The sequence below is a fragment of the Pedobacter polysacchareus genome (assembly GCF_019802255.1).
GTDB classification, from domain to species: Bacteria; Bacteroidota; Bacteroidia; order Sphingobacteriales; family Sphingobacteriaceae; genus Pedobacter; species Pedobacter polysacchareus.
The window spans coordinates 610,583-725,925 of record NZ_JAHYSS010000004.1; the positions used below are offsets into that span (position 1 = coordinate 610,583).

106 protein-coding genes and 5 tRNA genes (2 of these 111 running past the window's edge) are annotated in these 115,343 nt (G+C 40.1%); 70 read left to right on the forward strand and 41 right to left on the reverse strand.

Features of this window, described 5'->3' with window-relative positions; all coding sequences use genetic code 11:
- Both purH and purN read right to left on the reverse strand, forming a co-directional pair.
- Positions 1-520: the 5' portion of a bifunctional phosphoribosylaminoimidazolecarboxamide formyltransferase/IMP cyclohydrolase gene (gene purH / locus K7X70_RS13860; RefSeq protein WP_222537612.1), read on the reverse strand. It extends 1,007 nt beyond the left edge of the window; only the first 520 of its 1,527 coding nucleotides appear in the window; its start codon is at positions 518-520; its stop codon lies beyond the left edge, outside the window.
- Between the two features lie 145 nt (positions 521-665).
- Positions 666-1,244, reverse strand: a complete 579-nt coding sequence (purN, locus tag K7X70_RS13865) for a phosphoribosylglycinamide formyltransferase (protein WP_222537613.1) — start codon at positions 1,242-1,244, stop codon at positions 666-668.
- 682 nt (positions 1,245-1,926) lie between these two features.
- Here purN and rpsT point away from each other — a divergent pair.
- The 12 genes from rpsT (at position 1,927) to K7X70_RS13925 (ending at position 15,527) form a co-directional block, all read left to right on the forward strand.
- Positions 1,927-2,181 carry a 30S ribosomal protein S20 gene (gene rpsT, locus K7X70_RS13870; RefSeq protein ID WP_062550312.1) on the forward strand — a complete coding sequence of 85 codons (255 nt, stop codon included), beginning with the start codon at positions 1,927-1,929 and terminating at the stop codon, positions 2,179-2,181.
- Between the two features lie 35 nt (positions 2,182-2,216).
- Positions 2,217-2,936, forward strand: a complete 720-nt coding sequence (gene radC / locus K7X70_RS13875; protein WP_255607187.1) for a RadC family protein — start codon at positions 2,217-2,219, stop codon at positions 2,934-2,936.
- A gap of 6 nt (positions 2,937-2,942) precedes the next feature.
- Positions 2,943-3,779, forward strand: a complete 837-nt coding sequence (locus tag K7X70_RS13880; RefSeq protein WP_222537614.1) for an endonuclease/exonuclease/phosphatase family protein — start codon at positions 2,943-2,945, stop codon at positions 3,777-3,779.
- A gap of 57 nt (positions 3,780-3,836) precedes the next feature.
- Entirely contained in the window at positions 3,837-6,236 is a 2,400-nt protein-coding gene (pheT, locus tag K7X70_RS13885) for a phenylalanine--tRNA ligase subunit beta (RefSeq protein WP_222537615.1), read from the forward strand.
- A 48-nt stretch (positions 6,237-6,284) separates the two neighbouring features.
- Positions 6,285-6,575, forward strand: coding sequence for a hypothetical protein (locus K7X70_RS13890; RefSeq protein ID WP_187667317.1), 291 nt, complete (start codon positions 6,285-6,287; stop codon positions 6,573-6,575).
- A 32-nt stretch (positions 6,576-6,607) separates the two neighbouring features.
- Positions 6,608-6,898 (forward strand): cell division protein ZapA, encoded by a 291-nt coding sequence (locus K7X70_RS13895; RefSeq protein ID WP_062550307.1) that lies wholly within the window; start codon positions 6,608-6,610, stop codon positions 6,896-6,898.
- A 307-nt stretch (positions 6,899-7,205) separates the two neighbouring features.
- Complete coding sequence (rny, locus tag K7X70_RS13900; RefSeq protein WP_222537616.1) at positions 7,206-8,768, forward strand: ribonuclease Y; 1,563 nt, start codon at positions 7,206-7,208, stop codon at positions 8,766-8,768.
- Between the two features lie 125 nt (positions 8,769-8,893).
- Positions 8,894-9,400, forward strand: coding sequence for an Mpo1 family 2-hydroxy fatty acid dioxygenase (locus K7X70_RS13905; protein WP_222537617.1), 507 nt, complete (start codon positions 8,894-8,896; stop codon positions 9,398-9,400).
- Positions 9,401-9,513: 113 nt separating this feature from the next.
- Positions 9,514-12,297 carry a TonB-dependent receptor gene (locus tag K7X70_RS13910; protein ID WP_222537618.1) on the forward strand — a complete coding sequence of 928 codons (2,784 nt, stop codon included), beginning with the start codon at positions 9,514-9,516 and terminating at the stop codon, positions 12,295-12,297.
- Between the two features lie 98 nt (positions 12,298-12,395).
- Positions 12,396-13,790, forward strand: coding sequence for a beta-helix domain-containing protein (locus tag K7X70_RS13915; RefSeq protein ID WP_222537619.1), 1,395 nt, complete (start codon positions 12,396-12,398; stop codon positions 13,788-13,790).
- Between the two features lie 214 nt (positions 13,791-14,004).
- Positions 14,005-14,328: a hypothetical protein gene (locus K7X70_RS13920; RefSeq protein ID WP_222537620.1), complete on the forward strand. Its 324-nt coding sequence runs from the start codon at positions 14,005-14,007 to the stop codon at positions 14,326-14,328.
- 62 nt (positions 14,329-14,390) lie between these two features.
- Positions 14,391-15,527: a hypothetical protein gene (locus tag K7X70_RS13925; protein ID WP_222537621.1), complete on the forward strand. Its 1,137-nt coding sequence runs from the start codon at positions 14,391-14,393 to the stop codon at positions 15,525-15,527.
- A gap of 60 nt (positions 15,528-15,587) precedes the next feature.
- On the opposite strand, the gene K7X70_RS13930 is transcribed toward K7X70_RS13925, so the two are convergent.
- The gene (locus K7X70_RS13930) at positions 15,588-17,339 is read right to left on the reverse strand and encodes a bifunctional lysophospholipid acyltransferase family protein/GNAT family N-acetyltransferase (RefSeq protein WP_222537622.1); all 1,752 of its coding nucleotides are present in this window, start codon (positions 17,337-17,339) and stop codon (positions 15,588-15,590) included.
- A 12-nt stretch (positions 17,340-17,351) separates the two neighbouring features.
- Between K7X70_RS13930 and K7X70_RS13935 the strand changes: the two genes are divergently transcribed.
- The 3 genes from K7X70_RS13935 to K7X70_RS13945 all read left to right on the forward strand — a co-directional run bounded on the left by K7X70_RS13935 (position 17,352) and on the right by K7X70_RS13945 (position 20,007).
- Entirely contained in the window at positions 17,352-18,338 is a 987-nt protein-coding gene (locus K7X70_RS13935; protein WP_222537623.1) for a ComEA family DNA-binding protein, read from the forward strand.
- Between the two features lie 2 nt (positions 18,339-18,340).
- Positions 18,341-18,868: an adenine phosphoribosyltransferase gene (locus K7X70_RS13940; protein ID WP_222537624.1), complete on the forward strand. Its 528-nt coding sequence runs from the start codon at positions 18,341-18,343 to the stop codon at positions 18,866-18,868.
- Between the two features lie 395 nt (positions 18,869-19,263).
- Positions 19,264-20,007, forward strand: a complete 744-nt coding sequence (locus tag K7X70_RS13945) for a LuxR C-terminal-related transcriptional regulator (RefSeq protein WP_255607188.1) — start codon at positions 19,264-19,266, stop codon at positions 20,005-20,007.
- On the opposite strand, the gene K7X70_RS13950 is transcribed toward K7X70_RS13945, so the two are convergent.
- Positions 19,999-21,051 (reverse strand): ATP-binding protein, encoded by a 1,053-nt coding sequence (locus K7X70_RS13950; protein ID WP_222537625.1) that lies wholly within the window; start codon positions 21,049-21,051, stop codon positions 19,999-20,001. The genes K7X70_RS13945 and K7X70_RS13950 overlap by 9 nt on opposite strands.
- A 198-nt stretch (positions 21,052-21,249) precedes the next feature.
- Here K7X70_RS13950 and K7X70_RS13955 point away from each other — a divergent pair, with 198 nt between their 5' ends.
- Complete coding sequence (locus K7X70_RS13955; protein ID WP_222537626.1) at positions 21,250-22,422, forward strand: acyl-CoA dehydrogenase family protein; 1,173 nt, start codon at positions 21,250-21,252, stop codon at positions 22,420-22,422.
- Between the two features lie 92 nt (positions 22,423-22,514).
- Here K7X70_RS13955 and K7X70_RS13960 read toward each other — a convergent pair whose 3' ends face one another.
- The gene (locus tag K7X70_RS13960; protein ID WP_222537627.1) at positions 22,515-22,886 is read right to left on the reverse strand and encodes a hypothetical protein; all 372 of its coding nucleotides are present in this window, start codon (positions 22,884-22,886) and stop codon (positions 22,515-22,517) included.
- 140 nt (positions 22,887-23,026) lie between these two features.
- Here K7X70_RS13960 and rpsU point away from each other — a divergent pair, with 140 nt between their 5' ends.
- From rpsU to K7X70_RS14050, 18 genes are all read left to right on the forward strand, one after another.
- Positions 23,027-23,221 carry a 30S ribosomal protein S21 gene (gene rpsU, locus K7X70_RS13965; RefSeq protein ID WP_062551169.1) on the forward strand — a complete coding sequence of 65 codons (195 nt, stop codon included), beginning with the start codon at positions 23,027-23,029 and terminating at the stop codon, positions 23,219-23,221.
- 138 nt (positions 23,222-23,359) lie between these two features.
- Positions 23,360-24,244 carry a tyrosine-type recombinase/integrase gene (locus tag K7X70_RS13970; protein ID WP_222537628.1) on the forward strand — a complete coding sequence of 295 codons (885 nt, stop codon included), beginning with the start codon at positions 23,360-23,362 and terminating at the stop codon, positions 24,242-24,244.
- A gap of 14 nt (positions 24,245-24,258) precedes the next feature.
- Complete coding sequence (gene hpf / locus K7X70_RS13975; RefSeq protein WP_187667328.1) at positions 24,259-24,606, forward strand: ribosome hibernation-promoting factor, HPF/YfiA family; 348 nt, start codon at positions 24,259-24,261, stop codon at positions 24,604-24,606.
- Between the two features lie 207 nt (positions 24,607-24,813).
- Positions 24,814-24,886 (forward strand) — tRNA-Thr (locus K7X70_RS13980).
- 43 nt (positions 24,887-24,929) lie between these two features.
- Positions 24,930-25,012, forward strand: a tRNA-Tyr gene (locus K7X70_RS13985).
- A 10-nt stretch (positions 25,013-25,022) separates the two neighbouring features.
- Positions 25,023-25,095, forward strand: a tRNA-Gly gene (locus K7X70_RS13990).
- Between the two features lie 102 nt (positions 25,096-25,197).
- Positions 25,198-25,269, forward strand: a tRNA-Thr gene (locus tag K7X70_RS13995).
- 124 nt (positions 25,270-25,393) lie between these two features.
- Positions 25,394-26,581, forward strand: a complete 1,188-nt coding sequence (tuf, locus tag K7X70_RS14000; protein WP_182956986.1) for an elongation factor Tu — start codon at positions 25,394-25,396, stop codon at positions 26,579-26,581.
- Positions 26,582-26,701: 120 nt separating this feature from the next.
- Positions 26,702-26,772 (forward strand) — tRNA-Trp (locus K7X70_RS14005).
- Positions 26,773-26,785: 13 nt separating this feature from the next.
- Positions 26,786-26,983 carry a preprotein translocase subunit SecE gene (secE, locus tag K7X70_RS14010; RefSeq protein ID WP_062550292.1) on the forward strand — a complete coding sequence of 66 codons (198 nt, stop codon included), beginning with the start codon at positions 26,786-26,788 and terminating at the stop codon, positions 26,981-26,983.
- Positions 26,984-26,992: 9 nt separating this feature from the next.
- A complete protein-coding gene (nusG, locus tag K7X70_RS14015) occupies positions 26,993-27,535 on the forward strand; it encodes a transcription termination/antitermination protein NusG (RefSeq protein ID WP_062550291.1) in 543 nt (180 codons plus the stop codon).
- A gap of 76 nt (positions 27,536-27,611) precedes the next feature.
- Complete coding sequence (gene rplK / locus K7X70_RS14020) at positions 27,612-28,055, forward strand: 50S ribosomal protein L11 (RefSeq protein WP_073232496.1); 444 nt, start codon at positions 27,612-27,614, stop codon at positions 28,053-28,055.
- 23 nt (positions 28,056-28,078) lie between these two features.
- Positions 28,079-28,777, forward strand: coding sequence for a 50S ribosomal protein L1 (gene rplA, locus K7X70_RS14025; protein ID WP_062551168.1), 699 nt, complete (start codon positions 28,079-28,081; stop codon positions 28,775-28,777).
- Between the two features lie 2 nt (positions 28,778-28,779).
- Complete coding sequence (gene rplJ / locus K7X70_RS14030) at positions 28,780-29,301, forward strand: 50S ribosomal protein L10 (RefSeq protein ID WP_222537629.1); 522 nt, start codon at positions 28,780-28,782, stop codon at positions 29,299-29,301.
- 65 nt (positions 29,302-29,366) lie between these two features.
- Positions 29,367-29,741 carry a 50S ribosomal protein L7/L12 gene (rplL, locus tag K7X70_RS14035; protein ID WP_222537630.1) on the forward strand — a complete coding sequence of 125 codons (375 nt, stop codon included), beginning with the start codon at positions 29,367-29,369 and terminating at the stop codon, positions 29,739-29,741.
- A 154-nt stretch (positions 29,742-29,895) separates the two neighbouring features.
- Complete coding sequence (gene rpoB, locus K7X70_RS14040; protein WP_062550288.1) at positions 29,896-33,699, forward strand: DNA-directed RNA polymerase subunit beta; 3,804 nt, start codon at positions 29,896-29,898, stop codon at positions 33,697-33,699.
- Between the two features lie 87 nt (positions 33,700-33,786).
- On the forward strand, positions 33,787-38,073 hold the full coding sequence (gene rpoC / locus K7X70_RS14045) for a DNA-directed RNA polymerase subunit beta' (RefSeq protein WP_222537631.1): 4,287 nt from the start codon (positions 33,787-33,789) through the stop codon (positions 38,071-38,073).
- A 125-nt stretch (positions 38,074-38,198) separates the two neighbouring features.
- Positions 38,199-38,513, forward strand: coding sequence for a DUF3467 domain-containing protein (locus K7X70_RS14050; RefSeq protein WP_062550286.1), 315 nt, complete (start codon positions 38,199-38,201; stop codon positions 38,511-38,513).
- Here K7X70_RS14050 and miaA read toward each other — a convergent pair.
- From miaA to K7X70_RS14080, 6 genes are read right to left on the reverse strand one after another with little or no spacing between them, the layout of a single operon-like run.
- The gene (gene miaA, locus K7X70_RS14055; protein WP_222537632.1) at positions 38,510-39,421 is read right to left on the reverse strand and encodes a tRNA (adenosine(37)-N6)-dimethylallyltransferase MiaA; all 912 of its coding nucleotides are present in this window, start codon (positions 39,419-39,421) and stop codon (positions 38,510-38,512) included. The genes K7X70_RS14050 and miaA overlap by 4 nt on opposite strands.
- Before the next feature lie 9 nt (positions 39,422-39,430).
- Positions 39,431-40,093 carry an IS1096 element passenger TnpR family protein gene (locus K7X70_RS14060; protein WP_222537633.1) on the reverse strand — a complete coding sequence of 221 codons (663 nt, stop codon included), beginning with the start codon at positions 40,091-40,093 and terminating at the stop codon, positions 39,431-39,433.
- A gap of 50 nt (positions 40,094-40,143) precedes the next feature.
- Entirely contained in the window at positions 40,144-41,550 is a 1,407-nt protein-coding gene (locus K7X70_RS14065) for a CCA tRNA nucleotidyltransferase (RefSeq protein ID WP_222537634.1), read from the reverse strand.
- Positions 41,551-41,575: 25 nt separating this feature from the next.
- Positions 41,576-42,142 (reverse strand): L-threonylcarbamoyladenylate synthase, encoded by a 567-nt coding sequence (locus K7X70_RS14070; protein WP_222537635.1) that lies wholly within the window; start codon positions 42,140-42,142, stop codon positions 41,576-41,578.
- Between the two features lie 6 nt (positions 42,143-42,148).
- The gene (locus K7X70_RS14075; protein WP_222537636.1) at positions 42,149-43,276 is read right to left on the reverse strand and encodes a glycosyltransferase family 4 protein; all 1,128 of its coding nucleotides are present in this window, start codon (positions 43,274-43,276) and stop codon (positions 42,149-42,151) included.
- A gap of 4 nt (positions 43,277-43,280) precedes the next feature.
- Entirely contained in the window at positions 43,281-44,099 is an 819-nt protein-coding gene (locus K7X70_RS14080) for a 2,3,4,5-tetrahydropyridine-2,6-dicarboxylate N-succinyltransferase (protein ID WP_222537637.1), read from the reverse strand.
- Positions 44,100-44,177: 78 nt separating this feature from the next.
- Between K7X70_RS14080 and K7X70_RS14085 the strand changes: the two genes are divergently transcribed.
- The gene (locus K7X70_RS14085; RefSeq protein ID WP_222537638.1) at positions 44,178-44,582 is read left to right on the forward strand and encodes an RNA-binding S4 domain-containing protein; all 405 of its coding nucleotides are present in this window, start codon (positions 44,178-44,180) and stop codon (positions 44,580-44,582) included.
- A gap of 6 nt (positions 44,583-44,588) precedes the next feature.
- Here K7X70_RS14085 and K7X70_RS14090 read toward each other — a convergent pair whose 3' ends face one another.
- The 3 genes from K7X70_RS14090 to K7X70_RS14100 all read right to left on the reverse strand — a co-directional run bounded on the left by K7X70_RS14090 (position 44,589) and on the right by K7X70_RS14100 (position 46,546).
- Positions 44,589-45,305, reverse strand: coding sequence for an EcsC family protein (locus K7X70_RS14090; protein ID WP_222537639.1), 717 nt, complete (start codon positions 45,303-45,305; stop codon positions 44,589-44,591).
- An 18-nt stretch (positions 45,306-45,323) separates the two neighbouring features.
- The gene (locus tag K7X70_RS14095; protein ID WP_222537640.1) at positions 45,324-45,809 is read right to left on the reverse strand and encodes a nucleoside deaminase; all 486 of its coding nucleotides are present in this window, start codon (positions 45,807-45,809) and stop codon (positions 45,324-45,326) included.
- A 134-nt stretch (positions 45,810-45,943) separates the two neighbouring features.
- On the reverse strand, positions 45,944-46,546 hold the full coding sequence (locus K7X70_RS14100) for an OmpH/Skp family outer membrane protein (protein ID WP_187667339.1): 603 nt from the start codon (positions 46,544-46,546) through the stop codon (positions 45,944-45,946).
- 257 nt (positions 46,547-46,803) lie between these two features.
- Between K7X70_RS14100 and gyrB the strand changes: the two genes are divergently transcribed.
- Complete coding sequence (gene gyrB, locus K7X70_RS14105; protein ID WP_062550275.1) at positions 46,804-48,762, forward strand: DNA topoisomerase (ATP-hydrolyzing) subunit B; 1,959 nt, start codon at positions 46,804-46,806, stop codon at positions 48,760-48,762.
- Positions 48,763-48,925: 163 nt separating this feature from the next.
- Here gyrB and K7X70_RS14110 read toward each other — a convergent pair whose 3' ends face one another.
- On the reverse strand, positions 48,926-49,351 hold the full coding sequence (locus K7X70_RS14110) for an aspartyl protease family protein (RefSeq protein WP_222537641.1): 426 nt from the start codon (positions 49,349-49,351) through the stop codon (positions 48,926-48,928).
- A 5-nt stretch (positions 49,352-49,356) separates the two neighbouring features.
- Positions 49,357-50,295: a malate dehydrogenase gene (gene mdh, locus K7X70_RS14115; protein ID WP_222537642.1), complete on the reverse strand. Its 939-nt coding sequence runs from the start codon at positions 50,293-50,295 to the stop codon at positions 49,357-49,359.
- Positions 50,296-50,543: 248 nt separating this feature from the next.
- Here mdh and K7X70_RS14120 point away from each other — a divergent pair, with 248 nt between their 5' ends.
- The 4 genes from K7X70_RS14120 to K7X70_RS14135 all read left to right on the forward strand — a co-directional run bounded on the left by K7X70_RS14120 (position 50,544) and on the right by K7X70_RS14135 (position 57,029).
- Positions 50,544-51,041, forward strand: a complete 498-nt coding sequence (locus K7X70_RS14120) for a lipocalin family protein (RefSeq protein ID WP_255607198.1) — start codon at positions 50,544-50,546, stop codon at positions 51,039-51,041.
- Between the two features lie 116 nt (positions 51,042-51,157).
- On the forward strand, positions 51,158-55,588 hold the full coding sequence (dnaE, locus tag K7X70_RS14125; protein ID WP_222537643.1) for a DNA polymerase III subunit alpha: 4,431 nt from the start codon (positions 51,158-51,160) through the stop codon (positions 55,586-55,588).
- Positions 55,589-55,723: 135 nt separating this feature from the next.
- A complete protein-coding gene (gene trxA / locus K7X70_RS14130; protein ID WP_062550270.1) occupies positions 55,724-56,041 on the forward strand; it encodes a thioredoxin in 318 nt (105 codons plus the stop codon).
- A gap of 67 nt (positions 56,042-56,108) precedes the next feature.
- On the forward strand, positions 56,109-57,029 hold the full coding sequence (locus tag K7X70_RS14135; RefSeq protein WP_222537644.1) for a DUF58 domain-containing protein: 921 nt from the start codon (positions 56,109-56,111) through the stop codon (positions 57,027-57,029).
- Here the strand turns inward: K7X70_RS14135 and K7X70_RS14140 are convergent.
- Genes K7X70_RS14140 through K7X70_RS14165 form a run of 6 tightly spaced genes read right to left on the reverse strand, consistent with a single transcriptional unit; the run spans position 57,026 to position 61,808 of the window.
- Complete coding sequence (locus tag K7X70_RS14140; RefSeq protein WP_222537645.1) at positions 57,026-58,222, reverse strand: aspartate aminotransferase family protein; 1,197 nt, start codon at positions 58,220-58,222, stop codon at positions 57,026-57,028. The two genes, K7X70_RS14135 and K7X70_RS14140, sit on opposite strands and share 4 nt — an antisense overlap.
- A gap of 15 nt (positions 58,223-58,237) precedes the next feature.
- Positions 58,238-58,690, reverse strand: a complete 453-nt coding sequence (locus K7X70_RS14145) for a hypothetical protein (RefSeq protein WP_222537646.1) — start codon at positions 58,688-58,690, stop codon at positions 58,238-58,240.
- A gap of 38 nt (positions 58,691-58,728) precedes the next feature.
- Complete coding sequence (locus K7X70_RS14150; protein ID WP_222537647.1) at positions 58,729-59,331, reverse strand: hypothetical protein; 603 nt, start codon at positions 59,329-59,331, stop codon at positions 58,729-58,731.
- Between the two features lie 34 nt (positions 59,332-59,365).
- The gene (locus tag K7X70_RS14155; protein ID WP_062550265.1) at positions 59,366-59,926 is read right to left on the reverse strand and encodes an RNA polymerase sigma factor; all 561 of its coding nucleotides are present in this window, start codon (positions 59,924-59,926) and stop codon (positions 59,366-59,368) included.
- A gap of 53 nt (positions 59,927-59,979) precedes the next feature.
- Positions 59,980-60,939, reverse strand: a complete 960-nt coding sequence (locus tag K7X70_RS14160) for a transketolase family protein (RefSeq protein WP_062550264.1) — start codon at positions 60,937-60,939, stop codon at positions 59,980-59,982.
- Positions 60,940-60,941: 2 nt separating this feature from the next.
- Positions 60,942-61,808 (reverse strand): transketolase, encoded by an 867-nt coding sequence (locus K7X70_RS14165; RefSeq protein WP_281032188.1) that lies wholly within the window; start codon positions 61,806-61,808, stop codon positions 60,942-60,944.
- 231 nt (positions 61,809-62,039) lie between these two features.
- Here K7X70_RS14165 and K7X70_RS14170 point away from each other — a divergent pair, with 231 nt between their 5' ends.
- Together K7X70_RS14170 and K7X70_RS14175 are read left to right on the forward strand one after the other, a co-directional pair.
- Positions 62,040-63,323: a sugar MFS transporter gene (locus tag K7X70_RS14170; RefSeq protein WP_222537649.1), complete on the forward strand. Its 1,284-nt coding sequence runs from the start codon at positions 62,040-62,042 to the stop codon at positions 63,321-63,323.
- Between the two features lie 243 nt (positions 63,324-63,566).
- The gene (locus tag K7X70_RS14175) at positions 63,567-65,075 is read left to right on the forward strand and encodes a response regulator (RefSeq protein WP_222537650.1); all 1,509 of its coding nucleotides are present in this window, start codon (positions 63,567-63,569) and stop codon (positions 65,073-65,075) included.
- Positions 65,076-65,097: 22 nt separating this feature from the next.
- On the opposite strand, the gene bcp is transcribed toward K7X70_RS14175, so the two are convergent.
- From bcp to K7X70_RS14195, 4 genes are all read right to left on the reverse strand, one after another.
- On the reverse strand, positions 65,098-65,562 hold the full coding sequence (bcp, locus tag K7X70_RS14180) for a thioredoxin-dependent thiol peroxidase (RefSeq protein WP_222537764.1): 465 nt from the start codon (positions 65,560-65,562) through the stop codon (positions 65,098-65,100).
- 4 nt (positions 65,563-65,566) lie between these two features.
- Positions 65,567-67,288 carry a M23 family metallopeptidase gene (locus tag K7X70_RS14185; protein ID WP_222537651.1) on the reverse strand — a complete coding sequence of 574 codons (1,722 nt, stop codon included), beginning with the start codon at positions 67,286-67,288 and terminating at the stop codon, positions 65,567-65,569.
- A gap of 5 nt (positions 67,289-67,293) precedes the next feature.
- Positions 67,294-67,905: a fumarylacetoacetate hydrolase family protein gene (locus tag K7X70_RS14190; RefSeq protein ID WP_222537652.1), complete on the reverse strand. Its 612-nt coding sequence runs from the start codon at positions 67,903-67,905 to the stop codon at positions 67,294-67,296.
- A gap of 89 nt (positions 67,906-67,994) precedes the next feature.
- Positions 67,995-68,510, reverse strand: coding sequence for a T9SS type A sorting domain-containing protein (locus K7X70_RS14195; RefSeq protein ID WP_255607223.1), 516 nt, complete (start codon positions 68,508-68,510; stop codon positions 67,995-67,997).
- Positions 68,511-68,706: 196 nt separating this feature from the next.
- Between K7X70_RS14195 and K7X70_RS14200 the strand changes: the two genes are divergently transcribed.
- The gene (locus K7X70_RS14200) at positions 68,707-70,659 is read left to right on the forward strand and encodes a KUP/HAK/KT family potassium transporter (RefSeq protein ID WP_222537653.1); all 1,953 of its coding nucleotides are present in this window, start codon (positions 68,707-68,709) and stop codon (positions 70,657-70,659) included.
- A gap of 738 nt (positions 70,660-71,397) precedes the next feature.
- On the opposite strand, the gene K7X70_RS14205 is transcribed toward K7X70_RS14200, so the two are convergent.
- The 4 genes from K7X70_RS14205 to yihA all read right to left on the reverse strand — a co-directional run bounded on the left by K7X70_RS14205 (position 71,398) and on the right by yihA (position 76,788).
- Positions 71,398-73,353 (reverse strand): amino acid permease, encoded by a 1,956-nt coding sequence (locus tag K7X70_RS14205; RefSeq protein WP_222537654.1) that lies wholly within the window; start codon positions 73,351-73,353, stop codon positions 71,398-71,400.
- 56 nt (positions 73,354-73,409) lie between these two features.
- Positions 73,410-75,125, reverse strand: coding sequence for a M3 family oligoendopeptidase (locus K7X70_RS14210; RefSeq protein WP_222537655.1), 1,716 nt, complete (start codon positions 75,123-75,125; stop codon positions 73,410-73,412).
- Positions 75,126-75,276: 151 nt separating this feature from the next.
- Positions 75,277-76,146: a UbiA-like polyprenyltransferase gene (locus K7X70_RS14215; RefSeq protein ID WP_222537656.1), complete on the reverse strand. Its 870-nt coding sequence runs from the start codon at positions 76,144-76,146 to the stop codon at positions 75,277-75,279.
- 15 nt (positions 76,147-76,161) lie between these two features.
- Entirely contained in the window at positions 76,162-76,788 is a 627-nt protein-coding gene (gene yihA / locus K7X70_RS14220; protein WP_222537657.1) for a ribosome biogenesis GTP-binding protein YihA/YsxC, read from the reverse strand.
- Between the two features lie 52 nt (positions 76,789-76,840).
- On the opposite strand from yihA, the gene ubiE reads away from it, so the two are divergent.
- The 15 genes from ubiE (at position 76,841) to K7X70_RS14295 (ending at position 91,469) form a co-directional block, all read left to right on the forward strand.
- The gene (gene ubiE, locus K7X70_RS14225; RefSeq protein WP_062550253.1) at positions 76,841-77,572 is read left to right on the forward strand and encodes a bifunctional demethylmenaquinone methyltransferase/2-methoxy-6-polyprenyl-1,4-benzoquinol methylase UbiE; all 732 of its coding nucleotides are present in this window, start codon (positions 76,841-76,843) and stop codon (positions 77,570-77,572) included.
- A gap of 62 nt (positions 77,573-77,634) precedes the next feature.
- Positions 77,635-78,393, forward strand: a complete 759-nt coding sequence (gene porT / locus K7X70_RS14230) for a type IX secretion/gliding motility protein PorT/SprT (protein ID WP_222537658.1) — start codon at positions 77,635-77,637, stop codon at positions 78,391-78,393.
- Between the two features lie 208 nt (positions 78,394-78,601).
- On the forward strand, positions 78,602-79,357 hold the full coding sequence (locus tag K7X70_RS14235) for an SDR family NAD(P)-dependent oxidoreductase (RefSeq protein ID WP_222537659.1): 756 nt from the start codon (positions 78,602-78,604) through the stop codon (positions 79,355-79,357).
- Positions 79,358-79,375: 18 nt separating this feature from the next.
- Positions 79,376-79,822, forward strand: a complete 447-nt coding sequence (locus K7X70_RS14240; RefSeq protein ID WP_222537660.1) for a GatB/YqeY domain-containing protein — start codon at positions 79,376-79,378, stop codon at positions 79,820-79,822.
- A gap of 112 nt (positions 79,823-79,934) precedes the next feature.
- The gene (locus K7X70_RS14245; protein ID WP_187667365.1) at positions 79,935-80,699 is read left to right on the forward strand and encodes an alpha/beta fold hydrolase; all 765 of its coding nucleotides are present in this window, start codon (positions 79,935-79,937) and stop codon (positions 80,697-80,699) included.
- Positions 80,700-80,703: 4 nt separating this feature from the next.
- Positions 80,704-81,366: a CBS domain-containing protein gene (locus tag K7X70_RS14250; protein WP_222537661.1), complete on the forward strand. Its 663-nt coding sequence runs from the start codon at positions 80,704-80,706 to the stop codon at positions 81,364-81,366.
- A gap of 9 nt (positions 81,367-81,375) precedes the next feature.
- On the forward strand, positions 81,376-82,257 hold the full coding sequence (locus K7X70_RS14255; protein ID WP_222537662.1) for an NAD kinase: 882 nt from the start codon (positions 81,376-81,378) through the stop codon (positions 82,255-82,257).
- A gap of 1 nt (position 82,258) precedes the next feature.
- Complete coding sequence (porG, locus tag K7X70_RS14260) at positions 82,259-83,080, forward strand: type IX secretion system protein PorG (RefSeq protein ID WP_222537663.1); 822 nt, start codon at positions 82,259-82,261, stop codon at positions 83,078-83,080.
- A gap of 18 nt (positions 83,081-83,098) precedes the next feature.
- Positions 83,099-83,839, forward strand: a complete 741-nt coding sequence (gene uppS / locus K7X70_RS14265; protein ID WP_222537664.1) for an undecaprenyl pyrophosphate synthase — start codon at positions 83,099-83,101, stop codon at positions 83,837-83,839.
- Between the two features lie 63 nt (positions 83,840-83,902).
- The gene (gene bamA / locus K7X70_RS14270) at positions 83,903-86,452 is read left to right on the forward strand and encodes an outer membrane protein assembly factor BamA (RefSeq protein WP_438268958.1); all 2,550 of its coding nucleotides are present in this window, start codon (positions 83,903-83,905) and stop codon (positions 86,450-86,452) included.
- Between the two features lie 25 nt (positions 86,453-86,477).
- Positions 86,478-87,008: an OmpH/Skp family outer membrane protein gene (locus K7X70_RS14275; RefSeq protein WP_062550243.1), complete on the forward strand. Its 531-nt coding sequence runs from the start codon at positions 86,478-86,480 to the stop codon at positions 87,006-87,008.
- Between the two features lie 54 nt (positions 87,009-87,062).
- The gene (locus K7X70_RS14280; protein ID WP_222537665.1) at positions 87,063-87,617 is read left to right on the forward strand and encodes an OmpH/Skp family outer membrane protein; all 555 of its coding nucleotides are present in this window, start codon (positions 87,063-87,065) and stop codon (positions 87,615-87,617) included.
- Between the two features lie 64 nt (positions 87,618-87,681).
- Positions 87,682-88,512 (forward strand): glutamate racemase, encoded by an 831-nt coding sequence (gene murI, locus K7X70_RS14285; RefSeq protein WP_222537666.1) that lies wholly within the window; start codon positions 87,682-87,684, stop codon positions 88,510-88,512.
- 284 nt (positions 88,513-88,796) lie between these two features.
- Positions 88,797-89,336, forward strand: coding sequence for a GIN domain-containing protein (locus tag K7X70_RS14290; RefSeq protein WP_222537667.1), 540 nt, complete (start codon positions 88,797-88,799; stop codon positions 89,334-89,336).
- Positions 89,337-89,567: 231 nt separating this feature from the next.
- The gene (locus tag K7X70_RS14295; protein WP_222537668.1) at positions 89,568-91,469 is read left to right on the forward strand and encodes an amidophosphoribosyltransferase; all 1,902 of its coding nucleotides are present in this window, start codon (positions 89,568-89,570) and stop codon (positions 91,467-91,469) included.
- Positions 91,470-91,526: 57 nt separating this feature from the next.
- Here K7X70_RS14295 and K7X70_RS14300 read toward each other — a convergent pair whose 3' ends face one another.
- Positions 91,527-92,153, reverse strand: coding sequence for a LysE family translocator (locus tag K7X70_RS14300; RefSeq protein WP_187667374.1), 627 nt, complete (start codon positions 92,151-92,153; stop codon positions 91,527-91,529).
- Between the two features lie 198 nt (positions 92,154-92,351).
- Here K7X70_RS14300 and K7X70_RS14305 point away from each other — a divergent pair, with 198 nt between their 5' ends.
- The 5 genes from K7X70_RS14305 (at position 92,352) to K7X70_RS14325 (ending at position 98,413) form a co-directional block, all read left to right on the forward strand.
- Positions 92,352-93,959, forward strand: coding sequence for an MFS transporter (locus K7X70_RS14305; protein WP_222537669.1), 1,608 nt, complete (start codon positions 92,352-92,354; stop codon positions 93,957-93,959).
- Between the two features lie 61 nt (positions 93,960-94,020).
- Positions 94,021-94,485: a deoxycytidylate deaminase gene (locus K7X70_RS14310; protein ID WP_062550236.1), complete on the forward strand. Its 465-nt coding sequence runs from the start codon at positions 94,021-94,023 to the stop codon at positions 94,483-94,485.
- Between the two features lie 43 nt (positions 94,486-94,528).
- Complete coding sequence (gene guaA, locus K7X70_RS14315) at positions 94,529-96,061, forward strand: glutamine-hydrolyzing GMP synthase (protein WP_222537670.1); 1,533 nt, start codon at positions 94,529-94,531, stop codon at positions 96,059-96,061.
- Positions 96,018-97,247, forward strand: a complete 1,230-nt coding sequence (locus K7X70_RS14320; protein WP_222537671.1) for a type 1 periplasmic-binding domain-containing protein — start codon at positions 96,018-96,020, stop codon at positions 97,245-97,247. The genes guaA and K7X70_RS14320 overlap by 44 nt, the downstream gene beginning before the upstream one ends.
- The gene (locus K7X70_RS14325) at positions 97,244-98,413 is read left to right on the forward strand and encodes an RsmB/NOP family class I SAM-dependent RNA methyltransferase (RefSeq protein WP_222537672.1); all 1,170 of its coding nucleotides are present in this window, start codon (positions 97,244-97,246) and stop codon (positions 98,411-98,413) included. Before K7X70_RS14320 ends, K7X70_RS14325 begins: the two co-directional genes overlap by 4 nt.
- Before the next feature lie 151 nt (positions 98,414-98,564).
- Here K7X70_RS14325 and K7X70_RS14330 read toward each other — a convergent pair whose 3' ends face one another.
- From K7X70_RS14330 to K7X70_RS14340, 3 genes are all read right to left on the reverse strand, one after another.
- Positions 98,565-99,131, reverse strand: coding sequence for a MarC family protein (locus K7X70_RS14330; RefSeq protein ID WP_062550232.1), 567 nt, complete (start codon positions 99,129-99,131; stop codon positions 98,565-98,567).
- A 138-nt stretch (positions 99,132-99,269) separates the two neighbouring features.
- Entirely contained in the window at positions 99,270-100,970 is a 1,701-nt protein-coding gene (locus K7X70_RS14335) for an amino acid permease (RefSeq protein ID WP_222537673.1), read from the reverse strand.
- 130 nt (positions 100,971-101,100) lie between these two features.
- Complete coding sequence (locus K7X70_RS14340) at positions 101,101-103,401, reverse strand: sodium-translocating pyrophosphatase (RefSeq protein ID WP_222537674.1); 2,301 nt, start codon at positions 103,399-103,401, stop codon at positions 101,101-101,103.
- A 394-nt stretch (positions 103,402-103,795) separates the two neighbouring features.
- On the opposite strand from K7X70_RS14340, the gene K7X70_RS14345 reads away from it, so the two are divergent.
- Positions 103,796-105,259, forward strand: coding sequence for an APC family permease (locus K7X70_RS14345; protein ID WP_222537675.1), 1,464 nt, complete (start codon positions 103,796-103,798; stop codon positions 105,257-105,259).
- Between the two features lie 58 nt (positions 105,260-105,317).
- Positions 105,318-105,899, forward strand: a complete 582-nt coding sequence (locus K7X70_RS14350) for a helix-turn-helix domain-containing protein (RefSeq protein WP_062550228.1) — start codon at positions 105,318-105,320, stop codon at positions 105,897-105,899.
- A gap of 44 nt (positions 105,900-105,943) precedes the next feature.
- Here the strand turns inward: K7X70_RS14350 and K7X70_RS14355 are convergent, their stop codons facing one another.
- Positions 105,944-106,141: a DUF5808 domain-containing protein gene (locus K7X70_RS14355; RefSeq protein ID WP_187667383.1), complete on the reverse strand. Its 198-nt coding sequence runs from the start codon at positions 106,139-106,141 to the stop codon at positions 105,944-105,946.
- Positions 106,142-106,274: 133 nt separating this feature from the next.
- A complete protein-coding gene (locus K7X70_RS14360; RefSeq protein ID WP_222537676.1) occupies positions 106,275-106,433 on the reverse strand; it encodes a hypothetical protein in 159 nt (52 codons plus the stop codon).
- Between the two features lie 161 nt (positions 106,434-106,594).
- On the opposite strand from K7X70_RS14360, the gene K7X70_RS14365 reads away from it, so the two are divergent.
- Positions 106,595-107,356 carry a DUF1269 domain-containing protein gene (locus K7X70_RS14365; protein ID WP_222537677.1) on the forward strand — a complete coding sequence of 254 codons (762 nt, stop codon included), beginning with the start codon at positions 106,595-106,597 and terminating at the stop codon, positions 107,354-107,356.
- A gap of 23 nt (positions 107,357-107,379) precedes the next feature.
- Here K7X70_RS14365 and K7X70_RS14370 read toward each other — a convergent pair whose 3' ends face one another.
- The 3 genes from K7X70_RS14370 to K7X70_RS14380 form a co-directional block, all read right to left on the reverse strand.
- Complete coding sequence (locus K7X70_RS14370; protein ID WP_222537678.1) at positions 107,380-108,273, reverse strand: DMT family transporter; 894 nt, start codon at positions 108,271-108,273, stop codon at positions 107,380-107,382.
- Positions 108,274-108,375: 102 nt separating this feature from the next.
- On the reverse strand, positions 108,376-108,945 hold the full coding sequence (locus tag K7X70_RS14375) for a Crp/Fnr family transcriptional regulator (RefSeq protein ID WP_222537679.1): 570 nt from the start codon (positions 108,943-108,945) through the stop codon (positions 108,376-108,378).
- 5 nt (positions 108,946-108,950) lie between these two features.
- Positions 108,951-109,577, reverse strand: a complete 627-nt coding sequence (locus K7X70_RS14380) for a chloramphenicol acetyltransferase (protein WP_222537680.1) — start codon at positions 109,575-109,577, stop codon at positions 108,951-108,953.
- A gap of 260 nt (positions 109,578-109,837) precedes the next feature.
- On the opposite strand from K7X70_RS14380, the gene K7X70_RS14385 reads away from it, so the two are divergent.
- The 4 genes from K7X70_RS14385 to K7X70_RS14400 all read left to right on the forward strand — a co-directional run bounded on the left by K7X70_RS14385 (position 109,838) and on the right by K7X70_RS14400 (position 113,518).
- Positions 109,838-110,659: a universal stress protein gene (locus tag K7X70_RS14385; RefSeq protein WP_222537681.1), complete on the forward strand. Its 822-nt coding sequence runs from the start codon at positions 109,838-109,840 to the stop codon at positions 110,657-110,659.
- Between the two features lie 226 nt (positions 110,660-110,885).
- The gene (locus K7X70_RS14390) at positions 110,886-111,353 is read left to right on the forward strand and encodes a RidA family protein (protein ID WP_222537682.1); all 468 of its coding nucleotides are present in this window, start codon (positions 110,886-110,888) and stop codon (positions 111,351-111,353) included.
- A gap of 13 nt (positions 111,354-111,366) precedes the next feature.
- Entirely contained in the window at positions 111,367-112,389 is a 1,023-nt protein-coding gene (locus tag K7X70_RS14395) for a sugar kinase (RefSeq protein ID WP_222537683.1), read from the forward strand.
- Between the two features lie 22 nt (positions 112,390-112,411).
- The gene (locus K7X70_RS14400; RefSeq protein ID WP_222537684.1) at positions 112,412-113,518 is read left to right on the forward strand and encodes a D-TA family PLP-dependent enzyme; all 1,107 of its coding nucleotides are present in this window, start codon (positions 112,412-112,414) and stop codon (positions 113,516-113,518) included.
- Here the strand turns inward: K7X70_RS14400 and K7X70_RS14405 are convergent, their stop codons facing one another.
- Both K7X70_RS14405 and K7X70_RS14410 read right to left on the reverse strand, forming a co-directional pair.
- Entirely contained in the window at positions 113,519-114,295 is a 777-nt protein-coding gene (locus K7X70_RS14405; RefSeq protein ID WP_222537685.1) for a DeoR/GlpR family DNA-binding transcription regulator, read from the reverse strand. It lies immediately after the preceding gene.
- A gap of 59 nt (positions 114,296-114,354) precedes the next feature.
- Positions 114,355-115,343: the final stretch of a beta-N-acetylhexosaminidase gene (locus K7X70_RS14410; RefSeq protein ID WP_222537686.1), read on the reverse strand. It continues 1,648 nt past the right edge of the window; only the last 989 of its 2,637 coding nucleotides appear in the window; its start codon lies off the right edge, out of view; the stop codon is at positions 114,355-114,357.

The following is a 115,343-nucleotide window of genomic DNA, read 5'->3' on the forward strand; positions in this document are numbered from 1 at the left end:
TACGCTGAGCGATAGTTGTTGTTCCTTCTTGTTCTTCTAATTGATGTTGTAAGGTCGCGTAGTCGTCTTTTGAAGCAAGGATCACTACGTCATTGAAATTTTTAGCAGCTGCTCTGATCAGAGAGATACCGCCGATGTCGATTTTCTCAATGATTTCTTCTTCAGAACCACCAGCTTTTAAAGTTTCTTCGAATGGGTATAAATCTACAATAACCAGGTCGATTTCAGGGATCTCATATTCATTGATCTGCTCCTGATCTGAAGCCAGGCCTCTTCTGTTTAAGATACCACCGAAAACTTTAGGGTGTAATGTCTTTACCCTGCCTCCTAAAATAGAAGGATAACCTGTAAGGTCTTCCACTGCTGTAACCGGCAGATTTAGGTCTTTAATAAATTGTTCGGTACCACCAGTTGAAAATAACTGCACACCCTGTTTAGCTAACAGGCGAACTAAAGGTTCTAAACCATCCTTGTAATAAACTGAAATTAAAGCGTTTTTGATCTTTATCGATTGACTCATTAGAGAAAAATTTTGAGCCGCAAAAGTACCCATTTTTCTTTTAATGTCAAATGCTTATTTGCAGTATATTAAAGGAAGATTATCTTTCTAATCATCTGGCTCTTTTTTACCTGCTGTTTAGAAAGAAAACCTGCCGAATCTGCTGCTATTTTTTGATCTTTTTGATGATTGATTCTACGATGCGGGGATAGTGGTTGTGTTCCAGCTGCTGCCCTTTAAATTTGATCATTTCCAGGTTGTCATCTTTCTCGATTTTGTATTTCGCCTGGTAAATATATTCTCCTTCATCGTAGTTCTCGTCTACATAATGAATGGTAATACCACCTTCTGGTTCTTTTGCTGCTATCACTGCATGGTGTACGTGGTCACCATACATGCCTTTTCCGCCGAATTTAGGCAGGATGGCAGGGTGAATGTTGACAATGCGTCCTGGGTATTCCTGGATCAGGTTTTTGGGAATCAGCCATAAGAATCCAGCCAATACAATTAAATCGATCTCCAGATTTTTCAGTAAGCCAATGATCTTTTCAGTATGGTAAAATTCGTTCCTGTCAAAGATATGAGAAGGGATTTCGAAATTATCTGCACGCTGTAAGACGTAAGCATCAGGATTGTTGGTCAGTACCAATGCGATTTCTGCTTCCGGGTGGTGTTTGAAATGCTCCATTAATTTCTGGGCATTAGAACCCGAGCCTGAAGCGAATATAGCGATGCGTTTTTTCATAGGTGCATTTTGTTTAATAGAAATCAAGCTGGCCCTGCCTGTTTAAAAGGCGGATAATATTTTTCAAAAATAGTATTTTAAGGCTTTACTGGAAGCTTTTTATTGCTTTTTGTCTTTCTGGAGCGGAGTGGAGTGCGGATTTGTTTTTTTTACCGAAAAAAAAGACGAGAAAGTGGAGGGGAAGTGTTCGGGAAGAGATCGGACTTACCATAGGGTTCGGAAGGGGTTGCTATAGGGTTCGGATAGGGTTGGTATAGGGTTGCTATAGTATCTGCTATCCAAACCCTATCCGAACCCTATAGCAACCCCTTCCAGAGACTATAAAAATGCAGGTCTCTTCCCGGGCACATCCGCGCTTCATTTCCGGGTTTTCTGATAATTTCGATTAATGTCGTTTTTTCTATTACCTTTGTCGCAGTATGCAAAATCACCTTATGGTGTTTGGTATGCTCGCAGCGGATGCTTCATCAGGAATTGAAATTTTTAAACAAGCTGAACTTTCTAAAGTATTATAAATCAATAATTAAGATTTATTGAAAATATTTACGAGTTCATTTTGCATATTAAAAACATTAATTCTATATTTGCAGTCCGAAAAAAAGGAAAAACAAAAGGCTGGTAGCGGTTGGGTTTGTGCCCAATATTCTTGAAAGCTTTAAAAGGAATATTATAATATTGAAAAATGGCAAATCATAAATCTTCGTTAAAAAGAATTAGAGCAAACGCAACTAAACGTTTACGTAACAGATATCAGGCAAAAACTACTCGTACCTTTATCAAAAGGTTACGTGCTGCTGAAGATCAAAAAACAGGAAAAGAGTTATTACCGAAAGTAATCTCTATGTTAGATCGTTTGGCTAAGAAAAACGTTATTCACAAGAATAAAGCAGCTAACAACAAATCTAAATTGACTAAATTTGTTAATGGCTTAAAATAAGCATAGCTTTACAATATTATAGACGGGATGTGCTTATGGCATATCCCGTTTTTTTGTTTATGGGTATTTATGAAACGAGATTAGGAATTAAGCAATGGGCAGAAGCAGACCGGCCCCGGGAGAAACTCATCCTTCATGGGCGCAGGCACCTGACTGATGCGGAGCTGGTTGCGATATTTATCGTTTCCGGGAATGCGGAAGAGACTGCAGTAGATTTAAGCAAGCGTATTTTGGCCTCCTGCAATCAGGACCTGGATGCTTTAGGCAGGATGAGCGTGCAGGATTTATGCAAGTTTCGTGGAATAGGTGAGGCGAGGGCGATCTCGATCATCAGCGCATTGGAACTCGGCCGCAGGCGAAAACCAAGTACGGTCATATTACCCAAGATTACCAGTTCTCATGATTGTCACCGGGAACTCTCTCCAGTACTGACGGATTTAACACATGAGGAGTTTTGGATTTTATTACTCAACAGGGCCAATGAAGTATTGGCAAAATTACAAATTAGCGTAGGTGGCTTATCAGGAACGGTAGCCGATCCAAAAATAATCTATAAGATTGCATTGGAACATGGAGCGTCTTATGTAGTACTGGCGCACAATCACCCTTCTGGAAATCTAAAACCCAGCCCCGAAGATCTGCACCTCACCAAAAAACTAGTGTCCGCAGGGAAGTTATTAGACCTGCCGGTACTGGATCACTTAATTATTACAAACAAATCTTTCTTTAGTTTCAATGATGATGGCTTAATTTAGCCAGCCATGAAGAAAATTATCCAACTCAGTATAGCTGGTCTGCTGCTGATTGCAACAGCCTATGCACAATCGGGAAAACCGTTCCATGTGATGTCCTATAACATCCGTTTAAATGTAGCCTCTGATGGTGTAAATGCCTGGCCTAACCGTAAAGATGAGGTGAAAGCTTTAGTAAGGTTTCATGATGCCGATATTTTATGTGTACAGGAAGCCTTGCCTTTACAGGTAGATCAGTTGCTGGAAAACACAAACTATGCGATGGAAGGAGTAGGACGTGATGACGGAAAGCGTCAAGGAGAATTTTCGGCTATTTATTATGATAAATCCAGGTTTACGAGAAAAGATGGAGGTACTTTCTGGTTGTCGGAAACGCCAGACAAGCCTTCTAAAGGCTGGGATGCAGTACTGAACCGGGTTTGTTCCTGGGTGAGGTTATACGATCGCCTCAATAAAAAGGAATTTTTGGTGTTCAACACGCATTATGATCATATCGGTGTGCAGGCACGTATAGAATCTGCCAAGCTCATTAAAAGAAAAATACAGGAAATTGCACCCAGCTTACCAGTGGTTTTAACAGGGGATTTGAATGTAACTCCCGACACAGAAGCGATTGCCACCATTAAATCTTTCCTTATTGATGCGAAGACAGCTTCAGTGGAACCCGCTTACGGACCTGAAGGAACTTTCAATAACTTTAAGTTCGACAGCCCTTTAAAGGATAAGATTGATTACATCTTTGTGAACAAAGGTTTTAAGGTGCAAAAGTTTGGCGTGTTATCTGATAGTAAAAATTTAAGGTATCCATCAGACCACTTACCAATTATTGCCCGTTTATCTTTCTAAGAGGTTTACACCGACGGCATTATTTTATATCTTTGCATTTTATACCGAACATATAACATGAAGATATCATACAAGTGGCTGACACAATTTCTGAAAACTGATAAAACTCCTGAAGAACTTTCCCTAATCCTGACTAATATCGGGCTGGAAGTAGAAAGTCTGGAAACCGTACAACCGATTGCAGGTGGTTTAGAAGGATTGGTGATTGGACACGTCATCAGCTGTGTGCAACATCCTAATGCCGATCGTTTACGTGTGACTACGGTAGATGTAGGTACAGGAACGAATATTCAAGTGGTTTGCGGTGCGCCAAATGTTGGCGAAGGACAGAAAGTGGTGGTGGCTACTGTAGGAACTACCGTTTATCCAAATGAAGGAGAGCCTTTCAAAATCAACAAATCTAAGATCAGAGGCGAAGTTTCTGAAGGAATGATCTGTGCAGAAGATGAAATCGGACTGGGTGTTTCCCATGATGGAATTATGGTGCTTCCGGAAGCTACTGAAGTTGGGATTACTGCGAAAGTGTATTTCAACCTGGAAGATGATTATTTGTATGAAATCGGATTGACGCCTAACCGGGCTGATGCGGCTTCCCACTTAGGGGTAGCAAGAGATCTAGCAGCATATTTACGTTTACCAATCACGATGCCGGATGTTGCTGCTTTTAAAACAGCAAATGAAAGTCTGGCCATCCAGGTAACTGTTGAAGATGCCGAAGCTTGTCCGAGATACAGCAGTGTTGCGATCTCTGGGGTAACGGTAAAAACTTCTCCAGACTGGTTACAGGATAAATTAAAAGTAATCGGTATCCGTCCGATCAATAATATAGTAGACATCACCAATTATGTATTGCATGAATTAGGGCAGCCTTTACATGCTTTTGATGCAGATCATTTGACTGGTGGCAAAGTTATCGTGAAGAAATGTGCAGAAGGTACTCCTTTTGTAACACTTGATGGCGTAGAACGCAAGCTTTCAGCAGAGGATCTGATGATCTGTAATGCAGAAGCACCAATGTGTATCGCTGGTGTATTTGGCGGTAAAAATTCTGGCGTAAGCGAAACAACCACAAACATCTTTCTGGAAAGTGCTTATTTCGATGCTAAATCGGTACGTAAGACTTCAAAAAGACATGGTTTAAAGACTGATGCCTCTTTCAGATTTGAGCGAGGTACAGATCCTGAGATTACCGTTTACGCTTTAAAACGCGCGGCTTTATTGATCCAGGAATTAGCAGGTGGAGAGATTTCTTCTACTGTTTCTGATATTTATCCAGCACCAATCGCTGCTTTTGATGTAGAAGTGAGCTACAACAACATCAATAAGCTGATCGGTGTAGAAATCCCTCATGAAGAGATCAAAGCCATCATTACTTCATTGAACATGGAAGTTGCAGCAGAAACTGCGGAAGGCTTGTCTTTAAAAGTGCCAACCTATAAAGTAGATGTGACCCGCGAATGCGATGTAACAGAAGAGGTATTGAGAATCTACGGTTACAATAATATTGAGATTCCAACTAAAGTTAATGCTTCTTTATCTTACGGTACTAAGCCGAATAAAGAACAAACACAGCACGTCATTGCAGATATGTTAACTGCAAACGGCTATTTAGAGATCTGGTGTAACTCCTTAACTAAAGGTGCTTATTCTAAAGTACCAGAAGAAGCAGTTCATATTTTGAACCCATTGAGTTCGGATTTGAATGTGATGCGTCAGGGTTTATTAATGCCGGCATTGGAAAGTGTAGCCTATAACCTGAACAGAAAAACAACTGATATTAAGTTTTATGAATTCGGTAAAACTTATCATTTGATCAATGAGAAATATGTTGAACGTCCGCGTTTACTGATCGTATTGTCTGGAGCTAATCAATCAGAGCAATGGAATCACAAGCCATCACCAGTAACTTTTTACCATTTGAAAGCGGCTGTAGATGCTGTAATCGGACGTCTGGGCATTACCAATTATCAATCAGAAGAGGTAAATGATGAAAACTTCGCATATGGGCTGAAGTATTTCAGAGGCGATAAAGCGATGGTTACTTTTGGTGCGGTGACTGCTGCTGATCAGAAAACGGCCGATGTGGAAAAAGATGTGTTTTACGCAGATTTTGACTGGGCATTGCTCTTGGAGATCATTAAAAAGAATAAAATTGTGAACAAGGAAGTGTCGAAATATCCTGCGGTAAGGAGAGATTTATCGATGTTGGTAGACCTGGATGTGACCTTTGATCAATTGAAAACTATTGCCTTTAAAACAGAGAAGAAGCTGATTAAGAGCGTACAGGTGTTCGATGTATACGTTGGAGACCGCTTGCCGGAAGGGAAGAAATCTTATGCCTTAAACTTCACTTTGCAAGATGAAGAGCAGACCTTAACCGACAAGCAAATTGATGCGGTGATGCAAAAGATTATTTCTAACTTAGCGCAAACAGCAAAAGCGGAAATAAGAAAATAATTTATTGCTTTTAAATAATTTTTAGATTAGTACAAAAACTTTAATAACATGTCTTCGGTTGCCGATCAATTAAACTCCGTATTGCAAAAAACAGCTCGCGTAATAGAGCTCTGTAATGCCTTACAGGAAGAAAACGATTTATTAAAGCAGGAAAATCAAGCGGTAAAAGGGGCACTGGATAATGCTAAAACTCAGCGCGCAGACCTGGAAGAAAAGCTCCGTGTACTGAAATTAGCGAAAAGTATTGAGGGTACAAGTGAAAAGACACTTGATATAAAGCAAAAAATTAACGATTTTGTGCGTGAAATAGATAAGTGCGTGGTCTTACTGAAGAAGTAGGGAAAACAGAAAAAGTGAAACAAAGCTAAGAAATGGGAGAAATCTCGATAAAAATAACTATTTCCGACCGTATCTATCCCTTAAAGGTAAATACGGAAGAGGAAGAAATTGTGAGGCGGGCAGCAAAGATTATCAATGAGCGCATAAAGGACTACCAGGAAAATTATGCGGTTAGGGATAAACAGGATTTGCTTTCTATGGCGGTGCTGCATTATGCAACAGCAGTACTGAGGGTAGAAAATAAAGTCCAGGATCAGGACACTGTAGTCGCCGAAAAGGTAGAGGAACTGGATAGTTTATTAAATGATTTTTTCTCCAAATAGGATCGTTCTTTATATGAGTTAAGATTAGCACAACGATATAGCCGCAGCTAGATCTTGAGTTTCACAATTTTAAAAACTTAACACTTCAATATTTATAGAATTAAGAGGGTGTATTTCATCTGCATTTATGTACCTGAAAATGACCTAAATTCTAATTATAACTCGTTGAGGTTTTTAATACGTGGGACTTTAAGATTTAGTTGCGGTTTTTTTTACAGAAAAAATTTACGTTGTCGCATGGGAAATGAACACCAATAGCGGTTCTGCCCTCGGGACAAGGGAAATATATAAATACAGATGAATTAAAATGGAAATAGTAGGAATAATTGGATATGTACTGGCCGGCTTAGTTGTTGGCGTTCTAGTAGGCAGATACCTGCTGCGCAGCTTGCTGAAAAATCAGGAGATTGCCGCACAGACCAAGGTAAAAAAGATGCTTAAAGATGCAGAAAGTAAGGCTGAAATCCTTAGGAAAGACAAGTTACTGGAAGCAAAAGAGAAGTTTTTACAGTTGAAATCTGAGCATGAGCAGGAAGTAAATACAAAGAACAACCAGATCAACCAGCGTGAAAATGCAATGAAACAGAAAGAACAGTCTGTGAATCAGCGTTTGGAAAATATGAACCGCAAGGAACAGGAGCTGGACAATACGAAGAAGAACCTGGAAAAACAGACTGAAGTAGCGGTTAAAAAACAGGAAGAAGTAGATTTGCTGAAAAATCAGCATGTAAAACAGCTGGAAACCATTGCCGGTTTAAGCGCAGAAGAAGCGAAAAACCAATTGGTAGAAAACATGAAGCAGGAAGCCCGTACGCAGGCGATGATTCAGGTAAAGGATATTGTAGATGAAGCCAAACTAACCGCAACGAAAGAAGCGAAAAAGGTGGTGATTCAAACCATTCAGCGTACTGCAGTAGAAGCAGCGATTGAAAATACAGTTTCGATCTTCCATATTGAAAGTGATGAGATTAAAGGTCGTGTAATTGGTAGAGAAGGACGTAACATTCGTGCTTTAGAAGCCGCTACAGGAATTGAAATCATTGTTGATGATACACCGGAAGCGATCATTTTATCAGGTTTCGACCCGGTAAGAAGAGAGATTGCCCGTTTGGCATTACACCGTTTGGTAACGGATGGCAGGATCCACCCAGCACGTATTGAAGAGGTGGTGGCTAAAACAAAGAAACAAATTGAAGATGAGATCGTAGAAATCGGTGAACGTACCGTAATTGATTTACAGATCCATGGTTTACACCCGGAACTGATCAGAATGGTGGGACGTATGCGTTACCGTTCTTCTTATGGCCAGAACTTATTACATCACTCTCGTGAGGTAGCGAATTTCTGTGCAACGATGGCTGCTGAATTAGGCTTAAACGCTAAAATGGCGAAACGTGCGGGATTATTACACGATATAGGTAAAGTACCTGATGACAACCCGGAATTGCCTCACGCAATCTTAGGGATGCAGCTGGCTGAAAAATATAAAGAACATCCTGAAATTTGTAATGCCATTGGTGCTCACCATGACGAGATCGAGATGACTTCAATGATTTCACCAATCGTTCAGGCTTGTGATGCCATCTCTGGTGCGCGTCCAGGTGCCCGTCGTGAGGTAGTGGAAAGTTACATCAAGCGTTTGAAAGAACTGGAAGAACTAGCCCTTTCTTATCCTGGTGTAGAGAAAACTTTCGCCATCCAGGCAGGTAGAGAATTAAGGGTAGTGGTAGAAAGTGAAAGAGTAACGGATCAGCAGGCAGAATTGTTAGCAGCCGATATCTCTAACCGCATTCAAACAGAAATGACTTACCCGGGTCAGATTAAAGTCACAGTAATCAGGGAAACCAGATCTGTTTCTTTTGCGAAATAGTTGACAACTAAAGCTTAAGCAATTAAGCTGACTAATATTTAAAACGAAAGCGGTGGAATTATCCATCGCTTTCTTTATTTTTACTAAAATCTAATATCGGATCGCTACAAAAAATGAAGAAACACATGAAGACGAAAGCAGTAGAGAAAAGCAAAGTGGATGTTCTTTTTGATAAATACGCAGAAAGCCATCAAAATCATACCAATGAAATGATCCATTGGATATGTGTACCATTGATTGTTTTTAGTCTGCTGGGTTTAGTATGGGCCATTCCTTTTCCACACCTGGCCTTCCTGGGCAAGTACAATGGTTTTGTGAACTGGGCATCCTTTCTGATCGCTTTCTCGGTATATTATTACTATAAGCTTTCCCCGATCATGTCTTACCTGATGCTGCTGCTGATTTGTCTGATGTCTTTCTTTATTGTGATGTTAGAGAAATGGGAACTGGCCGGTGGACCGGCAGTTTGGTTAGTCTGTGCAGTGATCTTTGTAGGCGCCTGGATCGGACAATTTATCGGTCATAAGATCGAAGGAAAAAAACCTTCATTTTTAGAAGATGTTAAGTTTTTGTTAATTGGCCCAATTTGGTTATTGCACTTTATATGCAAAAAAATAGGGTTAAAATATTGAGCCAAACCTCATTTAACATGAAGTTAACACTGTGATAAACGAATGGTAATTGTGAGCTAATATAGACCTAACATTGTGGTAATAGTTTTGCCTGAAACAAATAACAGGGAAAATTGAAATCACAACTACATCTCAAAAAGGCATTAATTACCGTTTTATTCGTAATTATTGGCAGCACAGTGTTTGCTCAAACCGGCAAAATTTCTGGTAAAGTATCTGATAAAAAAACAGGGGAAACACTGATTGGTGTGACTGTTAAAATTGCAGGTACCACAAAAGGATCATCAACGGATGTGGAAGGAAGATACATCATCAACGGCCTGGCCGCTGGGAAATATATTGTAGAAACTTCTTATATCGGTTACACGACAAAAAGAATCACTGATATTGAAGTGAAAGCAACTGGTTCTACCAGTATAGATTTTGTATTAGACGAATCTTCTTCTAACAACTTAAACGAGGTTGTGATTTCTGCAAGCGCAAGTAAGGAATCTGTGAACACGCTATTTGCCAATCAGAAAGCGAGTATTAGTATCTCCAGTGGAATCTCTGCAGAGCTGATCAGAAAAAGCCCGGATAAGAATACTTCAGAGGTGTTGAAACGTGTGAGTGGTGCCAGTATCCAAGACAACAAATTTGTGATTGTTCGTGGATTGTCTGATCGCTACAACTCAGCAATGCTGAACAACTCTATGCTTCCAAATACGGAAGTAGATAAAAGAGCATTTTCTTTTGATATCCTTCCTTCGAATTTAATCGATGCCATTGTGATCAACAAAACTGCATCCGCAGATATTCCAGCAGATTTTTCTGGTGGTGTTGTACAAATCACAACTAAAGACTTTCCTGATAACCCTTTCCTGAATTTATCGTTAGGAACATCGATCAATATGCAGTCGGCGTTTAAAGACTTTTATGTAGCACCAAGAGGTGGTCTGGAAGCTTTAGGGATTTATGATAAAGGAAGAGATATTCCAAAAGGCTTCCCATCTACAGATGTGTTCAGAGCGCTGGAACCGAATTCGGCAGAAAGGTTTGATTTATCCAGACAATTCAAAAACAACTGGGGTTATAACAAAGTAACCGCTAAACTGGGGCCGATCTTTCAATTAAATTACGGTACAAGTAAAGTGTATAAAGACGATTCTAAATTCGGAACGGTATTGTCATTAACTTATAGATATGATGAGAGATTGAAAACTTCTGACCAGAAGGCTTATACCGGACAGGCCTTGGGTGATCAGTTTCATGACAATCAATATAACTTTAACACCAATATCGGTGCTTTAGCCAACTTTGCTTACTCTTGGGGTACCAATAAAATTACCCTAAAAAACATCTATAACAGGGTGCTTGAAAATCAATTTACCATCCGTGAAGGTAAAGATGATGCTGGTGGGGAATTTCTTAGAACCGGTGATTACTTATTGCAGCGCTCTTTACTGAGCAACCAGTTAACTGGTGAGCATTTATTAACACAAGATAGTAAAATCAAAATGGACTGGAATCTGAACTATGCGAATACGGATAGAAAAGAGCCTGGTTACAAGCGTATGGAATATTCTAAAGATGGGGTAGCTGCGATTCAACCGGCTTCAGCTGATGCCAGACTTGCAGGTAACTTCAACTCTAAACTGAATGAGGATGCATATGGTGGGGCCTTAAACTTTACTATTCCAGTTTCCTGGTTCCAGGATAAGAACAAAATTAAATTCGGTTATTTTGGTCAGTACAGAAAGCGTGATTTCAATGCAAGAATTTTGGGTCTGATTAGAAACGGTGATTTTGACAATTCATTACTGACTTTACCGCAGGATCAGATTTTTGCTCCAGAAAATATTCGTCCGAATGGATTTGTATATGATGAGATTACCAACGGTGGAGATCATTATGATGCAAGTGCATTTCTGAATGCTGGTTATGCGATGTTTGATGGTTACCTGACTGAGAAAATAAGATTTAGTGTTGGTGCAAGATTAGAGTCTTACCAATTGAAATTGAATAGTGTAGACAATGGTAAACCTGTGAAAATTGATTCAACTACAACAAACTTATTGCCATCTGCCAACCTGATCTACAATTTAACTGATAAAGCGGATATCCGTGTTTCTGCTTCCCAAACAGTTGGACGTGCAGAATTCAGAGAGCTTGCTCCTTTCCCTTTTTATGATTTCAATAAAAACATGAACATCAGGGGTAATGCTAATTTAAAACAATCAAAAACTACCAATCTGGATTTAGGTTATGCCTATTACCCTGCTTCAGGAGAAACCTTCTCAGTATCTACTTTCTATAAGTACTTCGAATTGCCGATAGAGCAGACTTTGCAATTGGGAAATTCGGGTAGGTCATTGAGCTATGCCAATTCTGAATCTGCTACAGTATATGGTATAGAACTGGAATTTAGAAAATCATTGAAATTCATTGGTGAGCAATTCAACAACTTTACTTTCAATACCAATGCTTCTTATATCAAGTCGGAAGTAGTAGTTTCTAAATTGGTGAACGCAAAAGGCGTTAGACCAATGCAGGGACAGTCTCCATACCTGATCAATGCAGGCCTTACTTATAACAATACTGCTGCAAATACTCTGGGTGTGACTTTATTGTACAACAGGGTAGGTCCACGCATCTGGGCAATCGGTAACATAGAAGATCCTGATATTTATGAGTATTCAAGAAATGTACTGGATCTTCAGATTTCTAAGAAGTTTGCCAAGTCCAGAGCAGAGGTAAAGCTGAACTACAGTGATATTTTGAATAACAAAGCTTATTACTATCAAAAAGTAAAAGGTTCTGATCCAAATGCATCATTCGACAAGAAAACTGATAATGTGAACATTGCAGACCGTTTTGGTTCTTCAGTATCTATTGGCTTCTCTTACAAAATCAAATAGTCTTAACCATAACTTAACACATACAGCGGCTATACTTAATCCTGAATTAATACCAGATTAATGTAGCCGCTGTAGATTTGAACAAACAATAAACAGACATGAAAAATAGATTAAACTTAAGCCTGTTAGCATTATTAGTTACAGGAGCAACAGCAATAACCAGTTGTAAGAAAAGCGGTGGCGATGCAATTATTGATCCTATTGTTGACCCATCTGTTCCTGCTACATTAGCAGATGCGTTTTTTGATAAAGTAAGTTACAGAGGTGCATTTGGCACTACAGACTGGACTGCTAGCTGGACCAACTTCACACCAAAAACAACTGTATATGGTGCAACTACTGTTACCTTATCAGGTGATATTTCTGCTAACATGACTTTAGATGCTTCAGTAGTTTATTTGTTAAAAGGATTTGTATATGTTAAAAATGGGGTTACTTTAACGATTCCTGCGGGAACGGTAATCCGTGGAGATAAAGTTTCTAAAGCTACATTAGTAGTGACCCGTGGTGGTAAAATCAATGCAGAAGGAACTGCTGCAAAACCAATTGTGTTTACTTCAAATGAGGCTGTAGGAAACAGAGCTCCTGGCGACTGGGGTGGAATTATCATTCTTGGTAAATCAACCAATAACATCCCTGGTGGTGAAGGTTTAATTGAAGGTGGTTTAACACTTCCTGAAGGAAACCACGGTGGTAATATTCCTGATGATAATTCTGGTGTGCTTAGATATGTACGTGTAGAATTCCCTGGTATTGCTTATGCAACTAACAATGAAATCAATGGGATTACTTTTGGTTCTGTAGGTTCTAAAACTGTAGTTGATTACGTTCAGGTTTCTTACTCTGGTGATGATTCATTCGAATGGTTTGGTGGTACAGTAAATGCAAAACACTTGGTTTCTATTGCAAATGTTGATGATATCTTTGACTTTGATAATGGTTTCTCAGGTAGACTACAATTTTTAGTAGCACAAAGAAATCCAGAATTAGCAGATCAGGCTGGCCAGTCTAACGGTATTGAGTCTGATAACTCTGAGAAAGTTTGGGATTCTAATCCAAGAACACGTCCGGTAATTTCTAACATGACTTTGATTGGTCCTGGTGTTACTGCTGATGCAAAACATGAATATGCTAACCTATGGAGAAGAGGTTCAAAAATGATTTTGGCAAACTCTATCTTCATCGGATTTAAATATGGTATCGATATCCGTGATAAAGAAACTGGTGATGCTTTAGTTGCAACTACTGAAGGAAACTCATTGATCAAAAATAATATTTACCAATCGTTTATTGCAGGTAAAGATATAGTAGCTGACGGAACAATACCATCTTTCGCAAATGTTGATTTGCTTAAAACCTACCTGACTTCAAAAGGAAATACCTTTATTGATGCAACTGCTGCAGCTGCATTATTGGAAAGTCCATTTAGTCTGACTGCTCCTAACTTCTTATTGAAAGCAGGATCATCTGCTGCTGCTGGCGCAACATTCTAAAAACAAGGATGACAATGGATATGCTCATTGAGCTATAGCCATTCATCTTCTCCATAACCACAAGACCCCGTGAGTAAATTACTCATGGGGTCTTGTGGTTATTATCTTTTGATATTGATCTGAATTAGTTAATGTTTCGGTATGTAATTGTAATCGTTTAATAATACTAGCTTAATTCTCCTCTTGGTATTTTTGAGAAAAATAAATTATATATATGAAAAAAAATAACGTTTTCAGGTTTGAGTTGTCAAAAACAACGCTGGCTTTAATGTTTGTTGTATTTTCTTTTTCTTCATGTGAGAAGGAAGAGGTCGCGTTGGTTAAAGAGCCCGTATTAACAACCCCGGATATAGTGAATACTGTATCTGATGAGCGCTTGCTTAAGTTTCTGTCCATATCTCTTGGTGTTCAGATATCGGAAATTTCCTATTTGAAAGATTCGAATGAATTTTTGATAAGAAATATCAAATTCAATAGAACGGAGATGGAGGATTTTTATTTGAATGCGAATATTTATCGTGCTGAACACGGAGAATAGCTATGAGGTATTTAAAAACTGGAAAACAGATATCCATGATATTTTTGTTTTCCTTCGTAAGTATGCTAACGTCAAGAGCGAGTATTCATTTTAGTGGATATAAAATTTATCCTCAGTATTTAATATCAGGCTCTCTAACGGTTGTAGATCCGAGTGTTAAAACTCCTTTTAAGTTTGATCTTGCTTTAGGTCGTCCTATAACTAGTATTGGGACCTTTGCTGATGGGGCTTGTAGTGTAACGCTTATGATGAAACCTTACAGTTATTGTTCAGGATGCAGCACAGAGGAGATCGCATTATCAAAAAAAACATCAATTACAAATGCGGATTGGCTCCACAATGGAGTAGCACAGGGCTTTATGTATTTTGCTATTGATGGTGAGCTTCCTGTGGGAGCAAAAGGAGGTGCTTTATTTCTTAGGGTTACTTATTATAATACAGATCAGAATAAAATACTGACCGAAGATAAATTTCATGGCAGTGCAGTGGTCAACTATGTCCCTCCGGTTATTCCTCCCGTTAATGTTTCAGATCTATTTACTTACCCAGCACTTAATCAATATGAAGTGGGATTTAAGTTGCCAGAAGAAGAGGTAGAGTTAAAGTGGAAAAATTTTGAATTAGGAGCAAGTACTGTTAGTATTAGCATTTATGAAATTGACACCACTTATCCAGGAGGTCCTGTCTCCCCTGTGCTAATTTCTAAAAAGCAAATACCCAATACAGGCTCATTTAAATTGGATGCAGCAGCACTACAAGCTTTAAAAGTCAAACTTTCATTTGACAATCATTTTAGTTATTACATGTTAGTTGAGGATGTTGTTGGTAAAAAGTTTGGAAAAAGTGGTTTGTTTTGTTTTGTTAATGAACATCCTGGTTTGTGGCCTGATGATACCCCAAATGTTTTTCCTCATGCTTTCTGGATATTTAGGCCAGATAGCTCCGGTTCTGGCTATGGCGAACTTAAGGTAAGGTGGTTAGTAGACCGGATAAATGCTTCAAATGTTTCTATAGATTTGTACAATGAAGACGGAACCTTTAACAGGAATTTGGTTCATTCCACTCCTAATAATGGAAATTTCATACTTCCTAAACCAAATAGTGTCCCATTGGGTCCTTTCTATCAGTTCAAAATAACGTCTATAGAGCATCCATCAGCATATGGGTTCTCAGAGGTATTTCATCATTACTTAGATTAAGTCTTGGCTACATTCGATTTAAACTTAAAGCGCCACGATATCAATCGTGGCGCTTTAAGTTTAGAAGTTCTTGCCAACCTTTTCCAGCATTTCTGCAGGGATGTTCTGCATATCTACCAGGAGGAATCCATCCAGGCAATCAGAGAACTTAGGATCAATATTGAAACAGATAATTTTTGCATTCAGGTTCATGTATTGTCTTAACAACACCGGAATTTTGATGTGCGTATTTTCAATATCTGAAATCAAACTATCCAGGTCTTTTAAAGACTCACTGCTTTCTACCAGCAGGTTCTTGTCAATGGCAGATAAGTCTGCTTTAAATTTGTTCTTAGGCTTCACGAAAGCCGCCAGTTCGTAATCAAAATGGTTCTTCGTAATGTAATCCACTATCAGTGATTTGGAGAACTTAGAGAAGTTATTACTGATACTCACCGGTCCGAACATATAACGGTATTGCGGATTGTCCAGCAGGTATTTTAAGATACCTTTCCAAAGTAAGAACAGAGGTAATGGTTTTAACTGGTATTCCTTTCGGATCCAGGAACGGCCAAGTTCTATTCCTTTTCTTAGAATTGGATAAAAAGGTTCTTTGATTTTGAAAAGTTCAGAAAGATAAAATCCTCTTCTGCCCATGGTATCCAAAATCTCATCGCCTTTACCAATGCGGTACGCGCCTACAATATTTTGCTTTTCTGTATCCCATATAAACAGGTGATGGTAATAAATATCATAGTTGTCCAGGTCGATTTTTTTGTTGGTTCCTTCTCCAACTTCTCGGAAGGTGATCTCGCGTAAGCGGCCAATCTCTCTCAGGATATTTGGAATGCTGGAAGTAGGCGTGATGTACACCTCATAATTCTTTTCCTGCCATACCCTGAATGTCTCCAGTTCCTCAATCTCTGAAACAATCAGTGAGCGATCGGTTTCTTCAATAACAGGTTCCGGTGTCTTTTTAATTTTGAAAAGATTGATCGGATTGAATAGTTTTTTCTCTTGTTCTAAACCTGTTCCTAGAGCATAGGTACGGGCACGTAGGAAATCAAGGAGCTTATTGGTATTGTTTCTGTAAGAGATATCTTCGATATGAATCGGCTTACCTATTCTTACTTTTATTTTGAGGCCTTGTTTATTCAGGAACTCTGAAGGAAGTTTGGCTGTTCTTAAAGTGGGGTGGATAAAGCTTAAAATATTAAATAATACCCCATTGTTGCCATGGAAATAAATTGGCACTACGGGAACTTTAGCGCGGGCAATTAATTTACCCACTACCGGGTGCCATAGGCGATCGGTAATCTCCTGTTTGTCCAGGCTAAAGGTAGATACCTCACCGGCAGGGAAAATTCCTATCGGAGTGCCGCTTTGCAATAGGTCGAAAGTGGCTTTTAGTCCGCTAATGCTGGAAGTATGCTGTACGTTTTCGAATGGGTTTACGGCAACGAAGAATTCACTCAGGTTAGGGATCTTTTTCAGGATGAAGTTGACCATCACTTTGGCTTCCGGTCTAACGGTACAAAGTAACTTTACCAATGCTAAACCTTCAATACCTCCGTAAGGATGGTTTGCGATCGCAATAAAACCTCCGGTTTTAGGAATACTTTTCAGATCGTCTTCATCAAAGTCTATCGTAACGCCAATGGTTTCTAATATTTTGTCAACAAATTCTAACCCATTATAATGTTTGTTTTGGGAAAAAACCTTGTTGATGTCATTCAGTTTCATCATCTCCATAAGCAGGGCTGCCAGGCCAGGCACACCCAGCTTATCTATTTTTGTAGCCTCTGCAAACTCTTTGGTGGTTATGATCTTCATCTAATTTTGTTTGTGAATAATAAAGCAATTTCAAAAATAAGATTTATATTTTTAAATAACAGTAACTACCTTGTGCAGGTGATCAGAAAATGGCTAAATAACTACTTTCAATTTTCTAAAAGGGAGTTTAATGGGCTTTTGGTGTTAATTGTGCTGATTGGTATGATCGGTGTATTCCCGACAGTTTACCGGATTTTAGTTCCTTTAAAGGGGCCGACAGTGGAGGAGCAGCTCGCACTGCTAAAACTGGAGTTGGCCAGGGAGCCTGAAAGGGCAGAAGCCAGGTCGGGAATGCAACGTTCTTATTCTGGGCTTCCGGAAAAAAGAAAATCCAAGCTCTTTTATTTTGATCCGAATTCCATTACTTCCGAAGGCTGGCAGGATTTGGGTTTATCTCCAAAGCAAGCTCAGGCGATTTTAAACTATCGCACTAAAGGAGGCGTATTTCGTCTGCCCTCAGACCTGAAGAAGATGTACACAATTACTCCGGAATTGTACCATCAGCTGGAACCCTATGTTCAAATTGTGCCGGTAAAAAAGATACCGGATCAAGGTATTGATCATCGGGATCGCCCTGCGAAAAATTTTCCTGTAAAAGAAAAAGTAGTGGTGGCATTGAATACCGCCGATACTTTGGAGCTCGATCGGATTCATGGGATAGGAAAAGTGTTTGCCAGGAGGATTGTGGCTTATCGGGAAAGGATTGGTGGTTTCTATAAAAAAGAACAGCTGATGGAGGTTTTTGGTATCGACAGTCTGAAATATGAAGAAATTAAAGATCAGATCAGTGTGGACCCTGCTTTGTTGCGTAAGATCCATATCAACACGGCTTCGGCAGCTGATTTCAACCGCCACCCTTATCTCCGTTACCAGCAGGTCAATGCGGTAATTGCGTATAGAAAACAACACGGAAATTATAGTAATATTGCAGACTTAAATAAGGTGGTTGTTTTAACCCCTGAATTGATTGAAAAATTAGCGCCTTATCTTATTTTTTAGAAATGATAGCAGAAAGAATTAAAAAGACAGTTAGGGACGTGAATGATTTTCCAAAACCTGGAATTGTGTTTAAAGACATTACCCCGATTTTAAAAGATCATGAATTGTGTCAGGAGATCCTGAAATCTTTAGCTGCACAGCTAGCCGATGTAAAAATTGATGTGGTAGCAGGAATTGAAAGCAGGGGCTTTTTATTTGGTCCGGGATTAGCACAAATGTTAAATGTGCCTTTTATTCCGATTCGTAAGGCAGGAAAATTACCTTACAAAACGATCAAAGAATCTTATGCACTGGAATATGGTACAGCAACGATTGAAGTTCATGAGGATGCTTTGCTGCCAGGGCAGCGGGTGTTGATTCATGACGATTTACTCGCTACCGGTGGCACAGTAGTAGCGGCTTCCAAGTTGATCATGCAGCTGGGTGCAAATGTAGCAGCTTATTCTTTTATCATCAGCCTTGACTTTTTAAATGGAAAAGACCGTTTAGCACCTTACGATGCCAGCGTATATTCTCTGGCAGGATACTAAGCTTTTTCAAAATAATTATGAATGCAATCCTATGGAGGATAGGATTGCATATTCATATATATAAAAGGGGGGAGTTATATACTAACTGGTAATTTTACAGGCTTGATAAAAGCAAAAGAGAAATAGTATAACGGCGATCACTTTTAACAGGACTATCGTGTATCGGGTGACATATGATTTGTTGAGGTTTTTGAGATACATGGTTTATTATTTATATAGATAAATGATCCGTTTTCTATATTCTTGGAATAGTTTTTTGTTTATTTATTTAATTTGGCGTAAAATTACTCCTAGATTTAAGGATTGTCAACTGTGAAAATACGCAGTTTATGACATTTCTCTTGATCAATGACCTTTTAAAGGGAGGCTAATCGTTAAAAAAGAAATATATTTCAATGAAAATGCAGCTGCGAGAGAACTTTGGGGATTATTCTAAAACATTCATCACGGATATACCTGCGGATATGGAAAGTGAGCAGGCCATTTTTTTTGATAAGACTTTACCCAGGTTCCCGGATGAAGCGATTTATATTTATTCTTTTAAGGAAAACCGCATGATTTATGCTGGTGGCTGGGAAGAGATTTTAGGCTATAAAGACAGTGAAATTAATATGCTGGCTTTGGTAAATATGTCGGCACCAGAATTTGCTCCTTTTTCTCATGAACTGAATGATAAAGCGCTTCAGTTTATCCACCAAAAAACTAAAGATCTCGAGAAGTACAGTTTCAGCATTGAATTAAAGAAAATACATAAAGATGGAACGGCTGTTCCAATGTCTGTAAGGGTGGGGGTATACAGTTCAGAAAATGGAAAGATTACCGCAATTATTGGTCGTTTCCAGGTGAACAAAAGCCTGATTTTTGGAAAAGTGATGCGTTATGCAGCCTATGGGCCTGAAAAGGAGAAGTTCGAAGAGGAGCTGAACAAGATTTTATTCAGCTACCTGGCGATTTCTAATAAAGAGCGTGAAGCATTGGAACTGGTGGCAAAAGGGTACTCCTTTAAAGAGATTGCCCACGATTTAAAGGTATCGCACTCTGCTATAGAAAAACGGATTATTCCTTTATATAAGCGTTTCAATGTAAAAAGCCTCACTCATCTCGTGAGTTTTGCTTATGACAACTCTATCTTACCTTAATGGGAGATCAAGATTGACGCGGAACACATTCGAATCGGCGATGCCAATCTGTTGAAATAAATGCTCCCAGCGTTCTTCATGTTGTTCCAGAGATTCTTCGTTTCCCATCACCCAAATGGTATTCATCTTTTTTAGGTGTTCCTTGTTAAAAGGACCATACTCCGGGTTGTTTAGTAATTCATAGAATAGTGGTGCACGAAGGATGTCTTTTTTAATTTGCCCCCCTGGATTAATATCATCGATGATCAACAGGGAAGAATCATGCCATGCCCATGATCCTGGTGAAATGGCCACCCGTTCTGCTTTCTCAAAAAACATGGATAGTAATTTTGTGGCAGTAACATAACTGCAGCGGTTGTTTTTAATGGACAATTCGGTGGCTATGGCTACAGAGAGCGAGGTTTTTCCACTTCCCTTAGATCCAAAAAGTAAAAGGTGTTTTCCCGATTGTGGATTTTTTACAAAATCTGCAATTACAGTCTTATGGTCTTCCTGGATATTGAATTTCCATTGGCTGAGTCGCAGTTGAAAAGGATACCCGGCATTTTGCAAATGCATTTTAGTGGAATACCAGTAATAAGAAGGATAGATGGCAAGGGTACATAAAATCAGAAAAATGACGAGTGCCGGCAAGGTATAGGCACAGAGTAAGCTGCAGGCAAATGCGCCCAAGCCAAAAAAGCAGAGGTCAGTGAGCGTGTCAAAAGTGATATTTCCCCATTCCGGATGAAAGATATAACCCTTATTTTGCAGGTCCTCACTTTTTGAATTGACATTAAAAAGCAGTGGTCCAAGGAAATTATAGAGTTCAAATAAAATCCAGCATCCCCAGATGATCACTGGTGCCCAGATTTCTGGTCTGGACATTTCGGTTTTGGAAGTCAGAATGGTGTATAATATAAAGGTTGGAATAAATCCGAGTGAGAAGTGGCCAAACTGATTGGCCATCCAGGAGTACGTAAGGGTTACTCCACGGTAGGCATCTTTTCCAATTAAGTCATTTTTTAATTGTTGGAGGATGTCTTTTCTGGTAATAAATCTCATGATTGCGTTTAATTTATAGTCTTTTCAAAACTAAATTAAAAAAAATATAAACCACTATTCTTCTCCATAGCTTTCTCTAAAAATGAAGGGGTACGGTTAATGAACTAAATACCGTTTCGTTCTATCAGGAGGCGAATTTTCAACTGTGGTTAGAAGCATTTTTATTCCTTATAATTGTTGAAATTCAAACAATAAGATATGTTAGAAACGATGGATAGTTCTGTAGGCTATAACTTTAGTATTTCAGAAAATCAGGAGATGATCAGGAAGATGGTGAAAGATTTTGCTGAAAAAAATATTCGTCCACATGTAATGGAATGGGATGAAACGCAGCAATTTCCTGTAGAGGTTTTCAAGAAACTTGGTGGACTGGGATTGATGGGCGTACTGGTTCCTGAAATTTACGGGGGATCTGGTTTCGGCTATCAGGAATATGTAGATGTAATTGTAGAGGTGGCTAAAGTGTGCGGTTCAATCGGCTTATCACTGGCAGCTCACAACTCTTTATGCACCGGACATATTTTAGCTTTTGGAACGGAAGAACAAAAACATAAGTGGTTACCTAAACTGGCTAGTGCAGAATGGATTGGTGCCTGGGGACTAACAGAAGCAAATACGGGTTCTGATGCTTTGGGCATGATGACTACCGCACGTTTAGAAGGCGATGAGTACGTGATCAATGGCGCTAAAAACTGGATTACCCATGGTAAAAGTGGAGATATAGCTGTTGTGATGGTTCGTACTGGCGAAAAAGGGGATTCAAAAGGGATTTCAGCAATCGTAGTAGAGCGAGGTACTCCAGGTTTTGCTGCAGGTAAAAAGGAGAATAAACTGGGCATGCGTGCTTCAGAAACGACGGAGATGATCTTCGACAATTGCAGGGTGCCTAAAGAAAACCTGCTGGGTCAGGTAGGTGAAGGATTCAAGCAAGCGATGAAGGTATTGGATGGCGGCAGGATTTCTATTGCTGCGCTATCATTGGGTATTGCGAAAGGGGCTTATGAAGCTGCTGTAGCGTATTCTAAAGAACGTCATCAGTTTGGACAACCCATTTCCAGTTTTCAGGGCATCAGCTTTAAACTGGCAGATATGGCTACAGAGATTGAGGCTGCAGAATTATTGATCAGACAAGCGGCTGATTTGAAAAATCGTGGATTACCGATGACCAAGGAATCGGCTATGGCGAAATACTTTGCTTCTGAAGTGTCGGTACGTTGTGCGACAGAGTCGGTACAGATTTTTGGCGGCTATGGCTACACGAAAGATTTCCCTGTAGAGAAGTTTTACAGAGACAGTAAATTGTGTACGATTGGGGAGGGGACTTCCGAAATACAAAAAATTGTGATTGCAAGGGAGATTTTAAGAGATTAATTGGTATCTTACCTTATTATATAATAGCATATTCTAACCAAATATAAACAAGAACGGATACGGCGACTTTTAGGGTCGCCGTATTTTTTATTTTACTGGATCGAAATGATCTCGTAGACGACATAGTTACTATAGCCTCTCCATGGCAAAGCCCCCATATATTCTTTGTAACGCAATTCAAATACTTTTCCGCTGTTCAGCATCATTTTCTCTGCAATTGCAGCATTTTCCACGGAGAATTCAAACTCATTAGATTGAATGTTTCCGGTTTGTTTGGATTTTAAACCGGTTTGGATCAGTTTTCCTTCATAGGTTTTAAACAGATAGCCTTTCTTGACCACATAATTGAGCTCTCCGGCTTTTACACCTTCTCCAAGTACAAAGTAGAAGCGGAAGTAGACAAATCCCGCCAGGATGAGCAGGATGACGCCAAGGACGATGAAAAGCGTTTTTTTTGTTTTCATAGGTTTTTGAGTAAGTGTTAAGTCATAGACAAAATTAGCTGGGCATTGTTTTAAATAAAAATACAGTTATTGTTTTGATTCTCAAAACAAAGCTCTATCTTTGCAATCCTAAAAACAACGAGAGGGGGTATATTTACGTTATGATTATCATTAATATTAAAGACGGCGAATCACTAGATAAGGCGTTGAAACGTTTCAAAAAGAAATTTGAAAAAACAGGTGTGTTAAGAGAATTACGTAGCCGCCAAGCTTATGAGAAAAAATCTGTAGCTCGTCGTACGTTAGTTAAACATGCAATTTACAAGCAAAACATGCAACTTGAAGGAACTGTATAGTTTCTAAAAAGTTTTTATGATATTAAAGCGCTATTGGTGAAGCCGATAGCGCTTTTTTATTTTTAATGTGAAAATTCTGACCATTTCACATCGTATCTTTTGTATATTCACTTATCGTGTTTTACAAATACTAGGCCTATGGTTGTTGCGCAATTCCTCCTTTATCTCCAGCACGAGAAACGTTATTCTCCACATACCTTAAAATCTTATCAAACGGATTTATTGCAGTTCAGCGATTATCTGGAACAAACTTTTGAGCTGCCACTGGTAGGGGCCGGCCATACGCAGGTACGAAGTTATATGGTGGCCTTATTAGAGGAGGAGGTTTCCGAGCGTTCTATAGGCAGGAAATTGTCTACACTCCGTAGTTTTTATAAGTATCTGCTGCGCGAAGGTTTGATCACTGCGAGTCCGATGACCTTAGTTAGGGCGCCAAAGATCCCCCAAAGACTTCCTGTTTTTATCGAAGATCAGAAGCTGGATGTTTTACTGGACTCCGGCGAATTTTTCAATGACAGCTTTCCTTCCGTTCGTGATAAACTGGTGATAGAAACGCTGTTTGGAACCGGCATGCGTTTGGCTGAAATGCTTTCGCTCCGCGAAGAAAGCATCGATTTTTATGGGGCTACAATCCGTGTACTGGGAAAAAGAAATAAAGAAAGAATCATTCCCATCAGCAAACTTCTTGCGGATCAGCTGAAAGTTTACCTTGACATAAAAACATTACAAAATTTTCATAACAAAACGGGCACCTTATTCGTTACAGATAAAGGAGCAGCTGCTTATCCTAAACTGATTTATAGGATTGTGACCAGTTATTTGACTTATATATCCACACAGGATAAAAAAAGCCCCCATGTACTGCGTCATTCTTATGCGACGAGCCTGTTGAACAGGGGGGCGGACTTAAATGCAATTAAAGAGTTATTGGGCCATGCCAGCCTGGCTGCAACCCAGGTATACACCCATAACTCTATAGAGAGATTAAAATCAATATATAAACAAGCCCATCCAAAGGCATAAAAAAGGAGGAAACAATGAAAATTACAGTTCAATCGATCCATTTCAATGCAGACCAGAAATTGTTGGAGTTTATTCAGAAGAAAACAGATAAGTTAGATCAGTACTTCGACCAGATTATTAGTGGGGAGGTTTATTTAAAATTAGAAAACGTAGACGATGAAGCAAACAAGATAAGTGAAATCAAACTGATGGTTCCAGGAGTTACGATGTTCGCAAAGGAACAATGTAAATCTTTTGAGGAGGCTACAGATTTGGCAATTGAGTCCCTGAGGAAACAAATTACTAAACACAAAGATAAAACTCGAGAAAAATTAAGCGAACATAAAGCAATTTTAAATGCCAACGAAGTATCTGATTATTAGGCTGATATTTTTGAGGTTTTTAATAAAAAGGGTGGCAGGATGAAGTCCTGCCATTTTTTTTTTAAAATAATTTTGGATCATATTAAAATTGGTGTACATTTGCAATCCCAATCAGAGAGGGCGTTTCTCTTAAAAGATTCGGATTAGTTCTGTGAAAGATTAACATTTAGAAAAATCATTGTGCATACCATTGCAATGATCATATTAGCCTCCTTAGCTCAGCTGGTAGAGCAACTGACTTGTAATCAGTAGGTCATTGGTTCGATCCCGATAGGAGGCTCTTTTAACTTCGATACTGCAAAGTATTGGCAAGTTAAAGGTAGGGGGGGATACCAGAGTGGCCAAATGGGACAGACTGTAACTCTGTTGTCGCAAGACTTCGAAGGTTCGAATCCTTCTCCCCCCACAATAAAAAAGCGAAAGTAGCTCAGTTGGTAGAGCGATAGCCTTCCAAGCTATAGGTCGCGAGTTCGAACCTCGTCTTTCGCTCAAAATTGGAAAAGCTGGAGAATCGGCAAGGAATTGAGTAGTTCAATTCGACTATCAAAATTGAACTACTTAATTTAATTTAGATTGAAGCTGAGATTAAAAGCCGAAGTAGCTCAGCGGTAGAGCACTTCCTTGGTAAGGAAGAGGTCGTGGGTTCAAGTCCCATCTTTGGCTCAAGATAAAAACAAGCTTTGTTGAATCTGTCGTTTATAGCAGTTGAACAAGGTTTTTTGTGTTGAATTTGTATCAAAACAATTAATAAATAAAAAAGTTATAACCTACTAATAAGTATAAAAACATGGCAAAAGAAAAGTTTGACCGCAGCAAGCCGCACTTAAACATCGGCACAATCGGTCACGTTGACCACGGTAAAACAACCTTAACAGCAGCTATCACTAAAGTGTTATCTGATGCTGGTTTATCTGAGGCGCGTTCATTTGATTCTATTGACTCTGCTCCAGAGGAAAAAGAAAGAGGTATCACTATCAATACAGCACACGTTGAGTATTCAACAGCTAACCGTCACTATGCACACGTTGACTGTCCAGGTCACGCGGATTATGTAAAGAACATGGTTACTGGTGCTGCACAAATGGATGGAGCTATCATCGTTGTAGCTGCTACAGATGGTCCAATGCCACAAACTCGTGAGCACATTCTATTGGCTCGTCAGGTTGGTGTTCCTTCATTGGTAGTATTCATGAATAAAGTGGATATGGTTGACGATCCTGAATTACTAGAATTAGTAGAGATGGAAGTTCGTGAATTGTTATCTTTCTATGAATTCCCTGGTGATGATATCCCTGTAATTCAAGGTTCGGCTCTTGGTGGCTTGAACGGAGATCCTACTTGGGTTGCTAAAATCATGGAATTAATGGATGCTGTAGATAGCTACATTCCAATCCCTCCACGTTTAACTGACCTTCCATTCTTAATGCCTGTTGAAGATGTATTCTCGATCACTGGTCGTGGTACTGTAGCAACTGGTCGTATTGAGCGTGGTGTAATCAACTCTGGAGATCCAGTTGAGATCTTAGGTATGGGTGCTGAAAATCTTAAATCAACTGTAACAGGTGTTGAGATGTTCCGTAAGATCCTTGATTATGGTGAAGCAGGTGATAACGTAGGTCTATTGTTACGTGGTATTGAGAAAACTGATATCCGTCGTGGTATGGTAATCTGTAAACCAGGTTCAGTAACTCCTCACACAGATTTCAAAGCTGAGATCTATGTATTATCAAAAGCAGAAGGTGGACGTCACACTCCATTCTTTAACAAATACCGTCCACAATTCTATTTCCGTACCACAGACGTTACAGGTGAAATCACCTTAGTTGAAGGAACTGAAATGGTAATGCCAGGTGATAACGTAACTATCAATGTTAAATTGATCAACGCAATCGCAATGGAAAAAGGTCTACGTTTCGCAATCCGTGAGGGTGGTAGAACAGTAGGTGCTGGTCAGGTAACTGAAATTGTAAAGTAATTTAAAGCCAATAGGCCTTAAAGAACAAAAATAAAGCAAAGTAGCTGGGCTTTAAAAACCCACTACTTTGTTTCTAATAAAGCTGCTAAATCTTGGTTGAAGAGATAAAGCATAATATACACGGGAATAGTTCAACGGTAGAATAGAGGTCTCCAAAACCTTTGATCAGGGTTCGAATCCTTGTTCCCGTGCTAATAAAAGATTATGGCTAAAGTAGTTCAGTTTATTAAAGAATCGTATGAAGAAATGACCCAGAAGGTTACTTGGCCTACATGGGGAGAATTGCAAAATTCTGCAGTGCTGGTTCTAGTAGCTTCGTTTATCATTGCATTAGTCGTTTTTGCAATGGATAAGGGATCTACTTTTGTTTTAGATACTTTTTATAAATCACTTTCTAATTAATATAGCTAAATGGACGATCAGTTGAAATGGTATGTAGTTAGGGCGGTAAGCGGTAAAGAGAAGAAGGTAAAACAGTATATCGATTCTGAAATTAGCCGTTTAGGTTTTTCTCACCTTGTTCCTCAGGTATTGATCCCAATGGAGAAATACTATCAAATGAAAGAGGGAAAAAAGATTGCGAAAGAGCGTAACTTCTATCCCGGATATGTTTTAATTGAAGCGAATTTGGATGGAGAGCTGGAACACATTATTAAGAATGTTAATAGTGTAATTGGCTTTTTAGGAGATAAAGGCGGAAACCCGGTACCTATGCGTCAAGCAGAGGTTAATCGCATTTTAGGTAAAGTTGATGAGATGAGCCAGCAAGGTGAAACCATGAACGTAACTTATTATGTCGGAGAGAACGTAAAAGTAATGGATGGGCCATTTAATGGTTTTACCGGCGTGATCGAAGAGGTGAACGAAGAGAAGAAAAAACTGAAAGTAATGGTTAAGATTTTCGGAAGAAAAACTCCACTGGAGCTTAACTATATGCAGGTAGAAAAAGAATAGAAATATTATATAAGATCTTAAATGTTACTTGCTTCCAACATTATAACATTGAGTATTAAAATTAACAAAACAGAAAATGGCAAAAGAAGTCAGTGCACTTGTTAAGTTACAAATCAAGGGTGGAGCTGCAAATCCATCACCACCAGTAGGACCTGCTTTAGGTGCTAAGGGGGTGAACATTATGGAGTTTTGCAAGCAATTTAATGCTCGTACCCAAGATAAGCCAGGTAAAGTATTACCAGTTGTAATCACTGTTTATGCTGACAAGTCTTTCGAATTTATCATCAAAACCCCTCCGGTTGCTATCCAGTTAAAGGATGCTACTAAATTAACGAGTGGTTCTGCTGAGCCCAACCGTAAGAAAGTTGGTTCGGTGACTTGGGATCAGGTTAAGTCAATTGCTGAAGATAAAATGACTGATTTAAATGCTTTCACTATCGAATCTGCAATGAGTATGGTTGCAGGTACAGCACGCAGTATGGGAATCACCGTTAGTGGTGATGCACCTTGGACAAATTAATTAACAAAAAACAGTTTACAACAGTGGCTAAATTAACAAAAAATCAAAAAAAGGCACATGCTAAACTAGAATCTGGTAAAACGTATTCTTTACAGGATGCGGCTGCTTTGGTAAAAGATATCACTACTACTAAATTTGATGCATCGGTTGATATCGATGTAGCTTTAGGAGTAGATCCACGTAAAGCCAATCAAATGGTACGTGGTATTGCTACTTTACCACACGGTACAGGTAAAACTGTACGTGTATTAGTTCTTTGTAATCCTGATAAGGAAGAAGAAGCTAAAGCAGCAGGTGCAGATTTTGTAGGTTTAGACGAATATGTAGCCAAGATTGAAGGTGGATGGACTGATGTTGACATTATTATCACTACTCCTGCTTGTATGGCAAAAGTAGGTAAACTGGGCCGCGTTTTAGGTCCACGTAACCTTATGCCAAACCCTAAGTCAGGTACTGTAACTAACGAAGTTGGTAAAGCAGTAACTGATGTAAAAGGCGGTAAGATTGATTTTAAAGTTGACAAAAGTGGTATTATACACGCTTCAATAGGAAAAGTATCATTCCCAGCAGAAAAAATATATGAAAACGCATTAGAAGTACTTCAAGTAATTTCTAAGCTAAAACCATCTGCTGCAAAAGGAACTTATTTTAAGAGCATTCATGTTTCTTCAACTATGAGTCCTGGAATTGCAATCGAAACTAAATCAGTAGCGGGGATTTAATTATGAACAGAGAAGAAAAACACGTAGTAGTTTCAGCACTTCTAGAGAAGATGCAGGAATTCGGTAACTTTTATATTGCCGATACATCAAGCTTATCTGTTGAGAAAGTAAACAGCATCCGTCGCAAATGTTTCGAAAGCGGGATTGAAATGCAGGTAGCTAAAAATACTTTGATCAAAAAAGCGATCGAAGGATTAGAAGGCGATGCATCAGAGATCTATGTTGCGCTTAAAGGTCAATCAGCATTATTATTCTCTACAGTAGGTAACGGTCCAGCTAAGCTGATCAAAGCCTTGAGAAAAGGATCTGATAAACCACAACTTAAAGCAGCTTATATCGATTCTACAGTATTTGTTGGCGATAACCAATTAGATACTTTAGTGAGCTTGAAATCAAGAGAAGAGCTTATTGGAGACATCATTGGATTATTACAATCACCAGCTAAAAATGTGGTTTCAGCTTTACAGTCAGGCGGTAACAAAATTGCAGGAATTGTTAAAACTCTTCAAGAGAGAGAAGGTTAAGGAACACCTTAAAAGTTCAAATTATAAATTATTATTTTACGTAAAATTTTTTAAAATCTATAAATATGGCAGATTTAAAAGCGTTTGCTGAGCAATTGGTAAACTTAACAGTTAAAGAAGTTAACGAATTAGCTCAAATCTTAAAAGACGAGTATGGTATTGAACCAGCTGCTGCTGCAGTTGCTGTTGCAGGTCCTGCTGGTGATGCTGCTCCTGCAGCTGAAGAAAAATCATCTTTTGATGTGATCTTGAAAGAAGCTGGTGGTCAGAAATTAGCAGTTGTGAAATTGGTAAAAGACTTAACTGGTCTAGGTTTGAAAGAAGCTAAAGATTTAGTTGATGGCGCACCAAAAGAATTAAAAGCTGGTGTTTCTAAAGACGAAGCTGAAGCTTTGAAAAAACAATTAGAAGAAGCTGGAGCTGTAGTTGAAATTAAGTAATCACTTAATTTTAATATAACTTTAAACATAGACTCCGACTGTATAGTCGGAGTCTATACCTGTTTATAAACATTTCATCTTGTTTGGCTGGTGAAAACGTTTAACGGCAAACCAAACAAATAGTTTATTCTTAAACTAAATTAACTTTAGTCCATTGGCAAATAAAGTCGACCAAAGAGTAAATTTTGCACGTAGTAAGCACATCATAGATTACCCGGATTTTCTAGATGTACAGTTGCAATCATTCAGAGAATTTTTTCAGATCGAGACCACTTCAGATAACCGTCATACAGAAGGTTTATTTAAGGTGTTTGCTGAAAACTTCCCAATCACAGATTCTAGAAATATCTTTGTTTTAGAATTCCTAGATTATTTTATTGATCCACCGCGTTACGATATACCTGAGTGTATTGACCGTGGGTTAACGTATAGTGTTCCATTAAAAGCGAAGCTGAAACTTTCTTGTAATGATGCAGAACACGAAGATTTTGAAACCATCATTCAAGATGTGTACCTGGGAACTATTCCATATATGACCCCTAAAGGTACCTTCGTAATCAACGGTGCAGAGCGCGTAATTGTTTCGCAATTACACAGGTCGCCAGGTGTGTTCTTCGGCCAGAGCCGTCACACAAATGGTACTAAGCTTTATTCTGCGCGTGTGATTCCTTTCAAAGGATCATGGATCGAGTTTGCTACAGACGTGAACAACGTGATGTATGCCTACATCGACCGTAAGAAAAAATTCCCGGTAACTACGTTATTGCGTGCGATCGGTTACGATTCTGATAAAGACATCCTTGAATTATTTGATCTTGCTGATGAAGTAAAAGTTAGCAAATCAGGTTTAAAGAAGTACATCGGACGTAAACTTGCTGCAAGGGTGCTAAGAAAATGGGTTGAAGATTTTGTGGATGAAGATACCGGTGAGGTAGTTTCCATTGATCGTAACGAAGTAATCTTAGACAGAGATACTGTTTTAGAAGATGAGCACATTGATATGATCATTGATGCAGGCGTTAAAACGATCATCTTATCTAAAGATGATGGTGCCAGCCAAGCTGATTATACCATTATCTATAATACATTACAAAAAGATACTTCAAACTCTGAAAAAGAGGCTGTTGAAAACATCTATCGTGCTTTGCGTAACGCAGAACCACCTGATGAGGAAACTGCAAGAGGTATCATTGAGCGTTTGTTCTTCTCGGATAAACGTTATGACTTAGGAGATGTAGGTAGATACCGCATCAACCGTAAGTTGAAAATGGATACTCCTGATCACGTTAAAGTATTGACAAAAGCGGATATTATTGCGATTGTTAAATACCTGATCAAACTGATCAACTCTAAAGAAGAAGTGGATGATATTGATCACTTGTCGAATCGTCGTGTTCGTACAGTAGGTGAGCAATTGTACGCTCAATTTGGTGTTGGTTTAGCGCGTATGGCTCGTACCATTCGTGAGCGTATGAACATTCGTGATAACGAGGTGTTTACCCCAACAGACTTAATTAATGCCCGTACTTTATCGTCGGTTATTAATTCATTCTTTGGTACCAACCAGTTGTCGCAGTTCATGGACCAAACGAATCCTCTGGCAGAGATCACGCACAAGCGTCGTCTTTCAGCCCTAGGCCCAGGTGGTCTTTCACGTGAACGTGCCGGTTTCGAGGTGCGTGACGTTCACTATACTCACTACGGTCGTCTTTGTACGATTGAAACTCCGGAGGGTCCAAACATTGGTTTGATCTCTTCTCTTTGCGTTCACGCGAAGATCAATAACTTAGGTTTCATTGAAACTCCATACAAAAAAGTTAAAGACGGAATTGTTCAGGTAGATGAGGATGTGATTTACCTGTCTGCAGAAGATGAAGATGGTAAAACTATTGCACAAGCGAACGCTGCTTATGATGATCAAGGTAATTTCACCACTGCACGTGTTAAAGCGCGTTACGAGGGTGACTTCCCGGTTATTGAGCCTGAGAAATTAGACTTAATGGACGTGGCACCTAATCAGATTACATCGATCGCTGCTTCGTTGATTCCGTTCCTGGAGCATGATGATGCGAACAGGGCCTTGATGGGATCCAACATGCAACGTCAGGCCGTACCATTGTTACGTCCTGAAGCGCCAATCGTTGGTACAGGTTTAGAAGGTCGCGTAGCCCGCGATTCAAGAACACTGATCAATGCTGAAGGTGAAGGTGTAGTAGAATATGTGGATTCAAATGAGATCACCATTAAGTATGTAAGAAACGACGCTGATCGTTTGGTTTCATTCGAAGGTGATAGCAAAACATATAAATTAATCAAATTCAAGAAAACCAATCAGAATACTTGTATCAACTTGAAGCCAATCGTTAAGAAAGGTCAGAAAGTAGTAAAAGGACAAGTACTTTGTGAAGGTTATGCTACTGAAAATGGTGAATTGGCATTAGGAAGAAACTTAAAAGTTGCTTTCATGCCTTGGCAAGGATACAACTTTGAGGATGCGATCGTAATTAGCGAACGTATTGTTCGTGAAGATATCTTTACTTCATTACACATCGAAGAGTTTGAATTAGAAGTGCGTGATACGAAACGTGGAGAAGAGGAATTGACACCAGATATCCCTAACGTTTCTGAAGAGGCTACTAAAGATTTAGATGAAAACGGTATCATCCGTGTAGGTGCTGAAGTGAAAGAAGGAGACATCCTGATTGGTAAGATCACTCCTAAAGGAGAATCTGATCCTTCGCCGGAAGAGAAATTACTACGTGCGATCTTTGGTGATAAAGCAGGTGATGTGAAAGATGCATCCTTGAAAACTCCACCATCGATTAAAGGTGTGGTAATTGATACTAAGTTATTCTCAAGAGCTAAGAAAACTACTAAAGCTGAAGAAAAAGCAGCGATAGAGAAATTAGATAAGAGATATGACCTTGCAACTACTAATCTGAAAAATGAGCTTGTAGATAAATTATTCCAGATTGTAAACGGTAAGACATCTCAAGGTGTATTCAATGTTTACAAGGAATTATTATTCCCTAAAGGCGCTAAGTTTACGCAGAAAAGTCTTGCTGATCTGGAATATGCTCACATCAACCCATACAAATGGACTACTGATGAAGAGAAAAATGACCAGATTAAATTGCTATTGCACAACTATGGTATTCGTGTGAACGAAGAACTAGGTGCTTACAAACGTGATAAATTCGCCATCAGTGTTGGTGATGAATTGCCATCAGGTATTGTACAAATGGCTAAGGTTTATGTAGCTAAAAAACGTAAATTAAAAGTAGGTGATAAGATGGCTGGTCGTCACGGTAATAAGGGTATTGTAGCCCGTATCGTTCGTGATGAAGATATGCCATTCTTAGAAGATGGAACACCTGTTGATATCGTGTTGAACCCACTGGGTGTACCTTCACGTATGAACTTGGGCCAGATCTATGAAACTGTATTGGCATGGGCCGGTAAGGAATTGGGTGTGAAATTTGCTACTCCAATCTTTGATGGTGCTAAACATGACGAGGTAGAAGACTGGATCGCTAAAGCTGGTGTACCTGCTTCAGGTAGAACTTACTTACATAACGGTTTAACGGGTGAGAAATTTGACCAGCCAACAACTGTAGGTATTATCTACATGTTGAAATTAGGGCACATGGTTGATGATAAGATGCACGCTCGTTCAATCGGACCATATTCATTAATTACACAACAGCCATTGGGTGGTAAAGCTCAATTCGGTGGACAGCGTTTTGGTGAGATGGAGGTTTGGGCATTAGAGGCATTCGGTGCGGCTAATATCCTACAAGAGATCTTAACTGTTAAGTCAGATGATGTGATCGGTAGGGCCAAAACTTATGAGGCGATTGTAAAAGGCGAAAACCTTCCTACGCCAGGTGTACCAGAATCATTCAATGTATTGGTACATGAGTTACGTGGATTAGGTTTAGATATTACGTTAGACTAATGTTGAATTTTTTAATGCTGGAACGGACCACAGTTAAGCTGGTGTCCGTTCCGGCTTTTTAAATTTTCAAATTCAAACAAAAGAGCTATGTCTTACAAAAAGGATAATAAATTAAAAAGCAATTTCACCTCGATCACCATTAGTTTGGCATCGCCGGAGGCTATTTTAGAGCGCTCTAGTGGGGAGGTGTTGAAACCTGAGACGATCAATTACCGTACTTACAAACCTGAGCGTGATGGTTTGTTCTGCGAGCGTATTTTCGGTCCGGTTAAAGATTACGAATGTCATTGCGGTAAATACAAACGTATCCGTTATAAGGGTATTGTATGTGACCGTTGTGGTGTTGAGGTTACAGAAAAGAAAGTACGTAGAGAGCGTATGGGACACATCAACTTGGTGGTTCCTGTAGCGCATATCTGGTATTTCCGCTCTTTACCAAATAAAATTGGATACCTGTTAGGATTGCCTACAAAGAGATTAGATTTGATCATTTACTACGAGCGTTATGTAGTAATTCAAGCTGGTTTCATGGCAGAAGAAGGTATTCAATATATGGATTTCTTAACTGAAGAGGAATATCTTGATATTCTTGATAAGTTGCCAAAAGAAAACCAATATTTAGACGATAAAGACCCTAATAAATTCATCGCCAAAATGGGTGCTGAAGCATTAGAAGATTTATTGAAACGTATTGATTTAGATACTTTATCTTATAACTTACGCCACCAGGCTGCAAACGAAACTTCTCAGCAACGTAAAAACGAAGCTTTGAAACGTTTACAGGTAGTGGAAGCTTTCCGTGGTGCAAGAACCCGTATTGAGAATAATCCAGAGTGGATGATCATCAAGATTGTTCCAGTTATTCCACCGGAATTGCGTCCATTAGTACCGCTAGAAGGTGGTCGTTTTGCGACTTCAGATTTAAATGATCTATACCGTCGTGTGATTATCCGTAACAATCGTTTGAAACGTTTAATCGAGATCAAAGCGCCGGAAGTAATTTTACGTAACGAAAAACGTATGTTACAAGAAGCGGTGGATTCGTTATTTGATAACTCACGTAAAGTAAATGCAGTTAAAACTGAAGGTAACCGTGCTTTAAAATCTCTTTCAGATATCCTGAAAGGTAAACAAGGTCGTTTCCGTCAGAATTTATTAGGTAAACGTGTGGATTATTCTGCTCGTTCGGTAATTGTTGTAGGTCCAAACCTTAAATTACATGAATGTGGTTTACCTAAAGATATGGCTGCTGAGCTATTCAAACCGTTTATCATTCGCAAGATGATAGAAAGAGGTATCGTTAAAACAGTAAAATCTGCAAAGAAAATTGTAGACAGAAAAGACCCATTAGTTTGGGATATTCTGGAGAATGTTTTAAAAGGTCACCCGGTATTACTGAATCGTGCACCAACACTACACAGATTGGGTATCCAGTCTTTCCAACCTAAATTGGTGGAAGGTAAAGCGATCCAATTACACCCATTAGTATGTACCGCATTTAACGCGGATTTTGACGGTGACCAGATGGCAGTACACTTGCCATTAGGACATGCCGCAATCTTAGAAGCTCAAGTATTAATGCTTGCTGCCCACAACATTCTAAACCCTGCAAACGGAACGCCGATTACTGTACCTTCACAGGATATGGTTTTGGGTCTTTACTATATTACTAAAGGCCGTAGAACAGACGCAGGACGTGTAGTTAACGGACAAGATTTCTCATTCTATTCTCCTGAAGAAGTAATCATTGCTTACAATGAGAAGAGAATTGATCTTCACGCGTTTATTAAAGTGAAGGTAAATGTGAAATTGGAAGACGGAACTATCGTTAATAAATTGTTGGATACAACTGTAGGTCGTGTACTATTTAATCAAATGGTTCCGGCAGAAGTTGGTTATATCAATGAACTATTGACTAAGAAATCTCTTAGAGATATCATTGGTCACGTAGTAAAAGTTACTGGTATGTCTCGCGCAGCTAGATTCTTAGATGATATCAAAGAATTAGGTTTCCAAATGGCATTCAGAGGAGGTTTATCATTTAATTTACAAGATGTAAACATTCCTGTTGAAAAACAAGCGCTATTGGAACAAGCTTCTGCTGAGGTTGAAGAAGTAAGGAATAACTATAACATGGGATTCATTACCAACAACGAGCGTTACAACCAAATTATCGATATCTGGACTCGTATTAATAACCGTTTAACATCATTCGTGATGACTCAGTTATCGAGCGATAACCAAGGTTTCAACTCAGTTTATATGATGTTGGACTCTGGAGCCCGTGGTTCGAAAGAGCAGATTCGTCAGCTATGTGGTATGCGTGGTTTGATGGCTAAGCCTCAGAAATCAGGTTCAGGTGGTGAGATTATTGAAAATCCGATTCTATCTAACTTTAAGGAAGGTTTATCGGTATTAGAATACTTTATCTCTACTCACGGTGCGCGTAAAGGTCTTGCGGATACGGCGTTAAAAACGGCAGATGCGGGTTACTTGACACGTCGTTTACATGATGTAGCACAGGATATGATCGTTAATGCAGAAGATTGCGGTACTTTAAGAGGTATGTACACTACTGCATTGAAAGATAATGAAGACATTGTTGAGCCGTTATACGACAGATTATTGGGTCGTATCTCTCTACATGATGTATTCAATCCTATGAATGGTGAATTGTTAGTTGGAGCCGGAATGGATATTGATGAAGATATTGCGAAAGCAATTGAAGAATCACCATTAGAAGGTGTTGAAATTCGTTCGGTATTAACCTGCGAAAATAAACGCGGAGTATGTGCGCTTTGTTACGGTCGTAACTTAGCAACTGGTAAACGAGTTCAAAAAGGTGAAGCTGTCGGTGTAATTGCTGCTCAGTCTATCGGTGAGCCGGGTACACAGTTAACACTTCGTACGTTCCACGTTGGGGGTACTGCATCGAACATCGCTGCAGAATCTCAAATCAATGCTAAATTTGATGGTATCATCGAGTTTGAAAATGTTCGTACAGTAGAGAATGATACTGAAGAAGGCGTGAAACAAATTGTTTTAGGTCGTTCAGGAGAGTTCAAAATTGTGGAGCCTGGTACAAACAAAGTGATCATGACCAATAACATTCCTTATGGTTCATTCTTATATGTTGAGGATGGTGCTAAAATCACTAAAGGTGATAAGATTTGTTCATGGGATCCATATAATGCGGTAATTATCTCTGAGTTCGCTGGTAAAATCGAATTTGATGCTATTGTTGAAGGTGTAACCTTCCGTGAAGAGTCAGATGAGCAAACTGGTCACCGTGAGAAAGTAATTATCGATACACGTGATAAAACTAAAAACCCTTCTGTACGGGTTGTGGATAAAAAAGGTGAATTGATCAGAGGATATAACATCCCTGTTGGAGCCCACATCGCTATCGATGAAGGTGACGCAGTTAAAACTGGTCAGATCCTGGTTAAGATTCCTCGTGCAACTGGTAAAACTAGAGATATCACGGGTGGTTTACCACGTGTAACGGAGCTTTTCGAAGCGCGTAACCCTTCAAACCCTGCTGTAGTAACAGAGATTGATGGTGTGGTAACCTTAGGTGGCGTTAAACGTGGTAACCGCGAAATGACGATCGAATCTAAAGACGGCGAAGTTAAAAAATACCTTGTTCCATTGTCTAAACACATCCTGGTTCAGGATAATGACTTTGTGAAAGCAGGTATGCCTCTGTCTGATGGTTCTATCTCTCCAGCGGATATCTTAGCGATTAAAGGCCCTGCTGCTGTACAAGAATATCTAGTCAATGGTATCCAAGAGGTTTACCGTTTACAAGGTGTGAAAATCAATGATAAACACTTTGAGGTGATTGTACACCAGATGATGCAAAAAGTTCATATTGAAGATCCAGGAGATACCACTTTCTTAGAGAATAATCTTGCAGATCGTTGGGACTTCATGATTGAGAATGACGAGATTTATGACAAGAAAGTTGTTGTAGAAGCTGGTGATTCTAACACCGTGAAACCAGGACAAATCCTTTCTCTACGTAAATTAAGAGATGAAAATTCTCAATTGAAACGTAAAGATTTGAGACAAATTGAAGTTCGTGATGCAAGACCTGCAACTGCGAGTTCAATGTTACAAGGGATCACACGTGCTTCATTAGGAACGAAATCGTTCATCTCTGCAGCATCCTTCCAGGAGACTACAAAAGTGTTAAACGAAGCAGCAATTGCTGGTAAACGTGATAACATGCTTGGATTAAAAGAAAACGTAATTGTTGGACACTTAATTCCTTCAGGTACAGGTGTACGTGGATATGAGCGTATCATTGTAGGTTCTCAAGAAGAATACGATAAATTATTAGCTTCGAAACAAGAAGAAGTAGATGCTTAATATTTAAATATCTTTTCAAAAGTCCCCCTTCTGATAAAGTCGGGGGACTTTTTTTATACGCGATGGTTTGGAAAATAATTGGCTATCCACTACCTCCATATGGATTAAAGTAATAGTTTTGTGCTATGGAAGAACAGCAAAACGACAACCAATTAAGTATTGAACTTTCTGAAGAGATCGCAGAAGGGATTTTTTCTAACCTGGCCATCATCACACATTCCAATACAGAGTTTGTACTGGACTTTATCAGAGTGATGCCTGGGGTGCCTAAGGCAAGGGTGAAATCAAGAATTATCCTGACACCGGAACATGCTAAAAGGCTAATGGCGGCAATGCAAGATAATCTGGAAAAATATGAAACTGCTTATGGCAAAATTAAAACGCAGGATGAGCCTCCTGGATTTCCAATGAATTTTGGCGGACCAACTGCTCAGGCTTAAGATTTTAATGCATTATTGATATGAAGGATGACGGCTTTGCTGGCATTGGGTTCAAACCAGGCAGTGTTGTCATCCCTTCTAAACCAGGTCAGCTGGCGTTTCGCAAAGCGTCGTGTGTTTTGCTTAATTTTATCTACTGCGGCTTCTATCGGGGTAAGACCATCCAGATAGTCGAATAATTCCGAATAACCTACCGTATTTAAGGCATTGTACTTTCTATATTCCTGAAGCCCTTTTACCTCTTCCAGCAAACCTGAGTCCATCATTTGATCAACTCTATCGTTGATGCGCTGATAGAGCGCTGCACGGTCCATATTTAGCCCTATTTTAATGATGTTGAATGGTCTTTGCTTTTTGCTGTTGGTTTGATAGGAGGATAGTTTCTCCCCAGTAGACAGGAAGAATTCCAATCCCCTGACCATTCTTTGCGGGTTGGCCTGATCTACTTTTTCATAATATTCAGGATCATGGATTTTTAGCTGCTGTTTGATGGATTCAATCCCTTCATTTTCCAGCTGTTGTTTTAATTGTTCGCGGATGTTGAGGTCTGTATCCGGTAGGTCATCGAGTCCATTGCATACGGCATCAATATATAAACCGGATCCACCAACCATAATCAGCAGATCCTGTTTTTTAAAAAGTTCCTCCATCAGCTGTAAGGCTTGTATTTCAAAGTCTCCGGTACTGAATAAGGTGGTTATACTATGGGAGTTAATGAAATGATGAGGGGCTGCATTTAACTCTTCCTGGGAAGGTTTTGCAGTCCCAATTTCCATCTCCTTAAAGAACTGACGGGAATCTGCCGAAATGATTTCTGTAGAAAAGTGTCTGGCCAGTTCAATAGCCAATGCCGTTTTTCCGATTCCGGTAGGACCCACAATTACAACTAAGGTTTTATTCAATAGCATGATCGAATACTAGTAATCGTCGTCTTTACCACCGTACTCATCATCTTCATAGCTGTCTTCGTCGCTGCCATACTCATCAGCATCAGCCGAATCTTCATCAGCATCGTCATCGATCGTTTTTTCTTCCGTATTGATGCCTCTTCCGTCCATGGCTGCTAATTCTTCCGTATCGCCAGGAACAAAATCCAGCTCATTTAAGAAGTCGAATTCAGAAGACGCCTCGTTTGAGGATACTGCAACTGCGTTGAAATTGTCTTTATCAATGATTTTAGGCGCTTCTCCAACACTTTTAACCAATACAGGATACTCAAGGTTCGGATCAGTTTCAAGAATGATCTTGATCAATTCTACATGAAAATCAAACGGACGATCGAAGTTGTAGATATAATAGAATTTCTGGTGCGGATCTTCAATGAAGCTGCTCAGTTTAGCTTTTTCCATTAAAGTTACCCCTCTATCTGTTTTACGTTGATTTGGCAGGTAGGCAATTTCGTCTCCTTTGATCCAATGATCAGTACTCACATAAAAAGAAGAGGATTTTTCAGCAGAATATCCTGTTGAGCGATGTATCGCACGATGTAAATCTTCAAATGTCTGGTTTGGTTTGATATCGATTTCCCTAACTACCTCATCGAAATCCTCGAAACTTATTCTAAATCTATAAATTGCCATCTGAGCTTTTTTTCTAGCTATAAAATTATAAAATATTATTGTACTTTGTATTAGTGCTTTACGGGCTGAAGACCAAATTCTTTGGCTTTTTCCAGCATAAACTGTAAGGCCTCGTCATAGTCATTTTTGATCTCACCTTCCAGAATTGCTTCACGGATAGCATTTTTGATCAGCCCCACTTCTTTGCCTGCGCTTAAACCAAAGATCTCCATAATGTGGGTACCTGTGATTGGTGGCTGCCAGTTTCTTACTTTGTCGCGTTCTTCCACGTCTTTAAGCTTCTGTTTAACCAGCTCAAAGTTATTGCGGTACTTTTTTACTTTGTACTCGTTTTTAGTGGTGACATCTGCATTGCAGAGCATCATCAGACTCTCTATATCTTCACCGGCATCGAATAATAACCTCCTGACTGCCGAATCTGTAACCACTTCCTGCGCCAGAACAATAGGTCTGAGGTGAAGCTGTACCAATTTCTGGACCAATTTCATCTTCTCATTTAATGGAAGTTTCAATTGATTAAAAATCTGAGGTACCATTCTTGCACCTTTATCTTCATGACCATGAAAAGTCCAGCCATGTCCTTCTTCAAAACGCTTGGTTGCTGGTTTGGCAATGTCATGAAGAATGGCCGCCCAACGAAGCCAAAGGTCGTCGGTCGCCTCACAAATATTATCAAGAACCTGCAAGGTATGATAAAAATTATCTTTATGCCCTTTTCCATTAATGATCTCCACACCGTAAAGGTTGGCCATTTGTGGAAATACCAGGTGTAAAAGACCGGTATCAAACAGGTATTTAAAACCTATAGAGGGTGTTTTAGAAAGAATAATTTTGTTGAGTTCATCAGTAATGCGCTCTTTTGATACGATACTGATTCTTTCTTTCTGTTTTTTAATGGCATTGATGGCACTTTCGTCTATGCTGAACTCTAATTGGGTGGCAAAGCGAATGGCCCTCATCATCCTCAATGGATCATCTGAAAAAGTAAGCTCAGGATCAAGGGGTGTTCTGATGAGTTTTTGCTCCAGGTCGTTAATTCCGTTAAATGGATCAACAAGCTGTGCATAATTTTCTTTATTCAGGGAGATGGCCAGGGCATTGATGGTGAAATCTCTTCTCAGCTGGTCGTCTTTGATGGTACCGTTTTCTACGATAGGCTTGCGGGAATCTGCACGGTAGGACTCTTTTCGGGCCCCAACAAATTCTATTTCCAGATCACGGGTTTTTAACATGGCAGTGCCGAAGTTTTTAAACACCGCAACCTTGGTTTTGAGTTGTTTACCTACTAATTCAGCAAACTCAATTCCATTCCCCAGCACCACAATATCGATGTCTTTAGAGGGTCTTTTTAAGAAAATATCGCGCACATACCCACCTATTACGTATGCTTCAATCTGATGTGTTTGAGCAATATCGGCAAGGACTTTAAATATTGGATTTTGTAAATGTTTTTCCATTAATGAGTTACAAAAGTAATAAAACTTACTTTCTAATAAAGGAAAATTGACCTCCGGGAGCTAATTTCATAATGGTAGAAGGTTTCTTTGGAGTCTGCAGTGCTTGTTCCCAATCAACTACGTAATCTACTGCCGCTTTTATTTCTTCTGAAATCTCATCAAAGATCAGTGGAGAGGGTTCACCAGATTTATTCGCAGAAGTGGAAGTGATCGGTTTCCGGAACCGTTGAATGAGCTCCTTACAGAAATCATGCTTTACAATTCTAATCCCTACGCTGCCATCTTCATTGATCACGTTTTTAGCCAGGTTTTTTGCACCTGAGAAAATGATCGTCAATGGGTTTTCCGCGTATTCAATTAAGTCGTAAGCGACTTCAGGAATTTCAGTTACGTAACTTTGGAGTTTAGAATCATTGTCGAGCAAGACGATAAAGCTTTTATCCGCGCTGCGTTGTTTAATGTCATTTATTCTGGCTACTGCTGCTTCATTTGTAGCATCACACCCTAATCCCCAAACTGTGTCTGTAGGATAAAGAATCACCCCTCCGTCTTTTAATACCTGAAGGGTTTTTTCAATTTCTGTTCTAAGCATAACCTGTTATTTCTGGTGATTGGAAAGTACCTGGGTATAAATTTTAATCATTTCCTCGGTGAGGACCCGGGTATCAAATTTTTTAACATATTCCAGCCCTTTTGCTGTCATCTTTTTGGCGAGAGCAGAGCTGTTTAATACTTTGTTTATGGCATTGGAGAGTCCCTGATGGTCATAAGGAGCCACATACAAGCTGTTTTCGCCTCCGGCTTCTTCTAAACAGGAACCTGTTGCTGCAATGACCGGAACACCGGAATATAAAGCTTCAATGATAGGAATACCAAATCCTTCATATAATGATGGATACACAAAGGCATTAGCCATTTGATAAATGGAAGGTAAGTCCTCAAAAGGTACATTCTGTAAAAAAGTGACTCTGGACTTTAGTCCTAATGCCTCAATTTCTTTGTTAACCAGCTCTTTATAAGCTGTTTTTTTTCCAACAACAACGAGCTGATAATCGGGATGAATTTCTGGCAATGCTTTGATCAGCGTCAGCAGATTTTTCCGGTTTTCGATCGTTCCTACATTCAGAATATATTTTTCTGGTAACTGGTGTTTATCCCTGACTTCCTGTTTTTTCTTTTGATCGGTTGTAGATTTGAAACTGTCGTCGCAGCTTTGGTAAACGACCTCGATTTTATCAGGATCGGTATGGAAAAAATGGACAAGGTCTCTTTTTGTACATTCACTGATGGCGATGATTTTGTCTGCATGCTTGCAGGCATAGCGGAATTTCAGCTGATAAATGAATCGATCGATCCTGCCGTAATATTGAGGGAACCTGAGGAAAATCAGGTCATGTATTGTGACTACACTTGCAATTCCTGAATCCTGAATACCCAGGGGGATCTCATGGCTCAAGCCATGAAATAAGTCAATCTGATCTTTTAGTAATTGTTTTTTGATTCCTGAAGTTCTCCAGAACCATCCCGGACGATCAGGAAGCTCGGTTTTAATCCCCTTAATTTTTAAAAACCGGGAAATCTGAGCATGATCCTTTACTTTGGGTGTATAAACAAAGTATTGGTTTTGAGGGAAAAATTCTGCCAGGTGGGTAACTAAAGACCTGCTGTAATTCCCCAGTCCTGTTAAATTATTCGCTGCCCTCTTTCCGTCAAAACCAATCTTCATTATATTATACTGCTACATTATTTTCTCTCAATGCATCATTTAGAGAAGTCTTTTTATCTGTAGATTCTTTACGCTGACCAATGATCAATGCACATGGAACCTGGAATTCGCCAGCAGGGAATTTCTTCGCATAGCTTCCTGGAATAACCACTGAACGTGCAGGAACGATACCTTTATATTCAACTGGTGTGCTTCCTGTAACGTCGATGATTTTTGTAGAGGCAGTTAAAACTACGTTTGCACCTAGTACCGCTTCTCTTTCCACACGAACACCTTCCACAACGATCGCTCTTGACCCAATGAAAACATTGTCTTCAATGATGACCGGAGCAGCTTGAATTGGCTCTAATACACCGCCAATACCCACACCACCACTCAAGTGAACGTGTTTACCGATCTGTGCACAGGAACCTACAGTAGCCCATGTATCTACCATGGTACCTTCGTCAACGTAAGCACCGATATTTACATAAGAAGGCATCATGATCACACCTTTGGCCAAATATGCGCCATAACGTGCAATACCATGAGGTACTACTCTTACACCTAATTCTTTATAATTGGTTTTCAATTTCATTTTATCATGAAATACGAAAGGACCAACTTCAATTTCTTTCATTTCTCTGATTGGAAAATAAAGGATTACTGCCTTTTTGATCCATTCATTCACAGCCCACGAGTTCAGTACTGGTTCAGCAACGCGCAATTCACCTTTATCAAGTTGCATAATTACCGTTTCTATTGCCTCGCAATATTCACTATATCCTAATAAAGTTCTGTCTTCCCAAGCGGCTTCTACTAACTTTTTTAATTGTGCTATCATGTTTTAAGTTATTTTTTGACAAAATAAATCAATTTTATGTATAGACCATTGTTTTCTATAATGTATTTTTGATTTTTTATGGCAGAGCAAGAAAAATTACGGATAGATAAGTACTTATGGGCAATTAGATTATTTAAGACCAGGAGTTTGGCGACAGAGGCTTGTAAAGCGGGTCGGGTGAAATTCAATGGGAATAATCTTAAAGCTTCTGCAATAGTCAAACCTGGTGATGTGTACCAGGTATCCAAAGGAATAGAAAAGAAAGTAATTGAAGTGGTGGAGCTGCTTTACAATAGGGTAGAGGCTAAAATTGCGGTTACTAAATATAAAGACATTACGCCTCTGGAGGAGACCCAGGGTTATAAATCTATGTTCCATTCACCGGTATTGATTAGAGATCGTGGTGCAGGCAGACCAACAAAGAAGGACCGTAGAGAAATCGACGACCTGACTGGTGGTCTTTTTGAGGAAGAAGAAAAGTAATTGCTGTTATTTTAGTAATCTCATTCTATAGGCTTGCATTGCTGTTTCGCCCAGCTGTTTGATCAATTGATAATTGGCAATTGCACCTACAGCTGCACCAACTACAGGCAATAACTGGGCTAGTTTGGCGAGATCGATGTAATCGCGGTATTCCTGCTGAAGGGTTTTCCAATCGATATTGTCCACATTTTCTGGGAGTATATGCAGTTTATCCTCCCAATTTTCAAGGTGCATGAAAACTTTTGTACGTCCTTGCTGACTGGAGAAAGCAAGTTGAAAAATATACAGCAAATATAAACGCTCTCTATAATCTTTTACATCAAAGCCATATAGTGCTGCAATTTCAAATAGCAGTTTCATTTTTATGCCGATGAGTATCGGGAAATCTGCCATGCTCATCAGGAAGCCACCAGCACCGGTAATACCTCCTTCTGCAGCCCCTGTTTTACAATAATTGTCAATTTTTTGCTTTACCAAAGCCTCCCGATGTACCAGGCTCATTTCTAATGCGGGCATGCTAGAAGTGGTATAAGTGGAACCATACAATACCCCTTTGATCATGTTTTTAATGGTCACCGTGATTGCAGTATGAATTTTTTCAGGAATATAGCTGTTGATTTTCTTTTGAACGTTATTGGTGATCTTATTGAAAAATGAGGGTTTAAGCCTCATTTTTCTTTTCCAGAATTCCAGTTCAATGGTTATTTTCTCTTCGTAATTCACAGGTGTATATTACAATAATTAATAGGTAACTCTCATAGAAGATTGCTCCCAGAGTTTAAAAGCCTGGAGGGCTTCGTCTCTTAGCATTTGCTGGATAGGTAGGCTACGTGCTGGCATAGGTTTTTCCAATTCTTCATAGATGAATTGATCATCAAAGCCAATATTTGCCGCATCCACTTTTGTATTGGCGTAATAAATCGTGTTTATTCTTGACCAATAAACAGCACTCAGGCACATCGGGCAAGGTTCACAACTGGTATAAATCACACATCCGGTCAGGTCAAAAGTTTTCAGTTTTTTGCAGGCCATTCTAATGGCGGAAACCTCTGCATGGGCTGTTGGATCATTTGTACTGGTCACTTTATTGCCGCTTTTTGCGATCACTTTCCCATCTTTGACCACTACGGCACCAAATGGGCCACCTAATTCTTCGGTTACATTCTTCTCCGAAAGGCCAATGGCCATTCTCATAAATTTTTCGTGCTGCTGCGTTGTAACGTCCATATTGTCAATTTATTGAATTTAGAAATGAGGATCATACTGCTGTCAGTATCGATGCCTCAGCGCGTATGCTAAAAATAAGCGCACAAAAAAAATGCCCCGATTACCCGGAGCATTTAAAATTCATCAGCTGATGATTATTTTTTGTCTTTTGAATAAGCTTCGTTTAATCCTACGATTACTTCGCTGGTTACATCTAAAGATTCGTCAGCAAATAAAATTGCGCTGTTACCTTTTGAATAAGTCAACACCATTTTGAAACCTTTTCCTTTTGCATAAGTTTTCAAATATTCTGCAACCTTATCATATAATTTTTCATTCTCAGTAGCTTGCTCATTTTGAAGTGCAGCACCTGCATTTTGAGAATAAGCCTGTAATTCTTGTTGTTTACGTGCTAGTCTTTCTTCAGTTGCAGCTCTTTGATCAGCAGGCAAGGTATTTTGCTGTTGTTGATATTGAGTGACTTCACGTTGGAAAGCTTGTTGTTTAGAAGCAAGATCTGTTTGTGCTGTTTTCGACTTCGCGTCAAGTTTAGTTTTTAAGTCTTTGAAATACTGATATTTTGTTAACAGGGAATCAGAATTTACATAGACGATTTTCTCTGCGCTTGTTACTGTGGCCGACTCAGATTTTGGAGCAGTAGTAGTCCCTGCGTTTTCTTTGTTCTGGCAAGAAGCCATTACGGAAACTAATGCAACTGCAGTAGCAATGCTGCCAAGTTTTAATGTTGATCTTTTCATCTAATGAGTATAATTGATTTTTTGTTTTACTTTTTGACTCCTATCACCCTTCCAGCTATTTTTAAACTGGTTTTTTCGGATATTTCTTCCCCTTTGGAATGATAAATTTCAACAAATATAAAATTTCAAATTTAGTATCCTAAAAAACTACGATTTTTAGCTCATTTTTAGTGGTTTTTTGGTCAAATAGTTATCCACATTTGCGGTTAATTGGGCTAAAATGGTTATTTTTGAATCTAATTGTTTTTTTAAAAATTATGAGCGAAGAAAAGGATCCAAAGTCAAATTATTCGGCAGATAATATACAGGTTTTAGAAGGTTTAGAAGCGGTGCGTAAGCGCCCTTCGATGTATATAGGAGACACCGGAGTAAAAGGATTACACCATTTAGTTTACGAGGTAGTAGATAACTCTATTGATGAGGCGTTAGCAGGTCATGCTGACACGATATATGTAAATATTCTTAAAGACAACTCGATCAGAGTTGAAGATAACGGTCGTGGTATTCCTACTGGAATTATGCAGAAAGAGCAAAAATCAGCTCTGGAAATCGTAATGACAGTATTACATGCCGGGGGTAAATTTGATAAGGATACTTATAAAGTTTCCGGTGGTCTGCATGGTGTGGGGGTAAGTTGCGTGAACGCATTATCAACACATTTAAAAGCTGAAGTTCACCGTGATGGACAAATCTGGGAGCAGGAATATGAAAAAGGTAAGCCACAATACGATGTGAAAATCGTTGGTGTAACCGATAAAAGAGGAACGGTAATTACGTTTTCTCCGGATCCAGAAATCTTTACCCAAACTTTAGAGTACCGTTATGATACTTTAGCCAGCAGATTAAGAGAATTGTCTTTCCTGAATAAAGGGATTAAACTGACACTTACTGATGAGCGTGAATTAGACGAAGAAGGAAATCCGATTACGGAACTTTTCCATTCTCAGGGTGGATTGAAAGAATTTGTTCAGTTTTTAGATGGAGGTCGCCCTTCACTGATTGCAGAGCCGATTTATGTAGAAGGTATCAAAAATGGTATTCCAGTAGAACTGGCTTTACAATACAATGATAGCTATGCAGAAAATGTACACTCTTATGTGAACAACATCAATACACATGAGGGGGGTACACACATCGCAGGTTTCAGAAGAGGTTTAACCAGAACTTTAAAAGCGTATGCTGATAAATCTGGCTTGCTGAAAAATGTGAAATTTGAGATTACCGGTGATGACTTTAGAGAAGGATTAACAGCAGTAGTTTCTGTGAAAGTACAGGAGCCACAGTTTGAAGGTCAGACGAAAACAAAATTAGGTAACTCAGAGGTAATGGGTGCAGTAGATATCGCCGTTGGTGAAGCACTGAACAATTACCTGGAGGAAAATCCAAGAGAAGCAAAGCTGATCGTTAATAAAGTAATTCTTGCGGCTACAGCACGTGCAGCAGCACGTAAAGCACGTGAAATGGTGCAGCGCAAGAGTGTAATGGGCGGTTCAGGTTTACCTGGTAAGCTAGCCGATTGTTCTGATAGTGATCCGGAAAAATGTGAGATTTACCTGGTCGAGGGAGATTCCGCGGGTGGAACTGCCAAACAAGGTAGAGACCGTAATTTCCAGGCGATTCTTCCATTGAAAGGTAAAATCCTGAACGTAGAGAAAGCAATGGAGCACAAGATCTATGAAAACGACGAGATCAAGAATATGTTTACCGCTTTAGGAGTAAGTATCGGAACTCCGGAAGATGATAAAGCCCTGAACTTAACCAAGCTTCGTTACCATAAGGTAGTGATTATGACGGATGCGGACATCGATGGATCACACATTACCACCTTGATCCTTACTTTCTTCTTCAGATACATGAAAGCATTGATTGAAGCCGGTTATGTGTACATCGCAGCGCCACCATTGTACCAGGTTAAAAAAGGAAAAGAACATGAATATTGCTGGAATGATCAACAACGCGATCAGGCAGTACAGCGCTTAAAAGGTGCAGGTAAAGAAGAAAGTGTACACATCCAACGCTATAAAGGTCTTGGAGAGATGAACGCAGAGCAGTTATGGGATACTACCTTAAACCCTGCAACACGTACTTTATTACAGGCAACCATTGAAAATGCTGCTGAATGTGACCATACCTTCTCCATGTTAATGGGTGATGAAGTTGGTCCAAGAAGAGATTTCATTGAGAGAAATGCTAAATATGCTAAGATTGACGCTTAATTAGCAGTTCAAAATAAGAATAAAAATATAAAAGGAGGTGCCTGATAAAGGTACCTCCTTTTATATTTAACAAGGATTAGATTTTAGAGGGCTTAATGTCAAGTAGGAATTCTTTCTTATGGAGAGCCTATTAAGAAGTTTTTTCTGAAAACTTAGAAGCGATTTATTCGCTGTATAAAAATAGCTTCAGCTTTTTATAATGGATCACTGCCTGGTATTTCATCAGCACATCACTGCCAATAATGCCGGCAATCATAGGGTGTCCCATTTGTTCATAAGCCTGGTTCACACTTTCCAGATCCAGGGCTACAGTTTCATAGTCATGAATGAGCAACCTGCCCATTTTAATTTTTGGAATGGTGGCTTGAATCGTGCTGGAGGTAGCAAAAAGGGTAGTAGCCTGGGTTTCCTCACTATAAGCAAGTTCGGAAATGTTTTTCTTAATCAAGGACATGTCAAAAACGGAACGGGAGGCTCCTGTGTCTAAAACAGCAAAACACTTCTTCCCAAAAACAACAATTTCCACCAAAAGGTGGAAACCGTCATCTTGTAGATTTATTAAGGTTAAGGGAACAGCAATCGTTCTCATCAAATTTATACTAGTTTCATGTCATGTAAAACACTGTTCATGGCACGAACGGCATCTGCACTTTTATTAAAGGAAGCTTGTTCCTCCTCATTCAATTTATAGTCAATTACCTTTTCCCAGCCATTGCGGCCAACAATTACAGGAACACCTAAACAGATGTCCTGCTGACCGTATTCGCCATCAAGGGCTACACAGCAGGTAAATAATTTCTTTTCATCACGCACAATACTTTCTACCAAAGCAGCACCTGCAGCTCCTGGTGCATACCAGGCAGAAGTGCCTAGAAGACCAGTTAGTGTAGCACCACCAACCATGGTATCTGCCGCTACCTTGTCTAAAGTTGCTTTATCCAGTAATTCTGTAACTGGTAAACTCTGATAAGTGGCATAACGTGTTAATGGAATCATGGTGGTATCGCCATGACCGCCAATTACAAAACCTTGGAGGTCATTTGAATTGCAATTTAAGGCTACGCTTAAATAATATTTGAAGCGGGCGCTGTCTAAAGTTCCGCCCATACCGATAATTCTGTTTTTAGGTAATCCTAGTGATTTTAAAGCCAGATAGGTCATGGTATCCATCGGGTTACTGATCACAATAATGATCGCCTCTGGAGAGTATTTAAGAATGTTTTCTGCCACACCTTTCACGATGCCCGCATTGATTCCGATCAGTTCTTCACGGGTCATTCCCGGTTTACGCGGTAAACCTGAAGTAATCACTGCTACTGTTGATCCTGCAGTCTGACTATAATCATTTGTAACCCCTTTTATTTTTGTATCAAAGCCCAATAGAGTGGCCGTTTGCATCATATCAATCGCTTTGCCTTCTGCAAAACCTTCTTTGATGTCTAATAAAACAAGCTCTTCTGCTAATTCTTTTCTGGCAATATTATCTGCACAAGTGGCACCTACAGCGCCGGCACCTACAACCGTTATTTTCATAATGAATCTAATTTTATTTTAATAGCAACAAGCATAGAGCTTGATTACAGGGGTTAAATCTATTGTTTTTAAATGCGCATTGATAAAGTAATTTACAATATAATTAATTTTTAAAGCAAAGCCAACCTGGTGACGCCTCCTGCCGAAGTTATAAATTTAGGTCAGTTTAAAAAACGCTTTTTAAAACTTTCTTCAACCTTGCTGGTTTTATGATAAAGAATTTACATTTGCTTAATAGTCGCAAACAAATGGAACCTATTATGGATAATGTACCTGTAGAAAAAGTTGATATCATGTCGTATGCAGGGAAGTGGTACTCTTTATATTCGATTCCCACTTTCATTGACAAACATTGGCGCCAGACGGTGGAGACCTATGTGATCCATCCGGATGGCTATTATGCTGTTTTTACTGGTTATAAAGTGCAGGGTGAGGACAAACAAAAGTACTTCAGATCCAAGCTGTTTGTGGTACGTGGAAGTAGAAATGCCCGCTTTAAAGCCGAATTTATCTGGCCGGTAAAAGTGGATTACTGGGTGATCGAACTTGCTGAGGATTACTCCTATGTAGTAGTTGGCCATCCAAAATTCAAATACCTTTTTATTATGGCGAGGAAGCCCAATATTCCTGAAAAATTACTCGTGGAAATCATAGACCGCTGTCAGAAAAAGGGTTACGATACCAGTAAACTAGTTTCTCAGGAACACAAATCTTCCGGGCCAATTCCGGCAGTCCATTCTATGTAAAAATTACCGCCATTCTGGATAAAATTCCCTGCTTCAATTACTGGGAGAACTGAAATTTCTGTATTTTTGATCAATCATATTGATTTCTAAAAAGACGATTTTCTAATTACCTAGCTATGTATTTGATTTTTGATACCGAAACGACGGGATTGCCACGCAATTGGAATGCGCCGATTACCGATACGGATAATTGGCCCAGATGTATTCAAATTGCCTGGCAGTTACATGATGAGCTTGGAAATCTGATCGAACATCAGGATTACCTGGTAAAACCTGAAGGCTTCAATATACCTTATGATGCAGAGCGAATCCACGGTATTTCTACTGAATTAGCCACCGAACAAGGTATCTCTCTGGCAGAAGTATTAGAGAAATTTAATATTGCGCTGTCAAAATCTAAGTTTGTTGTTGGACAAAATATTGGCTTTGATGTCAATATCATGGGTTGTGAGTTTCACCGTTTAGGGATAGAAAGTCCAATGAGCACCATGCCTGTGCTCGATACCTGTACCGAAGTAACTGCAGAGTTATTGAAGATTCCAGGTGGTCGCGGAGGTAAATTTAAACTGCCTACACTTACAGAATTACACCAATACCTTTTTGGAACCCCATTTTCAGAAGCCCACAATGCTACGGCGGATGTGGAGGCCACCACGCGTTGCTTTTTGCAGCTGATCAAAATGGAGGTATTTACACTGGAGCAATTACAGGCGGATGCCAATTATATCCCGGCCTTTAACAGGCAAAATCCAGGAACGATTGAAAGGATAGGTTTAAACCATGTAAACCTTAAGTCTGCTTCTGATGAAATCAGAAAACGGCTGCAAAAAACTGAAGCTCCGAAAGTATCTAAAAAGACGCTGGAGGAGAACAAGCAGGAACTGGCCAACGTCGCTTTTGCCCATTTGCACAACCATACGCAATTTTCTGTACTGCAATCTACCATCAATATTCCTTCTCTAATCAGAGCCACAGCTGCACATAAAATGCCTGCAGTAGCGATGACCGATCATGCGAATATGATGGGTGCTTTCCATTTCGTGGCGCAGATCCTGAACCACAATAAAGGAGTGGAAGCCAGGAATAAGGAAGCGATAGAAAAAGGAGAAACACCGGATGAGGTCATTATTAAACCCATTGTTGGTTGTGAATTCTTTGTCTGCGACGACCATTTGGATAAGAAAAGAAAAGATGACGGATACCAGGTTGTATTACTGGCGAAGAACAAGCAAGGGTATCATAACCTGGCAAAAATGTCTTCTATCGCTTATACAAAAGGATTCTATTATATCCCCCGCATTGATAAAGCTATTATAGAGCAATATAAAGAAGACATCATCGTCTTGTCTGGTAACTTATATGGGGAGATTTCCAGCAAATTGCTGAACCTTGGTGAAAAACAAGCAGAAGAAGCATTGTTATGGTGGAAATCACAATTTGGTGAAGACTTCTACATCGAAGTGATGCGCCATAGCCAGGAAGATGAAGATATTGTCAATGTTTCATTAGTTGCACTGGCTAAAAAACACGATGTAAAGGTGATTGCCACAAACAATACCTATTATATCAATAAAAAAGATGCCAATGCCCACGATATTTTATTGTGTGTAAAAGACGGAGAGAAACAAGCTACCCCAATTGGCCGTGGCCGTGGATACCGTTTTGGCTTACCAAACCAGGAGTATTATTTCAAAACTCCTGAAGAAATGAAAAACCTTTTCGCTGATTTACCAGAAGCGATTATCAACATACAGGAAATTGTAGATAAAATAGAAATCTACAAACTTGCCCGTGAAGTCCTTTTACCTAAGTTCGATATTTCTGAAGAATTCCTTGTAAAAGAGGATGAAGAAGATGGTGGTAAAAGAGGGGAAAACAAATATTTACGCCACCTGACTTATGAAGGAGCGAAAAAACGGTACGGAATAATTACGGACGACATTGCCGAACGTCTGGATTTCGAATTACAGACGATTGAGAAGACCGGATATCCGGGATACTTCTTGATTGTACAGGATTTCATTGCCAAGGCCAGGGAGCTCGACGTGTCAGTAGGTCCGGGAAGGGGATCTGCCGCAGGATCTGCAGTAGCCTATTGTTTGTGGATCACCAATATTGACCCCATCAAATACGATTTGCTATTTGAGCGTTTCCTGAATCCAGACCGTGTTTCCATGCCAGATATTGACATCGACTTTGATGATGAGGGCCGTGGAAGGGTAATGGACTATGTAATCAATAAATATGGAGCCAACCAGGTGGCACAGATCATCACCTATGGTACCATGGCCGCCAAATCATCCGTTAAGGACACGGCAAGGGTATTGGATCTGCCACTTTATGAAGCAGAGAAGATCGCCAAGTTGATTCCCAATATGAAACTGGCGAAAATATTCACACTGGATGAGAAGAGCCTGAAAGGCGCACTTCGGGCAGATGAATATGAAAAGGTGTTAGAGTTAAAATCTTTGGCAGGTGCCAACGATTTGGGTGCAAAAACACTGGAGCAGGCACAAATCCTGGAAGGCTCGCTAAGAAATACAGGAATCCATGCCTGTGGGGTGATCATTACACCGAGCGACATTACCAACTTTGTACCGGTAGCCACCGCTAAAGATTCAGACCTGTATGTAACCCAATTCGACAACTCCGTTGTAGAAAGTGCCGGTCTGTTGAAAATGGACTTCCTGGGGCTAAAAACATTAACCCTGATCAAAGACACGGTAAAACTGGTTAAATTCAGACATAAGATCGACCTCGATCCGGACAACTTCCCGATTGACGATGCGAAGACTTATGAGCTATTCCAGCGGGGAGAAACCATCGGAATCTTCCAGTACGAGTCTAACGGGATGCAGAAGTACATGAAGGAATTGAAACCTACCGTTTTCGGAGATTTAATTGCCATGAATGCACTTTATCGCCCAGGACCACTGGAGTATATTCCATCTTTCGTACGCAGGAAAAATGGAGAAGAAGAGATCAAATATGACCTTGACGCCTGCGAAGAATATTTAAAAGAAACTTACGGAATTACCGTATACCAGGAGCAGGTGATGCTACTTTCCCAGAAACTTGCTGGATTTACCAAAGGTGAGGCCGACGTATTACGTAAGGCGATGGGTAAGAAACAAAAGGATGTACTGGATAAAATGAAACCTAAATTCGTAGCTCAGGCTGCAGAAAAGGGACATGATCCGACCATATTAGAGAAGATCTGGAAAGATTGGGAAGCATTCGCTTCTTATGCCTTCAACAAATCCCACTCTACCTGTTATGCCTGGATTGCTTACCAAACCGCCTATTTAAAAGCACATTACCCTGCAGAATATATGGCTGCGGTACTTTCCAACAATATGAGTGACATCAAACAGGTGGCCTTCTTTATGGAAGAATGCAAGCAGATGGGCGTTTCTGTATTGGGGCCTGATGTGAACGAGTCGGGTACTAAATTCTCCGTAAATACCAGCGGACAAGTACGATTTGGCCTTTCGGGAATTAAAGGTGTAGGGGAAAAAGCAGTAGAAAGTATCATTATAGAGCGCACAGAAAACGGCCAGTATAAGAGTGTATACGATTTTGCCAAACGTTCCAATACCCGTACCGTCAATAAGAAAGCTTACGAAAGTTTTGTCTATAGCGGTGCTTTTGATGGCTTCGGCTACCATAGAGCGCAGTATTTCTTTGTCGGCATCAACGATAAAATGAATGGTATAGAGAAGATGATCAAGTTTGCGAATGATTTCCAGAACAACGAATCTTCTGCACAATCCTCTTTATTTGGTGGAACAGCTTCCGATATGGTGTATGAACCTAGTTTACCCGTATCTCCGGAATGGAGCCTGATCGACAGGTTGAAATATGAGAAAGACGCCATCGGTATCTTTTTAAGTGGTCACCCGCTCGATAACTATAAATTAGAGCTTAAAGAATTTTGCCAGCATAAAGTCAGACACCTTTCTGTAGTCAATAAGATCAGAACCGGCGACTCTACCGAGGAAGTACTTGCAGAGTTTGAAGGCATCAAAAATAAAGAACTTGTAGTGGGTGGTTTGGTGGTGATTTCTGCACAAAGAATGACCAAAACCGGAAAGCCTTTCGGAACAATTGTGTTCGAAGACTATGAAGATACCTGTGAATTGGCGCTGTTTGGTGATGATTTCATCAAATTTAAACAATTCCTGACCGATGGCTATTTCCTGCAAATCAGAGGTAGGGTAGGAGAACGTTTCAGAAAAGAAGGAGATTGGGAGTTCAAAATTACTTCCATTCACTTATTGTCTGAGTTGCGTGATAAACTGGCAAAAAGTGTAACGATTCAAGTACCTATTGAAAAGATTACTGATGATTTTATGCTGAAAATCAACGCGATACTCGAAGAGAATAAAGCCAGCACCGACCACCAGAATTGTCAGCTGCTGTTTGATGTTTATGATAGAGAACAGAACGTAAATGTAAAATTGCCTTCCAAATCATTGAAGATTAATCCTAATAATGACTTTTTGGAGCAGTTAACTGCTTTGAATGTAAATCCTAAGTTGAACTAATGTCATTTTGGCATTGTCAGGATGATGGCATTACAATTGATTATATCTTTGCGTAGAGTTTGGATTTAAAGATTAGATTTGCCGATTCAAACTAATAGACGATACAATAAAAAACTAATTAAAAAAATAAGAATTATGGCTTTGGAAATTACAGATGCAAACTTCGAGGAAGTTGTATTAAAATCAGATAAACCCGTTTTGGTTGATTTTTGGGCAGAGTGGTGTGGTCCATGTCGCATGGTAGGACCAGTAGTAGACGAGATCTCAAAAGAATACGAAGGAAAAGCGATCGTAGGTAAAGTAAATGTGGACAACAACCCTCAAATCTCTACTCAGTTCGGTATCCGCAACATTCCAGCGTTATTGTTCTTCAAAAATGGTGAAGTTGTAGATAAACAAGTTGGTGCTGTTCCAAAATCAGTATTGGCACAAAAATTAGATGCACAGTTGTAATCAACTCAACATATACTAGTTAAAAAAGCGTTCATAGATTTATGAACGCTTTTTTTATATTTACCCTATGCAGTATCCAATCGATGAGCAAGGAATCTCTTTCCATGGCAATCTTGAATTATTAGCCAAACAAGTGGTAGAAGGCTTTATAACCGGCCTTCATAAAAGCCCCTTTCATGGTTTTTCTGTGGAATTTGCGGAACACCGACTGTACAATGTAGGAGATAATGTAAAAAATATCGACTGGAAGCTTTTTGCTAAAACAGATAAACTCTTCAGCAAACGTTTCGAAGAAGAAACCAATCTGCGTTGTCAGTTTATTGTGGATGTTTCATCTTCCATGTACTTCCCTTCGGGAGAATATAATAAACTTAACTTTTCTATACAGGCAACTGCTGCTTTGATCTATTTATTGAAAAGACAAAGAGATGCTTTCGGGCTCAGCTTGTTTTCCGATCATTTATTACTGAATACCCCTGCTAAATCAACCACTGCCCATCAGAAATACCTGTTCAGTCAGCTCGAGCAAGCCTTAAATAAATCAGAAATGAACCTGCAAACCAATGTGGCACAAGCCTTACACCAGGTGGCAGAACTGATCCATAAACGCTCATTAGTTGTGATTTTTAGTGATATGCTGAATAGTAATCAGGGAGAGGAGCATCTGGAAAGGTTATTTTCAGCGCTTCAGCACTTGAAATTCAACAAACATGAAGTGGTGATCTTTAATGTAACGGATAAGTCAAGGGAAGTAGATTTCGAATTTGAAAACCGGCCTTACGAATTTATAGATATGGAAACGGGTGCGACGATTAAAGCGCATGCTGCAAGTTTGAAAACAGAATACCTCAGCAGAATGAGTAAATACAGACAGGCCATCCAGCTGAAATGCAGCCAATACAAAATCGACATGATCGATGCCGATATTGCAGCTGGATTTCAACCTATATTGGAGGCCTATCTGATCAAAAGGCAAAAAATGAGTTAAGCGGAAGCAACTACTGCTGCTACATTTCTTAGAATCACCTCGCAGGCATATTCAATTTCTTCATTTGTAATGATCAATGGCGGAGCTACACGCATAGAATTGCTGCAATGCAAAAACCAGTCGCTGATCACACCATCGGCAATACAGGCATCAATGATTTTTTTATTAATCTCAAAGTTCTCAAATTCAATAGCCATCATTAAACCCTTTCCACGTACCTCTTTGATGGCAGGGTGAACCAATAGTTTTTTAAATAATTCTCCTTTTTCTTCTACACCATCTACAATGTTTTCTTTTTGGATGGTTTGCAAAGTGGCTAAACCTGCTGCACAGCTCACTGGGTGGCCGCCAAAGGTAGTCAGGTGTCCTAAAATAGGATTTGTTGCCAAGGCCCTCATGATCTCCGTAGAACTGATAAATGCACCAATTGGCATACCGCCACCGATTCCTTTGGCCAGTAAAAGAATATCAGGAGCAATTCCGTAATGTTCAAAGCCAAACATCTTTCCAGTACGTCCAAAACCGCATTGAATTTCGTCCAGGACCAATAAGGTGCCTGTAGCCTTACATTTTGCGCTTAGCGCCTCAAAATAGGCTTTATCGGCAGTTCTAAGACCAGCTTCACCTTGTACGGTCTCCATAAATACAGCGGCAGTACGTTCTGTAATCAGATCCAGGTCTGCGATCACATTAAAATTGATGAACCGGATATCGGGAAGTAATGGTCTGTAGGCTTGTTTGAATTCTTCGTTACCCATTAGGCTTAAAGCGCCTTGAGTACTGCCATGGTAAGAATTATGGCAGGAAATGATTTCCGGCCGACCGGTATATCTTTTAGCCAGTTTCATGGCGCCTTCTACGGCTTCTGCACCGGAATTAACGAAATAAGTACAGTTTAAATGACTTGGGAGCACATCTGCTAAAGCTTTAGCAAAGTTTACCTGCGGACTCTGAACGAATTCGCCATAAACCATGATGTGCATGTAGTTTTCCACTTGCTCCTTCACCGCATTTACTACAGCAGGGTGGCAATGGCCAACATTACTCACACCAATACCGGCAATTAAATCCAGGTGTTTTTTGCCTGCAGTATCATAAAGATACATACCGCTGGCTTTAGTAAATTCTAAAAGAAGTGGCTCTAGTGTAGTTTGGGCGTTATGTTGAAGGAATAATTGACGTTGTGTAAGCATACACAAAAATACAAATTAATTCCGCTCAGGCCTGCCATTTTTGTATCTCGATAGGAGTTCTCTTTTAAAAGTCTCCTGAGCACGGTAATATTTTCCTACGGTTTTAATAGGCAGGCTTGATTTCAATTTGTAATAATATTTTTTCTCAATGGAGAGGTCTCTTTGTTTAAAATTCAGTTCATTCACAATCAGATTCTGTACTTCTGTATCTGATAAATCATCGATTTCAGTACTTTTTCTAAAACTGATCATATTTTGAGCTCTTTCTTTACGCAAAGCAGATTGTTCCTTTTGAAATTCATTATATATCGGCCAAAAGATCTTCGCTTCTTCCTCAGAAAGGTCTAGTTTCTGTGTTAAATAGCTAATTCTTAAGGATTCGATTTCAGCAGACCTATCGCCAGGCTTCTGTGCGGAAGCAAAGAAAGGCAGCATAAAAAGCATGGAGGCAATAATTATATTTTTCATTAGGGTATTATTTTATTAGTTGATGAAGAGATCAAAAATTATAGATCCGAAGCAATTTCATTTTGGCTGTAGTTGCTGAGAATATAGTTTTCTAAATCAGCATCTGCTACCGAAGGTTGTTCCTGCGTTAGGCGATTAGATTGAATATGTTCTATGATGGTACTTTCGTCAATATCAAAAAGCATTTGTTCTGTTGCGGCATCAGCAGAAAGCGGAAGTGCTGAAGTTGGGTTTGCATTCTGATAAAAATATACACTCAAGGCACTCACCAATACAAAACAGGCAGCGGATGCATATTTTAATGACTTAGAATGCCATAGTCGAATGGTTTTTGTGACCTTTTCTTCCGTTGTTTTTGCAGCAATCCTGGCCTGCAGTTGCTGGAAATAATCGGGAGGTACGGTGTACCCAACCACTTCTGCCTGAATCTTCGTAGAAAGCGACTCAAAGTAACCTTCCGGCATACTGAAGCCCGATTCTGGGCTGCTTGTTTTCAAATCATCCAAAAATATCGCTTCATGAATGTTTGCTGGCAGTCCTTCAAAATACCCTTCTGGAATAGAAAAAGGATGTTTCAGGTCTAAGCCGGCCAGCTGAGGGGCTTCGTTCATCCATTCGCTATTTTCTAAATCATTTTCCATTGCATAAGTATTGATACATTTCAGAGCAAAAGGTTTAAAAGGTGATGTCCTCATTTAGCATAAAAGTTTCCACTTTTTTTACTGCAATATGAAAAGAGGCTTTTAGGGCACCTACACTGGTTCCCGTGATCTCCGCAATTTCTTCATATTTAAGGTCGTCAAAATACTTCATGTTAAAAATGAGCCGTTGTTTTTCCGGTAAGGTCAACAATGCCTGCTGTAATTTCATCTGGATTTTATCCCCATTGAAATAAGAAGAAGCGACCAGGCTTTCCGCCAGTTCTTCAGAAACATCGTCCAATGGCGTATTGTTGCGTTGTTTCTTTTTATTCAGAAAAGTAATAGATTCATTGGTGGCGATGCGATAGATCCAGGTATACAACTTGGAATCGCTGCGGAACTTCTCCAGATTTTTCCAGACTTTCACGAAAACTTCCTGAACCAGGTCATCCGTATCATCATGGTCGATCACCAACCGGCGGATATGCCAGTAGATCTTTTGCTGGTACTTTTGAAGAAGCAGGTTAAAGGCTTCATTACGAGTCTCCTTACTGGAGAATTTCTCTAAAATTTCTGAATCTTCAACCTGCTTCATTTATAGTATTTAATCTGTTAATATGGACAGATATATTAAACGCCTGTTAGGGCTTATTTATTGGCTCTTTTCATTACTTTTTGAACAGCTTCAACGATATTGATCGTATCCAAACCGTACTTTGTCATCAATTGATCAGGAGTACCACTTTCCCCGAAGCTATCATTTACGGCTACAAATTCCTGAGGTGAAGGAAGTTCTGTCGACAATAATCTGGCTACACTCTCTCCAAGACCACCAAATTTATTGTGCTCTTCGCAAGTCACTACGCAACCTGTTTTCTTCACAGATTTTAAGATTGCAGCTTCATCCAATGGCTTAATCGTGTGAATATTGATAATTTCTGCATCAATACCCAATTCTGCCAATTGCTCACCAGCCTCAATTGCTTTCCAAACCATGTGTCCGGTAGCAACGATCGTCACATCAGTACCTTCGTTTACCATCCATGCTTTACCAATCTCAAATTTCTGATCAGGATCAGTAAATACAGGAATTACTGGTCTGCCGAAACGTAAATAAACAGGACCTTCATATTCAGCAATTGCAATAGTTGCCGCTTTAGTCTGGTTGTAATCACAAGTATTGATCACAGTCATGCCTGGAAGCATTTTCATCAAACCGATATCTTCTAAAATCTGGTGAGTTGCCCCATCTTCACCTAGTGTTAAACCAGCATGAGAAGCACAGATTTTTACGTTTTTATTTGAATAAGCAACAGACTGTCTGATCTGGTCATAAACCCTTCCTGTAGAGAAGTTGGCGAAAGTTCCTGTGAAAGGAATTTTACCACCAATGGTTAAACCAGCAGCAATACCGATCATATTTGCTTCGGCAATACCAATCTGGAAAAAGCGCTCAGGGAATTCTTTAATAAAGGCATCCATTTTCAAAGAACCTACCAAATCCGCACAAAGTGCAACTACTTCCGGGTTTTTCTGTCCTGCTTCAAGTAATCCTGCTCCAAAACCAGAACGGGTATCTTTCTTTTCAGTATATGTGTACTTTTTCATGCTTAATAGTCTTTTAGGGTAGAAGGTAATTGTGCTAATGCTGCGGCTAATTGCTCGTCATTTGGAGCAATACCATGCCATTTGTGTGATCCCATCATGAAATCTACACCATTACCCATGATAGTACTCATCAAGTTTAAAATCGGTTTGCCTTTACCGGTTAAAGATTTAGCATAGTGTAAAGCTTTCACAATATCAGCCATATCGTTACCGTTAGACGTGATCACATGCCATCCGAAAGCTTCGAATTTAGCTTGTAAACTCTCTAATGAAAGTACTTTTTCAGTAGGACCATCAATTTGCTGTCCATTATAATCAATAGTAGCAATCAAATTGTCAACCTTATTGAATGGTGCATACATGATGGCTTCCCAATTTTGGCCTTCCTGTAATTCTCCATCCCCTAATAACACATAAACTGTGGAATGGTCTTTATTTAATTTCTTCGCTTGTGCAGCCCCAATCGCTACAGACATGCCCTGACCTAAAGATCCGGAAGCAATTCTGATACCTGGAAGATGCTCATGTGTAGTTGGATGTCCCTGTAATCTTGAATTTAATTTTCTGAATGTAGCCAGCTCAGTAACTTCAAAATAGCCTGATCTAGCCAGCGCACTATAGAAAACCGGTGAAATATGTCCGTTAGAAAGGAAAAATATATCTTCTCCTATTCCATCCATTTTAAAATCAGTAGTGTGGTTCATCACATCAAAATACAATGCAGTCATAAAGTCTGCACATCCTAATGATCCTCCGGGGTGGCCTGATTGGCAACCATGCACCATTCTAACAATATCTCTTCTTACTTGAGAAGCGATATCTTCTAATTCATTGATTGTATGTTTCATTAATTGGGGTTGTTGATTAATATGACAAATGTAATTAAAAATACTTTGGACGTAACATGTTAAGCTAAAGTTCAGTAGAAAGGCATAAAATACAACTATCGCCTGCTTTTTGTTTTATTTTTCTATCGATTTATCAATATAAGCTTGTTATTCCAGAGAATTCTATATTTTTAGGAACTTTTATGTTCGATTTTGATAAAAATACTAACCAAACTTCAAAAAATTGATATCTAAAACCACACAAACTAAATCATGACAAACCAAACACAAAAATCAGTCATTTCTCCCATTGTAACCATTGGGGCTTTATTCTTCATTTTTGGCTTTGTAACCTGGGCCAATAGTACCTTAATTCCCTTTCTGAAAATAGCTTGCGGACTTAAAACAGATTTTGAAGCTTTCCTGGTCACCTTCGCCTCGTACATCGCTTACTTCTTTCTATCCCTTCCTTCTTCATGGATCTTAAAAAAACTGGGATTTAAAAACGGAATTATTATAGGCTTACTGATTTTGGCATTCGGATCTTTAATTTTTATCCCTGCGGCAGACAGCAGAAGTTTTGGTTTGTTCTTAACAGGTATCTTTATCCAGGGAGCAGCCCTTTCGCTATTGCAAACGGCTTCTAACCCTTACATCAGCATCATCGGTCCAATAGAAAGTGCGGCAAAACGCATGAGCATCATGGGACTATGTAATAAATTTGCTGGTGTGATTGTGCCAATTGTAATGGGAACTATTTTCCTTAAAAATGCAAGTGCAATTGAAAGCAAAATCGCTGATATAGCCACTACAGCTGCAGAACGTGAACTATTATTACAGGAAGTTTTAGGGCGTGTGCATACACCTTATATAGTATTGGCGATTGTATTCACACTTTTTGCCATATTTATTAAATATTCAAACCTGCCGGAAGTTGACGTCGATAAAGAAGATGAAGTAATTGAAGGAGAAGTTAAAGTGACAAAAACTTCCATCTTCCAATTCCCACACCTTTTCCTTGGTGCATTCTGTATCTTCGTTTATGTAGCTGCAGAGGTAATGGCGGGTGATATCATCGGCGTATATGGAAAATCATTAGGCATCAGTGCCGATATTACCAAGTACTTCACCACCCTTACGCTAGCGAGTATGCTGGTCGGTTATGTGGTGGGTATTATTGTAATCCCTAAATACATTACCCAGCAGTTTGCCTTAAAAATCTGTGCGATTTTAGGGGTGATTTTTGTAGGTGCAGCATATTTAACGCATGGTTATACTTCCGTGATTTTCGTAGGTTTATTAGGACTGGCGAATTCATTAATGTGGCCGGCAATCTTCCCTCTAGGAATCAAAGGACTTGGTAAATTCACTAAAACAGGATCAGCGATTATGGTCATGGGTATTGCAGGTGGTGCGGTTTGGCCATTGATTTACGGTTACCTGAAAGATTATTTACACATGGACTTCCAATTGGCATTTTTTGTAAGTGTGCTGCCTTGTTACTTATACATCTGGTATTTTGCTGTAGCCGGACATAAAGTTCGTACTAAAGGATAATATAAATAGCCTTAGCTATTAAAAGGGAGGAGCGAAAGTTTCTCCCTTTTTTTTATGCAGCAGGATTGCTTAAAAGCTAAGCACTTAAATGCGGAAGGCCAGCTACCCCAATAAGTTTTGAAATGCGGTCTTATCTTCTTAATACTGAACAAAATGAATGCCGGATCTGAAGTTTTAATCTCATATAAAACTGTATTTTTGTGATTATTGTTTGCCTGGGGGGCTTAACTTTAATGTGTGTGTATGGCAATTTCTACCTTTAGAAGGGGGGAGGATAGTGTTCATGATTTAAGAACAATATATCTTTTAGTGTCCTTTATCGTGCTTTGTATGGTATTCAGTTACTGGATTGTGCTCTCTGCGAACAACCAGCAAGTCCGTATCTGGTTTTCAATTGCCTCTGGCATCGCAGTGCTGATCGCCTGTTATGGCCTGATCCAGCAGTTTAAAAGCGTAATCAAAAATAAACTGCAACCGCCAGCAACAGCACAGCTTCATCAAGCATTAGCACAAAAAAACAAAGAATTAAATGGAATGGCCCTGGAACTGATTAAAGAACAGGAAATCAGGGAAGCTTCTGAAAAAGCAAAACAAATATTTCTGGTCAATATCAGCCACGAAATCCGTACCCCTATGAATGGAATTATGGGTTTCGCACAGTTATTGGAGGAATCTCTGGTGGACGAAGATCACCATCAATCCCTTCAGATGATCATCAAATCGGCCGATCAGCTCATGGCCATCCTCAATGATATCCTCGACTTTTCCAGATTGGAATCCGGAGACATCAATTTTCAAAACCTTCCTTTTACTTTGAAAGACACCGTACATTCCATTTATAGAATGATGGAACACAGTGCAAAATGTAAAAACCTGAATTTTAGCTACGAGATTCCTGATACCCTGCCGGAAGTGCTGAGCGGTGATGCCCTTCGTCTGGGACAGATTCTATTAAACCTCACTTCAAATGCCATCAAATTCACTGAAAAAGGGGAAGTGAAAATCTCTTTAAGAGCATTAGATGAGCAAGATGATACCGTCTCTATTGGATTTCAGCTGCACGATACTGGAATAGGGATCCCAATGAATAAACAGCAGAAAGTGTTTGATTTCTTTGAACAGGTAACCAATGATACCTCCAGAAGGTATGCAGGAACTGGACTTGGACTAAGTATTGTAAAACGCCTGGTGGAGTTACAGGGCGGGGCTGTGGCGATGGATAGTGTGGTTGGCCGTGGCTCAGATTTCTACTTTACCATGAATTTCGACAAAGTATCGGAAGAACTGAAAACACAAACCATAAATAGCCGAAGATCCAGACTTCATCAGCCCATCCTGCAGAATGGCAAAGGAATTAAAGTCCTGATTGTGGAAGACAATCCGATCAATCAGCTGCTGGTCACTAAATTACTTGAAAATCAGGGCTATGAAATTACCCTGGCTGGCAATGGCCGCATTGCATTGGAAGCTTATGAAAAGCAATCATTTGATATTATCCTGATGGATTTGCAGATGCCGGAACTGGACGGTTATGAAACTACCCGGATCATTAGAAAGATGGCCGGTGATAAAGCTGAGATTCCTATAGTGGCCATGACAGCCCATACCATCAAAGGTGAGCTGGAAAAATGTGTCAGTATCGGAATGAATGATTACATTTCCAAGCCTTTTTATGCTGCAGAATTGTATCAAAAGATAGAAATTATCATAGAAAAAGCCAGATCCAGGGTGGTTTCCGATCAGAAATCCTAAATCTGGCTTTTTTCAGTAGTACTTATGCGTTCAGTAATTCCAGCACCTGAGCCGTTGCATTTTTAGTGTCCACCTTTTCAATGATGTGCGTAATTATGCCGTTTTCATCAATCAGGAAGGTTTTTCTATTCGTGCCCATGTATTTTTTACCATACATGTTTTTCTCACCCCAAACCCCATAAGCCTCTACGATCTTTTTATCAGGATCAGCAATTAATGTAAAAGGAAGTTCGTATTTACTGGCAAATTTCTGATGAGATTGCTCAGAATCCACACTCACGCCCAATACCACAATACCCTTGGCAATTAAGCCCTGGTAATTGTCTCTGAAATCACATGCCTCCGCAGTACAACCCGGAGTATTGTCTTTTGGATAGAAGTAAAGTACCACTTTTTTTCCTTTGAATTGATTCAAGGAAATTGGATTTCCATCCTGATCTGTTGCGGTAAAATCAGGCGCTGCCTGACCTGCTGTTAATTCAGTCATCATACTATTTATAAAATGTAATTGAATAATTTCTATTGTTGCCTTTCATATCGGAAACGATCACTTCCAGGGTATGTTTCCCTGGCGCAATACTGCCATCAAAAGTATGCCATAAACTAGCGGTTTTAGCATCAAATTCCATCAAAATCCATTTGCCGTCTACATAACCATTAAAGCTTTTCAAACCTGAAAGGTTATCTCTTAATTTGAATGACATCTTACTGATTCCTGCCATATTCTTGCCATCGCTGATGTTTAGCGGCGTCAGGGTAGGGGGAACGGTATCTATCGCGATGTGGAAACGGCCAAAGGTTCTTGGGTTAGCTTTCACATAACCATTGTCGAAGCTGCCGCCTTGAGCACCACCACCCGAATTAACGATCAATGCTTTTTCTTTATATTTCGATAAACTGCTGTCGGCTTTAATCCAAAGCTCAAAACCGAGGTGAAGCGGCGTCAGGTTATTATGGATCTGATGTGCTGCAGAAAAAGCATTGCCAGCTGGCTTAGGGAAAGCTTTATACTGGAAGTTCAGGTCATTATACAAAGTTCCTTTAGGAAAGATCACTTTTACTTCTGAATTGTTAAATTCGTTTATAGTGCCATAAGCGTAAGGAATACCCTTGGCCTGTTCTGGAGTTTTAATCACCGCTTTCGGATCCGATTGCACTTTAAACTGAAGTACGCTTTTATTTCCTTTCCCATCGGTGATGAGGTATTTTAACTGATGCAATTTGCCATCATTAAACTCGATCCTGCCATTATTTACAAGATTGCTATAGATACCCAATGGATTTCCAGGATCTACAAAACTCTTTTGAATACTTTTCCTCGTATTTATAAAGGTAGGATAGTCAATGTGGGAGTTGATCGCCTTGCTGTTTTCAAATTTGAAACGTTCCATCGCAGAAGTGAAAACAATTTTGCCATCCAGTTCCAATTCAATAGAATATACACCATTGGTACCCGAAGCCCCGTTGTGTTTGTCGGTACTGATCACTCCAAATCCAACTTCTCCATCTAAATGAATCGTATTCACCTGATTCAAGGCGTAATTGCCGGAACCACCCACTACCTGAAAATACTGCTTTGGTGTCAGTTCATTAAAAGGTAAATGGTTTAATCGGTAAACATACATCGCATAAATTACCGGAGGAATATTGTCAGGGATTTCGAAACCAAATAATTGTGGGTTAATGATCGCTTCCGTCTTGGTATCTCTAATTTCGAAGTGTAAATGAGGGCCGCCAGAACTTCCTGTATTACCGGTGTAAGCGATCACATCCCCTTTGCGTACGGGGATTAATGTAGCCGCAGGGAAATCGTCAATCTCATAAGATTTCTTTTGATACTGTAAGGTTTTTACCTGCTGTGCGATTTTAGGATTAAAGCGTGATAGATGACCATAAACCGATGTATATCCATTAGGATGGGTCAGGTAAACTGCTAGTCCGAAACCACTGTTTTGAACCCTTAAACGGGAAACGTAGCCATCGGCGATGGCATATACCGGATAACCTTCCCGCTGATTGGTGCGGAAATCCATTCCTGAATGAAAATGATTAGGGCGGAGTTCTCCAAAAGAACCGGCCAGTGCCGGAGGAACAATATCCAGCGGTGACCTGAAATCCACCAATGGATATTTCTGAGTACTAAAAACCTGTTGGGCACTTGCTGCAAAACTAAAGAACAGCAGGCTCAGCAATAACAATTTCGCTTTTACCATGAAAACTATTTTATATCAAAATTTAACAACTGCTGGCCATCCATCCAGGCTTCTAATTTATCACCCTCATGTACTTGTCCAACGCCTTCTGGTGTGCCTGTAAAAATCAGGTCTCCTTTTTTTAAGGTGAAATATTGAGATATAAAAGAAATCAGGTATTCGAAAGAGAAGATCATATCTTTTGTGTTTCCTTGCTGACGGGGCGCTCCATTGATCTGAAGTTCAAATGGAAGCTGGTGCAAGTCGCTCAACTGTGCTTTTGGTACAAATGAGCTCACTGCTGCACTATGGTCAAATGCTTTCGCTAATTCCCATGGCAGGCCTTTTTCTTTATGACGTGTCTGAATGTCTCTTGCGGTAAAGTCAATCCCCAACCCAACTTCTTCAAAATAATTACCTGCAAATTTTTCGGCGATATGTTTTCCTTCTCTGCAGATTTTTAAAACCACTTCCAGCTCATAATGTATGTCGGAAGAAAATTCAGGAATGTAAAAAGGCTTGTTTTCTCTTAAGGCAGCAGTATCCGGCTTTAGAAATATAACTGGTGTCCCTGGAATAGGGTTGTTTAATTCTTTGGCATGCGCAGCGTAGTTGCGGCCAATGGCAATGATCTTCATCTTCAGATTTGGGATTAATAATTATGGAACTAACAAGATTCGGTCCTGAAAGTTTCCTCCTCCCCAAAAATACTAAAGAATAGGGGGAATTATAAAACGGAAATACGTTTTACTATAGTTTCAGATCCAGAAATGATCTTCAGGAAATAGATTCCACTGTTTAAGCGGTTGGGAATGGTGTAGCTTTTTGTCTGCTCACCTGGATTAATACGTTCATTTGCAAGGGTTACGATCTCATTGCCTAACAAATCCATGATTTTAACGGAAAAGTTTGACTCCCTGTCCAATTTCAAAATCAGGTTGATCTGATCAGTTACCGGATTTGGATATACTTTTAAGACCGTCAGTATTTTATCGGCTTTAATCGTTGTATTTCCCTTTGCATTCGACAATACCTCATTGTAAGGAATATAACCGAAAGCTGATTTAGGCTTATATGTAGGGACATTGGCTTTGATTTGCGGAGTCTTGTAGATTTTCTTTGCCCTTACATTTGAGATGGTGCTGTCCTGTCGCTGTGCTAAAACATTTAGGCCGCAGAAAACACTCAGGCATAAAATGCAAGAAATCTTCAAGAGCAGCTTAATTTGTAGTTTTATCTTCATGCTTGGATAGTTCCAAAAATATAAATAAAAAAACAAAATAATCAATGATTTTGTTCGGTAATTTAATATTTAACAATATTTAACAACTTATGGCGTTCAGTCTTGTTTGTATTTTTAACCATAATCTGCTATTCAGAATTTTATAGGATTGTAAATTTGTTTATTTACTGTAATTTTACCGCATAATTAGAACAAGGTGTCGAATCAGAAAAATTTAAATGCGCTCAGTGCCGGAGGGTTACTCATAAGTTTAGGTATTGTATATGGAGACATTGGAACCTCACCACTCTATACCCTAAAAGCGATTTTTACAGCAGTTAAAGGGGCAGGGCAGGCCGTGACGCCGGAATTAGTACTTGGTGCGATTTCCTGTATCATCTGGACCTTAACCCTACAAACGACAATTAAATACGTTGTCATTACCTTGAAGGCAGATAACAAAGGTGAGGGAGGGATCTTTTCACTCTACTCTCTGGTCAGGAAAAATGCGAAATGGCTCGTCATACCTGCCGTTATTGGAGGATGTGCCATGCTCGCCGACGGAGTGATCACCCCCAGTATTACGGTAACTACCGCTATTGAGGGATTACAGCTAAAATTCCCGGATGTACCCGTTATCCCAATCGTTATTGCCATCATTACCGGACTCTTTATCATTCAGCAATTTGGAACCAACCTGGTTGGAAAGCTGTTTGGGCCAGTCATGTTTTTATGGTTTAGTGCGTTAGGGATCTTAGGATTGTTATTTGTCGTACAGGATTTTACGATCCTAAAGGCTTTGAATCCTTATTATGCCGTGGTATTATTGATCCATAATCCTGCTGCCTTACTGATCTTAGGTGGTGTATTCCTGTGTACTACCGGAGCAGAAGCGCTGTATTCGGATATGGGACACTGCGGAAAAAACAACATCAGGGTGAGTTGGGTATTCGTTAAAATCATGCTGATTTTAAATTACCTCGGACAAGGGGTATGGGTATTACACAGACCTCATTATGAAGTTGAATTAAACCCATTCTTCGAAATCGTTCCTCCTGCATACCTGTTATTTATGGTAGCATTGGCTACTTTAGCAGCTGTAATTGCCAGTCAGGCGATGATTACTGGCTCCTTTACCCTGATTTCTGAGGCGGTAAGGTTAAACCTTTGGCCGAAAGTAAGGATCAATTATCCAAGTAATCAAAAAGGACAGATCTATGTGCCTTCGATCAACTGGTTATTGTGGCTTGGTTGTGTGGCCATCGTACTGATCTTTAAGAAATCCGGTGCAATGGAGGGGGCCTACGGTCTGGCCATCAACTTAACTTTCTTATCTACTACGATCCTTGTCGCAGCCTATATGAAACGTAAAAAGGTGCCAGTCTATGTGATTGTAATCTTCTTAGTAATCTATGGTGTATTAGAATCTACCTTCCTGGTAGGTAACCTTGCCAAATTCTTCCATGGTGGCTGGATGACCGTATTGATCGGTTCTGCCCTGTTTACCGTGATGTGGAGTTGGTATGTAGCCAGAAAAATCAAAAACAGATTCGTTAAATATGTAGAGATTGAAGATTACTTCCAGATCATTTCTGAGCTAAGTGTAGATGAATCTGTTCCTAAATATTCTTCTCAGCTGGTATATTTAACCAGTGCCAACTTTAAAACAGAAATCGAATCTAAAATCATTTATTCGATCATTCAGAAAGAACCAAAACGTGCCGATATTTATTGGTTGGTGCACGTAGATGTGGTGGATGAGCCCTATACAAGAGAATATAAGGTAGAGTTCCTGATTCCAGGGAAGCTGATCCGTATCGATTTTAAATTGGGTTTCAGGGTAGAGCAGAGTGTAAACCTGTTATACAGAAAAGTAATAGAAGAGCTGGTGAAGAATGGCGAAGTAGACATTACCAGTCAGTATACCTCTTTAAATAAACATAAAATTGCGGGAGATTTCAGGTTCGTGCTGTTAGAAAAACACTTATCGAAATTCTCGAAACTGAGCTTCTATGAGCGCAGTGTGATGGATTATTACTTCATTCTGAAACGCTTCAGTCTTTCTGAGGAAAGAAGTTTTGGACTGGATTCCAGTTATGTGGACGTAGAGAAAGTTCCGCTGATCTTTGTCACACCAGATGATATCGAATTGACAAGATTGCCGGTGTAATACACCTATATCCTTATATTAAAGGCTGTTCATATTCATTTATGAGCAGCCTTTTTTATGCAAAACTGTGCCGCTGGAATCCTTGAAAAATTGCCTTGTTATTAATAATAGCTAAGCTAAGCGTATGACTCAATCGAAAATTGTATAAAATAAAAAAGGCTCCGGGGAGGAGCCTTTAGTGTTGGTCTTCCGACCGAACAACTATAGGGATAATTATAGGAGGGCACTTTAATGGGTATAAATACCATAACTAAGATAGGTAATTATTTTATAAAAGATGGAATTATGAGATAACAAGTCATGAGTATAGGGCAAAACTAATTTTTATACACCCTTTAATGAAGAAATAATTGAATCAATGTAGAAATATTTATTTCCTATCGGTTTCTGGTATAAAGGCCCAGATCGAAGTCTGAATTTTTAACATGCCCTGTTTTTGGTCTGGATTTCTACCTGATTTTCATTAAATGACGCCTCAATTGGGGGAGAAAAAAGGGGGATTACATCGCTATCTGTTTTGCTCTTGTTTTGCTCTTGTTTTGCTTTTATTATGCCCTGCTGTTACTCGGACAAAACGACAGCAAAACAAAAGCAAAATGGGGGCAGGTAAAATTGTAAGCTGAAATAGGAGATATTCTGACTTAATTATTAGTTAATTCCTGTTTGAGGATATAAATTTCAGTACAAAAAAAAAGGGTGCCTGAAAAGACACCCTATATTATAAATTGATCAGTCGAATTAGGAGATCGCGCTGCTTTCTTTACCTAATTTACTATGTCTGTAACCATAAAGGAAGTAGACTACCAGTCCGATGGCCAGCCAGATGCCGAAGCCGATCCAGTTGGAAATTCCAAGCTCACACATCATATATAAACAGCTCATCAATCCTAAAACAGGAATTAACGACAAGTTTTTTGTGATACAGAAATAAGTGATCACCAGGCAAATCATAAAGAAAATCCACATTGGGATTTTGTGTTTAAACAAGGACCATCCCTCTTCGTATTTCTTCTCTACGTTTACCGCAGATTGGTCTACAAACTGTTGGTATTGTGTTTCAGAAAGCTCAGACAGGTACCCTGCAGCGTCTAATGTTTGTCCTGGGGCAACTTTTACCGGACCATTTTTAATCTCTTCCTTTACCGATTCCAGTTCCTTCTCGTTTAGTGAAGTAATGAAATGAACCGGTTCAACAATCTTTGGCGTATTGAAAATAAAGGCATTCATTTCTTGCTTATAACTGGTAAAACCGAAGATTAAAGCAGCAATCAATGCAAAAGGGATAATATATTTAGAGTTGACATAAGGCGTTTTAAACTTTCCTCGCTGAATATTTGGCTTGTTTTGAAGTACCAGTACACCCGCACAAACCAGCACGAATGCAAATAAAGTTCCTATGGAACAAAGATCGGTAACGATCGTCAGGTTCATGAATAAGGAAGGAATGGCAACTACAAAGCCCACCACAATGGTGGCAAAGGATGGTGTTTTATATACCGGGTGAATCTTCGAAAATGACTTCGGCAACAAACCATCACGGCTCATGCTCATCCAGATTCTAGGCTGCCCCATTTGGAATACCAATAACACACTGGCCATGGCAAATACCGCGCTTACTGCGATAATTCCGCTCATCAGTTTCAGGTTGATGTGGTCAAATACGAAGGCTAATGGATCACCAACAGCTAAAAGGCTGTAATTCACAATTCCGGTCAGTACTAAAGCAATGGCTACATATAAAATGGTACAGATGATAATCGCCCACATCATTCCTCTTGGAAGATCCCGCTGCGGGTTTTTACATTCTTCCGCAGTAGTAGAAATGGCATCAAAACCAATATAGGCAAAGAATACCGCAGATACCCCTTTAAGTACACCAGACACGCCATTTGGAGCGAAAGGATCCCAGTTTGCCGTATCTACGTAGAAAATACCTACTGACAAGACCAATAAAATTACGGCTAATTTAACCACTACCATGGCATTACTTGCATTTCTGGATTCCTTCATTCCTCTGTAAATCAGCCAGGTAATCAGGATGATGATGCCTAGTGCCGGAATGTCGGCTACGATGTGAAAATTGCCGATTTTTGGTGCTGTGATCCAGGCATTATTGGCCAGTTTAGTAGCCTCATCCAGATTAGCGAAATCTTTTCCAGCATTTAGTAATGCTTCTGCGTGTTTATGACCGTTGTAGGCAGAAAGGTAGTCCATTGTAGCCCAATCAGGCACATGTATCCCTTTGATGCCCAATGCGGGTATGTTTATGGAGGAGAGGAGTCCCGTAAAATAGTCGGACCAGGAAATGGCCACAGTGATATTTCCGATAGAGTATTCCATGATCAGCGACCAGCCAATGATCCAGGCTACCAATTCGCCAAAGGCGACGTAAGAATACGTATAAGCGCTGCCTGAAACCGGTACCATCGACGCAAATTCCGCATAAGCGAAAGCGGCAAAACTACAGGCAATAGCGGTAAAGATAAATAGGAATATCACTGCCGGACCACCATCCGCACTTGCTTTTCCAATGGTACTGAATATACCGGCGCCAATAATGGCCGCGATTCCAAAAGCGGTCAGATCTCTTACTCCTAAGGTCTTTTGCAAAGAGTCTCCATGATCTCCATGGCCCTTTTCGGCATCTTCTAATATCTTGGATATGGACTTCTTTCTGAAGAGTTTTTCAAACATTGAATGCTGGTTAGTTTAGTTTGTATTATTCAAACTTATAAATTACTTCTAAACAATTAACCTAATTTCTGTAATTCGTCCTTTACGAAGGAAGCCAGTTCCTCAATATAACTCAGACTGAAGTCGAATTTAATGCCCGCTGTTTCATAAATTTCATTGATTGGCTTGGTGTAACCCAGAGATAATGCAGCTAGGTATTGCTCCAATGCTTTTTGCGGATTTTCCTTGTAATTTTTCCAAATTGCAATGGCACCCAATTGCGCAATCGCATATTCTATGTAATAAAAAGGAACCTCAAATAAGTGTAATTGCTTCTGCCATAGGTTGCCAAACTCAGCCTCCTGACCTTCCCAATTTGCAAATCCAGCACCAAATCGTGCATAAATCTGTTTGAAAGTCACCTCTCTATCGGCTGCATTATGACCAGGATTGGTATAGATCCAGTGCTGGAACTGATCAATCACTGCTACCCATGGAAGCGTTTTCAGTACATCCGCCAGTTGTTCTTTTTTAGCGCGTAATAAATCTTCTTCCTTGTCAAAATAAACATCCCAATAATCCATAGAAATCAATTCCATGCTCATGGAAGCAAGTTCTGCTACTTCAGATGGACAATGTTTAAAGTCATTCAGCTCCAGGTTTGCGGTCATAAAAGTATGGATCGCATGGCCGCCTTCATGAACCATTGTGGTCAGGTCTCTTAATGAACCTGCGGAGTTCATGAAAATAAAGGGGGCACCAGTTTCTGCCAGCGGATAGTTATATCCTCCAGGTGCTTTTCCTTTTCTGCTTTCTACATCAAACAGGTTATTGGATTTCATCGTAGCTAACATCTGACCTAGCTTAGGGTCAATGGCATTGAAACATTCGATGCTTTTATCAATCAGCTCCTCCCCATTTTTAAAAGGTTTTAAAGCAGGTTTACCAGTGGTGCTCACTTCCATATCCCAAGGTTTTAGGATAGTCAATCCTAAAGCATCCGCACGTTTTTGTGCTTGTTCTTTCAAAATAGGCACGACCTGTTTTTCAATGGCTTCATGGAAATGATAACAATCCTGTGGTGTATAGTCGAACCTGCCCAGGGCCTGGAACATATAATCCCTATAGTTTTCGAAACCAGCATTTAAAGCGACCTGATGACGCATCACCAGCAACTCATCAAAAAGGATATTCAAATCGTCTTTGTCTACCAAACGACGTTGCTGAATGGTTTCCCAGGCTTGTTGCCTAACCGCTCTGTCTGTATCTTTAATGAAGTTTGAAGCTTGTTCCAGCGTATATTCCTGGCCATTAATCTCCACACTCATCGCACCGGTAATGCCTTGATAACGCTGCTGCGCCACTTGAAGTTTAGTCAGCAGTTCGACATTCTCTTCGCGGTAGATTTCAATTGCTTTTCTGATCGCCCTGATGTAAACGAAATATTTTTCCTGATCCAGCTCATCAATAAAAGGGCTGTCGTTGAATTTTTGATTTAATTGGTTGGCAATAGGGGAGATCTTTGGTTCAATTTCCGTAGCAAAATATTGAAAATCTTCCACTAACTTTTCATTTCCCGTATCACAGCTCATGCGGATGTATCTCCAGGCAAAATCTTCCTCTAAGGCAGCTTCCAGCTCACTTTTGTCTTTAAGCCATTTTTCAAGTTCTTGAACATCAGCAATTGGACGCTCCAGCAATTCTTGTAAAATAGGGGATAAATTATCCCATTTCATTTCCAATTGTTGTGGGATATAAGCCCTTTGCTTTACCGGTATATTAAGATTGATCATAGCTTTTTTTAAATTACTATGGCAAATATAATGAACGCAGGGCAGAGGCTGATAAATCTGCCAATTAAAATGCGGCTTAACGTAAAAAGCCTTTTTCGAGCAGGGCTTGAAAAAGGCTTTTCTAAAATATGCTGAGCGCAATAGGTGCTTGTTAATAGAATAGTGTCCTCATTAAGGTGTCTAAAAGGAAACAGGCGGCAAAAATTACAGAGGCAAAACCATTGGTGGTCATGAAAGCTTTATCTACTTTACTGATGTCATTTGGCTTCACTAGCAGGTGCTGATAGATCAGCATCGAGCAGAAAAACGCAACCCCCAGGTAATAGAACCAGCTAAAATTATCAGGTGCCAGAATGATAGGCACAATGACACATAATGCTGAAAACACATGAAGTACTTCTGAAAGTTTCAAGGCATTTTTAATCCCCAATGCTGCGGGAATGGAATGCAGTTTTTCATCACGGTCAAAACCTTCGTCCTGCAGGGCATAAATGATGTCGAAACCACTTACCCAAAAGAGCACGGCGAAAGAATAAAGGACGGGGATGACTGCAAACTGTCCGGTAACGGCGATATAAGCACCAATAGGTGCCAAGGCAAGACCTAAGCCGAGTACTAGGTGACAAAGAGCGGTAAACCTTTTAGTATAGCTATAGAATAACACCACAAACAGGGCTACAGGCGATAGGTAAAAGCACAGCGGATTGATAAAAATAGTCGTCACCATAAATAAGATACAGTTGACGATCACAAAAATCAGCGCTTCATTAGCTGAAACCCTTCCTGCCGGAATATCACGCATTTGTGTGCGTGGGTTTTTGGCATCGATATTTCTGTCCAGGTACCGGTTAAAGGCCATTGCCGCGTTGCGGGCAAAGACCATACACAGCAATACCATCACCAATAAAGTCCATTTAAAAGGACTGGTAGTCGTTGTTACGCCTAAAAAGAATCCAATCATTGCAAAGGGTAATGCAAAAACGGAGTGGGCAAACAGGACCAGTGAAAAATATTTTTTCATATCCGCAATACCTGTTTAGTCTTCCTGAGGGGTTAAAATTGGCATGGCGAAGTCAAGATTTGTCTGTTCAATAAACTCCAGAATCTCCTCTCTGCCTTGCTGTTTCTCCGCAGAAGTGACAAAACATGGAGGGATTTCTTCAAACCATCCACCCAATGCTTTCTTAAACGCTGCAATGTTTTTATCCGTTTTCGTTGCTGATTGTTTATCTGCCTTAGTGAAAGCCAGTACAAAAGGAATCTGGATTTCGCCCATCCAGCAGCAAAACTCAAGATCGATTTTTTGAGGTTCTAATCTACTGTCTATCAATACGAAAACGCATTGCAGGCTTTCTCTTCTAGTGATGTAATAACGGATAAATTTCTCCCAGCTCTCTCTGCTGTTCTTCGAAACTTTGGCATAACCATACCCTGGTAAATCTACAATATACCATTTTTCGTTGATGAGAAAATGGTTAATCAGCTGGGTTTTACCCGGCTTTTGGGACGTTTTTGCTAAACCATGCTGATTCACCAGCATATTGATCAATGAAGACTTCCCTACGTTGGAACGTCCGATAAATGCGTATTCGGGCATATTGGCTACAGGCAAAGCTGAAACCTTTGTATTACTACAAATAAATGTTGCTGATTTTATAATCATTTGACAAAGGTAGAAAATTAGTTTTCAACAATACTTATCTTTGCAGCATACCATGAACGAAAAGATTACACCATACCAGTCTGCAACCGCTACTAAAAAGGAACAAGTAGCCTCTATGTTTGATAACATATCTGAAACTTATGATTTTTTAAATCACTTTATGTCGCTCGGAATTGACATTCTATGGCGTAAAAAGGCGATTGCTGAGCTAAAAGCGTTACAACCGCGCTTGATTCTTGACGTCGCAACGGGGACTGGAGATTTTGCTTTTGAAGCGATAAAAATTCTGAAACCGGAGAAAGTAATTGGGGTAGATATTTCTGATGGAATGCTGGAAGTGGCCAGAAAAAAGATAAAAGAGCGCAATTTGGGCAGTATTTTCTCTGTACAAATGGGCGATTCTGAAGGTTTACATTTTGACGACAATCATTTTGATGCGGTTACCGTAGCATTTGGGGTAAGAAATTATGAAAATTTAGAAAAGGGATTGGCAGACATGTACCGGGTATTGAAACCAGGTGGTAAAATTGTGATCCTTGAATTTTCAAAACCAAGGAAGTTCCCGATTAAACAAGGATATAATTTTTACTTTAACCACATCACGCCGACGCTAGGAAAGATCTTTTCAAAGGATAACAAAGCTTATACCTATTTACCGGAATCAGTAGCCGCATTCCCGGATGGAGATGCTTTTAATCAAATGATGACTAAAGTTGGTTTCAAAGAAGCGAAGGACAACAGGCTGACATTTGGCGTGTGCGCAATTTATACCGGAGTAAAATAATTCTGTAGGAGAACCTACGTTCTGCAGCAGAAAATCACGATATTCCAATCAAAGAACCCAGAATGAAAATAAAACTATTCCTTTTTTCTCTTTTGATGCTGATCGTTTCTACAGGAAAAGCGCAGAATTGGGGCGGGGGAATAGATGATACTGATCTTCACTTTGGATTTACTTTTCAATACCTCTCTTCGGAGTATAAAGTATTAAAGAAAGCTGATTGGAAGGAAAGTCCGGGCTATATCAGCGATTTGCCGGGCGATGTGCCCAGAGGATTGAGTGCTATAGCGGCAAAGCCCTCTCCTGGATTCGGAATCGGCTTTGTGGTCAATCAAAAAGTATTGGAAAATGTGGATCTCCGTTTAACACCTGTCCTGGTATTTAACGATCGGGTATTGACCTATCGCTTTGAAAATGTACCCATCATCCCCGGACAAGAATTTTTAGAAGTAGAGAAAAAGGTACAGTCTACTTTGGTAGAATTTCCTTTAGGATTGAAAATTAAGTCGAACAGAAGGAACAATTTCCGGGCGTATATGATTGGCGGCATTAAATATTCTGCGGACATTTCCTCCAAGAAAAAGAGCGACAATACCAAGGTGACTGATCCAATGGAGATGTTCCTGAACAACAAAAGAAACTTTTTTTCTTATGAAGCAGGTTTAGGAATGGACCTGTATTTTGAATACTTCAAAATGTCTCCGGAACTGAAACTCTCTTATTCTCTTGATAATGTCATGAAAAGGGAAACACCACATGTATTTTCCAATCCAATTGATAAGTTGATGTTACGCCATGTCACCTTCAGCTTGTTTTTTGAGTGATTTGTCAGATTTTTTTTAGTTTTGCTCCCGTTATTAGCTGTTTAACCACGTTATAGTGATATTAAATCCATACTAAAGGTTAAAAAGGAAAAATGGAGGGTAGGGGAGAAAAAACAGCGCCTGTCAGGAGTAGAGCCGGAATACTGCAGCAATAAGCCCATAAGAACGAAAACAATTTTTAATAATCAGCCTAAAAAATAATATACCAATGAAAACTGCATTAATTACAGGAGCAACTTCAGGAATTGGCGCCGCCTGCGCGGAATTATTCGCTGCACAAGGTTATCATTTGATCCTTGTAGCCAGAAGAGAAGAATTGTTAAAAGAAGTGGCCAAGCGTTTGGAAGAGAAATATGCAATTGAAACCAAAACTTTGGTGGCAGATGTCAGAATTCATGATGATCTTTCTTATGTATTGGAAACTTTGCCAGCTGCATGGAAACAGGTAGATGTGCTGATTAATAATGCAGGCTTAAGTCAGGGGCTGGATCCGATCGATAAAGGTAACATTTCTGATTGGGACACCATGATCGATACGAATGTAAAAGGCCTGCTTTATGTCACTAAAATAGTGTCTAACTGGATGATTGCCCGAAAATCGGGACATATCATTAACATTGGTTCTATAGCCGGACAAGAGGTATATCCAAATGGAAACGTATATTGTGCCACAAAACATGCAGTAGACGCCCTGAATAAAGGTATGCGCATTGATTTGCTGCCTCATGGAATTAAAGTGACGGCCATTAATCCTGGAATGGTAGAAACAGAGTTTTCTAAAGTTCGTTTCAAAGGAGATGAAGGCCGTGCTAAAAAAGTATACGATGGGCTGGAGCCTTTAGTGGCCAATGATATTGCGGAAGCAATTTGGTTTGCAGTGAGCAGACCGGCACATGTCAATATCAACGACATGCTGATTATGCCAACAGCACAGGCAACGGGCACCATCATTAAAAGAGATTAAAATTTCAATTCAAAAGATATGATATCAACTACTATAGATCAGGAAATTAAAAAAGCGATGCTGGCTAAAGATCAGGCTGCATTACGAGGTTTAAGAGCAATTAAAGCCGCATTATTACTGGCAAGAACAGAAAAAGGATCGGCAGAGGAATTGACAGCAGAAGCGGAAGCGAAGATCCTTCAAAAACTGGTAAAACAACGTAAAGAATCTTCTGATATCTATAAAACACAAGGTCGTGAAGATTTGAGCATTATTGAAGAAGAAGAGATTGAAGTGATCAGCAAGTTCTTGCCTAAGCAATTAGAGCAGGCAGAAATTGAAAGCATTATCGCTCAAATCATTAAAGATGCAGGTGCAACTTCAGTGAAAGAAATGGGTAAGGTTATCGGCTTGGCCAACAAAGAATTAGCAGGTAAAGCAGACGGTAAATTGATCGCTGAAATCGTTAAAACGCAATTGGCATAGATTATGCTTGAATTTTATGTGTTTAAACTTTTTTCGAAAATTAATGTCTTAAATTACATTTAATTTAAATATACTGCACTAACTTAGTAGCATTACCTTATTAACACAAAATATGAAATACGAAGTAATAGACGAAGACGGGTTTAAATATATTGAGGCTGGAAAAGGAGAACCCCTGGTATTACTTCATGGTTTAATGGGAGAGTTGAGCAATTGGGAACCGGCAATCGATCATTTTAAGGAAAATTACCACGTTATCGTACCCATTCTGCCAATTTATGAACTGCCTATACTGACTTTAGGTGTAAAAAGTTTATCAAAATATATTCACAAATTTTTAAAATATAAGAAGCTAAATCAGGTTGTTTTAATTGGAAATTCATTGGGCGGGCATATTGGATTGGTCTTTACTGCTGCGCACCAGGAAAACGTAAAAGCACTGGTATTGACCGGAAGTTCGGGCTTATATGAAAATGCATTTGGTGGTTCTTTTCCGAAAAGAGAAAACCGCGATTATATTAAAGAAAAAGTACAGTTTACCTTTTACGATCCTGCAACAGCAACGGACGAATTGGTAGATGAAGTTTATAAAAGTGTGAATGACCGTTCAAGAGTGATCAGAATTCTGGCCCTGGCAAAATCAGCCATCCGTCATAATATGTCGAAAGAACTGTCAAGAATCACAATTCCAGTTTCCTTAATTTGGGGAAAACAGGATAAAATTACCCCTCCGGAAGTGGCGGAAGAGTTCCATGAACTGCTGCCGAATTCCGAGTTAAACTGGGTAGACAAATGTGGACATGCACCGATGATGGAGCGTCCGGAAGTATTCAATGAATATTTGGAGAAGTTTTTGAATAGAGTATTATTAAAATAAAATAATGTTTGCAGCTGAACTCATATCTAATTCAATTCCCCCGCTAAAGACTTCTGATTCGGTTCAGAAAGCTTTGGACCGGATGACTGAGTTCAAGCTATACCACTTGCCCATTGTCAATGAAACACAGTTTCTGGGATTGCTGGCAGAGGAAGAGCTGATAGAAATCAGGGACCATACCCAGGCAATCGGAAGTTTGCCTTTGTCTATTTTAAACCCTTTTGTATATGAAGATGCGCATATCTATGACATCATCAGGCTTTTTCACCAACTGCATTTATCAGTAATTCCGGTGCTGGACTATAAAAAAAACTATTTGGGGCTCATTTCTATAAATAGTCTGCTGGATTATACCGCTGATATTTATGCAGTTAAAGAGCCAGGAGGGATTATTGTGCTGGAAATCAGCAACCGCAATAACTCCCTTTCCCACATGGCACAAATTGTAGAAGCAGACAATGCGCAGATCCTTTCTTCTTATGTGCAATCTTTTCCCGATTCTACAAGGTTAGAGGTCACATTAAAAATCAATAAAACTGAGTTGTCGGGAATTATCGCCTCTTTTGAGCGGTACAATTACCAGGTAAAAGCTGTGTTTAACAGCACCATTTCAGACAATGGTACCGAAGACAGATATAATTCATTCATGAATTATTTAAACGTATAAACCCCATAAATGAGAACTGCAATATACGGTAGAGAGTTCAATAATAGTGTTCTACCATACGTACAGGAAGTATTCAATGTGCTGGGGGAATTTAAGAAGCCCATTCTTGTTTACAAAGAGTATCTAGACTTTATCAAAGATAAAATAAAGCTGCCAGATGGCATCGTTGCTTTTAGTCACCATAGCGAATTGGTTGGTCAGACAGATGTACTGATCAGTCTTGGAGGTGATGGTACACTGCTCGATACGCTATCTTTAATCCGTGATTCTGGAATTCCAGTGATCGGGATTAACTTCGGCAGGTTAGGCTTTTTAGCCAGTATCAACAAAGATGAAATCCGCGTTGCGATGGAAGCTTTACGCCAGAAAGCGTATGCGCTGGATAAAAGAACGCTGATCAATCTGGATTCTAAGTTAGACCTTTTTGGAGAAGAGAATTTCGCCCTAAACGACATTACGATCCATAGAAGGGATAAATCGGCGATGATGATCATTCATGCTTATATGAATGACGAATTCGTCAATTCTTATTGGGCAGATGGCTTAATCATAGCCACGCCTACAGGTTCTACCGCTTATTCTTTGAGTTGCGGCGGACCGATCATTTACCCAAGTTCACAAAATTTTGTCATCACACCAATTGCTCCGCATAACCTGAATGTAAGGCCGGTCATCATTCCTGATGATGTGAATCTTACTTTTGAAGTGGAAGCCAGAAGTGCCAAGTTCCTGGTTTCCTGCGATTCCAGAACCGCGACTGTTGATAGATCGGTGAAACTGACCTTAAATAAAGCAGCTTTTCATGTCAATCTGATCAGATTAAATGAGGAAAGTTATTTGAAGACATTGAGAAATAAACTACTTTGGGGAATCGATACCCGAAATTATTAAAATGCAGTACAGCACTCAGATTTTCTGTTTTTTTGCCTTGATTTTCATCGGATCTCCTGCCTTTGCCCAGAACCTGGAATTTGGCCTGATCGCTGGAGGGGCAGGATATATGGGCGATTTGAATCAGTCAAAACCGCTGAAAATAAGCGGCTTGTCGGCAGGTGCAAATGTGAAGGTGAACTTTGATCCTTACTGGACAATGGGCCTGCATTATACCTATGGCAAGATCAAAGAAAATGACCTGCATGCCGATAATGAACAATTCCGACAAAGAGGTCTTAATTTTAAAACCGCTTTGAATGAGTTGAGTCTGCAGGTAGATTTCAATTTCTTTGAATATTTTGCCGGAGGAGGAACTAAAAATTTTACACCTTATATATTTGCCGGAATAGGAGGGGTTTGGTTCAATCCGATCGGGAAATACCAGGTTGCCCCGGATACAGAACCAAGTGAATATCAGCTGCGCTTTTATCGTACCGAAGGGCAAAAAGAAGCTTACAAAAATGTGGCGCTTACGGTGCCCTATGGTGTAGGCTTTAAAGTCAGGTTGAAAGACAACTGGGGTTTATTTTCCCAAATCGGCTACCGGACGGCTTATACAGATTACCTGGATGATGTGAGCGGCAGCTATGCTGCCCCTAATCTGGAGGTATTGAATACTCCTGAACTTTTTAGGATTGGGCAGCATCTTGCAGACCCTTCAGGATCAGGAGCTAATCTTTACGGGACCCAAAGAGGAGACTTAAGAAAAAGAGATACTTATATGTTTGTAGGTATTGGCATATCTTATACCTTTGTGTCCCAAAAATGTTATACATTTTAAGCATATTTGCAATCATAAATGGGATTTAAAGAACAAATTGACGTTACACGCCTGCCTGAACACATCGCTATCATCATGGATGGAAACGGGAGATGGGCAAAAAATCAAGGCAAATTCAGGCATTTCGGCCATGAAAGTGGAGTACTCTCTGTGAAAGATATCGTAGAAGGATGTGCCGATATCGGTATTAAGCACCTGACTGTATATGCTTTTTCTACGGAAAACTGGAATAGACCTATTGAAGAAGTAAATGCTTTAATGGAATTATTGATCTCTACCATCAACCAGGAAACCGCTACACTCAACAAAAATAACATCCGGTTAAATGCCATCGGCGACATTGCCTCACTTCCTCAAAAGTGTATCGATGACCTGAAAAGTGCGATGGACAATACGGCGAAAAATACCCGTTGTACCCTCACGCTTGCCTTGAGTTACAGTGCGAAATGGGAAATCCTGGAAGCTGCTAAAAAATTAGCTCAAAAAGTTAAAGATCAGGAGATTGAAATCGATGCCATCAATGAAGAACTGTTTTCTACCCAGCTAACTACTACCGATATTCCTGATCCGGAACTGATGATCAGAACCAGTGGAGAACATCGGGTGAGTAATTTCCTGCTTTGGCAAATGGCTTATACTGAACTGTATTTTACCGATAAGCTTTGGCCAGACTTCAGAAGGGAAGACCTTTTTGAAGCCATTGTAGACTACCAAAAACGCGAACGCCGCTTCGGTAAAATTAGTGAACAACTGAACTAATTTTACTTTTAACACTTTTTAACATGTGTTTAAATTAACTTAGCATCGATTTTTAGATTGTAAATGAAAAGAATATATCAACTCATACTATTGTTATTGATTGGTTTACCAACAATGGCACAGATCCGTCCTCAGTCCAATCCTGCAACTCCTACATTAAAAGTTAATGGCCTGGATCTGGATTATTTTAACCCCAAGGAATACACTATCGCAGATGTAACCCTGACTGGAACGAAATTTCTAGATAAAGACGTGATCATTACCCTTTCAAAATTAATTAAAGGGGAACGCATTGTACTTCCTGGTGAAGCAACAGCAAACGCAATTAAAATCCTTTGGGAACAAGGATTATTTGATGATGTAAAATTAGACATTGCTAAGATCGACGGTGATTCGGTTTACTTTGATATTGAAGTGGTAGAGCGTCCGCGCCTTTCCTCTTTTGATATTCAAGGCGTGAGTAAATCTCAGAAAACAGACATTCTGGAGAAACTGAATGCAAAGTCTACGAAATCTATTATCAACGAAAACTTATACAATTCAACCACCAGTACCATTAAAAAGTACTTGTTAGAGAAAGGTTATTTCTTTACTACGGTAAATTATAAGACTAAGCCAGATCCAAATCAGGAGAACCACGTGATTTTGGAAGTGATCGTAGACAAAGGCCGTAAGGTAAAAGTTCATGAGATCAACTTTACAGGAAATGAAGTTTTTTCGGATGCGAAACTGCGTAAGTTCTTAAAGAAAACAAAACAACAGGCTTTCTATAAAGTCTTCGGATCGGGTAAATTCAATAAAGAAAAATACGACGAGGATAAGAAAACACTGATTGCTAAAATCCAGGACAGAGGTTACCGTGATGCGGTGATTCTAAAAGACAGTATTTACCGTTACAACGATAAATCTATCGGTATTAAGATCGACTTATTTGAAGGTCCTAAATACTATTTCGGAGACATCTCCTGGGTAGGAAATGCGAAGTATTCAGGAAAAGACCTGGAGCGTATTTTAGGCATTGAAAAAGGAGAGGTATTCAGTGAGGAAAAATTAGAACGTAAACTAAGAGGCAGTCCAAATAGTGATGACGTTTCCAGTTTATACCTGAATGATGGATACTTAACTTTTAACGTTGACCCTATTCAGACAAAAATTAAAGGCGATACCATTGATATGGAAATCCGTATCTATGAAGGTCCTCAATATACCAACAACCGTATCACAGTGAGAGGAAATACAATCACTAACGATAGAGTAGTATTGCGTACAGTGCGTACCAAGCCAGGTGATAAGTTCTCTAAAGATCTATTGATCCGTACGGTTCGTGACATCGGCCAATTGGGTAACTTTGATGAATCTAAAACCGTACCTACACCTAAGCCAAATCCGGCTGATGGAACCGTAGATATTGAATATACAGTGGAAGAAAAACCTTCTGATCAGATTGAATTATCTGGTGGTTTTGGTGGTGGTAACATCATCGGTACCTTAGGACTTACCTTCAATAACTTCTCCTTAAGAAACCTTTTCAATCCAAGTGCTTACAAACCTTTACCAAAAGGTGATGGTCAGAAATTAAGTTTACGTGGACAAACGAATGGTAAATACTACCAATCTTACAGTTTCTCTTTCTCTGAGCCATGGTTAGGTGGTAAAAAACCAGTAAGTTTTGGGGTAAGTGCATTTACTTCCCTACAGTCTAACGGACGTAAAGTGGATGATCCACTAGGTCAGCAGCAAAGAATCAGATTGAATGGGGTAACTGTTAGTTTGGGTAGAATGTTAAAATGGCCAGACAATTATTTCCAGTTGAGCCATGCCTTGAGTTTCCAGCAGTATATTCTGAACAATTATGGTGGTTATAAATTCAGTACCGGTACTGCTTATAACATCAGTTTAGCACAAGAGCTGAGCAGGGATTCACGTGATCATCCTATCTTCCCTCAAGGTGGTTCATATTTCAAATTTACAATTCAGGCAACACCTCCATACTCGTTGATGAACAAGTTGAACTATAAAACTGCTTCTGATAAAGAATTCTATAAATTCACAGAGTACCACAAATGGAAATTTGAATCTCAATGGTTCCATAAACTGGCAGGTAAATTCGTAGTGAAAGCACAGGCACAGTTTGGTTTCTTAGGCTCATACAATAAAGAAGTTGGAGATCCAGCCTTCGAGCGTTTCAAACTGGGTGGTGATGGTATGCAAGGTTTCGACTTCCTGCAAGGATCAGAGCTGATTGCCATGCGTGGTTATGCGAACTCTGCAGTAATTCCTAATGGCGCAAACGTAGCCATCGCACAGCAGTCAGGTAGCCCGATCTTCGCTAAGTATGTTATGGAAATCAGGTACCCTGTAATTGCAAGTTCGTCTGCTACTGCCTTCCTTGTGGCTTTTGCTGAGGGTGGTAATACCTGGAACAAGTTCGGTGATTTCAATCCTTTTAACATTAGGCGCTCTGCAGGTTTTGGTGCGAAGATATTTTTACCGATATTTGGATTATTGGGTATTGATTATGGTATTCCTTTCGATAAAATTCCTGGAATTGAAAACGGAGGAAAGCAATCCTTTACCTTTAGTATTGCGCAACAGATGGGTGGATTTAATTAACGTTTGGAATAATAAAAAATAGGCTATGAAAAAATACCTTTTAATATGCTTCTTAAGCTTTACCTGCATGGGAGCTTTTGCACAGAAGTTTGCTTATGTAGATACAGAATACATCTTAAAGCACCTTCCAGAGTATAAGTCTTCACTGAATGAGCTGAATGTAGCTTCACAGCAATGGCAAGGACAAGTGGATCAAAACTTTGTAGAGATCGACAAAATGTACAAAGCTTATCAGGCAGATCAGGTATTACTTACTGCGGATATGCGTAAGAGAAGAGAGAATGACATCATTGAAAAAGAAAAAGAAGCGAAAGATTTTCAACGTAGAATCTTCGGTCCGGACGGAGAACTTTTTCAAAAACGTACAAAGTTATTAGGCCCTATCCAGGACAAAGTAACCAAGACGATTACAGAAGTTGCAAAAGGCAAACAACTGGACTTCATCTTTGATAAAAGCAGCGAAGCAACCATGATGATTTATGCCAGCAGCAACTACGATGTCAGCAATGATGTGATCAGATTGCTAGGTTTTAAACCAGGTACTATCCTTAAGTAAGTTAACAACACAAATAGATAAACAAGTAAAAACAATTTATTAAGACAAATAGAAATGAGAAAGTCAATTAACGCATTTTTTATCGCAGCAGGGTTATTGTTTACTGCTAACGTAGCAAATGCACAACAAAAACTAGCGCACCTGAACTCGGCATTGATCATTGAAGCTATGCCAGAGGTTAAAGATGCCAGAACTAAATTAGAAGCGTTTGGTAAAACTAAACAAGCTGATGTAGAGAAAATGATTACTGAATATCAAGGTAAGCTTTCAGCTGCTGAAGCCAAACAAAAAACATTGAGCGAAGCCAACAAAGAAACTGTTGGGAAAGAATTGCAGGCAATGGGTGCTGAATTACAGGATCTTCAAAAACGTATCGAAGACGCAAGAGCTAAAGCACAACAAGAAATGGAAGCTAAAAATGCAGAATTGTTTAACCCTATCCAGGTGAAAGCTGATGCAGCAATTAAAGCTGTTTCTAAAGAAAAAGGTTTTGCTTACGTATTTGATACTGCTAACCAGGCATTAGTTTACTGGGATGGTGGTGATGACATCACTGCTGCTGTTAAAGCTAAATTGGGTATCACTGCAACTGCAGCTCCAAAGAAATAATTAGAATTAAAATATATAAATTGCGGGATGGAGTGATCAAACTCCATCCCGCTTTTTTTTTACCATGAATACTGGACAATCTATAGGCGTTTTTGATTCTGGCTACGGTGGTTTAACGGTGTTTAAATCTATCGCCAAACAATTGCCGCAATACAATTATATTTATTTGGGCGACAATGCCCGCGCTCCCTATGGAGACCATTCTTTTGAAACGGTTTACCAGTACACATTAGAATGCGTAGAATGGCTGTTTGCTCAAGGATGCCCATTGGTGATCCTTGCCTGTAATACGGCTTCTGCAAAAGCGCTGCGCAGCATTCAGCAAAAGGTACTGCCGGTTAAGTATCCGAACCATCGGGTGCTGGGGGTGATCAGACCAACCGCTGAAGTGGTAGGTCAGTATACCCAGCGTAGGAAGGTTGGCGTAATGGGTACACGCGGTACAGTGAATTCCCTTTCTTATCCAATGGAGATCAACAAGTTTTTTCCTGATATTGAAGTGGCACAGCAGGCCTGCCCGATGTGGGTGCCGCTGATCGAAAACAATGAGCACATTCATCGCGGAGCAGATTACTTTGTCCAGAAATACCTGGATCAGCTGCTGGAGAAAGATGCAGCTATTGATTGCATTCTTTTGGCCTGCACACATTATCCTTTGCTGATCCCTAAACTTCAGGCCATTTTACCAGCAGGTATTAAACTGCTGGGCCAGGCGGATATTGTAGCGAACAGCCTGGAATTGTATTTGCAGAACCATCCGGAAATTGCGGAGCAGATCAGCCAGGAAGGCAGCCGCAGGTTTTTTACTTCTGGAGATCGGGGAACTTTTGATCAGCATGCTTCGATTTTCTTCGGAGAAGAGGTCGAGTCAGATCAGATGCACCTGAAAATCTAACACATTTCCTGGAATATCTAAGGTATTAACTATTAAAGGCGGTCGTTGACCGCCTTTTTCTTTAGCCGCTTTTTCTGATCCAATTCCTGATTCTTTTCCAGGGAGCCAGTTGATCAGCGGATCGACGAAAATATTTTCGTCGATTGGTCGAGAAGTTCTGGCATTTCGTCGAGAGGTACACTCCCATGGTCTAAAGCGCAGAAAATCGCTGAAACGTTTCTCATTTGGCTGCGTCTTATCTACAAAACAACCTTAAAAATTTAAAACTTAAAAAATTAAAAGATATGAAAACTGCCATCAAAACTCTAATCGCAACTTCTCTAACCGCTATCGTTTTAACTTCTTCAGCGTTCACAACCTTCGCAAAAGAGAAAGCCCCAATGGGCATCACTGCTCCGGTAAAATTCAATAAAGTAGTGGTAACCGGCAACGCCAATGTAGTGCTGGTACAAGGAAACAGAGAAGACATCAGCAGCTATGATGCTTTAGCTGAAAACGGAACAAGCGTGGTTCAAAAAGGATATACTTTACACATCAACTCTACGGACAACAGCACGATCTATGTATATGTAAAAGACCTGCAAAGAATTGACGCCGCGAATACCGCAACCGTTAAAACCCGTGGTAACTTTGATTTAGCAGTGCTTCAGATCTTTTTAAAAGATGAAGCTAAAGCAAATGTAAATGCAAAAGTAGGCAGTCTTTATACCGATATCAATGGTTATTCAGACTTGAAACTGAGCGGTTCTTCTAAAGAACACGCATTGGTTAAAAACGATGTTTCTAAATTGAACCTGAATGATTTCGTGATCGCCAAACTTTAAAATGGCCAGGTCCGCCTTAAAAATAATCAGATCTATTTAAAAGATCTGTCGATATATACCAGAAACCGCTCCTTCCAGAGCGGTTTCTTTGTGGGTGCTGATCTCGTTATTTTACTTGCTAAACGCTTTAAACGGTATTTAATTAAGTGATTATAATCTTAATGAAAGATTGTATTTCTTTCTAGGTTCTGAGAATTATTAACGGTAAATTTGCGGCTCAAATCACACACAATGAGCGACTCGATCAAGCACGAATGCGGTATTGCCTTTATCCGCCTTTTAAAACCTCTCTCATACTACCAGGAAAAATACGGTACCACCCTCTACGGCCTTAATAAGCTTTACCTTTTAATGGAAAAGCAACATAACCGTGGACAAGATGGTGCAGGTATTGCAACCATTAAACTTGATGTTAAACCAGGTCACCGCTACATCAGCAGGTACCGGTCTATGGCTCAAAATGCGGTTGCGGATATTTTTGGATATGTACAAAGTAAATTTGTAGACATTCAGAATGAAACGCCAGAGCTGATGCAAGATGCAGAATGGTTGAAAACCAATGTTAGTTTTATTGGAGAAGTTCTACTAGGTCACCTTAGATATGGTACCCATGGTCAGAATAGTATTGAAAACTGTCACCCTTTCCTACGTCAGAACAACTGGATGACCCGTAATCTAGTGATTGCTGGTAACTTCAACATGACGAATGTGGAAGAGTTATTAGAGCAATTATATGAGCTTGGACAGCACCCGAAAGAGAAAGCGGATACCGTAACTGTACTGGAGAAAATCGGTCATTTTCTGGACGATGAGAATCAGGAGCTTTTTGATGCTTATAAAAAAGAAGGATTAGATAACGTGGAGATTACACACAAGATCTCTGAAGGTTTAGATATCGCTAAAATCCTTCGCCGTTCTGCAAAGAACTGGGATGGTGGATATGCAATCTCTGGTATCGTTGGTAATGGTGATGCTTTTATCCTTCGTGACCCTTCAGGAATTCGTCCGGCATTCTATTATGCAGATGATGAGATCGTAGTCGCTGCTTCTGAAAGACCAGCCATTCAAACTGCTTTCAATATTCCATTTAAGGATGTAAAAGAAATTCAGCCAGGACATGCTTTGATCGTTAAGAAAAACGGTAAAGTAACAGAGGAAATTTTCAGAGAGCCTCAGGAAAAAAGAGCATGTTCATTTGAACGCATTTACTTCTCGAGAGGTTCTGATGCAGAAATCTATAAAGAAAGAAAACATTTAGGCGCATTGTTATGTGATCAGATTCTGAAAGCAGTAAGTGCAGACCTTAAAAATACGGTATTCTCTTTTATCCCTAATACAGCTGAAGTTTCTTTCTATGGAATGGTAGAAGGTTTACATGGTTATATCAGAGGCGTACAAAAAGATACTTTACTGAATCGTAAAGAACAACTGAACGATGAAGAACTGAATGAATTGCTATCCATGAGTCCAAGAGTGGAGAAACTGGCGATTAAGGATGTGAAGCTTAGGACATTCATTACTCAGGATGCCGACAGAAGTGATATGGTAGCCCATGTTTATGACACTACTTATGGCGTGATCAAGAATGGTACAGATACTTTAGTGGCCATTGATGATTCGATTGTTCGTGGAACTACGCTGAAACAAAGTATCATTAAGATCATCGACAGGTTACATCCTAAGAAGATCATTATTGTTTCTTCTGCTCCGCAAATCCGTTACCCGGATTGCTATGGTATCGATATGTCTAAAATGGGACAGTTCGTTGCTTTTGAAGCGGCTATTCAGTTGTTGAAAGCACGTGGTCTGGAACACATCATCGAAGAAGTTTATCAGAAATGTAAAGCTTCATTGCTGCTGCCAAAAGAAGAGATTGTAAACCATGTGAAAGACATTTACAGACCTTTCACACAAGAAGAAATCTCTGCACAAATCACGAAAATTATCACTCCTGAAAACATCAATGCAGAAGTAGAGGTGATCTATCAGACTTTGGACAATTTACATGTGGCTTGTCCTAATCACACTGGCGACTGGTATTTCTCAGGAAACTACCCAACACCTGGTGGTAACAAAGTTGTGATTAAAGCTTTTGTAAACTGGAAAGAAGGAAACAACCAAAGAGCCTATTAATACAGTTCTTTAATAAAATACAAATCCCCGTCAGGCTAAAACCAGACGGGGATTTTTTTATTTAAAATGTTTCAGGAAGACTTCAATAAATAAGCGGATGGCAAAGATGATGATGACCGCGCCGGCAACCCTGTTCAGGTTCTGTATGGTCTTCTCCTTGATGCGGTACCTCAGCTTAGCCGCATAATAAGTCTTTACGCCATCTACGGTCAGCTGTGTAGCCATTGCCACGATAAAGAACACTACTTTTTCTGCCATGGTTAAGTGCAGCTGCACCGAGATGATGCCGCCTACCATGATCCAGAACATCAAGGTAGTAGGAGATAAGAGACACATTAAAAAGCCTTTAAGGATGTAACCGCGTTTCTTGATCTTCGCGATCTCTCCTACATCATAACTTACTTTTACCTTGTTGAACAGGTAATACAAACCAATACCAAATAAAAATAGGCCTCCAACGATGCCTATATATTGAAAATACTCCGACTTATAATCTACAAACTGTGCACTGAAAATGGTCAGGGTGATAAAGATAATGTCACTAAAAATCACACCTACCGCAAGAGAAAATCCAGCTTTGAAGCCCTTCTCAATGCTCGTTTTAATCATGGAAAAGAACACAGGCCCCGTTAAAAACGAAAATAATATACCTGCACCCACCCCCTGTAATATTGCTTCAAACATTCACCTAACTTCTAAAATTATGCTAATATGCGATTTTAAGAATAAAATCACCCTTATTATTTTAATAGATCTCCCATCGTACCCCGGCGATCCTGCCCTAAAAACAGTAATACGATTTATCACTGTGTAAACATTACACTTTAGCAAACAGTTTTTTTTATTTATGTTTAGCGCACCAAAATAAGTTAATACGGTTATATGGAACAACAATCAAAAAAAAATTACGGCACCGCTTTGTACACAATTATTACTGTGTTCTTTTTCTGGGGCTTTGTTGCTGCTTCAAATGGTATTTTTATACCATTCTGTAAGGCGCACTTTAATCTGACTCAGTTTGAGTCTCAGCTTATTGACTTCACATTTTACGGTGGATACTTTATTGGATCACTGTTACTGTATTTCGCTTCTCAAGCCAGTAAAGTAGATATTTTAAATAAAATCGGTTACAAGAAGGGAATTATCGCCGGTTTAGTGATCTCCGCAGTAGGCGCATTGATCATGATCCCTGCAGTACATTCCGGATCTTTTATCTTTATCTTATTCACATTTTTCGTGATTGCCCTGGGTTTCTCCCTTCAGCAAACTGCGGCTAACCCTTTTGTGGTGGCTTTAGGTGCACCTGAAAGTGGAACTCACCGTTTAAACCTTGCCGGTGGTATCAATAACCTTGGTGGTTTAATGGGACCAGTAATTGTGAGTGTGGTTTTATTCGGTACCGCAAATGATGCTGTTCCGAAAGCAGTAGAAATTAGCTCTATCAATAACCTGTACCTGATTCTTGCAGGTCTGTTTATCGCAGTGGCGATCTTCTTCGCGCTGTCTAAATTGCCAGAAGTAACCAGTAATGAGAAAGTAGAAGCCAGTCCTAAGCCTAACGGTCCGCTGGTAGTGATGATCCTTGGTTTCCTAATGGTAGCTGCTGCAGGTCCTTTAGCGAATGCGACCGGTATCTCTGCTTCTGTATTTGTGTATTCTTCGCTGGCCATCATTCTTGGTGCCTTGCTGTTTGCTTATACCGTTAAAAAAGACAATCCTGAGAAATGGGGCGCGATGCAGTACCCTCAATTGGTATTGGGGATGCTGGCAATCTTTATGTATGTAGGTACGGAGGTAACCATTCAGAGTAACCTGGGTGCCTTGTTAAACCTGAAAGAATTTGGTGGTTTAGCAGAATCTGAGATCAAACAATACATCTCTTTATATTGGGGAAGTATGATGATCGGACGTTGGACAGGTGCGATCTCGGCCTTTAAAATGTCTAAAATGATGAGAAATATCCTGACGGTTATCGTTCCTTTCGTTGCCTTTGGGGTGATCTTGGTAGTGAACCACTTTACAGGAACTGATGTAGGTAACTTATATGTATATGGCATCTGTATCGCAGTAATGATTGTTGCTTTTTACCTTGGACAGGAGAAACCAGCCAAAACATTGGCGATCTTCGGTACTTTAGGTGCGATTTCTATGCTGATCGGTTTATTAACTACTGGTCATATCGCGATCTTTGCTTTCGTAAGCGGTGGATTGTGCTGCTCAATCATGTGGCCTTCTATCTTCGCATTGTCGATCACCGGACTGAACAAATACACCAGTCAGGGCTCTTCATTCTTAATCATGATGATTTTGGGTGGTGCGATTATTCCGCCAATTCAAGGTGAACTTGCCGATACCATTGGTATCCACAGTTCTTATATTGTTCCGGCAATCGGGTTTGCTTACCTGATCTTCTTTGCCTGGAGAGTAAGCGCTGTACTGAAAAGTCAGGGCATTAACGTAGAAAATATTGAGGCCGAAGGTGGTCACTAATTATATTTAACAGGAAAGCTTCCCATTGATTCGATGGGAAGCTTTTTTATTTATACCTAATATGAGTAAAAAGAGTTTCGATCATATTTATATGAATCTGGCAGTGGATCTTGCTGCACGTTCCCATTGTGTAAGGGCACATGTAGGTGCGGTACTGACAAAAGACACCAGGATCATTTCTATCGGTTATAACGGGCCACCGCCAGAAACACACAACTGTGATGAAGAATGGCCGGAGACAGGCTGCGACAGGGATTCCCGCGGCAGCTGCTCTCTCGCCCTGCATGCAGAAGAGAATGCCATTTTATATGCTTCAAAGAATGGTTCCAAGATTGAAGGCGCCACCTTATACACCACACTTTCCCCTTGTATCGCCTGTGCGCGGTTAATTTTATCCTCCGGAATCAGAAAGGTTTTATACCTGGATTCTTATGCGGAATACAAAGGATTACCCAGTGATGAAGGTGTAGATTTTCTGAGAAGATTTGGTGTGGAGGTAAATAAGTATCAAATCGAGGTTAATTGATATTCTGTCTTGTACCAGCAGGTAAGTTTTCTTAACTTTGGCCATGCTAGAAAAAATCATTATTCTCGATTTTGGTTCCCAATACACGCAGCTAATTGCCCGCAGGGTACGCGAACTAAATGTGTATTGCGAAATTCATCCCTTCAACAATATTCCTGAAATCACATCAGACGTAAAAGGTATCATATTTTCAGGAAGTCCGTTCTCGGTGCGTCAAGCAGAGGCTCCACAGATTGACCTGACTAAATTCCACCTTAAATTCCCAGTATTGGGTGTTTGTTATGGTGCGCAATATATGGCGCAGCAGCTTGGTGGTGAAGTTCAGGCTTCATCAACTCGTGAATACGGCAGGGCTAACCTGAATTTCGTTGCTAGCGGAAATAAATTATTTAAGAACATCAGCCTGGATTCTCAAGTGTGGATGTCTCATGGAGATACCATCACCAAGATCCCTGAAAACTTTGAACTGATTGCAAGTACTGACAGCGTAAAAGTTGCAGCTTACCAGATTAAAGATAGCGAAACGTACGCGATTCAGTTTCACCCGGAAGTGACACATAGCACGGACGGAAAGCAATTGCTGGAAAACTTTTTGGTAGATATCTGTGGATGTCATCAGGAATGGACTTCTGAAGCTTTTGTAGAAACGATCATTGCAGATTTAAAAGAAACTATTGGTGACGATAAAGTAGTACTTGGCCTTTCAGGTGGGGTAGACTCTAGTGTTGCTGCGGTATTATTACACAAAGCAATCGGTACCAATTTACACTGTATATTTGTCGACAACGGATTACTTCGTAAAGACGAATACGAAAGTGTATTAGAACAATACAAACACCTTGGTTTAAACATAAAAGGGGTGGATGCTAAAGATCGTTTCCTAAGCCAACTGGCTGGTGTAACTGATCCTGAGTTGAAGCGTAAAGCAATCGGACGTGTATTTATCGAAGTATTCGATACAGAAGCACACCTGGTAGAAGATGTAAAATGGCTGGCACAAGGTACGATCTACCCAGACGTAATCGAGTCGATCTCTGTAAACGGTGGCCCATCAGCAACGATCAAATCTCACCATAACGTAGGCGGATTGCCTGACTTTATGAAACTGAAAGTAGTAGAGCCTTTGAAAACTTTATTTAAAGATGAAGTAAGAAGAGTAGGTACTTCATTAGGTTTAGAGCATTTCATCATTGGCCGTCATCCTTTCCCTGGTCCGGGATTAGCCATCAGAATTCTTGGTGAGGTGACTCCAGAGAAGGTAGCTATTCTTCAGGAAGCAGATGCGATTTATATCAATAACTTAAAAGAAGCAGGTCTGTATGATAAAGTATGGCAGGCAGGAGCAATCTTCCTTCCAGTACAGTCTGTAGGCGTAATGGGTGATGAGCGTACCTACGAAAATGCCATCTGTCTTCGTGCAGTGGAATCTGTAGATGGTATGACAGCCGACTGGTGTCATTTACCGTATAACGTACTCGCCAAAATTTCTAATGAAATTATTAACAAAGTAAAAGGAATAAACCGCGTAGTATATGATATCAGTTCAAAACCACCCGCTACAATTGAGTGGGAATAAGTATTGGCTGATCATTTGTATTGCTTTCTTATTTTCGGCCTGTTCGCCGAAAATAAGAAAGCCTGCAAATAAAACCCCAGAAGGCCAGGGGAAAGTTAAAGAAGTAGAAAAACCTGTAGAGCGGTTTACACAGGCTAATATTTCCTTATTGATCCCTTTCCGCCTAAATGAAATTAACCTGAGAACGGCCACCAAAGCCGAGGTCGATAAATCGGCAATGGCCATCGACTTTTACCAGGGTTTCAAAATGGGAATAGACTCAGCAGCAAGTTTGGGATTAAACTTTAAAGTGAATGTCTTTGATACCCGTGACTCTAATGCGCAGATCGATGCGCTCATCAATAAAGGGACTTTAACGTATACTAATCTGGTAGTAGGACCGGTATTTCCTCAGGGCATTAAACACCTGATGCCTTATTCTATTGCGAGAAATATCCCGGTAGTATCGCCATTGGCTGCTACACATCCGGAAGAGTTTAACAACCCTAACCTGATTTCGGTAGTCAATAACATTGACCTTCATGCCGCAAAAATTGTGAATTATGTGGCTAAAAATTATGCGCCGGAAAACACGATTGTGGTATTGATCAATCCGAAAACAAGCAGTAATGAAGTGCTGGCCGGGCCTTTACGCGAGTATTTTAAAGCCAATAAAAAGGCCTTTTTAATGCAAGAATACCCTTCGGTATTTAGTATGGAAACGAAGATGCAGAAGGGCAAGCAGTACGTGGTTATCGTTACTTCTTCCGACCGTAAATTTGTGGTTCCGACCTTAGATAGGCTGGTTAAGATTAAGAATAAAGGCTATGATCTGAATTTATTCGGTCACCCGGATTGGATCAAGCAGAATTATAATGTCGATAAATTACAGGCTTTAAATACCAGTGTTACGGCTTCTTACCATGTCAATTACCGAAGTGCAGCAACGATTCAGTTCATTAAAAAATATAGGGAGGCTTTCAAATTTGAACCTTCAGAATATTCTTTTAAAGGTTTTGATGTCGGTTTTTATTTCGGTAAATTATTTGCCGAACATGGTGCCAATTATTTGAAGTACCTGACCAAAGAAAAGTATGAAGGCTTACACAATTCCTTCGACTTTCGTCACGATGAAAAACTGGGTTATATCAATACCAGTTTAATGCTTTTGCGTTATAAGAATTTTGCTATAAACGTTGTAGAATGAGAATAGAACACCAGATCCGGGCATTTGAGCAGCTTTTTAAAAGCTACGATGGGCTGCTGCCGTTACATCGGTTTTTACACCTCTATTTCAAACAGAATAAAAAAATGGGCTCTTCAGACAGAAGATGGTCCAGCCGTTATATCTATAGTTTTTTCAGATTGGGAAAAGCCCTGATGAAAGAACCCCAGGTGCAGCGTCTGGCAATTGCTGATTTTTTATGTAATCATACCCATAGCTTAGTCGTAGATACCCATCTGTCTGAACTTGCTGATCAAATTGAATTGCCGCTTAAAGCTAAGCTGGCGCTGATCCAGTCGGCATTTCCAGCTTTTAGCCTGCAGGATGTTTTTTCTTTCCACCAGAATTTAAGTGCGGAAGTGGAACAGGAAGATTTCTTTGAATCTTTCTTTACACAGCCGGATTTGTTTTTAAGGGTCACTAAAGGACATATGAAAGCCTTACTGGCCGATTTACATGCACATGAAGTGCCGGTAAAAGAATTGAGTGAAACTACGCTGGCCCTGCCAAATGGGACTAAACTCGAAAATATATTCCCCAATCAGAAGTTTTACCAGGTGCAGGATCTGTCTTCTCAAAAGACAGGTTTGTTCTTTGAACCCAAAGCTTATGATCGCTGGTGGGATTGCTGTGCCGCCTCAGGGGGCAAATCCTTGCTGCTGCACGATTTAGAGCCTAGTGTTCAGCTCGTGGTTAGTGATGTGAGAGAAACAAGCTTAAACAACCTCGATGATCGTTTTCATGAAGCAGGGATTAAGAAGTATCAAAAGAAAGTATTAGACCTGCTGCAAAATAATGATCAGGACTTGCATGATTATGAGTTTGATGGCATTGTACTCGATGCCCCTTGTTCAGGATCGGGTACCTGGGGACGTACACCGGAAATGCTGTATTACTTTGATGCCCATAAAATCACCATGTATAACCGTTTGCAGAAAGGGATTGCCAGCAATGTGGTCAAATACCTAAAGGTAGGAAAACCATTGATTTACATTACCTGCTCGGTTTTTAAACAGGAAAATGAAGAAGTAGTACGTTTTCTGGAAGAAACGCTTCCACTGAAACTGGAAAAAATGGAAGTGGTTAAAGGGTATAAAGATGCGGCAGATACGATGTTTGTAGCGCGATTGATTAAAACAGAAGCTTAGTTCTGCAAGTATTAATCCGGAAAACATATGAAAACTCATCCTGAGTTTAAAGCACAGTGACTGTTCCGGAAAACAATCAGGTTGAACTAAAATAGAATGGCCTCAGAATTTTAATAATTCTGAGGCCATTTTTTATATAGAAATTGGCTGATTATAAGCCCGTATTGTTTCTGAATAGCTTAATGGCAATGGCCAGTAAGATCACTCCGAATGCCTTTCTCAATACGTTCAAACCGGCTTTACCGAGTAAACGCTCTAAACGGTTGGTGTTTTTCAATACAAAATAAACAAACATCATATTGATCAGGATACCCGCAATAATGTTTTGCGTGGCATATTCTGTCTTTAAGGATAATAATGTAGTCATGGTTCCGGCTCCTGCAATTAAAGGGAAGGCCAGGGGAACAATAGACACGGTTTCCGGCACATCTTCGTTGAAGATGGTCAGTCCAAGGACCATTTCCATTGCAATCACAAAGATCACAAATGAACCTGCAATCGCAAAGGATTCTACATCTAGGCCGATTACTTTTAATAAGGTTTCTCCTGCAAAAAGAAAGATAATCATCAATGCTGTAGCTACAATAGTTGCTTTTTCAGATTGAATATGACCGGCTTTCTTTCTAAGTTCGATCACCACCGGGATGGCACCTAGAATATCAATAATCGCGAACATGATCATCGAACAAGAGAGGATTTGACTGAAATTAAATTCCATAGCAGCTGTATTTAAGCTGCAAAGGTATATTATTTTGTAATAAGAAGGTGACAAGCGGAAAACAAAAAGGCCTGAATTCTATGGAAAGAACTCAGGCCTTTTTTGTTTAAAAGAGGCACTCCTTTAGTAAAAGAAGGCTTATACTTTAGCTTTCACGTTCTTAGACGTGGCCGCACGGTATACGTAAATGAATATATGTACTATGGCAAATACCAGAGAGAAGTAATATAATCCAGTATCTGTACCATTGGTGGTATGGTGGTGAATGATCGCCACGATAACCAGCAACACCGCCAGGGCTAAGCCGATATAAGAAACTACTTTATTACTTCTGGCTAAGGTAACCGGATTGTTGTCAGATAGTAAACTGTTTTTGATTCCATAGAATAAATACACGTTTACCCCAATAATCATCCATACCAATAAACGAACCCAGGTATCTAATGGAAGGAATACCATCATTCCTAAACATACCACTACTCCTAAAATTGGGATCAGCGGTACCATTGGTACTTTAAATGCTCTTGGAAGATCAGGCATGCGTTTTCTTAGGATAATGATACCGATACATACCAGAATAAAGGCGAATAAGGTACCAATACTGGTCATTTCACCTACTACTCTTGCCGGAACAAAAGCCGCAAATAAACTCACAAATACCATGAAAAGGATATTACTTTTTGCAGGTGTGCTGAACTTAGGGTGAACTTTAGAGAATACGCCTGGCAATAAACCATCTTTACTCATCGAGAAGAATACTCTGGACTGACCCAATAACATCACCAGGATTACCGAAGCGTAACCGCCCAGAATCGCCAGGATAATTGCTTTGTTTAACCATGGATAAGCTGGAGTAACGATCCCTGCTGCATTTTTAACACCCATATTGTCAATTGCAACTGCAACCGGAGCGATACCATCCTGACCTTTGAATAGGTCGTAGTTGGCCACACCTGTCATAACGTGTGCAAATAAGATATAAAGAACGGTACAGATGAATAGCGAAACGAGGATACCAATTGGCATATCTTTCTTCGGGTTTTTAGCTTCCTGAGCCGCAGTAGATACTGCATCAAAACCAATATAAGCGAAGAATACAATACCCGCTGCTCTAATGACACCACCCCATCCGTTTTCAAAGAAACTGGCATGACCTGGCTTGTCGGCAGGGATAAAATATGGAGAATAATTGTCTGCATTGATGTATTTCCATCCTAAGAAGATAAAGATGAATACGATCACTACTTTAACCGCTACAATCACACCGTTGATGATTGCTGATTCTTTAGTACCTCTGATCAATACTAATGACATCAATACGATGATGAATACAGCAGGCAGGTTAAACATACCGTTAACGATGGTTCCGTCGGCAAGGGTAGCAGTATCAAATGGCGACATCACTACCTGTGCGGGCAGGTGAAGGTCGTAGTATTCGAGAAACTTGACCAGGTATCGACTCCAGCTGATAGAAACTGTAGCCGCACCGACCGCATATTCCAATACCAAATCCCAGCCAATGATCCAGGCTACTAATTCGCCCATGGTGGCATAAGAATAAGTATATGCACTTCCTGCAACAGGGATCATGGAAGCAAATTCTGCGTAACATAAGCCTGCAAACCCACAGCCTATTGCTGCAATAACGAAGGAAATGGTAATCGCCGGGCCGGCGTTATTGGCTGCTGCTGAACCGGTAATGGAAAATAATCCAGCACCGATAATAGCCCCAATACCCAAAGCAACCAGATTTACCGGGCCCAGGGTTCTCTTTAATGCCCCTTCTCCGGTTTCGGAAGCTTCTTTTGTAAGTAAGTCGATCGACTTTCTAAAATTCATAGTTTAAAGTTTAGTAAAGGTTGTCTATAGTGTTTTTGGTTTGTAATCTGATTGTCAAACCTAAATAAAGATGTTTAAAAATAAAAGGGATTTTTATTCAAAATCCCTTTTATTAGTAACAATCGTAATATTATGGTTTGACACTGATGGTGTCCAGCAGGTTCTTTAAGGTGTCAATATGCTCAATTCCATTGGCGTCTATCGTTTTCATCACCCGGATTTCTTTTCTGATCTCCTGACCTAATTTTACTTCAGGAACTACGCTTACAGCAATGTAAGGGGCAATTACTAAGGATACAATCGACATTAATTTGATTAAAATATTCATAGAAGGACCAGAGGTATCCTTGAAAGGATCTCCTACTGTATCACCAGTTACAGAGGCTTTATGAGGCTCAGATCCTTTATAGAATAGCTCCCCATTAATTTTCACTCCTTTTTCGAATGACTTCTTGGCATTGTCCCATGCACCACCTGCATTACTTTGGAAAATACCCATCAAGACGCCGGAAACAGTAACTCCAGCCAGCAGACCGCCTAATATTTCAGCGGAGCTTACCGCAGGAAACACGTTTTTAAATCCGAAACCAACAATGATCGGAGTGAGTAAGGCAATGGCACCAGGCAGCATCATTTCACGGATGGAAGCTTTGGTAGAAATGGCGACACACTTTTCATATTCAGGTTTGGCTTTGTATTCCATGATTCCGGGGATTTCCCGGAATTGGCGGCGAACTTCCTGTACCATATCCATCGCGGCTTTACCTACTGCGGCGATACACAGGGCCGAAAAGATGAAAGGAATCATCGCGCCAGCAAATAGGCCGGCCAATACAGGCGCTTTGTAAATGTCGATCGCATCAATGCCGGCAACGCCTACAAAGGCAGCAAATAAGGCCAGTGAGGTTAATGCAGCAGAAGCAATCGCAAAACCCTTGCCTGTGGCTGCGGTGGTGTTTCCTACGGCATCCAGGTTATCAGTACGTTCACGCACTTCCGGTGGAAGCTGGCTCATCTCTGCAATGCCCCCTGCATTGTCGGCAATCGGGCCGAAAGCATCAATGGCAAGCTGCATAGCAGTAGTGGCCATCATACCTGCAGCAGCAATCGCTACGCCATATAGACCGGCAAAAGAATAAGAGAAAATAATTCCGCCTGCCAGTACTAAAATAGGAGCAACTGTAGATTTCATTCCTACAGACAATCCACCAATGATATTCGTGGCATGGCCGGTTCCTGATTGCTGGATAATGGAATTGACCGGGCCTTTACCCATTGCGGTATAATATTCGGTAATGATGCTCATGAGTGTACCCACTACAAGACCTACTAAAATGGCGTAATAAACATCCAGATTCGTAAAATCTACGCCACGAAGGTGTAAATGAGGAGGTAACATAAACATCACAATGAAATAACAGGCAATTGCAGTGAGGACAATAGAACTCCAGTTGCCCAGGTTCAAAGCGGTCTGCACATTGGAATCTTCACCTTTAATACGGACAAACCAGGTGCCTACGATAGAAAATAAAATCCCCAGTCCGCAGATGACCATGGGCAGCAGTACCGGAGAAAAGCCATTCAGCTGATCTATAGCTACACCATTTAATTTCTCTATTATAATTTCTTGTCCCAATACCATGGTGGCCAGGATCGTGGCTACATAAGAACCGAACAAATCGGCACCCATACCGGCAACGTCTCCTACGTTATCGCCAACGTTATCGGCAATGGTAGCAGGATTACGTACATCATCCTCTGGAATTCCTGCTTCTACTTTACCTACTAAATCAGCACCTACATCTGCAGCTTTGGTATAAATACCACCACCAACACGAGCAAATAAAGCGATAGACTCTGCTCCTAAGGAGAAGCCTGTGAGTACTTCTATCGCAGTTCTCATTTCTGTACTATTGGCTTCGATTACATTAAAAACCTTCAGGAAAACAATAAATAATCCGCCTAAACCCAGTATCGCCAGTCCGGCAACACCTAAACCCATTACTGTTCCGCCGGTAAAAGACACTTTTAAGGCTTTCGACAAACTAGTTCTGGCAGCTTGTGTGGTGCGTACGTTGGCTTTAGTGGCGGCTTTCATGCCGATATATCCTGCAGTAGCAGAAAATACAGCGCCAATGATAAAGGCAATGGCAATGATCCAGCTGGAGTGTAGTGCTACACCATTTACTTCATGTATGTTCCCGGAATAAGCAAGTAATGCTGCCGTAAATACCACGAAAATGCTGAGTACTCTCCATTCTGCTTTCAAAAAGGCCATGGCACCATCGGCGATATAACCCGCAAGTTCCTGCATTTTCGCATCACCAGCATCTTGTTTGTTGACCCAGGCGCTTTTTATCGCCATGACAATAATGCCAATTAAACCCAGTAAAGGGATAAAATAAATTAGATTTTTTTGTAAGAACTCCATACTTAGTTTAAGTTTATTTGGTTGATTTTTAGTTTACTGGGTATAGATTCACTCCTTAGGATACTTCGGAGTAGCGCGTTCACAGCTCAGATAAGTGCTACGTAAAATTAACAGTGTTCTTGTAAAAAGCAAATTTTTAATGATCTGATTGCTAAGGTTTTTTTTAGAAAAAATAATTTAATATTTGGAATGCCTTTCCAGGTTAGTGGTTTTGATTTTTTTAAATATATTAGCACAAACTAACCAAACAAAATGAAAGCATCAAATTGAACCACAATTACTTCCATTAGGAAGCTGCTTGCATTTTGAAAACCAACAACCAAAAAAGAGGAATTTTTTGAATAACCTAACCCGCTATTCGGTAAAAGAGAATCCCTCATTAAAAACAAACTAAATGGAAAAAGAAAGTCAAGATGGCTCTTTCAAAAGAGAACTTGGATTATTAGATGGTACCATGCTAGTCGTAGGATCAATGATCGGTTCTGGTATTTTTATCGTCAGTGCGGATATTGCCAGACAGGTGGGTTCTGCAGGATGGCTGATTGTGATCTGGCTGCTTACCGGATTGGTTACTGTGATCGCTGCAGTAAGCTATGGTGAGCTGAGCGCCATGTTTCCTAAAGCAGGCGGACAATATGTTTACCTGAAAGAAGCTTATAATAAACTGATTGCCTTTCTATATGGATGGAGCTTTTTTGCGGTGATACAAACAGGAACTATCGCCGCTGTAGGGGTTGCCTTCTCCAAATTTGCGGCCTATTTATATGAACCTTTTAGTGAAACCAATATTCTTTGGCAGCTGCAAACAGGAACTACAGCAGCTGGGTTACCAGAGTACTTTTCTCTGAGTGCTGCACAGCTGGTTTCTATAGTAACCATTGTGTTTCTAACTTACCTGAATAGCCGTGGAGTAAAAGACAGCAAGACGCTGCAGACTTTTCTAACCATCATTAAAATATTATCACTTTTTGGCTTAATCATCTTTGGCTTTACACTGGGAGCAAAAGCCGAAGTATGGAATGCCAACTGGGCAGATGCCTGGAGCCTCAAATCAATGAATGTAGAAACGGGTTCCTGGATGACGATTGGGGGTTCCGTTCTTTTTGCAGCCATTTCCGCCTCCTTAGTCGGTTCCTTGTTCTCCAGCGATGCCTGGAACGGCGTTACCTTTATTGCAGGGGAGATTAAAAAACCGGAACGGAACGTCGGACTCAGTTTATTTCTGGGTACTTTTATTGTCAGCGTGATTTATGTGCTGGCCAACCTGATGTATGTGGCCGTGATTCCTATGAATGACATTGCCACCGCAAAATCAGATCGTGTAGCCGTAGTTGCGGCTCAGCATATTTTTGGAAATGCAGGAACGATTATTATTGCATTGATGATCATGATTTCTACTTTCGCCTGTAATAACGGACTGATTATGGCAGGAGCCAGGGTTTATTATACGATGGCGAAGGATGGTCTTTTCTTTAAAAAGGCGGCTACACTGAATAAAGCAAGCGTACCCGCCTGGGCCTTATGGATCCAGTGCTTTTGGGCATCCGCTTTATGTCTGACCGGAAAATACGGCGCATTACTGGATTTTGTCATGATCATCGTGATGATTTTCTATATCCTGACCATTCTGGGTATTTTTATTTTAAGAAGAAAGATGCCCAATGCAGAACGCCCATACCGTGCTTTCGGTTACCCGGTATTGCCAATGTTATACATCATCTTTGCGACGGTTTTTTGTGTGTCTTTATTGATTACCAAAATGAGTACCTGCGGATGGGGTGTAGTAATTATGCTGGCTGGAATTCCAGTCTATTACCTCACAAAACAAAAGGATATAACAGGTGATCCTGTAAATTAAAAGATAGTTAGTATTGCTGCGGCGATAATTTGATTATTTTTGGACAATAAAATGTACTATGGAAGAGGATGTAATCCTGAAGATCAGTTACCGGATAAAAGAGATAAGAAAAGAAAGAGGCATTACCGTTCAAGAGCTTGCAGATCGTGCAGGGGTGAGCAAAGGTTTGATTTCTCAAATTGAAAATAACCGTACCGTTCCTTCTTTAATGGTCCTGATAGACATTATCAAGTCGTTGGATGTGGATTTAAACCAGTTTTTTAAAGACATCTCCGACAGTGCAAATAAAGCGCCGGTAGTAGTCAAAAGAAAATCGGAATATGAGTCCTTTGAAAAGGAACAGGCCCTGGGTTTCTTATACAAGCGCATCCTGACCAAATCTATAAAGAATGCTACGGTAGATATCGTGCTGTTGGAATTGGAACCCAATGCCTCCAGGCCAATGGTGACTACGGAAGCTTTCGAATATAAATATATCCTGGCAGGAAATGTGAAATACCATTTTGAAGACCAGGAAATCGAGTTGTCAGCAGGTGATTCTTTACTTTTCGACGGCCGTCTGGCACATACCCCAAAAAATACAGGGACAGATAAAGCAATTATGTTGATCCTATACTTCTTTGAAGAAGTAAAGTCATAGCAATACGCCACACCATTACCTTCTTTACCTTCCCTGGCTAATTACTATGGAAGGTAAAGAAGGGTATAGACGAACATGACACTAATGGTCAATAAAATGAGGATATTCATTTTATGCGCAAAGTTTAAGGTATACCCCATTGATCTTTCGCGTTTAGGTACGAAAAGTCTGGAATCTCTTGGGTTCCAATAGATGAATCCCATCTTGTAATTAACAATGTTGTCTACAGGGTCTAAGTCCATTTTGAGCTTATTTTTTAAGTTTGGTTTGTATAAATATATGATTTTCAGTTAATTTATAAAACACTGTTAAAAAATAATTGCAGTTTTTTTTGCGGCTTTTTTTTCCTGTTTTTTCATCTGTTTTCAAAGCAAACTAAGCCTTGTTTTTCTTAATCGGTACCTTTTTCGCATCTTTTGCAGAAGTTTGATTTGCTGGTTCCGCTCCTTTGGCCTTTCTACCCGCATCCGCCATTTCTTTTTCCTGAGTTCTGCTTTTTAAATTGCCCTTACTGCTGTCTTTTGGATTTTTCATAGTGATTTCTTTTAGTTTCAAGTATAAACAGATAAACAATTGAAGAATAATTTAGTTTAAATGTTGCTTTCCAGAATAATCACAATTAGAGCTTGGCAATTAAAACAAAATATCCACTGATTTGTAGTTATATCACGTAATTAATAACAAAAAACATTTCCATGGAAAAAATGATTCAGGCCTTATTCAACACTGAAGTTGAGGCATTCAAAGGTTTAAAAGCGTTGCAGGAACTTAACCTGACAAACGACATCTCAGTTGGTGAAACCTATATATTAACACGTGATGAAGATGGAAAAGTAAATATCCGATCAGCTAAAAATGAATCTTCGGGAAATGGCACCTTAACAGGTGGCGTAATTGGTGGTTTAATTGGGTTATTGGCAGGTCCTTTAGGGTTTATTGTTGGTCTGGCGGGTGGAATGATTGCGGGTTCTGCCGGAGAAACATTAAAAACGGAAGGCGTATCTGATTATCTGGATCAGATCTCTGCGAATATCCCGGATGGTAAATCTGTTTTGATTGCTCACGTTTGGGAGAATTGGGAAACACCAGTAGATGCCCTGCTTGGTCCATTGAGTATTGAATTGAAACGCTTTAACCTGGATGAGAAAGTTTTTGTACCAGCAAAAACAGAACTGGATAAATTAAACTCCGATATCGAAGCCGCAGAAAATAAACTGAAAGAAGTGGTGGAAACGGAAAAAGCCGACTGGGAAACTACACTTGCGAATTTAAAAGCTAAAAGAGTAGCACTGGAAGATAAATTGAAAACGCATACTGCACAGCAGGAAAAACAATATGAGGAATGGATCAGTCAATCTCCGGCCGACCATTCGGAGGATGCAGACAAACAGGCGCGTCTGGAAAATAGAATTAAGGAGCAGAAAACGCGCCTTGACGAAATTAAAAAAGATAGGTAGCAGTAAAAAATTAAAAGGGGGCTTTAGGCCCCCTTTGGTTTTTCTATATTCATCAGTACGACTGCAGCAAGGATCAAAAGGATTCCTCCCAGCTGCGTCAGGTTAACCGGTTCTTTTAAGATAAAATGCGCCATGGCTACAGAGACCGGTATTTCTACTGCGGCGATAATGGTACCCAGCCCAACTCCGGTAAGCGGCATCCCCATGGTAAAAAGTAAAGGTGGAAGAATGGTCCCGAAAAGTGAAAGGACAATTCCCCATTTCCAAAAAATATCAAAAGAGAAATTCATGTTCAAAGAGGAGTGGAAAATGAGCATGATGATGATCAGTCCGCCGAGAACCAGGTATAAACTTCTTCTGACCACTGGTAAATGCAGCGCGATGCCATTGGAAGCATACACGGTAATGGTATAAGATAATGCGGCTAACATTCCAAAGCCGATACCGCGCCAATCTAGCGTTACAGACGATTGCAGCAGGTTGGTCGCCAATATCGTTCCAGTGATAATGATCAATACAGCGATGATTTTCCGATTTCCAGGGCGTTTTTTATGCAGGATCATTTCCAGGACTACACCCATCCATACGGTTTGCATGAGCAATACAATTCCCACGCTCACCGGAATATATTGAACGGAGAGGTAGTAGAAAGTACTCGTGAGGCCCATTGCAGTTCCTGCAGCCATTAGTTTCAATAAGCTTTTCCAGTTGGATGTCGGAACAGGGACTGCTGCTGTTTTTTTGCTAAACATACTGATGAGCAATAAACTGATTACGCCTATCGCAAATTGAGAAAGGGTAACTTCTGCTGTAGAATAACCTTCTTTATAGGCCATTTTAACAAATGTGGCCAGCATGCCGTAGCTTGCTGAACCCAATGCCACCAGAATACTTCCTTTTATTAAATTGTTTTTCATCAGTATAGGATTGTGATGAGGCGATGTGCTCATCGGATAGCTAATTATTGCTGCAAAGAAAGCGCTTTTTTAAAGAGAAAATCTTTACATAGGTTGAGGCTTTTACAATTCTGCTCTGATTCGACTGAGTTGTGTAGGGGTAATTCCAAGGTAGGAAGCAATGTGGTGCAGTTTTAAGCGCTGCAGCAATTGCGGGTGGTTTTGTTTGAATTCCGCATAGCGTTGTCCGGCAGTTTCATGTTTCAAACTGATTTCCCCGATTTCTTTTTCAATCACCCAATGCTGTTCCAGGTAATGTATGTAAAATCTGGCGATGTCAGGAAACTGTGCTGTTAGCTGGGAAAACTGCTCAAAGGGATAGCTGATTATTTCTGTTTCTTCTAAGGCCTGGATGGTGAATTTGCTAGGCTGCTTCAAGAGCATGGCGCTGGTGGAGGCCACCAGCGTTTGTTCGGGGAAGAATTTCTTGATCACCATAGCGCCGTCTTTATCGGTATAGAAATAGGAAAGCAGTCCTTTTTTTATAAAATGAACTTTTTTAGGAATGGCTCCTTCCAGCAATAGATGTTCATGTCTGGTCAGTTTCTGTTCTTTTAGCAATTCCTGCCAGGCTTCCTGAGCGGCAGTTGAAATCGGTGTATAGCGGTTGATGTATTTCCAGAAATCTTCCATCAGCTTTAGGATTCGTTTAGCAGTTCCTGAAAGCGTTCGATAAATTGTCCTAAGTGATAGCCATCCATTAACGCATGGTGTACATGAATCGATACTGGCATGGTTCGTTTACCTTCGGACTCAGTCATTTTACCAATGGAGATTTTCGGACTGCTGTCTGCAAAAGTAAAACTTCTGGCATGCGACATGGACGTGAAATCAATCCATGGCAATGCGGAGAAATGAATCACGCAATCTCCTGAGCCGGCGGGAAAGAGCGAGGTACTGTTACTTACCGTTTCAATTTCTTTTTCAGCGATGATTTTGAATTGAGAAAAATCTGCTGCGTATTCCATGTAAGAGAAACCAAAGGTACCATCTGCTCTGCCAATGGTTGCAGAAACATCGACCTGATCGAATACCCAGACCTGATCTTCTACAATGCGGTATCGGAAACAAGGAATCTGGTTTGCTGCCTGTAGTGCTTTATGCAGATAATGTAAGAAAAAGGAAATGCCTTTTGCTTTAGCAGTCGTGTAGGCGATGGTACAGTCTATGCTTATGGTTACGCCAAAAAATGGTTCTTCAAATTGGCTAAAAAAATGGAAGTGGTCTTTTCTTGCCCAGGTATTTAAGTCTAGTATTTGTGTCATTCGGGTTTTAGTAAAATGGGAATGCTTAGCATGCTAAAGGCAAAATTTCAGCCAATGTTGATCGGCATCAAAAGCAGTATTCCCAATGGCATTGGTTTAGAACGGACTCAAATATCGGGCTTTTACCCAAAACATCCGGTTTGTCATAGTAAATTAACTGTACGGTTTGTTTATTGTCAAATTAATTTCTAAAAAGCGCTCGCTATGGCTTATCGCAGAAACTATTAGTTAATTTACGGATAACCTATTTATTTATTCTTATGATCACAATCATTGTCGCAACAGATTTTTCCGATGTCGCAGAGAATGCGGTTGCCTACGCTGCAGCCGCTGCAAAACATGGTCAGGCAAGACTGATTTTATTCAATTCTTATGCCCTTCCTCATCATGCCTCAAATACTATTTTACCGGCATCCAGCGTCCAGAAATTAATTGATGATAACAACAACCGTTTACAGGAACGCGCGCTGGATATTGCAAAAACCTATGGGATCACCGTTGGTTTTGAAACCCGATTCTCCTTTGTAGGAGATGAGCTTCATGATTTAATCAAAAAGTATGAGGCAGATTTGCTCATTCTTGGGATGGGTTCGAAAACATTAGAACAAGACCTGATTGGAAATACCACCACTTCTGCCATTAAACAATTGAAATTTCCGGTCATTGCCGTTCCTATCGGTGCTAAATTCGAAGGATTGAAAAGAATCTTATTTGCCTGTGATGTGCTTCGTGGTGTGCCAGAAAAAATCTTAAAACGGATTCAGGAATTGGCAATTAGCTTGAATGCAGAGGTAGAAGTTTTCCATGTGAATGGTGCAATTGAAGAATTGCAATCCGAAAATGCTTTATTGCCTGAAAAAGATGCAATTGGAAGTGGCCTTGCTGGAGTGAGCTATTACTATAAAAACGTGAAGTCTAACGCGGTGATCAAGGAGATTGAAAAAGAGATTAAAGCATTTGATGCAGATCTGCTGATCATGATCCCTAATAAATACGGCTTCTGGGCCTCATTGGTGCATAGAAGTAAAACTAGGGTAATGGCTTCAGGACTGGAAATTCCTTTGTTCTCCATTCCAGTTTAACAGATTTGTGCAGGCTAATGGTTGATTATGGCCACTGGGCTTGTAAAAACAGAGACTGGACTTATAATCCGCTATGCTGCAAAATATTTGCATTCTAGCGGATTTATTAGTTTTATACCACTATTTGTAGGTCTTTTGAAAATATTGGGCTTATTTTTGCAAATTTTACGCAAATTAGTATGGGATTGATATATTTGATAAATTAGTATATCTAATCAAATTTCTCATGAATATAGCTGCTCAAGACCGCTTTTTGACTTTAGGTCTAACCTTGCCACCTGCCCCAAAGCCATTGGGAATCTATAAACCTTACCTGATCGACGGTAAATATTTGTACCTCTCTGGCCATGGTCCTGTTCAGACTGATGGTAGCCTGATTATTGGCCGTGTTGGCGATGATATGGACAAAGATCAGGGAAAACTGGCTGCCCGTCAGGTGGGCCTGACGATGCTTTCTACTATTGTAGCCAATTTTGGAAGCCTTAATTCGATAAAACGTGTGATCAAAGTATTGGGAATGGTAGGCTGCACTTCCGATTTCGAAAGTCATCCTTACGTGATCAATGGCTGCAGTGAGTTATTTGAATCAGTTTGGGGTCCTGAAAACGGGATCGGCGTAAGAAGTGCGGTAGGAATGGGTTCGCTCCCGGGCCGTATACCTGTAGAAGTAGAAGGCTTATTTGAATTGGTTTAAGCGAATTTATCCCATGAATGAGACTCCATGTATTACCTGTTTTGGCGAAATCTTATTGCGTTTCAATACGCAGATGGGTTTGCGATTGATCCAGTCGGCCGCTTTAAATATCCATGTTGCCGGTGCAGAAGCTAATGTTGCAGTGCTATTGGCGAGGTTAGGGTTGGACAGCAGGATGCTCAGCAGGCTGCCTGATAACGATTTGGCAGAAATGGCGATCGCTGAGCTGCGGAAATATGGCGTAAATACCAGCGGAATAGCTAAAGGAGGGGAGCGTATCGGCACTTATTATGTGGAGAATGGCAATCACATCCGCCCAACTCAAGTCATTTATGACCGTTCCGGTTCTTCTTTTTCCCAGCTTAAACCGGGAATGATCGACTGGGAAAAACAACTGGCGGATACCACATTGTTCCATTGGTCGGGGATTGCAGCAGCCTTATCTGCTAGTGCTGCAGCAGTCTGCAGTGAAGCAATCAGTCTGGCGCATGAAAAAGGAATCACGATCTCTGCCGATTTCAATTACCGTAGAAAACTATGGAACTATGGGCAGGAAGCAAAAGAAGTGATGCCGGAATTACTCGCTTACTGTAAGGTGGCGGTTGCAGATCTGGACAGTGTGGCTATTTATTTCGGTATTCAAGCGGAAGAGCATCTGTCGCTAACCGACAGGTTTGAACATTGCTTTTCCCTGCTTAAAGATAAAATGCCTTTGCTTCAAACTTTTGCCATGAGCTTTAGAGTAGTGGAGGGACTAAACCATGTTTATTTTGCCGGTTTAGCCCATGAAGGGAAGTTTTATTATTCTACCATTCATACTCTTCCATTGGTGACCGATCAGATTGGAACAGGAGATGCCTTTACTGCAGGACTGCTTTATGGCCTTTCTTCAGGTTTTAGCCCTGAAAAAATGATCAATTGGGCAACAGCCTGCGGCGTAATGAAACAAAGTGTGCATGGCGATTGGGCACTGATCAGCAAGTCCGAAATCGAATCATTTATACAAAGTGGAATCTCCACTAAAATCAATAGGTAAACCTTGTAATAAATACTGAAATATGGAAAACTGGCAGGAGATCTCTAATCTGGATCAATATGATACCCCTTTATTTGTGGTGTACGAAGACCGCATCAAGCAGAATATTGAAATGGCAATCGATTTGCTTTCTGGTGATGTATCCAGGTTTCGGCCACACATTAAGACCCATAAAATGGGAGAGGTACTCCAGATTTTTGCCAGCTATGGCCTATATAAAATCAAGTGTGCAACTATTGCAGAAGCAGAACTTGCCGCTTTAAATGGGATGACAGATGTGATGATTGCGTATCAGCCGGTAGGCTTTAAGATTCATAGATTGATGGCGCTGATTGCTGCTTTTCCTGAATGTTCTTTTTCGTGCTTGGTGGACAACCTGGATACCGCGCAGGAAATTGGAACAGCAGCAAAGGGTCAGGAAGTAAAAGTATATCTGGATCTGAATACCGGCATGAATAGGACTGGCTTTCCTGCTATAGAAAATGTGCCTGCCTTTGTACATGCTTTGAATGAAATCAGTGGTTTGAAGTTTATGGGCTTACATCTATACGATGGTCATATCCATGATCCTGATCCGGCGGTCCGTGCAGCTCGTGCCAAACCAGCGATGGATAAAGTGCTTGCAGATGCGGATGAGTTAATCAAGCAGGGGTTTAGCGACTTGAAGATCGTAGCCGGTGGCTCTAATACATTTTCTTATTATGCTGGAATAGAAAGGCTGGAATGCAGCCCGGGAACCTTCGTGTTTTGGGATGAGAATTATACGAGATTATTACCGGAATTGGCTTTTAAACCTGCTGCAGTATTGGTTTGCAGTGTGATCTCTTTACCAGCACCGGGGATTTTATGTGTAGACTTAGGGTATAAGTCGGTTTCTTCTGAAAATCCGATAGAGAAGCGGGTGGTTTTTCCATGGAATCCAGACCTGACGCCAATCGGGCATTCCGAAGAACACCTGACGTTGAAACCTATCGGGCCAACAGTGTATAAAGTTGGAGACCGGATTTACGGCCTCCCCTTTCATGTTTGTCCTTCCTGTGCATTATATGAAGAAGCACAGGTGGTCAATGATCGACAGATTGAAAAGAGCTGGAGAATCAAAGCCAGGGATAAAAAGATCTCTATCTAGTTATATAAAGGTAAGGTTTGGGTTTGCCCGTTTGTAGGGATCCAGTAATGGTGCATCTGGTGGGAGCTCCGTTACAATATAATCTACTTCTGATAAGTTGGCAATTTTGATCTTCATGGTAGAATTTAGTTTCTCGGAAATGGATACGATCGCTACCTTATCAGAAGAAGCCAGCATGGCCTTTTTTACTTGTACGGTATCCCAGTCAGAGTCAGAAAAACCACCTTCAATGTCCAGTGCATTTGTACCCAAGATGCAAAGGTCAGTTTTAAGGTGTGAGAGCTGATTGAATACATCCCCGCTAAAGCACATCTGGCTATAGGTAGAAATTTGTCCGCCAAGCATGATCGTTCTCACATTCGGTTTGTCCAGTAATTCTACTGCTGATAAAACACTGGCGGTTACAATGGTGATCCTCAGGTTTCCGGGAATGAGTTTAATGAATTCCCTAATGGTTGTACCGCCACCAAGCAGCAGGAGCATATCTTTTTTTAGTAAGGGCAGCAATTTTTGAGCGATGGTGATTTTATCATCCTGTGAATATGCTTTTTGCTCAGAAGTATGGTGGTAAGCACTAGCCATGGCTCCACCCTTTACCTTGATCACCAGGTTTTCTTTTTCCAATTCATTAATGTCTCTTCTGATGGTATCTTCTGATACATTGACGATCAATGCTAGATGTTCAAATGTAGCACGGGTATGGATATTGATTTCTTTAACAATGAGCTGCTTACGCTGTGCTTTTGTTAATGGAGCTGGTTGTTGGTCGGTAGTCATTACTAGTGATATGATTACAATAATACGGCTTAATTATAAAAAACAGGCAAATTTTGTACTTATGGTAATTGCTTAGGGCTTGCCGTCCAGTTCTCCTCTGGGCGGATGGAACTTATTTTTCCGCCCCTTCCTTTACTATCAAACGTACGGAACCTGATGGAACCTTTAGCCGGAATTGGTTTGGTATAAACCGGACTTTTTATGGTCGGCTCTGAGTTGTCTGTTGTATACCTGATGGTTAAACCAGGGAACTGAATGTTCAGATGTACCAGGCCATCTTTCACTACTGCACCGGCAGGAGGGAGCCTGTAATTCATCGATTCAAATGCTGCATCAATTCTTGGCAGCTCTCTTTTGCCAACTATATTTACAAATTGCGACCAGGCTTGGTTGTACAACTGTTTTCTTTTGATAGCATCCGGTTCATTTGCCCATTCCGGATCGGTAGCCCAGGCTCTTTCCGCTAATCCTAATAATTTAGGCATGATCATATATTCCAGATCTTTCGATCCTTTGATCGTCTCACTCCATAATAAACCTTGTAAACCAACGATGTTCGCCTTTCCTTTAGCAGTTAAACGTTCTTTTGAATCGTAAAAACCTTCTTTTAAGGTGTTACCAAATTTGTCTTTATTGGAATTTAGGAAAGAATTGAAGGGAATGAAGTTAAAAGCCTTGTCGATATCGGCATATTCTCCCCAGTAATAACCGGGTTCATCGAATGATTTTTGGTAAGCCATATCGAAATAGAAATTACTCACACCACCCAATATGACTTTATAGCCCACATTCGCCAAGCGGTAAGCTAGGTCTTCCGCCCCCCAGCCAATGATGTTGTTCCATACATTTAAATGGATATTTTTATCGGCTAATCCCGGATTGATCACATATGATTTCTTTCCATTGGCAACTACAGGCTGCATGCCCACTTCTTCCCAGCCGGATAAATACAGCTTCTTTTTCTTCAGCATCTCATACAGACGGGTGTAAAAATACGCCCATAAACCGTTTACATCTTTTAATTCCGGATTTGCTTTTACAAAGGCTA

What these genes read in the sequence shown, in the direction of transcription:
- K7X70_RS14170 (WP_222537649.1), top strand. Translation starts at nt 62,040, where the DNA reads ATGACAAACCAAACACAAAAATCAGTCATTTCTCCCATTGTAACCATT.
- K7X70_RS14235 (WP_222537659.1), top strand. Translation starts at nt 78,602, where the DNA reads ATGAAAACTGCATTAATTACAGGAGCAACTTCAGGAATTGGCGCCGCC.
- K7X70_RS14190 (WP_222537652.1), bottom strand. Translation starts at nt 67,905, where the DNA reads ATGAAGATCATTGCCATTGGCCGCAACTACGCTGCGCATGCCAAAGAA.
- K7X70_RS14280 (WP_222537665.1), top strand. Translation starts at nt 87,063, where the DNA reads ATGAGAAAGTCAATTAACGCATTTTTTATCGCAGCAGGGTTATTGTTT.
- K7X70_RS13945 (WP_255607188.1), top strand. Translation starts at nt 19,264, where the DNA reads ATGAAAATGCAGCTGCGAGAGAACTTTGGGGATTATTCTAAAACATTC.
- purN (WP_222537613.1), bottom strand. Translation starts at nt 1,244, where the DNA reads ATGAAAAAACGCATCGCTATATTCGCTTCAGGCTCGGGTTCTAATGCC.
- rplK (WP_073232496.1), top strand. Translation starts at nt 27,612, where the DNA reads ATGGCAAAAGAAGTCAGTGCACTTGTTAAGTTACAAATCAAGGGTGGA.
- dnaE (WP_222537643.1), top strand. Translation starts at nt 51,158, where the DNA reads ATGTATTTGATTTTTGATACCGAAACGACGGGATTGCCACGCAATTGG.
- K7X70_RS13950 (WP_222537625.1), bottom strand. Translation starts at nt 21,051, where the DNA reads ATGAGATTTATTACCAGAAAAGACATCCTCCAACAATTAAAAAATGAC.
- K7X70_RS13905 (WP_222537617.1), top strand. Translation starts at nt 8,894, where the DNA reads ATGAAGACGAAAGCAGTAGAGAAAAGCAAAGTGGATGTTCTTTTTGAT.
- K7X70_RS14395 (WP_222537683.1), top strand. Translation starts at nt 111,367, where the DNA reads ATGAATGAGACTCCATGTATTACCTGTTTTGGCGAAATCTTATTGCGT.
- K7X70_RS14355 (WP_187667383.1), bottom strand. Translation starts at nt 106,141, where the DNA reads ATGGACTTAGACCCTGTAGACAACATTGTTAATTACAAGATGGGATTC.
- K7X70_RS13915 (WP_222537619.1), top strand. Translation starts at nt 12,396, where the DNA reads ATGAAAAATAGATTAAACTTAAGCCTGTTAGCATTATTAGTTACAGGA.
- uppS (WP_222537664.1), top strand. Translation starts at nt 83,099, where the DNA reads ATGGGATTTAAAGAACAAATTGACGTTACACGCCTGCCTGAACACATC.
- K7X70_RS14290 (WP_222537667.1), top strand. Translation starts at nt 88,797, where the DNA reads ATGAAAACTGCCATCAAAACTCTAATCGCAACTTCTCTAACCGCTATC.
- K7X70_RS14110 (WP_222537641.1), bottom strand. Translation starts at nt 49,351, where the DNA reads ATGAGAACGATTGCTGTTCCCTTAACCTTAATAAATCTACAAGATGAC.
- K7X70_RS13880 (WP_222537614.1), top strand. Translation starts at nt 2,943, where the DNA reads ATGAAGAAAATTATCCAACTCAGTATAGCTGGTCTGCTGCTGATTGCA.
- K7X70_RS14330 (WP_062550232.1), bottom strand. Translation starts at nt 99,131, where the DNA reads ATGGAATTTAATTTCAGTCAAATCCTCTCTTGTTCGATGATCATGTTC.
- rpsT (WP_062550312.1), top strand. Translation starts at nt 1,927, where the DNA reads ATGGCAAATCATAAATCTTCGTTAAAAAGAATTAGAGCAAACGCAACT.
- K7X70_RS14320 (WP_222537671.1), top strand. Translation starts at nt 96,018, where the DNA reads ATGATATCAGTTCAAAACCACCCGCTACAATTGAGTGGGAATAAGTAT.
- K7X70_RS14305 (WP_222537669.1), top strand. Translation starts at nt 92,352, where the DNA reads ATGGAACAACAATCAAAAAAAAATTACGGCACCGCTTTGTACACAATT.
- pheT (WP_222537615.1), top strand. Translation starts at nt 3,837, where the DNA reads ATGAAGATATCATACAAGTGGCTGACACAATTTCTGAAAACTGATAAA.
- K7X70_RS14400 (WP_222537684.1), top strand. Translation starts at nt 112,412, where the DNA reads ATGGAAAACTGGCAGGAGATCTCTAATCTGGATCAATATGATACCCCT.
- K7X70_RS14240 (WP_222537660.1), top strand. Translation starts at nt 79,376, where the DNA reads ATGATATCAACTACTATAGATCAGGAAATTAAAAAAGCGATGCTGGCT.
- secE (WP_062550292.1), top strand. Translation starts at nt 26,786, where the DNA reads ATGGCTAAAGTAGTTCAGTTTATTAAAGAATCGTATGAAGAAATGACC.
- K7X70_RS14135 (WP_222537644.1), top strand. Translation starts at nt 56,109, where the DNA reads ATGCAGTATCCAATCGATGAGCAAGGAATCTCTTTCCATGGCAATCTT.
- rny (WP_222537616.1), top strand. Translation starts at nt 7,206, where the DNA reads ATGGAAATAGTAGGAATAATTGGATATGTACTGGCCGGCTTAGTTGTT.
- K7X70_RS14085 (WP_222537638.1), top strand. Translation starts at nt 44,178, where the DNA reads ATGGCAGAGCAAGAAAAATTACGGATAGATAAGTACTTATGGGCAATT.
- mdh (WP_222537642.1), bottom strand. Translation starts at nt 50,295, where the DNA reads ATGAAAATAACGGTTGTAGGTGCCGGCGCTGTAGGTGCCACTTGTGCA.
- K7X70_RS13930 (WP_222537622.1), bottom strand. Translation starts at nt 17,339, where the DNA reads ATGAAGATCATAACCACCAAAGAGTTTGCAGAGGCTACAAAAATAGAT.
- K7X70_RS13920 (WP_222537620.1), top strand. Translation starts at nt 14,005, where the DNA reads ATGAAAAAAAATAACGTTTTCAGGTTTGAGTTGTCAAAAACAACGCTG.
- K7X70_RS14365 (WP_222537677.1), top strand. Translation starts at nt 106,595, where the DNA reads ATGGAAAAAATGATTCAGGCCTTATTCAACACTGAAGTTGAGGCATTC.
- nusG (WP_062550291.1), top strand. Translation starts at nt 26,993, where the DNA reads ATGGACGATCAGTTGAAATGGTATGTAGTTAGGGCGGTAAGCGGTAAA.
- K7X70_RS14080 (WP_222537637.1), bottom strand. Translation starts at nt 44,099, where the DNA reads ATGATAGCACAATTAAAAAAGTTAGTAGAAGCCGCTTGGGAAGACAGA.
- K7X70_RS14350 (WP_062550228.1), top strand. Translation starts at nt 105,318, where the DNA reads ATGGAAGAGGATGTAATCCTGAAGATCAGTTACCGGATAAAAGAGATA.
- K7X70_RS14205 (WP_222537654.1), bottom strand. Translation starts at nt 73,353, where the DNA reads ATGTTTGAAAAACTCTTCAGAAAGAAGTCCATATCCAAGATATTAGAA.
- K7X70_RS14150 (WP_222537647.1), bottom strand. Translation starts at nt 59,331, where the DNA reads ATGGAAAATGATTTAGAAAATAGCGAATGGATGAACGAAGCCCCTCAG.
- gyrB (WP_062550275.1), top strand. Translation starts at nt 46,804, where the DNA reads ATGAGCGAAGAAAAGGATCCAAAGTCAAATTATTCGGCAGATAATATA.
- K7X70_RS14255 (WP_222537662.1), top strand. Translation starts at nt 81,376, where the DNA reads ATGAGAACTGCAATATACGGTAGAGAGTTCAATAATAGTGTTCTACCA.
- K7X70_RS13955 (WP_222537626.1), top strand. Translation starts at nt 21,250, where the DNA reads ATGTTAGAAACGATGGATAGTTCTGTAGGCTATAACTTTAGTATTTCA.
- K7X70_RS14060 (WP_222537633.1), bottom strand. Translation starts at nt 40,093, where the DNA reads ATGGCAATTTATAGATTTAGAATAAGTTTCGAGGATTTCGATGAGGTA.
- K7X70_RS14345 (WP_222537675.1), top strand. Translation starts at nt 103,796, where the DNA reads ATGGAAAAAGAAAGTCAAGATGGCTCTTTCAAAAGAGAACTTGGATTA.
- bcp (WP_222537764.1), bottom strand. Translation starts at nt 65,562, where the DNA reads ATGACTGAATTAACAGCAGGTCAGGCAGCGCCTGATTTTACCGCAACA.
- porT (WP_222537658.1), top strand. Translation starts at nt 77,635, where the DNA reads ATGAAAATAAAACTATTCCTTTTTTCTCTTTTGATGCTGATCGTTTCT.
- bamA (WP_438268958.1), top strand. Translation starts at nt 83,903, where the DNA reads ATGAAAAGAATATATCAACTCATACTATTGTTATTGATTGGTTTACCA.
- K7X70_RS13890 (WP_187667317.1), top strand. Translation starts at nt 6,285, where the DNA reads ATGTCTTCGGTTGCCGATCAATTAAACTCCGTATTGCAAAAAACAGCT.
- K7X70_RS14250 (WP_222537661.1), top strand. Translation starts at nt 80,704, where the DNA reads ATGTTTGCAGCTGAACTCATATCTAATTCAATTCCCCCGCTAAAGACT.
- K7X70_RS14375 (WP_222537679.1), bottom strand. Translation starts at nt 108,945, where the DNA reads ATGGAAGATTTCTGGAAATACATCAACCGCTATACACCGATTTCAACT.
- K7X70_RS14160 (WP_062550264.1), bottom strand. Translation starts at nt 60,939, where the DNA reads ATGAAAAAGTACACATATACTGAAAAGAAAGATACCCGTTCTGGTTTT.
- K7X70_RS14120 (WP_255607198.1), top strand. Translation starts at nt 50,544, where the DNA reads ATGGAACCTATTATGGATAATGTACCTGTAGAAAAAGTTGATATCATG.
- tuf (WP_182956986.1), top strand. Translation starts at nt 25,394, where the DNA reads ATGGCAAAAGAAAAGTTTGACCGCAGCAAGCCGCACTTAAACATCGGC.
- K7X70_RS14075 (WP_222537636.1), bottom strand. Translation starts at nt 43,276, where the DNA reads ATGAAGATTGGTTTTGACGGAAAGAGGGCAGCGAATAATTTAACAGGA.
- K7X70_RS13970 (WP_222537628.1), top strand. Translation starts at nt 23,360, where the DNA reads ATGGTTGTTGCGCAATTCCTCCTTTATCTCCAGCACGAGAAACGTTAT.
- K7X70_RS14310 (WP_062550236.1), top strand. Translation starts at nt 94,021, where the DNA reads ATGAGTAAAAAGAGTTTCGATCATATTTATATGAATCTGGCAGTGGAT.
- K7X70_RS14215 (WP_222537656.1), bottom strand. Translation starts at nt 76,146, where the DNA reads ATGAAAAAATATTTTTCACTGGTCCTGTTTGCCCACTCCGTTTTTGCA.
- K7X70_RS13895 (WP_062550307.1), top strand. Translation starts at nt 6,608, where the DNA reads ATGGGAGAAATCTCGATAAAAATAACTATTTCCGACCGTATCTATCCC.
- rpsU (WP_062551169.1), top strand. Translation starts at nt 23,027, where the DNA reads ATGATTATCATTAATATTAAAGACGGCGAATCACTAGATAAGGCGTTG.
- K7X70_RS14245 (WP_187667365.1), top strand. Translation starts at nt 79,935, where the DNA reads ATGAAATACGAAGTAATAGACGAAGACGGGTTTAAATATATTGAGGCT.
- K7X70_RS14360 (WP_222537676.1), bottom strand. Translation starts at nt 106,433, where the DNA reads ATGAAAAATCCAAAAGACAGCAGTAAGGGCAATTTAAAAAGCAGAACT.
- K7X70_RS14385 (WP_222537681.1), top strand. Translation starts at nt 109,838, where the DNA reads ATGATCACAATCATTGTCGCAACAGATTTTTCCGATGTCGCAGAGAAT.
- K7X70_RS14155 (WP_062550265.1), bottom strand. Translation starts at nt 59,926, where the DNA reads ATGAAGCAGGTTGAAGATTCAGAAATTTTAGAGAAATTCTCCAGTAAG.
- trxA (WP_062550270.1), top strand. Translation starts at nt 55,724, where the DNA reads ATGGCTTTGGAAATTACAGATGCAAACTTCGAGGAAGTTGTATTAAAA.
- ubiE (WP_062550253.1), top strand. Translation starts at nt 76,841, where the DNA reads ATGAACGAAAAGATTACACCATACCAGTCTGCAACCGCTACTAAAAAG.
- K7X70_RS14295 (WP_222537668.1), top strand. Translation starts at nt 89,568, where the DNA reads ATGAGCGACTCGATCAAGCACGAATGCGGTATTGCCTTTATCCGCCTT.
- murI (WP_222537666.1), top strand. Translation starts at nt 87,682, where the DNA reads ATGAATACTGGACAATCTATAGGCGTTTTTGATTCTGGCTACGGTGGT.
- K7X70_RS14050 (WP_062550286.1), top strand. Translation starts at nt 38,199, where the DNA reads ATGGAAGAACAGCAAAACGACAACCAATTAAGTATTGAACTTTCTGAA.
- radC (WP_255607187.1), top strand. Translation starts at nt 2,217, where the DNA reads ATGGCATATCCCGTTTTTTTGTTTATGGGTATTTATGAAACGAGATTA.
- K7X70_RS14100 (WP_187667339.1), bottom strand. Translation starts at nt 46,546, where the DNA reads ATGAAAAGATCAACATTAAAACTTGGCAGCATTGCTACTGCAGTTGCA.
- K7X70_RS13925 (WP_222537621.1), top strand. Translation starts at nt 14,391, where the DNA reads ATGCTAACGTCAAGAGCGAGTATTCATTTTAGTGGATATAAAATTTAT.
- rpoC (WP_222537631.1), top strand. Translation starts at nt 33,787, where the DNA reads ATGTCTTACAAAAAGGATAATAAATTAAAAAGCAATTTCACCTCGATC.
- K7X70_RS14340 (WP_222537674.1), bottom strand. Translation starts at nt 103,401, where the DNA reads ATGGAGTTCTTACAAAAAAATCTAATTTATTTTATCCCTTTACTGGGT.
- K7X70_RS14195 (WP_255607223.1), bottom strand. Translation starts at nt 68,510, where the DNA reads ATGAAGATAAAACTACAAATTAAGCTGCTCTTGAAGATTTCTTGCATT.
- K7X70_RS14210 (WP_222537655.1), bottom strand. Translation starts at nt 75,125, where the DNA reads ATGATCAATCTTAATATACCGGTAAAGCAAAGGGCTTATATCCCACAA.
- guaA (WP_222537670.1), top strand. Translation starts at nt 94,529, where the DNA reads ATGCTAGAAAAAATCATTATTCTCGATTTTGGTTCCCAATACACGCAG.
- K7X70_RS13960 (WP_222537627.1), bottom strand. Translation starts at nt 22,886, where the DNA reads ATGAAAACAAAAAAAACGCTTTTCATCGTCCTTGGCGTCATCCTGCTC.
- K7X70_RS14300 (WP_187667374.1), bottom strand. Translation starts at nt 92,153, where the DNA reads ATGTTTGAAGCAATATTACAGGGGGTGGGTGCAGGTATATTATTTTCG.
- K7X70_RS14185 (WP_222537651.1), bottom strand. Translation starts at nt 67,288, where the DNA reads ATGGTAAAAGCGAAATTGTTATTGCTGAGCCTGCTGTTCTTTAGTTTT.
- K7X70_RS14380 (WP_222537680.1), bottom strand. Translation starts at nt 109,577, where the DNA reads ATGACACAAATACTAGACTTAAATACCTGGGCAAGAAAAGACCACTTC.
- K7X70_RS14095 (WP_222537640.1), bottom strand. Translation starts at nt 45,809, where the DNA reads ATGGACGTTACAACGCAGCAGCACGAAAAATTTATGAGAATGGCCATT.
- K7X70_RS14140 (WP_222537645.1), bottom strand. Translation starts at nt 58,222, where the DNA reads ATGCTTACACAACGTCAATTATTCCTTCAACATAACGCCCAAACTACA.
- K7X70_RS13940 (WP_222537624.1), top strand. Translation starts at nt 18,341, where the DNA reads ATGATAGCAGAAAGAATTAAAAAGACAGTTAGGGACGTGAATGATTTT.
- K7X70_RS14070 (WP_222537635.1), bottom strand. Translation starts at nt 42,142, where the DNA reads ATGCTTAGAACAGAAATTGAAAAAACCCTTCAGGTATTAAAAGACGGA.
- rplJ (WP_222537629.1), top strand. Translation starts at nt 28,780, where the DNA reads ATGAACAGAGAAGAAAAACACGTAGTAGTTTCAGCACTTCTAGAGAAG.
- K7X70_RS14175 (WP_222537650.1), top strand. Translation starts at nt 63,567, where the DNA reads ATGGCAATTTCTACCTTTAGAAGGGGGGAGGATAGTGTTCATGATTTA.
- K7X70_RS14370 (WP_222537678.1), bottom strand. Translation starts at nt 108,273, where the DNA reads ATGAAAAACAATTTAATAAAAGGAAGTATTCTGGTGGCATTGGGTTCA.
- K7X70_RS14335 (WP_222537673.1), bottom strand. Translation starts at nt 100,970, where the DNA reads ATGAATTTTAGAAAGTCGATCGACTTACTTACAAAAGAAGCTTCCGAA.
- K7X70_RS14275 (WP_062550243.1), top strand. Translation starts at nt 86,478, where the DNA reads ATGAAAAAATACCTTTTAATATGCTTCTTAAGCTTTACCTGCATGGGA.
- miaA (WP_222537632.1), bottom strand. Translation starts at nt 39,421, where the DNA reads ATGCTATTGAATAAAACCTTAGTTGTAATTGTGGGTCCTACCGGAATC.
- yihA (WP_222537657.1), bottom strand. Translation starts at nt 76,788, where the DNA reads ATGATTATAAAATCAGCAACATTTATTTGTAGTAATACAAAGGTTTCA.
- K7X70_RS14065 (WP_222537634.1), bottom strand. Translation starts at nt 41,550, where the DNA reads ATGGAAAAACATTTACAAAATCCAATATTTAAAGTCCTTGCCGATATT.
- K7X70_RS14390 (WP_222537682.1), top strand. Translation starts at nt 110,886, where the DNA reads ATGAATATAGCTGCTCAAGACCGCTTTTTGACTTTAGGTCTAACCTTG.
- rplL (WP_222537630.1), top strand. Translation starts at nt 29,367, where the DNA reads ATGGCAGATTTAAAAGCGTTTGCTGAGCAATTGGTAAACTTAACAGTT.
- porG (WP_222537663.1), top strand. Translation starts at nt 82,259, where the DNA reads ATGCAGTACAGCACTCAGATTTTCTGTTTTTTTGCCTTGATTTTCATC.
- K7X70_RS14405 (WP_222537685.1), bottom strand. Translation starts at nt 114,295, where the DNA reads ATGACTACCGACCAACAACCAGCTCCATTAACAAAAGCACAGCGTAAG.
- K7X70_RS14325 (WP_222537672.1), top strand. Translation starts at nt 97,244, where the DNA reads ATGAGAATAGAACACCAGATCCGGGCATTTGAGCAGCTTTTTAAAAGC.
- K7X70_RS14145 (WP_222537646.1), bottom strand. Translation starts at nt 58,690, where the DNA reads ATGAAAAATATAATTATTGCCTCCATGCTTTTTATGCTGCCTTTCTTT.
- hpf (WP_187667328.1), top strand. Translation starts at nt 24,259, where the DNA reads ATGAAAATTACAGTTCAATCGATCCATTTCAATGCAGACCAGAAATTG.